This window comes from Streptomyces sp. NPDC053673, from assembly GCF_055585225.1.
The window spans coordinates 218,303-327,055 of record NZ_JBVJKN010000002.1 but is presented as its reverse complement, the minus strand read 5'-3'; the positions used below and the strand labels follow the sequence as shown (position 1 = coordinate 327,055).

Below are 108,753 nucleotides of genomic sequence, written 5' to 3'. Positions count from 1 at the left end.
CACGCCGGAGGACCAAAGGGAAAGACCCTAGAGGACCAGAGCCGCTCCTTCGTGAATTTCGGCTGGGATAATTCCGTGGAAGGCTATCCACAAATGGAGCGCTATCGGGCGATCGACAAACCCGGCGGCGATCACCACTTCTTCTACGAGGGAGAATGAGCAATGAAGGCCCGAGAGCAGGCACTATTTGAGAAAGTCCAGAACAGCCACCTAAACTCTTTTGGACTCGCAAAATCTGTCGGCGGAATTACGGTCGACAGAGCTTGGCGCATGGTCGCCAACTTCGAAGTGGAGCCGTCTGCAACCGCCCCTTTGAAGGGCGAACGAACAGCAGAAGAGGTCAATCTACTCTGGAGGCAATGGGCGCAGGAGTCAGGAATCTTTACCGACAATGGCAAATTTCTCGTCACGGTCGTCACGACTGGAAGCGGCGAGCTGGGGTGGGTGGAGGTCCAGTTGACACCCGAGACGGACATCTCCCGTCTCAGGGATGACCAAGACAGGATCGAATTCATTGCACGATCCCACAGCGGACACCACATTTGCGGGGTAACCGCAGAAGAGTACGACTATTGGATCGTGTCGCTACCGGTAAGCGACTGAGCGCCAAGATCTGCCGCGAACGATTCTCGTGTCCGCGGAAGGGATAGATACCCGGCTGCGAGGAGTACTACTATGACCCTAAATCTGGCCCCAGGGTTTCATCTGGCCTCATGCTGCGATTAGCGAGACGTGGGACCCACCGGTGTGGGCTGTGGTGCGCGCCACCGAAGGCGCAAAAGTTCAGGACGTTTGCGGTACCTGGGCGACGGGCAATGGCAGTTCCGCCCAGGCCATCTTGCCGACGACGCGGTCGGACGTGCCCCAGGTCGCGGCCAGGGCGTCGACGAGAAGGAGGCCGCGGCCCGTCTCGGAGTCGAGGGCCGGCGGGCTCAGGGTCGGGTTGCGGTCGCCGCGGGCGTCGGAGACCTCGATGCGGAGGGTCATCCGGGCGAGCACGAGGCGTAATTGGAAGTCGCGACCCGGGATACGCGCGTGGGAGACGGCGTTGGTCGCGAGCTCGGCCACGATGAGGGCCGCCGCCCTCGCACCCCTTGCCCGTGAGGGCTGCAGGAATCAGACCTTCACCACGGTGACGTCGCGACCGCAGAGCATCGCCATGTCTTCCGTGTCCGAGGTGAGCACGGTCACCGGCTCCGCAGCCCGCAGAGCAGTCGCCGCGACCATCGCGTCGATGGCGTACTTGTGGCCTGCCAGCCCGCCGGCCCCGCGCAGGAGTTCCACGGCATGCGCAGCCACGTCCTTCGTCACAGACTCGACGATGAGCCGGGAAAGCGCCCACGCCATGCGAGCCTTGTGCACACCGTTCGGGTCAGCCTCGACCAGGGTCACTGAGCTGACAATGACGCGAGTGTCGCGCTTCGCCGCCGCGGCCAGAAGAGCGGTCATATCTCTGTCGGCCCGGAGATATAGGGACAGTGCCTCACTGTCCAGAACCCACGTCCCGCTCATGCGGCGCTGCTCGCCGACGAGCCGAACATCCTCGCCTCCGCAGCCGCGATCTCCTCTGGGGTAAGCGGGCCGTGGATCTCCTCGTTCGCAGCAATCAGCTCAGCGAGGTTGTCGCGCTCGATCTGACGCTGGATGGCCGCCTCGACATAGCCGGAAATGCCACGTTTGCCGACGCGGGCCCGGACGGCCTCGATCGTGCCTTCATGCACGGACACGGACACAGACTTCGTCGGCCCCTCGCCCGGGGTATACGTCGGCTCACTCACATGACGACTCTAACAGAAATTCTATTAGATGGTTTGGGCAGCGAGACCAGCGCTTCAAACGGCTCGTCGCGGATTGAGCAACCAACCAGGTCACACACGCCGGCACCAGTTCCGCCCACACCGTCTTGCCGACGACGCGGTCGGACGTGCCCCACGTCGTGGCCAGGGCGAAGGCTAGGGCGTCGACGAGAAGGAAGCCGCGGCCCGTCTCGGAGTCGAGGGCCGGCGGGCTCAGGGTCGGGTTGCGGTCGCCGCGGGCGTCGGAGACCTCGATACGGAGGGTCATCCGGGCGAGCACGAGGCGTAATTGGAAGTCGCGACCCGGGATACGCGCGTGGGAGACGGCGTTGGTCGCGAGCTCGGCCACGATGAGGGCCGCCGCGTCGGAGAGGTCGGTTCCGTACGGGACGCCCCAGTCGTCGAGTTGCTGGCCGGCCAGACGGCGGGCCAGCCGGGCGCCGCGGCGGGTGGCACTGAGGCGTTGGGTGAACTCGGCCGTGGGGGTGGCGGTTTCGGCTTTCATGTCACTGAGCGTGTCCGGTCCGCCGTACCCTGACCAGGAGCGACGTCACGACGCTGGGTAATGGTACGGGTGCGGTCGGTGCGCTGTCGGGGTGTCGGCCGTGACCGTCGGGGACGCGGACAGGGCGGTACGGACCATGGGAAACGCAGGGCGCGAGGAACGGCCGGAGCGGCCCGCCGAAGTGGACGGGACAGCGCATCTCTTCAGGGCGCTCGGCAAGCAGATCAAGGTGTTCCGGGAGCTGGCCGGGCTGAGCCAGAAGGAGCTGGGTGCGGGAGTGCACTGCGGGGAGGATCTGATCTCCGCGATCGAGCGGGGCGTACGGACTCCGCAGCCCGACTTCCTCGTACGGGCCGACGACTTGCTGGGCGCGGGGGGTGTGCTGAAGGCGGCGGTCGAGGACGTGCAGGAGGCGCTGTCGAAAGCGCGGACGCGTCATCCGGACTGGTTCCGGGACTTCGCCAAGGCGGAAGCGGAGTCTGTTGCTCTTCACGAGTACTGCAATCAGGCCGTGCCGGGGCTGCTTCAGACCGAGGAGTACGCCCGGGCGATCTTCGCCCAACGACGGCCGTTGCTGGATGAGGCGACCATCGAGAAACGCGTGGCCGACCGACTTGCCCGACAGCAGATCTTCGAGTGCTGGCCGGCGCCTACATTCAGCTTTGTGCTGGAGGAGTCTGTGTTGCAACGGCCGAACGGCGGAAAGACCGTCCATGAGCGCCAGTTGCGTCGGCTCCTGCATGTCGGGCGACTGCGGACCGTTGAGCTCCAGGTGATGCCGACTGATCACGAGGAACACCCCTGCATGGACGGCGCGTTCACCTTGCTGACCCCCAAGGGGCGGCACCAGGCGGCATACACGGAGATCCAGGGATACCCCCGGCTGATCACCGACCGGGAAGAAGTCCGTGTCTTCACCGAGCGCTATGGGATCATGCGGGCGCGGGCCCTGACGCCCCGGGAGTCCTTGTCCCTGATCGAGAAGATGCTGGGAGAGCGTCGATGAACACCGTGCAGCTCCACTGGTTCAAGAGCAGCTACAGCGGCGGCGAAGGCGGCACCTGCGTCGAGGTCGCCATCGAGTGGCGCAAGTCCAGCTACAGCGGCGGCGAGGGCGGCGAATGCGTCGAGGTCGCAGCCTGCCCCACCACCATCCACGTCCGCGACTCCAAAAACCTCACCGGTCCCCAGCTCGCCTTCACGCCCACCGACTGGGCCGCCTTCGTCTCGTACGCACAGACCGGCGCACGAGGTCAGTAGTAACCCAGCATCCCCGGCGAGTCGATGTCCACGGTGACGATGCCCGGCGGATACCGGTCCTCGCGGGCAGTCAGCAGGATCGACATGCCCGTGAACTGAGGGCGGGGAGAGGCGCAGTAGAGAGCGTGGCAGGTGTCGGGGCCGCCGAAGCCGTCGCGGACGAGAGTGCCGACGGTGACCGCGGCCACGGTGTCGAGGTTGTCGACGGCGACCGAAGAGAACGCCAGGGCGGCCCGACCGGCGTCGGCAGTGTCCGTTTCAGCTTGTGTCAGGCACAGGGCAGGGACCCAGAGGGCGTCACCGGGTGTCTTCGCCATGTTGGCGGCGAGCTGATTGAGGACCTTGTGGCCCTCGGCGAGAGCCAGGATCGCGCTGGTGTCAAGGATGATCACGCGGCAGTGCCCCGCGCGGCCCGCACCTTCTCCGCCGCGATCTTGTAGATGTTCCCGAGGATGTCGGGTGCCTGGTCGAACTCGTCGTCGCTCATCGCGGAGCCCATGTTCTGGCGGGCAGCATCGCGGTCGGCCCGCAGCCGCTCGGCGATCTGGGCCTCCGTGGGCTCCCGCTCGGCGAGCTGCTGGACCAGCTGGCCCAGCGTGAGACCACGTTCGGCGGCGAGCGCCGCGAGGTGGTCGCGGGTCTCGCGGGGAACCTGAATCGTTGTCGACGCCATAGCGTTCACTATAGACCCGTTACAGCCCACGAGACCCGCGCGGGACGATCTGAAGCACATCCGGTCGCGGGCAGCCTTCTCCCATGCCCCCTGCGGCACCGGCATGGTCTCCGCCCGCCGCCGCACACGCTCAGGTTCGCTCACTCGGCCAACGCACCACTCGACGGCGACCCGGACTCGCCGCATTGACGGTCCGGTCCGAGAAGCCTGCCTCGCACCACTTTGACCGCATCGAGGTTTCCACGACCCGGTGCACCAGAACCCGGTGGCCCGCGACGCCAAAAGATCAAAGAACCCGGGGAAAGAACCTCCCCAACCCTCCCCCAGCCCCTCACCGGCCAGGCTCACTCACACGGGTGATCTGTTCCAACCCAGCTGGCGCATATGCCACTTCGCGGTGCAGGCTCGGCCTCGGCAACCGCACACATGCAACGGCCCCCGGCCGGGACTGGCATCCCGATCGAGGGCCTGACCACCCAGGAAGAAGCACACTTCCGATGGCTGATCCGCAGCTTAACGCGCCCTCGTGCGCGCCGCCGCCCGTTCACCGGCCCGGCGTCCAGCACATCAACGTTCGGCACACGGAACGCTTCGTCGTGGTCGGAAACCACCTCGCCCAGCACGCCGAGCTCTCCCTCACCGCGATCGGGCTGGCGGTCCACATCCAGTCGCTGCCCGCCGGTGCGAGGGTCTCCATCAAGCGTCTCGCCGAACGCTTTCCCGAAGGGGAAATCAGGATCGCCGCCGCCCTGCGGGAACTGGAGCAGCACGGTTACCTCGCGCGCATCCAGGTGCGGCTGCCGTCGGGAACTGTGATCACGTTGACGCTCTCGTACAACAATCCGTCAGCGATGCGAGCCGAGCCCGAGCTACAGACGGAGCGACGCGCCCCGGAGCCGGAGCCGACCCCGGCGCCGCCGCCACCCGAGCCGGAGGCCGCGCCCTCCACGCCCGCCGCCTCGCTCCTCGCCGGGCTGCGGCGCGACGACCCCCGCCTGATCCTCGCCGCGCGTGACGTGCGCCGACTCGCCCCGGCCGTCGACACCTGGCTGGAGCGCGGTATCGCCCCCGACGCCGTACGCCGTACCCTCACCGCCGAGCTCCCGCAGGGCCGGATCCACCACCCCGCCGCGATCCTCGGCCACCGGCTGACGACGCTCCTGCCCCCGCCGCTCCCAGCCACCCCGGCACCACCGCCCCGCCCCCACCCACTCCAGAACTGCGACCGCTGCGACCGTGCCTTCCGGGCCGCGGAACCGGGCTTCTGTCGCGACTGCGACACCCCGACGACCTCGGCAGCTCTGGCGGCCTGAGCCCGTGGCCGCACAGGCGCGAGAGCCTCACCCCTGGAGCATGCGGATGACGTGGATGGTTGACCCGCAAGACGCACATGGAGGTCGGGATGAGCATGACCAACGTCAACATCGACGACGCCGTCCTGACCGAGGCCATGCGTCTTATGGGGACGACGACCAAGAAGGACACCATCAACGGCGCTCTGCTCGACTACGTCCAGAGGCTCAAGCGGCTGGAGGCCATGCAGGACCTCGCCGAGCGAACCGAGCGCGGCGAGTTCGACGGGCTGCGAGGATTGCGGGGACAGCAACGGAAGTAGGTAGGAGGGGGAAGAGCATGGTCGTGCTCGTCTTGTCCGGAGTCCTCGTGCTCGCCGTGGGGGGCTGCGTCTGTGTCGTATGGGCGGCGCGGGGCGGCCCGCGCTGGGTGCGCGCGGGTGCCGCCGTGACCCTGGCGGCGGGTGAGCTGGTGCGCCGGTCGGGGCGTACGGGTGGCGGGAGTCGAAGCTTGGGCCAACACAGCGACTCGGACGGCTAGGGCGGCTGTGACACGCGTGGGGGACAACGCCATTGACGCGCTGCTGAACCACTTCCTCACCGGCCTGCGCGAGACGCTGCCACTGGTTGCCCTGTGGGCGCACGGCTCGCTGGCGCTGGGCGACTTCCAGCCCGGCCGCAGCGATCTCGACATCGTGGCGGTCATCGAGTCCGGCGTGACCGATGCCCAGCGGCATCAGCTCAAGCGCCTCCACCAAGCCCTCGCGGCGGAGTTCCCCGCGGCCGCCAAGCTGCACTGCTCCTACGTGGTGCGCGAGCAGCTGCCGGATCCTGACGTCCGCCATCTCACGTGGGCCCATCAAGAGCTGCTGACCCGGCCGGTCACTCCGGTCAGTCGTCGTGAACTCCACACGGGGGACTCGGCCCTGTTCGGCTCTTCACCCACCGAACTCCTCCCCCGGGTCAGTGACGAGGAACTCTCCGCCTTCATCCGCGCCGACCTGGAAGGCTTCTGGCTGCCCGCCACGTCGAAGCCGACCCTCTGGCTCCGGGACATCTGGGTCGACCTGGGCCTGCTGACCGTGGCCCGGGCGACCGTCACCCTGGACGACGGGCGCCTCATCACCAAGGGCGAAGCCCTCGACGTCCTCCGCGCCATGGGCGCTCCACCCGCCGTCGTCGCCGGCATCCACGCCCGACGCTACGGATCCACCGCCCCGCGCCCACCCCTCCGCCGGCCTCTTCGCGCCCACCGCGCCCGCACCTTCACCCGCATGACCATCCAGCGCATCTTGGCGTCGCATTGACGTAGGAACGATCAGCCCCTACTCGCGTAGGGAAGCGCCGGTGGCCGACGGCCGCGCCTACGGTGATCGCTGACTTGAACAGGTTCCTCGGCCACCGGCACCGGCACCGGCACCGGCACCGGGCACCGCGTCACACGTACCGCCCGTACTCGTCCAGCACCCTCAGCACCTCCCCCTCCCCCGCCGGCGGCAGCTGCAGCACCACCTCCTCCACCCCCAGCTCCGCGTAGTGCGCCAGCTTCCCCGGCGTCGGCAGGACCGCGTACGGGACGACCTGCAGCGCACCCGCGTCCCTGCCCGCTGCCGACCACGCCTCTCGCAGCGCCGGCACGGACTCCGTCAGGCCCCGCCCGCCGATCGGCATCCAGCCGTCCGCGTACTCGGCGATGTGGGCGAAGAGCTTCGGGCCCGCCGCGCCGCCGACAAGAGTGCGTGGGGCGCCGCCCGTCACCGGCTTCGGGTACGCGTACGACGCGCGCACCGACCCGAAGTCGCCCTTGTACGCGGTCGGTTCGGACGCCCACAGCGCACGCATCAGGCCCATCCGGTCCCGGCCCAGCTCGCGCCGCGTCGACCACTCCACGCCGTGGTCCGCGGCCTCCTCCTCGTTCCAGCCGAAGCCGATGCCGAGGGTGAGGCGGCCGCCGCTCAGGTGGTCGAGGGTCGCGATCTGCTTGGCGAGGGCGATCGGGTCGTGCTGGGCGACGAGGGTGACGCCCGTGCCGAGGCCGAGCGTCGTCGTCACGGCCGCTGCCTGGCCGAGGGCGACGAAGGGGTCGAGGGTGCGGCCGTACTCGGGCGGGAGGTCGCCGCCCGCGGGGTACGGGGTCGCGCGCTCGACCGGGATGTGGGTGTGCTCGGGGAGATACAGCCCGGCGAAGGCGCGTTCCTCCAGCTCACGGGCCAGCCGTACCGGTGTGATCGTCTCGTCCGTGAGGAAGATCGTGGTCGAGATCCGCATGCGCGTCCCCCTGCGTCGTCAGCTGTCCTCAGCTCTGGTGGCGGGCCCAAGGTAAGCCGAACGGTCGCGGATTCCGAGAGCCCGGTAACGCAACGCCCCGGACATTTGCCAATCCCCCACCCTTGCACCGTGGTTCACCGCCGAGTACCAGGTTGGTCAGGCACCACCCCTGTCCCTCTCACCACCCCTGGGGAGCCGACGGCATGTGCAACGACCACGACTCGACCATCAGCAGACGCGCACTGTTCGTGACGGGAGCCGCTGCCGCGCTTACGTTGAGCAGCGTGAGCTTCGCCGAGGCAGCAGAGCATGGGAGCACCACCAGCAAGGTCGTGAGCGGCACCCTGCCGCCCGGCTCCCCCGACTTCGTGTACCTGCCCGTCGAGATCCCCCGCGGCGTCTCGGAGATCCGGGTGTCGTACGCGTACGAGAAGCCGCCCGTCCCCGCCGGTACCCAGGGCAACGCCCTCGACATCGGGATCTTCGACGAGCGCGGCACGGCGCTCGGCGGCAAGGGCTTCCGGGGCTGGTCGGGCGGGGCGCGCAGTGAGTTCTTCATCCGGGGGGACGAGGCGACGCCCGGGTACATTCCGGGGCCGATCCGCGCGGGCACCTGGTACATCGCACTCGGCCCCTACACGGTCGCGCCGCAGGGACTCCCGTACACCGTCACGATCACGCTCACGTACGGGACGTCCACGAAGACCCCGAGTCCCGTGTACCCGCCCGAGCGGGCCAAGGGGCGTGGCCGGGCCTGGTACCGGGGTGACTGCCACCTGCACTCCTGGTACTCGGACGGCAGGCGCACGCCCGCCGAGATCGCGGCGCTCGCCCGCGCCGCCGGGCTCGACTTCATCAACAGCAGTGAGCACAACACGCATGCCGCGCACGCGCACTGGGCGGACGCGGCGGGCGACGACCTGCTCGTACTCCTCGGGGAGGAGGTCACCACCCGCAACGGGCATGTCGTCGCGCTCGGCACCGACCCGGGCACCTTCGTCGACTGGCGCTACCGGGCCCGCGACAACCGCTTCGGGCACTACGCCCGCGAGATCCGGCGGGCCGGCGGCCTGGTCGTCCCGGCGCACCCGCACGCGACCTGCATCGGCTGCAACTGGAAGTTCGGTTTCGGCGAGGCGGACGCAGTGGAGGTGTGGAACGGCCCGTACACCCCGGACGACGACGTGTCGCTGGCGTCGTGGGACAACACCCTGGTCGCCTCCGCGCGTTCGGGCCGGCGCTGGACCCCGGCGATGGGCAACAGCGACGCCCACCGCGACCCGGATCGCGTCGGCACTCCGCAGACCGTCGTCCTCGCCGACGACCTGACCCGCGAGGCGATCCTCGACGGCATCCGGGCGGGCCGTTCGTACATCGCCGAGTCGTCGGCCGTGTCGCTGTCCTTCAGCGCGGTGGGCGGGCCCGGCGGCCACGCGGGCATCGGCGAGCGGCTCCGCGTCGACGCCGACGATCCGGTGACCGTCCGTCTGGAGGTGACGGGCGCGCCGGGCCGCACCGCCCGGATCGTCACCGATCAGGGGGTGCTCCACACGGCGACGCTTCCGGTGGAGGGGACGGGCACGGTGGAGTGGCGTACGACGGCGGCGTACGCGGCGTACGCACGGGCAGAGGTGCGGCACGCGGCGGTGATCCCGAACTTCCCCGGGCCGCTGGCGGCGTTCACGAACCCGATCTTCCTGGGGCACTCCGCCTGACCCGGCGGCTACGTGTTTCCCTCGGCCCGGACTGTCGGTCCGGGCCGAGCCGGGCCTGGTCCGGGAAGCGCGGCGCTCAGGTCCTGGCCGCAGCCGCAGCCGCGCTCTGGCCCTGCACCTGCCCCTGGCCCTGCCCGTTGAACGTACGCCGGTAGGCGGCCGGTGACGTGCCGAGCAGGGAACGCATGTGCTGCCGGAGAGAGTTGGCCGTGCCGAATCCGGCGCGGTGGGCGACCAGGTCGATGGACAGGTCGCTGGACTCCAGCAACTGGCGGGCGAGTTCGACGCGCTGGGCCGTGAGCCAGCGGCCGGGTGTCATGCCGACCTCGTCACGGAAGCGGCGGGTGAACGTGCGCAGGCTCATCCGGGCGTGATCGGCCAGCTCGCCGAGGGTCAGCGGCTCCTGGAGGCGTTCCAGCGCCCAGGCGCGCGTGGCTGCCGTCGTCGCCACGGTCGGCTCCGGGACGGGCCGCTCGATGAACTGGGCCTGACCACCGTCCCGCCACGGCGGTACGACACAACGGCGGGCGACGTGGTTGGCCACCGTCGCGCCGTGGTCGCGGCGTACGAGATGCAGGCACAGATCGACACCCGCGGCGATGCCCGCCGAGGTCAGCACGTCTCCGTCGTCCACGAAAAGCACGTCCTCGTCGACCTTGATCCGGGGGAAGGCCCGCTGGAACTCGCGCGCCGTCTGCCAGTGCGTCGTCGCGGGCCGGCCGTCAAGCAGCCCGGCGGCGGCGAGGACGTAGGAGCCGCTGCAGATGGACACCATCCGGGCCCCGGGGCGGATCCTGTCGAGTGCGGCGGCCAGGGGTGCGGGAAGCGGCCCGCCCTCCGCGAGGTAGCCGATGGCGCAGGAGGGCGCGACGATCACCGTGTCCGCGCTTTCGAGCGCCTCCGGTCCGTGGCTGACGGCGACGGCGAACCCCGCGTCGCTGTCCACCGGCTGCCCGTCGATGGTGCAGACGACGACCTCGTAGAGCGGCCGCCCCTCGTCGTCGAGGGCGCTTCCGAAGACCCGGGACGGGATGCCCAGCTCGAACGGGGGCACACCGTCGAGCGCGAGGACTGCCACTCGGTGCGCGGCGGGCGCGTCGCCCTCCGGCGCCTTTGGGGGTGCCGGTGCCTTCGCCGGAGCCTTCGCGGACGTCTTCGCCTGCGCCTTCGTCGGCACGGGCACCGGTGACACGAAGGAAGTGGCCATGGCCAGATTCTGTCACATGATGGCCAAACTGCCAGCACTGCGATCGTCCGTTCCGGCGCACTCTGGTGGCTGCTCACCAGAGAGGACATGATCAATGAGCAACACGATGCGTGCCGTCAGCCCCCGCGAATGGGGCTCCCCCGACGTCCTGGTCCCGGTCGAGATCGACCGCCCCGAGCCGGGCCTGAACGAGATCCTGGTCCGGGTGCACGCCGCAGGCGTCAACCCCGCCGACTGGAAGACCCGCGCCACCGGTGCCCTCGTCACGTGGGGCGACATCCCGATCCTGGGCTGGGACGTGTCCGGCGTCATCGAGGCGGTCGGCCCCGGGGTGACGCTGTACCGGCCCGGCGACGAGGTGTTCGGCATGCCGCGCTTCCCGCACCAGGCGGGTGCGTACGCCGAGTACGTGAGCGCCCCCGCCCGGCAGTTCGTCCGCAAGCCGGCCGGCATCGACCATGTACAGGCCGCCGCGCTGCCGCTGGCCGCGCTCACCGCCTGGCAGTCGCTGGTCGAGACGGCGGGGCTGCGCGCCGGGCAGCGCGTGCTGATCCACGCGGCGGCCGGCGGCGTGGGCCACCTGGCCGTCCAGATCGCCAAGGCGCACGGGGCGTACGTCATCGGGACGGCGAGCGCGGGGAAGCACGGCTTCCTGAAGGAGCTCGGCGCGGACGAGCTGATCGACTACCGGGAGGCCGACTTCACGGAGCAGGTGCGGGACGTGGACATCGTCCTCGACTCCATCGGCGGGGAGTACGGAGCACGGTCCCTGGAGGTCCTGCGACGCGGCGGCCACCTGGTCACGCTGACGTCGCCGGACGACCTGCCGCCCGCCGGACGGGCCGAGGCGCTCGGCGTGCGCACCGGGTGGACCCTGGTCGAGCCGGACCGCGCGGGCCTGCAGGCGGTCGTCCGCCTCGTCGAGGAGGGGAAGCTCCGGGCCCACGTCGACACGGTCCTGCCGCTGGAGGAGGCGGCGAAGGCGCACGCGTACGGCGAGCAGGGCCGTACGCAGGGCAAGATCGTCCTCCGGGTCGAGTAGCCGACCTTCGCAAACGGATCCCCGTCAACGACCCCTCCCGGGACGCGGAGATGGCCACGGACGAACTCCTCCTGGCCGCGGCCGTACGCGCGCGCCGCCGCGCTGAACCCCGGTGAAGTCCGCCGAACCCCGGTGAAGTCCGGAAAGGACCGGGCCCGGCCCCCGGGGGATGGGGGCCGGGCCCGGACGTTTCAGCCGCAGACGGAGGGCGCGGTCAGTCCGCGACGACCAGGGACGGGGTCTCCTTCGTCAGGACCTCGCCACGGAAGAACGCCGGGCTGCGGCGCTGCATGATCAGCATGATCACGACGCCCAGGAGCAGCAGGCCGACGCCGATCACGAAGACCGAGCCGACACCGAGGACCGCGGAGCCGGAGCCGTAGGCCGGGTCCCACATGTCGTACAGCGTCTTGCCGAAGACCGCGGTGAGCATGAGGCCGCCGAGGGCCGGCAGGGCGCCCTTGAAGAGCGCGTCCCTGGCGGAGTTCGTCAGCTCGCCCCGGAAGTACCAGACGCAGGCGAAGGCGGTCAGCGCGTAGTAGAAGCAGATCATGAGGCCGAGCGCGTAGATCGTGTCGACCAGGACGTTCTCGCTGACCAGGGTCATGACCGTGTAGAACGCGCCGGTGGCGACGCCCGCCACGACCGTGGCCTTGCCGGGGACCTTGAAGCGGGGGTGGACCTTCGCGAAGGACGCGGGGAGGGCCTCGTACGCGGACATCGCGAGCACCGTGCGGGCGACCGGGATGAACGTCGTCTGGAGGCTGGCGGCGGCCGAGGCCAGGACGGCGACGAAGAGCGCGATGCCGAGGACCGGTCCCATCACCGGGCCGGCCAGCGCGGCGAAGACGTTGTCGGAGGTGTCCGGGTTGGCGAGGCCGAGACCCTTGTCTCCCGAGCCCACGGCCATCTGCGCGGCGACACCGGTGGCGAGGTACGAGCCGACCAGGACGACCATCGCGACGAGCGCGGCACGGCCGGGGGTCTTGGCGGAGCCGGTGGTCTCCTCGTTCGTGGACAGACAGGCGTCCCAACCCCAGTACATGAAGATCGACAGGGAGAGACCCGCGGTGAAGGCCGCGAAGGACTGGACCGCGAAGGGGTTCATCCAGGACCAGGAGAAGCTGACGCCGGTGTCGAGGGCACCGCTGCCCGCCTTCTGGAGGGCCATGGCCACGAACACCGCGAGGACGACGAGCTGGAGGCCGACGAGGGCGTACTGCACACCCTTCGTGGCGGTCATGCCGCGGTAGCTGATCGCGGTGGCGACGGCGATCAGGGTGAGGCAGGTGAGGATGTGGACGGCCTTGTTGTCGTCCAGGGCGGCGATCGACTCGCTGCCCGAGATCTCACCGGCCAGCAGCCAGAAGTAGGAGGTCGCGACGCCCGCGAGGTTGGACAGCACGATGATCGTCGCGATGACCAGGCCCCAGCCGCACATCCAGCCGATCCGCGGGCCGAAGGCCTTCACGGTCCAGGTGAAGGAGGTGCCGCAGTCCGGCATGACCTTGTTGAGCTCGCGGTACGCGAAGGCGACCAGGAGCATCGGCAGGAAGCCGGCCAGGAAGATGGCGGGCATCTGCAGCCCGACCTCGCCGGCCGTCGAGCCGAGTGTGGAAGTCAGGCAGTACACGGGGGCGACCGTCGAGATACCGATGACGGCACTGCCCATGAGGCCGACGGAATTGCCGCCGAGTCCCTTGGTGCGAACGCCCCCTTCGGTGCGGACGCCCCCTTCGGAGCGTCCCCGTACCGTGTCTCCGACCTGGGGCCGCGTCTCCAGCTGAGTCATGAGGAGGACGTTAAGTGCTGCGGTTCCCGTATCCGGAGGCTTGAGCTACGACGATCTATCCTTGGATCCACCCCATCTGATCCCCATTCGACCGCTGATTGAAAGGTGAATCAGGATCACCCCGATATATTTATAGGTGCAAGGCGAAACGTTCCGGATTGCGAAAACCGCAGCTGTGCCCGTTATGCCCTTTTGGAAATTTTCCAGTGGTTCATGTCTCAGTGACCAGAGGCTCAGTCACCAGGGGCTCAACCGCCCGGCCACACGATCGCCTGCGTCTCGCTGTACGCGTGCAGGGCGTACGAACCCACGTCCCGCCCCACCCCGCTCTTCTTGAACCCCCCGAACGGCGCCTCCATGTTCCGGCCGATCGTGTTGATCCCGACGCCGCCGGACCGCAGCCGCCGCGCCACCCGGAAGGCCCGCGCGGCGTCCCCGGACCAGACGTAGTCGATCAGTCCGTAGTCGCTGTCGTTGGCGAGCGCGACGCCCTCCTCCTCGTCCTCGAAGGGGACCACGACCACCACCGGGCCGAAGATCTCCTCCCGTACGACACGCATCTCGTTGGTGCAGTCCGCGAAGAGCGTCGGGGCGACGTAGAAGCCGCGCGCGAAGTCCGGGCCACCGGGGCGCTCGCCGCCGGCGACCAGCCGCGCGCCCTCCTTCTTCCCCAGCTCGATGTACGACTCGATCCGGTCGCGATGGGCCGCGGAGATCACGGGGCCGACGACCGTGCCGCGCGCCGCCGGGTCGCCGACCTTCATGAAGCCGAGGTAGGCCGTCAGCTTCTCGATCAGCCGGTCGTACACCGCACGTTGGGCGAGGACGCGGGTCGGCGCGGTGCAGATCTGGCCGCTGTAGAAAGCGAACGTCGTGCCGATACCCATCACCGCGGAGTCGAGGTCGGCGTCGTCGAAGACGAGCGCCGCGCCCTTCCCGCCCAGCTCCATCAGCTGCCGCTTCATGCCGCGGCCGCACACCTCGCCGATGCGCTGGCCGACGGCCGTGGAGCCGGTGAAGCTGACCATGTCGACGTCCGGCGAGTCGACGGCCGCCTCCCCCACCTCCGTACGGGTTCCGGAGACGACGTTCACCACACCCGGCGGCGCGCCCGCCTCCGCGAGCGCCTCCGCCATCCGGTAAACGGAGAGCGGATCCTGCGGCGCGGGCTTCACCACGACCGTGTTGCCCATGGCGAGGGCAGGCGCGACCTTGCCGGCCGGGTTCGCCCACGGGTTGTTGTACGAGGTGATGCAGGTGACCACGCCGACCGGGCGGCGGGCGGCGAGCGCACCGAAGATCCCTGCCTTCCCCATCGGGCCCGCCTCGTTGATCTGCGGGGGCAGGCCCTGTTCGACGGGCTCCAGCGCGCCCTTCGCGTACCGCCGGAAGCGCGACACGCCGACCGCGACCTGCATGCCGCGGGCGGTGCCGGTCGTCGCCCCCGTCTCGGCGCGGGCGAGTTCCGCGTACGTCTCGAACTCGCGCTGGATCACATCCGCCGCCCGGTCCAGGATCGCCGCCCGCTCCTCGGGGGCCGTACCGGACCAGGACTCGAAGGCTTCCCGGGCGGCGGCCGCGGCCTCGTACGCCTGGTCCCGGCTCGCCTCGGGCGCCAGACCGACGGGCTCCTCCGTCGCCGGGTCGATCACCTCGTAGTGGCCGAGGTCGGGCTCGACCCACTCCCCTCCTACGTACAGCCGCTGCGGCTTGCTCACCCCGTACCGGCCGACGCTCACCTCGTGCTCACCGTCCTGGTGTCACGGCCCGACCGCAGCACCCGGCCCGGGATCGCCCCGGTCACCTCGTCGTCGCGGATGGTCTCCACGCCGTTGACGCGTACGGACACGATGCCGACCGCCCGCGAGTCCAGCCGCGGGCTGTCGCCCGGCAGGTCGTGGACGAGAGTCGCCGGGCCCGCGTCGATCCGCTCCGGGTCGAAGAGGACCAGGTCGGCGTGGAAGCCCTCGACGATGCGGCCGCGCTCGCGCAGACCGAAGAGCTGCGCCGGGTCGTCGGTGAGCATCTTCACCGCCTGCTCCAGCGAGGCCAGCTTCCGCCCGCGCAGACAGTCGCCGATGAAGCGGGTGGTGTACGGCGCGCCGCACATCCGGTCCAGGTGCGCGCCCGCGTCGGAGCCGCCGAGCATGACGTCCTCGTGCTGCCAGGTCTCGGCGCGCAGCGCCCAGCTCGCGGGGTCGTTGTCGGTGGGCATGGGCCACAGGACCGTACGCAGGTCGTCGTTGGCGCAGATCTCGACGAGGCACTGGAAGGCGTCCTGGCCGCGTTCGGCGGCGATGTCGTTCACGACCCGGCCGCTCAGGCCCTCGTTCTCCTTGCTGTAGGTGTCGCCGATGACGTACCGGCCGAAGTTGGCGAGGCGGCGGAAGACTCCGGCCTCCTTGGAGTCGGCGCGGCGCAGCATCCCGGCACGGACGTCCGGGTCGCGGAGCTTCTCGATCCGCTCCGGGACGGGGAGGGAGAGGATCTCGCCCCAGCCGGGGATGAGGTTGAGCGCGCAGAAGGTGCCCAGCGACATGTTCATGGGGGTGAGGATCGGCATGGTCAGCGCGACGATCCGGCCGCCGGCCTTACGGGCGCGTTCGCTCGGGACGAGCTGGCGGGGCACGCGCTCGGGTACGGCGGCGTCGATCGTGAGGACGTTCCAGTTGAGGGGCCGTCCCGCGACGGTGCTCATTTCCACGAAGAGGTCGATCTCGTCGTCGCTGAACTGGTCGAGGCAGCCCGCGACGATGGCTTCGAGCTGGGTGCCCTCGTGCTCCGCGACTGCGCGGGAGAGGGCGAGCAGTTCGGCGGGATCGGCGTGCCGGGAGGCGACGGGCTTCCCGTCACCGTCGGAGTGGGTGGACGACTGGGTGGTGGACAGGCCCCAGGCGCCGGCGTCCATGGCTTCGTGGAACAGCCGCAGCATGTCGTCGAGTTGGGCGGCGGTGGGCTTCCCGCCGACCGCGTCCGGGCCCATGACGTGCCGGCGGAGCGCGCAGTGGCCCACCATGAAGCCCGCGTTCACGGCGATACGGCCGTCGAGGGCGTCGAGGTACTCGCCGAAGGTGTGCCAGTTCCAGGGCGCACCCTCTTCGAGCGCGACCAGGGACATGCCCTCGACCTTGGACATCATGCGGCGCGTGTAGTCGGCGTCCTCGGGACGGTCGGGGTTGAGCGGAGCGAGGGTGAATCCGCAGTTGCCGCCCGCGACGGTCGTCACTCCGTGGTTCATGGAGGGAGTGGCGTACGGGTCCCAGAAGAGCTGCGCGTCGTAGTGGGTGTGCGGGTCGACGAACCCGGGTGTGAGGACGAGGCCGTGCGCGTCCTCGCTGGTCCGGGCCTCTTCGGTGACGGTGCCCGGCTCGGCGATGACGGCGATGCGGCCGTCGCGGAGGCCGACGTCGGCTGGGTAGGCGGGGGCGCCGGTGCCGTCGACGACGGTTGCGCGCGTGATGAGGTGGTCGAGCATGGTGGGCGTCCCTTTCGCGTGCGGCGGGTATGTCTGCGCCCCGGCCAGGGGCCGTCGTGGCCGGCCGCAGCCACGGCGATGCCTCCGACCGGGGCCGGCGCGGGTGGCGGTCCGGGAAGACGCCGCCCGCGGTCTGTGTTCGGGGCTCCGCCTTGGACCCCGGTCCGGCCTTCGGCCAGGGCTCCGTGGCAGCCCGGTGCCGTCCGGCGGGCCGGAGTGTCCGTCCTCAATCGCCGCACGGGCTGGATTTCGGGGGTCGGCCCGGAAAAGCAGCCCCGGCGGGGGTCCGGGGGCGTGAGCCCCCGGTCATGCCGCGTCGCGGAAGCGGGTCGTCCGGTGGACCGGGTCCGTGTCGATCTTGGGGATCACGTGCTCGCCGATGAGCTTGATCGTCTGGAGCGTGTCGTGCTTCGAGATACCGATCGGCAGTCCGAACGACAACTGGTCCGCTCCCGCCTGCTCCCACCGCTTGCACTGCGCGAGCACCTCGTCCGGATCGCCGCAGATCAGCAGTTCCTCGGCGATGAGGAGTTCGATGAGCTCCTCGTTGAACTCCGGCAGCGTCTCCGGCCAGACCGGGAAGCCCTCGGGCCGCGGGAAGGTGTCGTGGTAGCGGAAGACCAGTGACTGGAGGTAGTGCAGGCCGCCGCCCGCCGCGATCCGCACGGCCTCCTCGTGCGTGGGCGCGCAGATCGCCGTCGAGGTGACCATGACGTTGTCGTTCACGTAGTCACCGATCGGCTCGGCGCCGCCGATCGCCCCCTTGTACTGGTCCAGCACCCACTCCATGTCGGAGACCTTCTGGACGCTGAAGCCCAGCACCCCGAGACCCTTCCTGGCGGCCATGGCGTACGAGGGCGGGGAGCCTGCCGCGTACCACATCGCCGGGTGGGACTTCCCGTACGGCTTCGGCAGCACCTTCCGCGGCGGCAGCGACCAGTGCTTCCCCTGGAAGCCGACGTACTCCTCCTGGAGCCACATCTTGGGGAACTCGGCGATGGTCTCTTCCCAGATCTCCTTGGTGTAGTTCATGTCGGTGACGCCGGGGATGAACCCCAGGATCTCGTGCGAGCCGGCTCCGCGCCCCGAGCCGAACTCATGGCGTCCTTCGCTCAGATGGTCGAGCATGGCCACCTTCTCGGCGACCTTCACGGGGTGGTTGACCTGCGCCAGCGGGTTGAAGATCCCTGAACCCAGGTGGATCCGCTCGGTGGCGTGTGCGAGATAGCCGAGGAAGACGTCGTTCGCCGAGAGGTGCGAGTACTCCTCCAGGAAGTGGTGCTCGGAGGCCCAGGCGTACTTGAAGCCCGACTTGTCCGCCTGGATGACGTACTCGGTCTCCTCCATCAGTGCCTTGTGCTCGGCGAGCGGGTCGGTCTCGGCGCGCTTGCCGACGTAACCCTGTACGAAGAGCCCGAATTCCATGGGGGTCCCACCACCGTCCCTACGTTTCTGACGTATCGTCAGATCTGAATGCGTCGACTGTTCCACCGTGCGTCCGGGGCGTCAATAGAGCGGCCCGAGCCGATCTGACGATGCATCAGAGACTTGTCAGAGAACGCTCACCCCGGCCAGCCAGCCTCCGTCGATGACGAACGGCTGGCCCGTGATGTACGAGGAGTCCTCACAGGAAAGGAAGAGCGCCAGCCGCGCCACCTCCTCCGGCTGCCCGACCCGCCCGAGGGGCACCAGCTTCTGGTACAGCTCGTCGAGCGCCTCCGGGTCCGCGCCCCCCGGGTTGCTCATCGGGGTGTCCACGGCTCCCGGGCAGACGGCGTTGACCCGGATCTTCTTCCCGGCGAGCTCCATCGCGGCCACCCGGGTCAGGCCGAGGATGGCGTGCTTGGTCGCCGCGTAGGCACCGACGTAGGACATGCCGGTGAGCGCCGTGTACGAGGCCGTGTTGACGATCGTGCCGCCGCCGGCCGCCTCGATCTCGGGCGCGACGGTCTTGATGCCCAGGAACGCACCGACCTGGTTGACCTGGATGATCTGCTGGAACTCCTCCAGGGGCGTACTCACCAGCTCGTTGAAGCGGAGGATGCCCGCATTGTTGACCAGGCCGTCGATGCGGCCGAAGGCGTTCCTGGCGGCGGCGACGGCGGCGGCCCAGTCCGCCTCCTGGCCGACGTCCAGGTGTACGTACGCGGCCGTGCCCTCGCCGAGTTCCTTGGCGAGCGCCTCGCCCTGGTCGTCCAGGACGTCCGCGAGGACGACCTTCGCGCCTTCCGCGGCGAAGAGCCGGGCCTCCTGCTCGCCCTGGCCGCGCGCGGCGCCCGTGATGAGGACGACCCGTCCGTCCAGCTTCCCCATGCCACTCTCCTCAGTTCAGGTGTGGTGCGACGTCGGCGGCGAAGGCCGCCATCTGGTCGGTGAGTTCACTGCGGCTCCGGCTGCGGAACCGCACCTGGATCTGGTCCACGCCCATCGCGCCGTAGGCGCGCAGCGACTCGGCGAGCGCGTCCGGTTTGCCGGTGAGGGTCCGCCGGCCGACCTCCCAGGCGGCGTCGCCGACGTACAGCGGCTCGGTGATCGCGCCGATCTCGATGGGGTCCGCGATCCCCGCCTCCGCGCGAAGTGCCCTGAGCTTCGCGATCTGCGCGGGGAGCCGGTCACGCGGATCGCCCTGCGGCAGCCAGCCGTCGCCCTTGAGGGCGGCGCGGCGCACGGCGGCGGGTGAGGAGCCGCCGATCCAGACCGGCACCTGGGCCCGGGCGGGCCGGGGCCGCTGCCCGAGCCCTTCGAAGGCGAACCGCTCCCCGGCGAACCGCGGGAACTCCTCGGGCCCGAGCGCCGCCCTGAGCGCGTCGATCGTCTCGTCGAGCACGGCCCCGCGCCGCTCGAAGTCCACCCCGAGCACCTCGAACTCCTCCCGCACGTGCCCCGCGCCGACGCCGAGGATCAGACGGCCGGCGGAGAGATGGTCGAGCGTCGCGTACTGCTTGGCGGTGAGGAGGGGATGGCGAAGTCCGACGACGGCGACATGACTGAGGAGGCGTACGCGCTCGGTGACGGCGGCGAGGAACGAGAGCGTGGCGACGGGGTCGTACCAGACGGTCGACATGGCGGCGGCGAGCCGGCGCGGGATCGCGACATGGTCGCAGCTCGCGATGTAGGCGAAGCCGGTGCGGTCGGCGGTGCGGGCGATCTCGGCGAGGTCGAGGGGACCTGCGGAGGCTTCCCAGGACTCGGCGTAGATGGTGCTCTGCGACTGGACCGGGAGCTGCATCCCGTACACCACCATGATCGATCCCCTCGATCTGACGACCCGTCATATTCGATGGACCACCATGGTCTTGGCTGACGCTCCATCAGACAAGGGGTGTGCGGGCGTCCGGCGTCGCGATTAGCAGGCCGCGAACGTGATCGACGCGGCCGACGCCGCCTGATCCACGTCACACAGGGGAACGGGGCCCGGTTCCGGGCCCCGTTCCTCTCAGGCGTGGTCCCGCCGGGCCGACGGATCAGCTCGGCTCGGCGTACTTCGCCCGCTCCGAGGTCCAGGCGTCCATGATCTCCTGGGTCGTCATCCGGTCCGCTCCGGCGGGGAGCTTCCGGCCGGACTTCGCGAGTTCGGCCTCCCACAGGCGCAGATGGTCGGCGCGGCTCTTCTTCGGCTCGGAACGCACGCTCACCCCGGTGTCCGGTGTCGCGAGGTACTGGACGGCTACGACGGCGCCGCCGGCGAGTGCGGTACCGGCGAGGAGCGCCACGGCGGCCACGGTGCGGCGAGTGGGCATGGGAGAGGGTCCTTGTCTGTCGTGGGTGCGGCGGAGCAGGGATGCCGACGGGCCCCGGAGTGCGGAACCAGCTCTTCCCGCGCCCCACGCTATCGACCCGCACAGAGTGTCATGCACACAGCCATTGCCACTTTCGGGTGACTGCGGAGCCTTACCCCCGCTCCGGAGTCCAGGCGGTCCTCACGCCCTCCGTCGGGACATCCGCAGGCCGGTCGGACGGGGCCATCCGGGTGTGCGGAGGTGTCCGGCACTGATGCAGTGCACACATATGGCATATGCGGGAAACGCCGGGACGGCTGTCTCCCGCCCGTCTCATGTGCGCGTCAGCAGCGATCGTCGTCCTGGAGCTGGAGTAGCAGCGATGCCCGAAACCGGCGAAGTAACCACCTGCCCGTTCGACTTCAGCGATGGCCTGGAGTTCGACCCCTCGCTCGCGGAGCTGATGGCCCGCGAGAACATCACCCGGATCCGGCTGCCGTACGGCGACGCCCATGCCTGGCTGGTCACCGGGTTCGACGGGGTACGGAAGGTGACCACCGATCACCGGTTCAGCCGGGCGGAGATCATGGGGCACGACTATCCGCGGCTGACGCCGGAGCCGATCGTTTCCCCGGAGTCGATCAACGTGATGGACCCGCCACGCAGCAGCCGGCTGCGGCAGCTGGCATCGCAGGCCTTCACCCCGCGGCATGTGGAACCGATGCGGATGGCGATCGTACGGCTCGTGGACACGCTGCTCGACGAGATGACCGCGGCGGGGCAGCCGGCGGATCTGGTGCGCCATCTCTCGGACCAGCTGCCCCAGCACACCATCTGCGAGCTGCTCGGGATCCCCCTGGTCGACCGGCCCCGGATGCAGGAGTACGCCCATCAGCTGCTCTCCACCGGCCCGGACAGCCGGCAGACCGCGGCGACCGCCAAGGCGGAGCTGCGGGCGTACTTCGCTCGGCTGGTCGACGAGCGGCGGCGCGCCCCCGGGGATGACCTGATCAGCGCGCTGGCCGCGGCCAAGGACGGCGACGACGTGCTCGACGACCAGGAACTGGCGGTCATGGCGCTGACACTGATGCTCAGCGGGCACGACACCGCCACCTGCCAGATCAGCAACATCTCCTACCTCCTCCTGACCCGCCCCGAGCTGATGCAGCGGCTCAGGAACCGGCCGGAGACCCTGTCCGCCGTCCTGGACGAGCTGCTCCGCTTCATCCCCTTCCGCAAGGGGGTCGGCATTCCCCGGGTGGCCCTGGAAGACGTGGAGATCGACGGGGTACGGATCCGGACGGGCGACTTCGTCCATGTGTCGTACCTGACGGCGAACCGCGATCCGAAGCGCTTCCCGGACCCCGACGCCATCGACCCGGACCGGCCCGGCCTGCCGCACATGACCTTCGGCTGGGGCGGACACCGGTGCATCGCCGCGCCGCTGGCGATCGCGGAACTGGAGGTGGCGATCGGACGGCTGGTGGAGCGGTTTCCCGGACTGCGGCTGGCCGTGCCCGCGGAGGAAGTGCGCTGGGACACCGAGACCATCCGGCGCTTCCCGATCGAGCTGCCCGTGGCCTGGTAGGGGGTTTCTTTCTGATCCGGCAAGATCCGAAAGAAACCCCCTAGGCCGCCTGCGACGGACGGCCCTCCGGAGCCGGCCGGCGGGATCGGCCGGCGGGATCCGCCGGGCACCCCCTGAGGGCCTGTCCCCGCAGCGCGTACACCGTCTATCCCAGCAGTGCGTACACCGTGGAGGCGCGGGCGGCGGGCTCGGTCGTGCCCTCTGCCGTCATCGTGATGTCCGCGAACGCCATCCGCCTGCCCAGCTTCGAGATCCGCGCGTCGATCAGTACGTCCGCGCCGGTCACCGCGCGCTGGAAGGTGGTCGACTGCTGGACCGTCGTCATCGGGACGAAGGCGCCGCGGGCCGAGGACACGGCGATCACGGTCGCGGTGTCGGCCGCGGCCATCAGCGCCTGGCCGGACAAGGCGCCGCCCTCGCGGGCGAGCCGGTCCGTCCAGGGGAGGCGCAGGACGGCGTGGAGGTCGCCCGTTTCCACGACGGAGAGGCCGAGTTCCAGCACCCAGGGGGCGAAGTTGTCGGCGAGGATCTTGTCGGCGTCGGCCTGCATAAGCGTCATGTGCCGATGGTGGGGGCGCCCGTACCCCGATGTCCACGTCATGCACGCATCGGCCGCGGCCTGTCCCGGACGTGTCTCCGGGGCGTGAGCGGGTGAGGGGGCCACGGACCCGGCCTCGTACCTCGTGACGAAGGCTCCGTGCTGCGGCGGCGCCGGGCCGGTACCGGACACCGCCGCTTCAGCACGTCCGCGGCAGAGCGCCCCGCGGTACCACCGCGCATGGCGATTGCTTTGCCGGTCAGTCGTCGCCGCGCGGCGCCTCGTCCGGGACGACGGAGACGATGGCGATCGCCACGCGCCGCGGCCCCTCACCGGGGGCCGCGGCTCGTGCGCGTCAGGCCCCCGCCCACAGCCCCTCGGGCGTCAGCCCCAGCAGCTCGATCGCGTTCCCGCGTACGATCCGGTCCACCACGTCCGGCGCCAGATGCCCCATCTGGGCCTCGCCGACCTCCCGCGACTTGGGCCAGGTGGAGTCCGAGTGCGGATAGTCCGTCTCGTACAGGACGTTGCCGACACCGATCGCGTCCAGGTTCCTCAGCCCGAAGGCATCGTCGAAGAAGCAGCCGTGGACATGCTCGGCGAACAGCTCGGAGGGTGGTCGCAGGACCTTGTCCGCGACGCCGCCCCAGCCGCGGTTCTCCTCCCACACCACGTCCGCGCGCTCCAGGATGTACGGGATCCAGCCGATCTGGCCCTCCGCGTACATGATCCTCAGATTGGGGAAGCGCTCGAACTTGCCGCTCATCAGCCAGTCGACCATCGAGAAGCAGCAGTTGGCGAAGGTGATGGTCGAGCCGACGGCCGGCGGGGCGTCCGCGGAGGTCGAGGGCATCCTGGACGAGGATCCGATGTGCATGGCGACGACCGTGCCGGTCTCGTCGCACGCCGCGAGGAACGGGTCCCATGCGTCGGTGTGGATGGACGGGAGTCCCAGATGCGGGGGTATCTCGGAGAACGCCACCGCCCGCACCCCGCGCGCCGCGTTGCGCCGTACCTCCGCGGCGGCCAGCTCGGCGTCCCACAGGGGTATCAGCGTGAGCGGGATCAGCCGGCCCTGCGCGTCCGGCCCGCACCACTCCTCCACCATCCAGTCGTTGTACGCGCGGACCCCGAGCAGCCCGAGCTCACGGTCCTTCGCCTCGGTGAAGGTCTGCCCGCAGAAGCGCGGGAAGGTGGGGAAGCAGAGCGCCGACTGGACGTGGTTGACGTCCATGTCGGCGAGCCGGTCCGGAACGCTGTAGGAACCCGGCCGCATCTGCTCGTACGTGATGACTTCCAGCCTGATCTCGTCCCGGTCGTAGCCGACGGCGGTGTCGAGCCGGGTGAGCGGACGGTGCAGATCCTCGTACACCCACCAGTCCCCGATCGGCCCTTCGTCCCCGGGGGCGCCCATGACCGGGGCGAACTTGCCGCCCAGGAAGGTCATTTCCTTCAGCGGTGCCCGGACGATGCGCGGGCCGTGGTCCTGGTACTTCGACGGGAGCCGGTCCCGCCAGACGTTGGGGGGCTCCACCGTGTGGTCGTCCACCGAGATGATCTTCGGGAAGGTCTCCATGCGTTCCACGGTAGCGCTGATCTGACGACCCGTCAGCTACTCGGTCCCGGCCGGTCGACGGGATGTCGGCGTTATCCGGCAGATCCTGTGCAGAGAGTCACCCACTGCTGACGAGTCAGGCCCGTACAAGGCAGACTGTCGAGGGCGATACCGGTGCGACACCGGCGATACCAGCGCTACGGGCAGCATGCAGGGGGAAGCTATGGACCGTGAGGACGGGCCCTCCGCTCAGGCACGCGTTCCGGAGCAACGCACTCCGCAACGGCCGCGCGGCGGCAGCGACCTGCGCTTCAGCGTGCTCGGACCCGTGCGCGCCTGGCGGGACGGCGAAGCCCTGCCGTCCGGTTCGCCGCAGCAGCGCGCCCTGCTGGCCGCCCTGCTGCTGCGCGAGGGCCGTACCGCCACGGCCGGCGAGCTGATCGACGCGATCTGGGGCGAGGAGCCGCCTTCGCAGGCCCTCGCGGCGGTACGGACTTACGCCTCACGGCTGCGCAAGGTGCTGGACCCGGGCGTCCTCGTCAGTGAATCCGGCGGATACGCGATCCGCACCCCCTCCGACGCGCTCGATCTGCATGTCGCGCAGGAACTCGTCGCCGAGGCGGAGAAGGCGCGTGCGGGCGGCGACCGCTGCCAGGCGCGGGTACTGATCAACAAGTCGCTCGGACTGTGGGACGGCGAGCCGCTCGCGTCCGTCCCCGGCCTGTACGCCGAGACCCAGCGGGCCCGCCTGGAGGAGTGGCGCCTCCAGCTCCTGGAGACCCGCCTGGAGATGGACCTCGACGTCGGCTGCCACGCCGAAGCGGTCTCCGAGCTCACGGCGCTCACCGCCGCGCACCCGCTGCGGGAGCGGCTGCGCGAACTGCTGATGCTCGCCCTCTACCGCAGCGGGCGCCAGGCGGAGGCGCTCGCCGTCTACGCCGACACGCGCCGGCTGCTCGCCGACGAGCTCGGCGTCGACCCGCGCCCCGAACTGTCCCGGCTCCAGCAGCGCATCCTCCAGGCCGACGCGGAACTGGCCCGTCCGGTCGAGGAGCCCGCGCCGAGCACGCCGCAGACCGCCCGGCCCGCCCAGCTCCCGGCCACGGTCCCCGACTTCACCGGACGCGCCGCGTTCGTACGGGAACTCGGCGCGCGGCTGGCCGCCGCCGAAGGGTCCGTCATGGCCGTCTCCGCGCTCGCCGGCATCGGCGGCGTCGGCAAGACGACCCTCGCCGTGCATGTCGCCCACGAGGCCAGGCCGCACTTCCCGGACGGGCAGCTCTACGTCGACCTGCAGGGCGCGGGGGCGCGGGCCGCCGAACCGGAGACGGTACTGGGCGCGTTCCTGCGGGCCCTGGGCACCGCGGACTCCGCGATTCCGGACTCGCTCGACGAGCGGGCGGCGCTGTTCCGCTCGCTGCTCGACGGCCGCCGCGTGCTCGTCCTGCTGGACAACGCCCGGGACGCCGCGCAGATCAGGCCCCTGCTGCCCGGCACGGCCGGCTGCGCCGCCCTGATCACCAGCCGCGTCCGCATGGTCGACCTGGCCGGCGCGCACCTCGTGGACCTCGACGTCATGTCCCCGGAGGAGGCGCTCCAGCTCTTCACCCGGATCGTGGGCGCGGAGCGCGTCTCGGCCGAGCGTGAGGCCGCCCTCGACGTCGTCGCCGCCTGCGGCTTCCTCCCGCTCGCCATCCGTATCGCGGCCTCCCGGCTCGCTGCCCGCCGCACCTGGACCGTCTCCGTACTGGCGGCGAAGCTCGCCGACGAACGCCGCAGACTCGACGAGCTCCAGGCCGGCGACCTCGCCGTCAAGGCCACCTTCGAACTCGGCTACGGCCAGCTGGAACCCGCCCAGGCGCGCGCCTTCCGCCTCCTCGGCCTCGCCGACGGCCCGGACATCTCCCTGGCCGCGGCCGCCGCGGTCCTCGGCCTGTCGCCGCAGGACACCGAGGACCTGCTGGAGGCCCTCGTCGACACGTCCCTCCTGGAGTCGGCGGCGCCGGGGCGCTACCGGTACCACGACCTGGTGCGGCTCTACGCGCGTGCGTGCGCTGGGGTCACCCATGCCGAAGGCCAGGGGAGGGACGGGCAGCCGCCCCAAGGGGCCGAAAGGCCCGACGAGCGGGAGGCCGCCCTGTCGCGGCTGCTGGACTTCTATCTGGCGACGGCGGCGGGGGTCTTCGCGCTGGAGCGGCCGGGAGACCGGACGGTCGAGCACCTGGAGCTCACCCGTTGGCCGGGCCTGACGTTCGACGACGGCGCGGAAGCCCTCGACTGGCTGCACGCGGAAGCCGGGGGCATCCTGGCCTGCGTCCCTCAGTCCCTCGGACCCGACACCCTGCGGCGGGCGGTGGACCTCCTGCTGAGTGCCAAGGATCTGGCGGAGTCCGGCGCGAGCTCCCTCCGCTACGAAGCCGCGGCGACTGCGGCGCGGGACGCCGCCGCCACGGCCGGCGACGCACACGCAGAAGCCCGCGCCCGGGTCACCCTCGCCCAGGTGCACAACTCGGTGGGCCGCTTCGAGGAGGCCCGTCTGGAGGCCATGTGCGCCTCGGAGCTCCAGAGGGTGGCGAACGACCCCTGGACCGGCAGCAACGCCCCCAACGAGCTGGGAATCGTCGCCAACTGCACCAACCAGTACGCCGAGGGGGAGGTGTTCCTGCTGAAGGCGGTCGAGGCCTTCCGCGCCGACCACAACAGGCCCGGAGAGGCCAGCGCACTGTGCAATCTCTCCCGAGTCGTCGCCTCCATGGGGCGCACAGCCGATGCGGTGGATCTCGCGCGTCAGGGCGTCGCCATATACGACGAGCTGGGACTCACGCTCCGGCTCGCCAACGCGCGCTACGCACTCGGCATCGTGCTCACCCAGGCCGGGCGTGCGGCGGAGGCACTGGAGCAACTCTTCGAGGCACTCAAGGTGTTCAACGACACCCGGCAGCGCCTGTGGGAAGGAACCACACACTTCCGTATCGCTCAGGTGCACCTCTCGGTACGGCGCTCGGCGAACGCGGCGCAGCACGCCGAACAGGCGCTCGCGACCGGCTGCATAGGGGGCGACTGGATGCAGGCCAACGCGCTGACTCTGCTGGGGAAGTCGCTGCACAGCCTCGGCCAGGTCGACCGTGCGCGCGCCTGCTGGCGCGAAGCGCTCACAATCTACGAGGAGTCGGGCGGCCCTGAAGCGGATGAGGTCCGCGGCCTCCTCACGCCCGTCCGGGCGGCATGACGCCCCCGGAGCGGGCGTTCATCGAACGTTTATGAGCACCTGACAGCCTCTGTTTGTCGATCCGTCGCGTCGGGGGGCAGACGGTCGCCATGGACCTCACGGCTAAGGTGAGCGTCCCCGCAACGCCCGCTCGGCGGCCCTCGGGGGAGTTGCCGAGCGGGCGTTCACCACTCAACACCGTCACTGGGGAGCACGACGATGAGCGATGCAGCGAACAACGAAGAAATCACCACGATGGACAGCCACTCCCCGGCCCCGCCGGCCAAGGGCGGCCAGGGCACGGACCTGACGACTCAGGACAGCCACTCGCCGGTCCCGCCGGTCACCACCAAGGACAGCCACTCGCCGACGCCGCCGGTCACCACGATGGACAGCCACTCCCCGGCCCCGCCGGCCAAGGGCGGCCAGGGCACGGACCTGACGACTCAGGACAGCCACTCGCCTGTCCCGCCGGTGCTCAAGCGTCCCTAGGACTCAACTCGACGGGGTGCGGCCGCGGCGGCGCGGAGGGGGAGCCGCCGCGGCCGCGGCATGTTGCGGCAACGTGAAGGAGCCGGGCATCCAGCCCGGCTCCTTCGCGTCCTGTTCGCGTCCTGTTCGCGTCCTGGGAGCGGCGGTCAGGTCGCCGCACTCCTCGACGCGCACCGCTCCCTGAGCTCCGTCTTCAGTACCTTCCCGCTCGCGTTCCGCGGCAGTTCCGGCACGAACTCCACCTCCCGCGGCACCTTGTAGTTCGCCATCTCCCGGCGCGACCAGGCAATGAGGTCGTCCGCCGTCAGTGTCGAGTCCGGCCGCCGTACCGCGTACGCCTTGCCGACCTCGCCGAGGCGGCCGTCCGGGACGCCGATGACGGCGACGTCCGCGATGTCCGGGTGCAGGCCGAGGAGTTGTTCGATCTCCGCCGGGTACGCGTTGAAGCCGCCGACGATGAACATGTCCTTGATCCGGTCGGTGATCCTGAGATTGCCGGCCGCGTCCAGGACGCCCACGTCGCCCGTGTGGAGCCAGCCGTCCGCGTCGAGGACCTCGGACGTCTCGTCCGGGTCCTCGAAGTAGCCCTGCATGACGTTGTGGCCGCGGACCAGGACCTCGCCGGGTTCGCCGGGGGCGGCCAGGACGCGGACCTCCGTGTCGGGAATGGCGCGGCCCGAGGTGGACGCGATCGTCGAGGGGGCGTCGCCGCGGCGGCACATGGTGACGATGCCGGACGCCTCGGAGAGGCCGTACGCCGTGAGGACCGTGGCTATGTGAAGTTCGTTGCGGAGGCGCTCCACGAGCCGGAGCGGGACGACGGCGGCGCCGGTGACGACGAGCCGGAGCGCGGAGAGATCGTGGGTGTCGCGCGCCGGGTGGTCCAGGAGGGACTGGTGGAGGGTGGGCGGGCCGGGGAGGACGGAGATGCGTTCGGCCGCGATGTTCGCGAGCACCGTGTCCACGTTGAACACCGGCTGCGGCACCATCGTCGCGCCCCGCATGAGGCACGCGATGATGCCCGCCTTGTAGCCGAAGGTGTGGAAGAAGGGGTTCACGATCAGGTAGCGGTCGCCCTCCCGGAGGCCCGCCAGGTCCGACCAGATCGCGTAGCAGCGCAGGGTCTGGGCGTGTGTGATCATCGCGCCCTTGGGAGCGCCCGTCGTACCCGAGGTGAAGATGATGTCGGAGAGTGCGGACGAGGCCACGGAGTCGGCACGGGAGCGCACCTCGTCGGCGGTGACGGTGTCGCCGCCCGCCAGGAAGTCCTTCCACGTCCGGTAGTCCTCCGGCGCGCTGTCCCCCAGCACCACCACCTGCTGCAGATGCGGAAGCTCCACCTCCGCGCGTCGCAGCGACGCCACGTACGACGTCCCCAGGAACGTGCCCGTGATGAAGAGCAGGCTGGCGCGGGAGCGTTCCAGGACGTACGCCGCTTCCGTGCCCTTGAAGCGGGTGTTCAGCGGGACGAGCACCGCGCCCGCGGACACCGCCCCGAGTGCGGAGACGATCCAGTCGAGGGTGTTCGGCGCCCAGACGGCGACGCGGTCGCCCGGCTCGACGCCTGCGGCGATGCAGGCCGCGGCCGCGCGTTCGACACGCTCGCCGAGTTCGGCGTACGAGACGCGCGTACGGCCCTCGACGACGGCCTCCCGCTCCCCGTACCGTTCCGCGGCACTCCGCACCAGCCTCGGGATGGAGCCCCACTCCAGGTCGCCGCGCATTGCTGATCCTCCCGCCGTCCGTCCCGCCGCAATAGCTGACTGACCGTCAGATTAGCTGTACCCTCGCCCCCATGGCGAGCCTCAAGAGCCTCAAGGACGCGACCGCGATAGCCGGGATAGGACAGACCGCCTTCGCGAAACAACTCCCCGAATCCGAGAAGACCCTGGCCTGCCGGGCCATCCTCGCCGCGCTCGACGACGCGGGGCTGGCACCCGCCGAGGTCGACGGCTTCGCCTCGTACACGATGGAGGAGACCGACGAGGTCGAGGTGGCCAAGGCCATCGGTGCGGGCGATGTCACCTTCTTCAGCAAGGTGGGGTACGGCGGCGGCGGCTCCTGTGCCACCCTCGCCCATCTCGCCGCCGCCATCGCGACCGGACAGGCGAGCGTGGGCGTCGCCTGGCGGTCGCGCAAACGCGGCTCCGGGCCGAGGCCCTGGAAGAACACCGCTGTTCAGCTGCCCACCCCCGGCCAGTGGACCCGGCCCTCCGGACTGCTGCGCCCCGCCGACGAGATCGGCATGCTGGCGCGGCGCTACATGCACGAGTACGGCGCCACCCGCGACCACCTCTTCAATGTCGCCCTGGCCTGCCGGAACCGCGCCAACCAGAACCCTGCCGCCATGATGTACGAGCGGCCGCTGACCCGCGAGATGTACATGACCTCCCGCTGGATCAGCGAGCCCCTCTGCCTCTTCGACAACTGCCTGGAGACGGACGGGGCGCTGGCCTGCGTGCTGGTCTCCGCCGAGCGGGCCCGGGACCTGCGCCACAAGCCCGTGTACGTGCACTCCGTCGCCCAGGGCCTGCCCGCCCAGCACCACGGCATGGTCAACTACTGGAACGACGACCCGCTCACCGGCCCCGCCTGGACGGCCGCCCGGCAGCTGTGGAAGTCCGCCGACTTCGGGCCGCAGGACGTCGACGTCGCCCAGATCTACGACGCGTTCACCCCGCTCATCCCGCTGTCGCTCGAGGGCTACGGCTTCTGCGGAAGAGGCGAAGGAGCCGCGTTCACCGAAGGGGGAGCGCTGGAGATCGGCGGCCGGCTGCCCCTCAACACCGGCGGCGGCGGACTCAGCGAGGCCTACGTCCACGGCTTCAACCTCATCAACGAGGGTGTGAAGCAGCTGCGTGGCACGAGCACCGCGCAGGTGCCCGATGCCACGACCTGTCTCGTCACGGCGGGCGAAGGCGTTCCCACATCGGCCGTACTGCTCAGGAGTTGAGATGCTGACACCGGTTGTCGACGAGGACGGCGCCCCCTTCTGGGAGTACGCCGCCCGGCAGGAGCTGCGCATACAGGCCTGCACCGGCTGCGGCGAACTGCGGTTTCCGCCCCGCCCCTGCTGCCCGCACTGCCAGTCGTTCGACAGCGAGTGGCGCCGGATGATCGGACGCGGCCGGATCTGGTCGTACGTACTCCCGCATCCGCCGCTGCTGCCGGCGTACGCCGAGCAGGCCCCGTACAACGCGGTCGTCGTCGAGCTCGCCGAAGCCCCGCGCATCAGGCTCGTCGGGAATGTGGTGGCCGCGCCCGACGCGCCGCTGAACTCGGTCGATCCGGCTCGGCTGCGTATCGGGGCAGCCGTGAAGGTGGCCTTCACCGAGCTCGGGGACGGCGGCTTGACCGTGCCGCGCTGGCTGCTGGAGCGTTCATGAGCGCACCCCGCACATCCGGCGCACCCGACGTACCTGGTGCACTTGACGCACCCAGTGCACCCAGCGCACCCGGCATCCGCGTCGAGCGGGACAAGGAGACCGGCGTCGCCGTCGTCACCCTCGACCGGCCCGCCAGGCACAACGCCGTCGACCTCGCCGCGGCTTCGGAACTCTCCGCCGCGTGGCGGGAGTTCCGCTTCGACGACACCGTACGGGCCGTCGTCGTCACCGGCGCCGGCGGGAAGGCGTTCTGCACGGGCATCGACCGGTCCGTGGAGGTACCGCAGCCGTCGTCGCCGTACTCGATCGACGATCCGCTGATCGCGATCGGCCCGAAGGCCAACGACCTGTGGAAACCGGTGATCGCGGCGGTGCGGGGGCTTGCCTGCGGTGGGGCGTTCTACCTGCTGGGCGAGGCGGAGTTCGTGATCGCGGCCGAGGACGCGCAATTCTTCGATCCGCATACGACGTACGGCATGGTCAGCGCGTACGAGTCGGTGTACATGGCGATGCGGATGCCGTTCGGGGAGGTGGCCCGGATGGCGCTGATGGGCACGGCCGAGCGGGTCTCGGCCCGGCGCGCGTACGAGACCGGGCTGGTCAGTGAGGTGACGCCGCCCGGCGAAGAGGTCGCTGCCGCGGTGCGGTGCGCGGCGGTCATCGCGTCGTACCCGACGGAGGCGGTGCAGGGGACGGTACGGGCGGTCTGGTCGGCGAAGGAGGCGGCGCGCTCACAGGCGCTCGCGCACGCGCCCCAGCTGATCGCCCTCGGCAATCTGCCGCCGCAGCGGCAGGCGGAGCTGTTCTCCGCCCGCCGCGAGGGGCACAGGGTGCGCTAGGACGTCAGGAGCTGGGCGCGCGGGTGACGTTGAGCAGTTCGCACTTGGAACCGGTACCGTCGCCGTCGAAGTAGGTCGCGGAGACGTCCAGGGTGTCGGTCTCGCCGGGCTTGACCCACGGGATCGTCGAGTTGCTGGTGCGCACCAGCGTGCCGTTCGGGTCGGTGAACTTCACCTGGAACTTGTAGTCGTTGCGCTCGTCGCCGTTGTTGGTGGCGCTGACCCGGGCGACGATGCTGCCCGACCCGTTGTAGGCGCAGGACTCGAGCTTCACGTCCTCCTCGGGGCGGGTCTTCTTGCCCTTGCCGCCGCCGCTGGTGAAGCCGGAGCTGGAGCCCGAGCTGCTGCTGGAGTCACCCGTGGTGGAGCCGGTCGACGAACTGCCATCGTAATCGCCGCTGGTGGAGCCGCTGCTGCTCGAACCGCCGCTGCTGCTACTGCTACCGCCGGAGGACGAATGCGACGAGCCGTTGTCGCAGCCGCCGCCGTGGGAGCCGCGGGCTCCGGTGAGGGCGACGATGGCGATGCCGAAGACGGCGACAGCGCGGACATGACGAATCTTCACGTTTCAACCCCCGTTGAAAGTGTGTGGGAAAGCGAACGCCCGCGACTTGACGAGCGCACGTCACCATAACAGCGCCATGTGATCGCTCAGGACCGTACGTCCACCGAACCGATCAAGCACTCCCCGCCCCGTGTGCGTGACTGCGTCGCGCGGTGGGAAGGACGGTCGCGGCGGGCTCGTCCTTTCGTTCACCTGGCGCCGGTCCGGGACCGGCGCCAGGACGCGCAACAAGATGGCAGTCGCGAACCAGGACCTCCAGGCGTACCGTCTGCTCCGAGAGGAGGCCGACCATGGTCCGCAATGTCGTCGGCTCGGTCATCGCTCTCGCCGGAGCGACGGCCGCCGTCTGGAGCCCCTTCCGTGCTTGGTACGGCGGCCGTCACGGCAGCGACTACCGGATTCAGGATCTGTTCGGGGGGATCACCGACGCGGCGGCCGGATCGGTCACGGCGTCGATCCTGCTGCCGTTCGCATTCGCCGCACTGGTGACCCTGGTCGGGGTGGTGCTGCGGTCGCGGATGCTGGTGGCGCTGGCCGGGCTGATCGTCCTCGGCTTCGCCGTCCTGTGGACGGTGCGCCAGGGGCAGGCCGCCGGCAGCATCACGGTCGGCGGTGCCGGCCCCGGTCTCGGTGACGGTGTCGCGGCCGCGTTCGGCGGCGGCTTCCTCCTGCTGCTGGCCGCGGCGGTGATGAGCGGACGCGCCCCGAGGGTGGAACGGATCGAGGAGCCCGAGCCCTTGTATCCCCCGCCGGCCGACGAGGCGCCGTACTACAGCCGGGCGCCGGCGCGCGATGACACCCGGCCCCTGCCGACGTACCCGACCGACCCTTCGGCCCCGCGCCGCCCGCGTCCCGACCCGTACGGAGCAGGCCCCGGCCAGGATCCGTTCCGCGACGAGGGGCGGCAGCCGTAGGACGGCTGCGGCGAGCCTTTCCCGCCCCGTCCCGCCCCGTCTTTCCCGGCTGTGTCGATGTCCTGCTCCGCCGCGTGGGAGCGAGCCCCCAGACCCCGTACGGCCTTCGGCCGCCTCCTCAATCTCCCCCAGAACCTCGCCTGGGAGGACCCCCGGACGGGCTCATTTCGAGCCCCGCCCCGTCGCCGTGCCCTTGACCGCGTCGAGCGCGTACACACAGCGGTCCTTGGAGCAGGCGTACACGACGCCGCCCCGCGCGACCGGGGAGCCGGTGATCTCGCCGCCGGTCGCGAGCTTCCAGCGGAGCTGCCCGCCGCTCGCGTCCAGCGTGTACAGCACATGGTCGGCGGAGCCGAAGTGCACCCGGCCGTCGGCGACGACGGGCGCGCCGATGACCTCGCCACCCGCGGCGAACCGCCACTTGGGCGTGCCGGTGACCGCGTCCAGCGTGTAGAGCGCGCTGCCGCTGCCGACATGGACGTTGCCGTCGGCGACGAGGACCGGCTCGATCGACTGGCGGGACTCGGTGGCGATGCGCCAGCGGTCCTTGCCGGTCGTGGCGTCGATCGCGTACACCGTGCCGAGATAGTCCGCGAGATAGACCCCGCCGCCGGTCACGGCGGGTCCGGGCACGTAGGCCGGCGGGGAGAGGAAGACCGCGGGCGCCTCGAAGTGCCAGCGCACATGGCCGCTCGCGGTGTCCACGCACAGGACGCGGGTGCCGGCCGCGACGTACGTACAGCCGTCGGGCGCCTGCGTCACCCGGACGGGCACACCGCCGCAGGACGCGGCGTCGCCGACGGGATACGACCAGCGCTCCGAGCCGGTCCGGGCGTCGAGGGCCTGGAGCCGGGCGTTGCGCCATACGTACACGGTGTCATCGAACAGCGCGGGGCCGGCCTCGGGGGTCTCGAAGTCGGTCTGCGCTCCGGTGAGCTCCCACAGCTTCTCGCCGCTGGAGGCCTCCCGGCCCTGGACGCCGCCGCCCCGGGTGCCGGTGACGACCGTGCCACGGCCGGCCTTGAGGGAGTACACCCAGGCGTCGGACTGCAGCCGCCACCGCTCGCTGCCGTCCGCCGCGTCCAGCGCGTAGAGCGTGGGCCCGTCGGAGCCGTGGATACGGCCGCCCGCGACGGCCATCGCCCAGGCGACGTCGCGGGTCTTGAACTGGCGGCGGCCGCTGCCCACGTCCAGGGCGTGGACCTCGAAGGAGGTGACGTAGAGGAGGTCCCCGTCGACGACCGGGGTGCCCCAGACGTCGTTCGACATCCGGAACCGCCACGGCCGCCAGCGCGCCGGGCCACCGTCCGGGGACGACGTCGGCGCGGGGACGGGCTGGGACGCGGGGGCGGGCACGGCGCTGGTGGCGGCCTCGCCGCCGGGCGGGCGGACCCAGCCGGTGGCAGGGCCGGCGTCCACCCCGACGGCACCGCGTACCGCCGCGACGCGCGGGCCGGGACCGATCGGGACCTTGGCTCCGGCCAGCCGTACGGGCCCGTCGGGCACGGGCTGCGGGCCCGGGCCGGGTCCCGGGCGGGCCTGTCCGGTACGGGGGTCGTTGCCGCCGCGCCAGGCCGCGTCCCAGTCGGCGCGGTCGGAGGCACGGTCAGGAGCGCGGTCGGGCCGGGGCGGTACGGGAGGCGGCTCCGGCGCACGCGCACCGGCACCGGCACCCGCGCCACCGCCGCTCGACGGACGGCCGCCGCGGCGCTGCTCGATCATCGACACGGCCCTGCCCGGCAGCCACGCCGACGCCGTCCCGCTGTCATCACTGCCGGACGAGAACAGATGCGGCGCGAGCTGCGCCTGCAGATCTTCCGGGGAGGGCCGCAGCCCCGCCTCCATCTGCATGCAGGACTCGATCAGCGGCCGCAGCTCGTCGGGCAGCCCCGCCAGGTCCGGGCCCTCGCGCAGCAGCATGAAGACCGTCTCGACGGGGTTCGCACCGTGGAAGGGGGCATGCCCGGTCGCCGCGAAGACCAGCGTCGAACCGAGCGAGAAGACATCACTCGCGCCGGTCACGCTCCGAGAGTCGCGGGCCTGCTCGGGCGACATGTAGGCGGGGGTGCCGACGGCGACGTTCGTCATGGTCAGACGGGTGTTGGAGACGCCCGACGCGATGCCGAAGTCGATCACGCGCGGCCCGTCCTCGACGACGAGGACGTTCGACGGCTTCAGGTCGCGGTGGACGAGGCCCGCGCTGTGGATGGACTGCAGCGCCTCGGCGATACCGGCCGCGAGCCAGCGCACCGCCTGGGCCGGCATGGGCCCGCACTCATTCACTATTTCTTCGAGGGAGGGGGCGGGAACGTAGGCGGTGGCGAGCCACGGCACGGCGGCACGGGGATCGGCGTCCACGACGGCCGCGGTGTAGAAACCGGAGACCGCCCGGGCGGCCTCCACCTCGCGCGTGAAACGGACGCGGAACAGCTGGTCCTCGGCGAGCTCGGTGCGCACCGTCTTGATAGCCACACGCCGGCCCGACGCCGACCGTGCGAGATAGACCAGCCCCATGCCGCCGGCGCCGAGCCGTCCCAGCACTTCGAAGGGGCCGATCCGCCTCGGGTCATGCTGCGTCAGCTGCTCCACTTCGCCTGCCACCTCCCCGTACGGGCCATGTAGGTACGGCCCCGTCAGCCCCTGATTGTTCCTGCCGAAGGCGACGGTTGCGAACCCGGGGGCGTTCCGGGGTGTCTCGGCTCATTTTGGGGTCGGTCCGGTGGGCCCCTGGCCCTCGGTCCCGGCCCCGCGTCAGGTCTCGGGTTCGGTCTCCGGCCCGGTCTTCGGCCCGGTCTCCGGTTTGGTCTGCTGCTCGGTGTCCTGCTTGGTCCGCTGCTCGGTGTCCTGCTCGGTGTCCTGCTTGGTCCGCTGCTCGGCCCCGGGCCTGGCCCCCGGCTCGGCCAGGACCGCGAAGGACGCGCCCTGGTTGTCGGTGACGACGGACATCCGTCCGTAGGGGATGTCGAAGGGCGGTGCCGTGACCCGGCCGCCGAGGCGGGTCACCGTCTCCACGGCGGCGTCGCAGTCCCCGACGGAGAAATAGACGAGGAAATGGCCGGGCATCTCGGCCGGGAACGCATCGGTGATCACGCTTCGACCGCCGATCGCCGTCTCCTCGCCGGCCTCCGTCCCGGCGGGCGACCACATCAGATAGTCGACGGCGTCGTCGGGCAGCGGGGTGCCCTGGAAGCCGAAGACCTCCTCGTAGAAGCGGTCGACCTGCTCCTTCTCCCTCGTATAGACCTCGGTCCAGCAGAACGAGCCGGGCTTGCCCTGGACCTCGAAGCCGGACTGCTCGCCCTTCTGCCAGAGCCCGAAGACCGCGCCGCCGGGGTCCGCGGCGAGTGCCATCGTGCCGAAGCGGCCCACCGGCACCGGGGCCGTGATCACCTGGCCGCCGGCGTCCCTGATCTTCCTCGCGGTCCTGACGGCGTCGTCGGTGGCGAAGTAGATGCCCCAGGTAGTGGGCATGCGGCCGTCGCGCTTGGGGACGAGGGCGGCCACGCGCTTCCCGTCGAGGAAGGCCTCGGTGTAGTGGCCGTACCGCTCTGCTGCGTCCTCTTCGTACGTGCCGTACGTCCAGCCGAAGAGTTCGGCGTAGAAACGCTTGCCCGCCTCGAGGTCGGGCAGCTGGGCGTCCACCCAGCACGGCATGCCCTCCGTGAATGCGGCCATGGCCTGATCCCTTCCTCAGCGCAGCGCATGGAGCACAGCGCGTGAAGCCCAGCATGCGAAGCGCAGTCTGTGACGCCTGTCACAGTCAAGCGGAACGCGGTGCGCCCTGCACGCAGAGAAGGGCCTTTCGTTGAGTTGTCCACCGAAGTTATCCACAGGCTGTTGATAACACTATTAGCCCACACGGGGGTCCCACCCCATTTGCAGTCGGCCGAATCGCGCGCCGATCACCCCTCGGTAAGCTGACGGCATGACAGGACAAGTACGCACCGTCGACGGCCGGGTTGCCGGTCGACGCGGCCAGGCGACGCGGCAGAAGCTGCTCGACTGCCTCAGCGAGATGCTCAGCTCCTCGCCGTACCGGGACGTCAAGGTCATCGACGTGGCCCGGAAGGCGGGGACTTCGCCCGCGACCTTCTACCAGTACTTCCCGGACGTCGAGGGCGCGGTCCTCGAGATCGCGGAGGAAATGGCCACCGAGGGCGCCGGGTTGACCGATCTGGTGTCCGGCCGCTCCTGGGTCGGCAAGGCGGGCTGGCAGACCGCGGAGCAGCTCGTCGAGGGATTCCTCGACTTCTGGCGCAAGCACGACGCGATTCTGCGCGTGGTGGACCTCGGCGCGGCCGAGGGCGACAAGCGCTTCTACAAGATCCGCATGAAAATCCTGAACTCGGTCACCAACTCCCTCACCGATGCCGTGAAGGAGCTCCAGTCCAAGGGCAAGGTCGACAAGGACGTGAGCCCGGCGGCGATGGCGGGCTCTCTGGTCGCGATGCTGGCGTCGGTCGCCTCGCACCAGAAGGGCTTCCAGACCTGGGGCGTCAAACAGGCCGAACTGAAGCCGAACCTGGCGCTGTTGGTGCATCTGGGCATCACGGGCAAGAAGCCCGTGAAGTAACGGGTCGGGCGCGAACACGGGCGCGCCCGCGCCACGTCCTGTCACGCCGGCGGACGGCTCACGAGGGTGACCGTCCGTCGGCGTTCCCGTGTCCCGGGCACCTGGGGCCTGCCCGGCGGACCTTCCTGGGCCCCTGGGCCCTGTCCGGGGGCCTGTCCGGCCTAGGCCTTGTCGCGGCGCGTGAGCCGGAAGAGCCGGATCTCCCGCTCCACCCGCGCCTGGTACGTCGCGTACGGCGGCCAGAACGCCAGTACCGCCCGCCAGGCCGCCTCCCGCTCCGCGCCGGCGAGAAGTTCCGCACGGACAGGGACGTCCTCGCCCTTCCAGCTGACCTCCGCCTCGGGATGCTTCAGCAGATTGCCCGTCCAGGCCGGATGGCCGGGCCGGCCGAAGTTCGAGCCGATCAGGATCCACGTACCGGTCCGCTCCTCCGGCATACAGGCCAGTGGCGTACGGCGCGGCAGCCCGGATCTCGCTCCCCGGGCGGTGAGGACGACACCCGGCAGCATCTGTGCGCTGAGCAGCACCTTTCCACGGGTGAGCCGGTGGACGGCGCGGTCCATGGCCGGGATGAAGTGCGGGGCGATCTTCGCGAAGACCCGGGTGGAGGACACTTTCTGCATCATGCGGAATCCGGGTGGCATCAGACGCCGACCACCTCTCGGCCTCCGGGAGCGAACAGCCCCGCCGCCTCCGCCGCGCGGTCCCGCAGCCGGTGGACCGGGCCGAAGAGCAGCTCGTCGGACGCCGCCCGCTTGAAGAACAGATGCGCTTCGTGTTCCCAGGTGAAGCCGATGCCGCCGTGCAACTGGATCGCCTCGCCGGTGACGACCCGCAGCGCCTCCAGGCACTGGGCGAGGGCCAGCCCGCCCTCCGACGGGCCCCAGGCCGCGTAGTACGCCGCGGAACGGGCCGACTGGACGCGTACGTACAGATCGGCGAGACGGTGCTTGACCGCCTGGAACGAGCCGATGGGCCGGCCGAACTGCTCGCGGTCCTTGACGTAGGCAACGGTCCGGTCCAGGGCGGAGGCGGCCGCGCCGACGGCTTCGGCGGCGAGCAGCACGGCGGCGGTGCGTCCGGTGGCGGCGAGTGCGGCGGAGACGGCCACGCCATCACCATCACCGGCACCGCTGCCATCGCCGTCACCATCGTCACCATCGTCGCCGCCGAGCAACTCCGCGCGGGTGTCGCGGAGTTCGACACGGGCCTGCGGCCGGGTCTCGTCGAGGGCGGTCCAGCGGGTGCGCCGCAGCCCGTCCGCGTCCGCCGTACGGACCAGGAAGAGCAGCGTGCGGCCCCGCGCGAAGCCGCCGGTGTGCGCGGCGACGAGGAGCAGCCCCGCGCTGTGTCCGTCCAGGACCTGCGCGGCCTCCCCGTAAAGCAGCCACCCGCCGTCGCCGACGGGCCTCGCCTGCACACCGCCGGCCCGGCCACCCCCGGCCCACGCACCGTCCGCGTTGTCACCGGTGAGGGCGAGCGCGGTGGCGAGGCTGCCGCCGGGCACCGCGAGGGTTCCGGTGAGCGAGCCGTCCGCGAGTCGCGGGAGGAGGGCCGAACGCTGCGCTTCCGTGCCGAGCGCCCCGATCAACGGGGCCGCGAGCCCGGCCGTCGCGAACAGCGGCGACGGCACGAGCGCCCGCCCGAGCTCTTCGCACGCCGGCGCCAGCTCGCTGGTCCCGCACCCGACGCCCCCGTACGCCTCGGGCACCGCCAGCCCGGGCAGCCCGAGCTCGGCCGACAGCCGCGCCCACAGCACCGGGTCGTACCCGGGTCCGTCGCCGGCGGAGCCGGCCGCGGTACGGTCCGGCGGCCCGGGCGGCGCTCCCCGGGACAACGCCGCACGCAGCGTGGCGCGGATCTCGGTCTGCTCGGGCGTGAAGGCGGCGTCCATGGATGGCTCCCTCGTCATCTGACGGGCCGTCATGTTAAGCGGGAGAGCCCCAGATGCCCAGAGCCCGGCGCCCACCACCGGGACCCACCACCGGGACGCACCGAGGCCGTCAGCAGACGTCGCCGGGCCCGGCGCCCTCGGTCGCCTTCAACAGGTCCCGTACGAGATCGAAGTCGACCCTCTCGACCCGGCGGAAGCGCAGGCACCCCTTGCCCATGTCCTGGTCGGCGAGCCGCTCTTCGAACGCCTCCCTGACGTCCGCACGCATCAGATAGAAGGAGATGTACTGCCTTTGGTTGGCGAAGGCGATCTCGGGCTCGCCACCCACGCGGCGGTAGGCGGGCATGCCGTACGCCATCACCTCCTCGTAGCTCCTGAGCTCGGTGCGGCACAGCTCGCGGATGCGGACGAGCGCGGTCAGCCGGTCGGGCTGCGCCACCTCCGCGAGATAGCCGTCGACGTCTGCGGCAGAGGATCGGACCATGCCACGAGCGTACCTCCGCGACCCCATATCTGATGTACCGTCAGATTCATGCCCACCACTCAGCGCAGCCCTCGCAAGGTCGCCATCGTCGGCATATCCCTCTCGGACTGCGGCCGCGTCGACGGCCCCACTCCCTACGCCCTGCACGGCCAGGCCGCCCGTCGCGCCCTCGCCGACTCCGGGCTCGACCGCTCGGTCGTCGACGGCCTCGCCTCGGCCGGCCTCGGCACGTTCGCCCCTGTCGAGGTGGCCGAATACCTGGGGCTCAGGCCCCGGTGGGTGGATTCCACCGCCGTCGGCGGCGCCACCTGGGAGGTCATGGCCGCGCACGCCGCGGACGCCATAGCCGCGGGCCATGCCAACGCCGTCCTGCTCGTGTACGGCTCGACGGCCCGCGCCGACATCCGCGCCGGGCGCCGCACTTCCAACCTCTCCTTCGGCGCGCGCGGGCCGCTGCAGTTCGAGGCGCCGTACGGGCACACCCTGATCGCCAAGTACGCGATGGCCGCCCGCCGCCATATGCACGAGTACGGCACGACGGCGGCGCAGCTCGCCGAGGTCGCCGTCCAGGCGCGGGCGAACGCCTCGCACAACCCCGACGCGATGTTCCGCGACCCGGTCACGGTGGACGACGTCCTCGCGGGGCCGATGATCGCCGACCCGTTCACCAAGCTGCACTGCTGCATCCGCAGCGACGGCGGCTGTGCGCTGCTGCTGGCGGCCGAGGAGTACGTACCGGACACGGCGAAGGCCCCGGTGTGGATTCTCGGCACGGGCGAACACGTCTCGCACACCACGATGTCGGAGTGGGAGGACTTCACGGTCTCCCCCGCCGCCGTCTCGGGGCGGCTGGCGTTCGAGCGGGCGGGGGTCCGGCCGCAGGACATCGACATCGCCGAGATCTACGACGCGTTCACGTACATGACGCTCGTGACCCTGGAGGACCTCGGCTTCTGCGCAAAGGGCGAGGGCGGGGCGTTCGTCGAGAAGGGGCGGCTGCGGCTGGACGGGGAGCTGCCGGTGAACACCGACGGCGGGGGCCTGTCCGCCTGCCATCCGGGGATGCGGGGACTGTTCCTGCTGGTGGAGGCGGTGCGGCAGCTGCGCGGCGAGGCGGGCGGACATCAGGTGCGACGGGCGGACGGAAGCGTTCCGGAGCTGGCGGTGGCGTCCGGTACGGGGGGTTGGTTCTGCTCGTCGGGGACGGTGGTGCTGAGCCGCTGAGCGGCCCAGCACCCTGGGGGGGCAGCTCAGTCGATGCGGCGGACCGGCTGCCCCGTGAGACGGGCGATGGTTTCGAAGTCGCCGTCCTGATGGAGAACCGTGAGCTTGTGATGCCTGGCAGTCACGGCAACAAGGAGATCGACTGGGCCGGCGCACTGGTGCCAACCTCGATCGGCGAGCTCGCGCTGGAGCTCTGCGGCGTCGTCCCACGCAGACTCCCGTATCGAGTAGTACGGGAACGTCTCCCTGAGCAGCCCGTCCATCTCGTAGAAGACGCGCTTGCCACCGGCGGCCCGCAGGACTTCCTGCCGAACCGGCTCGCAGAGACCGAGCAGCCCCGCGTTGACGACAGTGCCCCAGCTCGGGCTGGCCTGACCGCGGTAGAAGCGAACAAGTGCGCTGGTGTCCGCCAGGTAGATCTCCGTCATGCCGCGTGCTCTCGGCCTTCGCCGCTCCTGGGCTCCGAGTGCCTCTCGATCACAGAGAAGTCGATCTCACCGTCTTCGACCATCTGCCGCATGCGCTCGACTGCGGCGGCCCGCCGCCGCCGGTCCACGATCTCGCGGAGAGCGGCGTTGACGGTGTCTTTCTTTGTCTCCGTGCCCAGGAAGCGTGCGGCCTCTTCCAGAGCCTCGTCGTCCAGGTCGATGACTGTGCGCGCCATGTCTGACCTCCTGAGGCGTATATACGTTTCCCAAATAAGATATCAAGGCCCTCCGTCTTCGGGGACGAGAAGCAGTTCACGCGTCACCTCGGCGCCTACATCTCGATCTTCACCGCACCCGACGACCTGCGGCCCCGAGCGGGTCCGGCCCGGCGTACAACCCCGGGCGGGTCCGGACCGGCGTACGGCCCCGGGCGGAGCCGGCCCTGGCCGAAACCGAACACGCCGCCCGGGCGGAGCACGAAAGGCCGCGCACCCGTGCGGCACAGTGGAGAAACGATCTCGTAGCCGTGCGAGACCGAGCGCGATCGCGCTCGGTCTCGCTCGACCTGTGAAGGAGACTCCCGTGGCCCTGACCCGTGAAGAGCGTGAGCAGTTCCTGGCGCAGCCCCATGTCGCGGCGTTCGCGGTGGACGGCGGAGCGGGGCGAGGGCCCCTCACCGTGCCGATCTGGTACCAGTACGAGCCGGGCGGCGAGGTATGGATCCTGACCGGCCTCGACTCCCGGAAGCACCAGCTGATCAACGCGGCAGGACGCTTCTCGCTGCTGGTCGACCGGCTCGAACCCACCATCCGGTACGTCTCCGTCGAGGGCCCGGTGACCCGGACGGCTCCCGGGACCCGCGAACTGCTCCGGGAGATCTCGGCCCGCTACCTCCCGGCGGACAAGGTCGACGGCTACCTCGAGTTCGCCGAGAAGGCCCACGGCGAGCAGGTGGTGATCCACATGCGTCCGGAGAAGTGGCTGTCGGCGGAACTGGGCCAGGTGTGAGGATCAGCGCATGACACACGCGCCCGACGACGCCGACGAGTTCCACGAGCTGCTCAGGTCCCTGCGGGTCTGGGACACCGAGCTGCCCTCCTTCTCGCCCGACAGCGCCCCCGCCGAGCCGTTGCCGCTCTTCCGCCGGTGGTTCGCCGAGGCCGCGGCGGCCGGCCAGCCCGAGCCGCACACGATGACCCTCGCCACCGTCGACGAGGAGGGCCGCCCCGACGTCCGGACGCTGATGCTGCACGACGCGGACGACCGCGGCTGGCACTTCGCCTCGCACGCCACCAGCGCCAAGGGCCGCCAACTCGCAGCCCACCCCGAAGCCGCGCTCGGCTTCTACTGGTCCGCGCAGGGCCGCCAGGTCCGGGTGCGCGGACGGGTGGTGCCGGGCACTCCGGAGGAGGCATACACCGATCTGCACGCGCGATCGACGGGCGCGCTGGCCTCAGCACTGGTCGGCCGGCAGAGCGAAGTGCTCGACTCGTACGAGGAGTTGGTGCGGGCGAGCGAGGCGGCCTGGGAGCGAGCGACCGTCGAGCCGGACGCGACGGCGAAGACGTGGACGGTGTACGTCCTCGACCCGTACGAGGTCGAGTTCTTCCAGGGCGACGCACGCAGGCGGCACGTGCGGCTGCGCTACCGGCGCGAGGGCGAGGGCCAGGGCGGCGGCTGGGCGCGGGAGTTGCTCTGGCCCTAGGCCGTGTTGAGAAGGTCCCGCGGTCCAACTGAGCAAGACGGGCCGGAGCCGCTCGCGGCTGTCCTCCTCCGGGACCAACTGCGGCCCCGGCCCGTCCCCCCAAGGTCTGACGAATCCCGGGCCCTTCGAGGGATTCGCCCCAACTGCCCCGCACGAAAGGGTTGGTGCGTCCGAACGCACTGATCCGAAAGGGCCTTCCCCCCGTGCGAAGCAGACGAATAGCCCCTGTCCTGGCAGTGGGCGCGATCGCCACCCTGGTGCCGGTCCTCGCTCCTACGACGGCTTCCGCCGCGCCGAACCCCCCGAACGCGTCGAACTCCCTGAAAGCGCCGAACCCCCTCCAGCAGTACCTCGACCAGAAGCCCCGGTGGCACCGCTGCGACAGCGAATCACCAGCGGGCTACCAGTGCGCCACAATCAAGGTGCCGCTCGACTACGATCGCCCCGGCGGCAAGAAGATCGACGTCGCGATATCGCGGATGCGGGCGAGCAGCGCCACGGAGCGCCGAGGAGTGCTGGTGCTCAACCCGGGCGGACCGGGCGGCGAAGGTCTCAGCATGCCGCTGATGATCGCGAACGAGCTGCCCGCGTCCGTGAAGAAGGCGTACGACCTCATCGGCTTCGATCCGCGCGGTGTCGGCCAGAGTTCACCCGTCAGCTGCGGTCTGAGCGACGACGAGCGGAACGGGGCCGGCCCGTACAAGGCGGCGACGTTCGCCAAGGACGTGAAGCGGGCCCGTACGGTCGCCGAGAAGTGCGCCGCCAAGAACGGCGACAAGCTGAGCCACATCACCACCCGCAACACGGTCCGCGACATGGACGTGATCCGGGCCGCGCTGGGCGAGAAGAAGATCTCCTACCTCGGCTACTCCTACGGCACCTATCTCGGGGCCGTCTACACCCAGATGTTCCCCCAGCGCGCCGACCGTTTCGTGCTGGACAGCGCCGTAGACCCGCAGCGGGTCTGGCGCGGAATGATCCAGGTGTGGGCCGAGGGCGCCGAGCCCGCGTTCGTACGGTGGTCCGAGTGGACCGCCCAGCGGCATGCGACGTACAAGCTGGGCAGCACTCCGGAAGCGGTCCGCAAGACCTTCTGGGATCTCGTGGCCCAGGCCGACCGCAAGCCCATCGAGCTCGACGAGACGTCCCTCACCGGGGACGACATCCGGTCCGAGCGCGCCATGTTCTTCAGCGTCCGCGAAGGCGCCGAGCGGATCGTCGAGCTGAGGAAGGCCGCCGCGCGCAAGCCCTCGGCCCTCACCCGCACCCCCGGGCCGTCCCAGCGCCCGGCCCCGCCGGCCTTCGCCCGTGCCGTGCCCTCGGACAACAGCGACGCCGCCTTCTGGGCCGTCGCCTGCGCCGACACCCGCACCTGGCCGCGCGACCCGGAGCAGTACCGCCGCGACGCGATCCGGGACAAGGCGAAGTACCCGCTGTTCGGTGACTTCACGTCCAACATCATGCCGTGCGCGTTCTGGAAGAAGAGCGGCAGCGAGCCCGCGACCACGGTCGACAACAAGGTCGGGGCGCTCATCCTGCAGAACGAGTGGGACTCCCAGACCCCGCACATCAGCGGAGTCGGCCTGCACCGGGCGATGAAGGGCTCGCGGATGGTCACCGTCGCCGGCGGTGAGGGCCACGGCATCTACGGCACCAAGTCGTGCGCCGACAAGCCGGCGACGGCGTATCTGACCACCGGCAAGCTCCCGTCGAAGGACGTGACCTGCCAGGCGGCCCCACCCGCCCCTGGTCGCAGCACCCTCAAGCTGCCGGTCCCCACGCCTCCGGGGATTCCGGGGATGGGCGGCCGCTTCTGATCCGGCAGGGGTGAGTGAAGTGAGTGGACGTGGGGCTTCCGCCGGGGCGGGGGCCCCACGTCGCAGTTCGGGCATCCGCAGGAGCGCTCGCCGTCGCCCCCGGTGGGGCGCTCCGTCCCGGACTGCCCGGTCCCGCCGACTGCTTGACGTCGGCTGCTTCATGTCGGCTATTTCGCATCGGCTTGCTACTTCGCATCGGCTGCTTCCCGACGGCTACTTCCCGCCGCTCTCGGCGAGGGTGTGCGCGACGAGGGCGTTGGCGTGGCCGTGGCCCAGGCCGTGTTCGGTCTTGAGCCAGGAGACGAGCTCCATGTGCTTGGTCAGCGGAGACGAGCGGATGAGTTCCTGCCATTCCGCCACCGGGCGGCCGTACTTCTTCTCGATCGAGGGGAAGTAGCTGGCGTGGCCCTTCACGGTGCGGGTGTTCTGCGTGGTCATGGCGGCGGTCTCCTGTCGTCCGTGCGTGTCGGTCGCGGGTGGCAACACCGGGCGTCTGCGGTGCTGTTGCGGATATGACCGACGGGGCGCGCCGAAGTGATCGGTCCGGCGGGGGCGAGCTGCGTCACATGTGCGGTGTGCGCGCCGGGTCCGGGGCCTCCGGCAGTACGAGGTCCGCGACGACCGCGGCGTGGTCGGAGGGCCAGATCCCGTCGACGGGCCCGTCGCCCGCGCGGCGGACGGAGCGGACGTGGCCGATTCCGCCTGGGCCCGGCGGCCCGATGTGGATGTGGTCGACGCGGGCGCTCGGCCCGAACCCGGCGGCGACATAGGGGTTGGCCGCATCCCAGGTGGGCGGAGGCGTCGTCCCGGGCTCCGCGTACTCCCAGGCGTCGAAGAGCACGAGGCCGGGTACGGCGGGTGCGGTCCTGTAGCCGCCGAGGAGCCGGATCTCGTCGGAGTCCGGGAAGGCGTTGAAGTCGCCGGTGACCACGGGAGGGAACGCGGTCCCTTGCGCGTGGTCGGCGACGAAGCGGGCGAGGGTCTCGACCTGCCGGCAGCGCACGGCCGACGCGTGGGCCAGGGAGGTCAGGTGGGCGGTGAAGAACGGCACCTGGTGGTGCGGGGCGTCCAAACGCGCGTACAGCCCCAGCCGTCCGTCGTCGATGTCCTCGGGCGCCGGCAGCCGCACCACGTCCTGGTCGACGACGGGCCACCGGCTGAGCACGGCGTTGCCGATGTCGACCGTCGCGTCCCCGATCCGCCGCCGCCACCGCTGCGGGGCGGGCGAGGCCGCCCAGGTCCAGTGCAGGCCCAGCTCGTCCGCGAGCCACCGAGCCAGGTTCTCCCCGTCGTCCGCCCACACTTCCTGCAGGCCGACGACATCGGGCCGCAGCTCGCGCAGCACGGCCAGGATCGCCTTGCTGCGTGCTTCCCACGGGCCGAACCGCCACCACACGTTCCACGTCACCACGCGCATGGTCCGCATCCTCGCCGTCGGCGGCCTCGCTGTCACCGGTGCCTGGCGATGCCACCTTCCGCCGTCCGGCGGCCGCTCAGCTCCGGCGCGTAGTCCGGCAGGTCGATCACACTGGTGACCTTCTTGCCCTCCCTGAGCATCCAGTCGAGGAAGAAGCGGCGGCTCAGCATCCAGTTGCGCAGCCGCAGAGCGGTCGTGCTGCCGGGGGCGAGGAACGGGCCCGTGCGGTCGCCGCCCTTCTGGCAGCCCTCCGCGTAGCCGCGCATGAGGCTCTCGTACCGGGCGAAGGCGGTGGTGTGGTCGCCGCTGTGGTCACCGTTGTGGTCGCCGCCCGCGCGGGCGAGCTCTCCGGCGAGTACGTAGGCGGCCACGATGCCCGTCCCCGAACCCATGCCGCCGATGGTGGCGCCGCAGGCGGCGTCGCCGACCAGGGCGATGCGGCCCGTGGACCAGGCCGGGACATCGGCCCGGCTGATCGAGTCGAAGTAGAGGTCCGGGGCGTCCTTCAGGGATGCGAGGAGTAGCGGCACATCCCAGCCGAGTCCGGCGAAGGCGTCCGCGATCAGCGCCTTCTGCTGCTCGTGGTCGTTGCGGTCGTACGTCAGCTCGTCGGAGGCGAACACGAAGAAGGCGCCGGCCCGTTCGGGGTCGCGGTTGTCGGTGCCGACGGACGCGAGGCGGCCGGGTGCGTTGTAGCCGACGGAGCCTTCGCCGAAGCCGACTCCGAGGTAGTTGGGCAGGCTCCAGCAGGCGGCGTAGTGGCCGAGGTGGCTGACGTACTTCTCCTCGGGCCCGAAGGCGAGGCGGCGAACGTTCGAGTGGAGCCCGTCGGCACCGATGACGAGGTCGAACTCGCGGGGCGCGCCGTGCCGGAAGGCGACCCGTACGCCGGCGCCGGTCTCGTCGAGCGCGGTGATCGTGTCCCCGAAGACGTACTCGGCGTACGGGAGGCTGTGCCGGTGGAGCACGCGGGCGAGGTCACCGCGCAGGACTTCGAGGTCGCCGCCGGCGAAGTCGCCGGGCAGGAGCAGCTGCCGCTTCCCCCGCTCGTCGACGAAGAGCATCGGGCTGCCTCCGGTCCGGATCCGGCGCAGCTCGTCGAGTACGCCCATGCGCTCCAGCACCGTGAGGTGTGTGTCACCGCGGAAGTCGACGGCCTGGCCGCCCTCACGGAGGGCGGGGGCGACCTCGACGACGGTGACCTCGAAGCCGTAGCGGCCGAGCCAGTACGCGAGCGCGGGACCGGCGATGCTCGCACCCGAGATCAGGACTTTCCTGCCCATGCTTCCCACTTTCCTAGAACTGTGTCCATCGGAAACTGTTTCTTGCTGTGTACGGTAGACACAGTTTTTGGGCCTGGCAAGAGCGAAAAGCTGGAGAGCGAGCCATGACCGACCGTCCGAACGAGCTGATGCGACTCCTCTGGGGCCCGCATCCACAGCCCAAGCGGGGCCCGAAGCCGGCGCTGAGCCTGGACCGAATCGCGCGGGCGGGCATCGGGATCGCGGACGCCGAGGGGCTCGCGGCTCTTTCCATGCAGCGGGTGGCGGAGCTGCTCGGCTTCACGAAGATGTCGCTGTACCGGTACGTGCCCGGCAAGGCGGAGCTGGTGGCACTGATGGTGGAGACGGCGATCGACGAGGCCCCGGCCGGGTCAGCGGCGCCGGCCGAGGGAGCCGCACCGCCCGAGGAGGCCGCACCGGCCGAGGAGGCCGCACCGGCCGACTGGCGGACGGGTCTCGCGGACTGGTCCCGCCGCCTGGTCGCGGTCTTCCAGCACCACCCCTGGCTGCTCGACGCCACGGTCGGCCCGCGGCTCATGGGCCCGAAGGAGCTGGCCTGGGTGGAACAGGCCCTCACCGCCCTGGACGGCACCGGCCTCACCGGTGGCGAGCGGATGGACGCGGTGGTCCTGCTCACCAGCCACGTCCGCGGCATCGCCCAACAGGCCCGCGCGGCCGGCCCGTCGGACAACCCCGAGGCCCAGTTCCACGCCGCGCTGGGCACGGTGATGCGCGACCACGGCGACCACTACCCGGCACTGCTGTCCGCGATGCGGTCGGCGGCCGAGTCGGGCGGCCAGGACCAGGCCCTGGAGTTCGGCCTGGAACGCATCCTGGACGGGCTGGGCGCGCTCATCGCGGAGCGCGCGGTCGGAGGGTAAGGGCTCAGCGAGTTGCGGCGGTCACGCCGAAGACGGTCCAGGCGACGGGCCTGACGGCGAAGGCGGGACCGTTGGGGACCTTGGAACCGCGGATGTGGATCAACCAATCCGGCGGGTACGAGGTGACCGTGGCTCAGCCGCGAGTCGCTCCCTCTGGCCACAACAGCCGTACCGGGACGCCGTTCCGCTCGGCGTAGGCAACGACATCGGCCGTGCCACCGTACCCCCATGCGGGCTTTCCGTCCCACACTGCAAGCAGCTCGTCGGCCAGTCCGACCAGGATCTCACTGCCCGACATGTGCGCCTGCGAGTCGGATGCGGTCATGCCGGTCTGGTGAACCTCGACGGCATGGTGCATGAGCTTGTCGTAGAGAGGCCAATGGTTCTCGGGCAGACTCTCCCGATACTCCTCTGCGGGGATGACGACTTCGAGGCGTCCGCCGTGTGCCAACACGGCCTCCGCGAACCAGGAATCGGGCCCATCCGCAATACACGAGATGCCGACCAGTTCGGCCGCCTGGTACTGGCTGATGGTCTCGTCGAGCATCTGCCGAACCCTGTGCTCCACCTCTCGGCTCAGCCCTCGGTGGCCGGTGATCCCCACATGCATAAACGGTCCCCTCCTACAGGTAGACGCCGTGGAGGCGCTCGTCGAATTCACGCACGACCTTGGGCGGTGACGCCAGGACCAAGGATCGGCGCACATCCCGGGCACGCTCAATGATGCGCCCGGATCGGTACTGAAGGCCGGTGTCGACGGCCCGGGACGCGAGGGCGAAGGCGGCCTCGATTCTTCCGGCCGCAAGGTGGCCGGCGGCGAGATCGAGCACGACCAGGGCGCGCTGTTTGGCGTGGCCGGTGGCCAGCGCTTCTGTGTCGTCGGTCAGCACCCAATTCGCAAGCCCCAACTTGGCCCCGCAGCTGACCCGGCAGGCGGCAACCTTGACACTGTCGAACTGGAAAACCCAGGGCCATGGAGGCGGCTCTTCAGCGGACAGTGTCTCCGCTACCGCCCGGCTGCGGGCGAGCGAGCGGTCCGCTCCCCGCTTGTCTCCGTTCGCGGCGTGGGCGAGGGCTTCGACGGAGGACAGCCATGCGTCGGACACGGCGGGGCGGTCGGGTCCGAGAAGCCTCCGGGCGTTGTGGGCGAGACTGAGTGCCAGGACTCCGTTACCGGAGTGGGCTTCGAACTGCGCGAGGCTGCCCGCCTGATAGGCAGCGAGAAGTGGATCACGGGCTAATCGCGCCGCGCGGATCGCCGAGCCGTACCAGGAGCGGGCAGATCCGTTGTCACCCATGTCCCATGCCAGCCACCCCGCCAGACTCGCAGCCTCGCTGCCTACTGCGGCAAGGCGGTCACGGCCTTGGTCGGTCCCGGCGTCCCGCGTCACGGTCTGGATCAACCTGATATGGGACCGGACCGCCTCGGAAAGATCACGTGACGGTGTGGAGCTGTCCAGTCTCCTGTACGCAAAGGTGTTCAGCCGAAGGGCGGCGACCTGTCCGCCGTCGCCATCAGCGCGCGGCAGAACGCCGAGTATGGGTGCAGCCGCTACAGCGGCCACTCCGCTGAGGAATCCGCGTCGTTCCACTTGCTCTGTTCCATCTCGTAACAGGTGCTGTTCGGCGAGACCGAGGACCCGGGCCGGGATCTCCAGATGCGCGGCCACGGCCGCCAGGATGTCCGTCCCGTACGAGCCGGTCCCGCGCTTCTCCAGCCGGGACACCGCAGACTGCGAGAGGCCACAAGCCTCTCCCAGCTGCCTTTGAGTCATGCGGGCCGACTTCCGGGTCAGCTCGATGACCCTGCCGTAGTCGCCCGACCGGGACGCATCTCTGACCACCGGTGACTGCCAGTTCAACTGCTACCCCCACGCTACGAGTTTCGACCGTCGACGTCAGGCGCGCGTACCCGCTTCGCGCATATCCGTATGCGGGTACCGCATCAGCGATATTCGCATGGCTGTGACAAGGCGTTGACTGTCTGTAAGCCACCAGGACCGGCCACGGCCGCTCCCTAGCAGCCCCGGGTGGCTTCAAGAACGGCCGTCGGTCTCCGTGTCCCCCGTCGGGGACCGACGGCCCTCCACCCACGACCGAGGAGTGAGCCATGACGGCGCCCCTCCCTCGCCGTACCCCGGGCGCGAGCATGCGCCTGCGCGGCATCCCCGAGCCTCCGCGAGGCCCCAGCGCCGAGCTGGCAGCCCGCGCCGAGAGCGGCTGGGAGAAGTTCCTGCGCCGTGACAAGAAGACCGACGTCGAGCGGGAAGAGGGCGACCTGTGATGGACGCCTTCGGGCACGAGCGAGACCCGAGAATCGGCCGCAAAGTACGCGACATCGCCTCGAAGGGGGAAGGCGAACTGACCGCAATCGTCCGCGAGAAGGTCAGCGGCAACCGGTACGTGCGCGTCGCCTACATCAAGGCCGCGAACGGCGTCGAATGGTCCACCCACCCAAACAACGTGCAGATCATCTCGCCGTGCGTCAGCGATTAGCCCTCTGCCTCTACGTGGCTCTGGTCAGCGTCCTCGCCGTTGCCCTGGCCCTCACCGGAGATCCCAGCAGATAGCCCACAGGCTCCGCCCGGAACAGCCCTGGACAGGTCGGGCCGGACGGTACCGGCACCGGGAGCTTCTCTCAGGCACCCGGCGCCACCTCCAGTGCCACTCGAACCCAATGGAGAGGACCACCACCATGAGCATCACCCTCGCCCCGGAGCGCGTCGAGCTGGGACGGTTCTTCACCGTCACCGGTCACCGCTTCCGCGACGGCGACGAGCGTCCGACGGAGATGTTCTCCGGGGCGATCGACGCCGAATGGCACCGAATGCTCCAGATCCTGGAGTACGCCGAGTTCTGCACCGCGACGGCCGGCATGCCGCTCGGCCACGTGCCCCTCAAAGGCGTGGGAGAAATCTCCTGGGTACGCGCGTACGAGGAGATGTTCGGCCCGCTGCCCGAGGTCTGGTTCACCGACAAGGACGGCCAAGTCAACGAGGCGGTCATGACGCGGTACCGGGAAACCGGCGTCGTGGCCGCCGAGTGGGACTGCTCCCCGGTCCCTGGCGACGGTGCCGATGTCGTTCCGAAGCGGGCGAAGGCCGCGCGCCGGTGATCAGCGCGCACGCTGATGGAGCGCTCCGGTCCACCGCTGGGGCGCTCCGCCTCGTTGAGGCCCGTACAACAAGCCCGAAGACCGTGGACATCGCGCCGTACGTGGAAGCGGTGTCCGCCTTCTGTCCCTACCTCGGCCCCTCGGTGGCGCTTGGTCTGACCGGCTGGACGGTGTACGAAACGGTGGGGTGCGGCGAGGACGTCGAAGCGGGGGTCTTCCGCGCGGGGGCGCAGGCCGCCGAGTGGGTGCGGCCTTTCGCGACGCGACGGCACGGCGCGCTCGTCTGCGAGAACATCGTCATCCTCGGAGGTCACGAGGAGCTGCTGGTGTGGCCGCACTGGGCGCTGAAGAACCTGTACGGGCCGGTGGGGCTGATGTTCGGGAAGTTCCGGGCGGGCGAAGCGCGCACCGACCGGGAGGGGCGCGGTATCCCGGCGCCGCCGGTCTCGTTCCTTCCGGTACGGGTGGCGGTACGTCCCCGCGATCCCCGTTTTCTGGCAGCGACACCGGATCTTGCCGCCGCCGTGGCGGTCGCGGTGGATGACGGGCGCGATGTGTTCAAGGATCTCCCACAGGACTGGAAGGCGGTACGGACATGGGCGAAGGGACTCCTGTCATGACGGCACCCCCGCGTGAGGCGACGGACCTTCTGGCCGAACGGTTCGGTTCGCCGCTTACCGCGGATCCCCTCAGCGACCGGCGCGGTTCCCGGGCCTGGAAGGTGACCACCCCACGCGTGTCCCTGGCGCTGAAGGCAAACGTGCCCCACGACGAAGGCTCCTGGGACAAGGTCGCAGAGCTTGAGCAAGAGGACCGCAACCTTCTCCGCCTCACGAAGGCGGACGCCATCGATCCCTCGTACCGGATCGACGCCGGGCCGTGGCAGGGCGGCCGGTGGCTCGCGGTGCAATGGCTAGACGGCGTCCCGCTGTGGCACGCACTCGCCTTGGCGCGCGGATCGGAAGGAGACCGTCCCTCCGTACGGCCGTGGCTTCTCGGCGTCGCTCGAACTTGGGCGCAGCGCCTCGCCACCCTGCACACCGCCGGATGGGCCCACGGCGACGTACAGCCCACGAATACCCTCGTCGAAGAGGGGACCGTGCACCTGATCGACTACGCCTTGGCGTGCGGTCCCGACGATTCCGGTCATCTTCCGTACCGGGGCTCGCTCACCCACACCACCGCCCCCGAAGTCGCCGACGCGATCCTGTGCACCAGCGACAACACCCACATCCATGCCCGGCCGCCGGCCGATGTCTGGGGTATGGGCGCCTCGCTGTTCTGGTGCTGGACCGGGCAGCGGCCTGTGGCCTATGAGGATGCCGTGGCACGCACGGTGAAGCTCCAGGTGATCGCCCGGGGGAGTAGCGTCCCTCTGGAAGAAGTCCGACCGTGGTCCTTCCCCCAGTTCGAGCACGTGATCAACCTGTGCATGGCCCCGTCCCCCGAAGATCGCCCTTCGGCCGCCAACACTACAGCGGCGCCTCCGTGCGGTTCACCCGTGACCGGTCGTACACGGCTGAGGAGGCCCGCGCCCGTGTCGCCAAGGCGCTGGACCTGGCCCTCGCGATTCCTCGGCCGCGGTGGGACTTCGGCATCGTGATGGAGGACGATCTGATCGGCGTGATGTCCCTGCGCGTCTGTCAGCCGGGACTCGGCACCCTGAGCTACATCCTGCGCGAGGACATGTGGGGGAACGGATACGCCACCGAAGCTGCCAAGCACGTCGTCGAATTCGCCTTCACGACCGTCGGCCTGGAGCGGCTGGAGGCCAAGCACCACCCCGCCAATCCGGCCTCCGGGCGCGTCCTGGTCAAGGCTGGCTTCCAGTACGTGGGCACGTCGGACCTTCCCGCCGTCGACGGAATGGTCGTGCCCTATCCCGTTTACGAACTTCGCGGTCCCTGATCACCGCTACGGGCACCCCGCCTTCGTCCGGACTCCAACTCCGACTGCTGGACGACCACTTCGATGCCATCCGCGTACGCGGCGTGCGCGGAGAGGCGACCCTGCACCACCTCGGCGAGATGACAGGCGGCTGCCCGGGGGCCGCCCGAGGTCCGGTGTGAGCCAGGTCCACAACCTTCCGGCTGGGTAGCCTCACTGCCGCGTACGGCACGTGGCAGAAGCTCGCCGAACGGCCCATTTCAAAGCCTGCGTGCGTTCAGGCCGGAGAGTTCACACGCCGGAACACCGGCACCGCGATCGCGGCGCCGGTGTCCGCCTCCTCCGCACGGACGGTCACCTGCAGCTCCATCCCGATCCGCAGGTCCGCCTCCGCGCACTCCACGATCTCCGTCATCATGCGCGGGCCCTCGGCGAGGTCGACGACGGCCGCCGTGTAGGGCGTGCGGGCGCCGAACGGCGGGAGGTCGTTGCGGTGGACGACGGACCATGTGTAGAGCGTGGCGCGGCCGCTCGCCCGCTCCCAGATGACGTCCTCGCTCCAGCAGTACGGGCAGAACTCGCGCGGATAGTGGTGAGCCCGCCCGCACCCGCCGCAGCGACGGATCAGCAGGTGGCCTTCGGCCGCCGCGTCCCAGTAGGGCCGGGTGAAGTCGTCGATGTCGGGCGTCGCCGCGGTCATCAGAACAGTCCGATCGCGTGGTCGAGGGACCAGGTCTGCCAGGACATCGCGAAGAGGGCGACGAGCGAGATCAGCGCCATCATCGCGTTCTGCCCCTGCTCGGCCCAGTCGTGGATCATCAGGACCAGGTAGAGGAGGTTGAGGAGCAGGCCGCCGACGAGGGCGACCGGGGTGAGGAAGCCGGCGATCAGGCCGAGGCCGAGGGCGAGCTCCGCGTAGACGACGACGTACGCCATGGCCTTCGGGCGGGGCGCGACGACCGTGTCGAAGCCGGATCGCACCAGCTCCCACCGGTGCTTGGCGGCGACGTCGGCCGCCCAGGCGATGCCGGTGCCGCGTTCGAACCAGCCCTTCTTGTCCTTGTGCCGCCAGCTCTCCAGCCACCACAGGCCGAGGCCGATGCGGAGGACGGCAAGCCATTCGGCACCGGTGAGCCAGACGGTCTGCATTCCGGGCCCCTCCCCTCGCGTCTCCCACTGTCATCTGACGGTACGTCAGTTCACCGGATGGAACATCGGAAGCGCAAGAGGTAGCCCACCGTGACCGATTCGCAACGGCACCCCGTTACGCTCAGCGCCCATGCCCGACCACAGACCCATGGCTCTCACCAACGACCGCCCCGTGTACGTCATCGGCGCAGGTCCCGGCGGCCTCGCCGTCGCGGCCGCGCTGCGGGAGCGGGGCGTACGGGCCGTCGTCCTGGAGAAGTCGGAGTCCGTCGGGGCGTCCTGGCGCGGACACTACGACCGGCTGCGGCTGCACACGACCCGGCGACTGTCGGCACTGCCGGGGCTCGCCATACCCCGGAAGTTCGGACGGTGGGTGGCCCGGGACGATGTGATCCGCTACCTGGAGAAGTACGCGGAGTTCCACGAGCTGGAGCTGATCACCGGGGTGGAGGTCTCCCGGATCGAGCCCGTCGGTACCGACTGGGTGCTGCACGCGAGCGGCGGGCGCCGGCTCACCGGGCGGGCCGTCGTCGTGGCCACCGGCTACAACCACACCCCGCGCATACCGGACTGGCCGGGCCGGGACACGTACCCGGGCGAGCTGCTGCACGCCTCCGCGTACCGCGATCCGGCTCCCTACGCGGGCAAGGACGTCCTGGTCGTCGGCGTCGGCAACACGGGCGCCGAGATCGCCGTCGACCTCATGGCGGGCGGCGCGGCCCGGGTACGACTGGCCGTGCGCACCGTCCCGCACATCGTGCGCCGCTCCACGGCGGGCTGGCCCGCCCAGCGCACCGGGATCCTGGTGCGCCGCCTCCCGGTCCGGCTGGCTGACAAGGCGGGCGACCTCATGTGCCGGATCTTCGTGCCCGATCTGTCGGCGCACGGGCTGCCCCGGCCGGACACGGGGCTCTACTCCCGGGTCCGCCAGGGGGCCATCCCGGTCCAGGACGTCGGCCTGATCGACGCGGTGCGGGCGGGCCGGGTGGAACCGGTCGCCGCGGTCGACTCCTTCGACGACGGCAAAGTGGTCCTGGCGGACGGCTCTCGCCTCGCCCCGGACGCGGTGATCGCGGCCACCGGCTACGACCGCGCCCTGGAACCCCTGGTGGGTCACCTCGGCGTCCTGGACGGCCGGGGCGGCCCGACGGTCCACGGGGCCCGCGCCCCGCGCGAGACCCCGGGCCTGTACTTCACGGGCTTCACCAATCCGATCAGCGGCATGTTCCGCGAAATGGCTCTGGACGCACGGAAGATCGCCAGGGCTCTGGCGCGCTGAAGCCGGGAATCGGGTAACACGGGAGCGAGCACGGAAGGCGGGGAATCGGGGAACACGGGAGCGAGCACGGAAGGCGGGGAATCGGGGAACACGGGAGCGAGCACGGAAGGCCGGGAATCGGAGAACACGGGAGCGAGGAGCACGGAAGGCGGGGTATCGGGGAGCACGGGAGCCGGAGCCATGGGCTCGGCGCCGGGCGCCCGGGGTCCTGGACGCCGGAGCCCCGGGGACCGGGAGCCACCGAGCGCAGGAGACCGGGAGCCACCGGGCACCGTTACGGAGTCCCGCGCGGACCAGGCGCCCGGTAGCCAGTACGTGCACGACAGTTCCTGACTGTTCGTCAGTTCTGTAATCTGACTATGCGTCAGTTGACTTGGCCGACGAGCAAGGAGCGGGCGGAACGATGCTTGGATCGACCCACGGCACCCTTACGACCGATCTCCGCGCCCGGGTGGTGGCCTGCGGAGAGCAGCCCCGTAACGCCGTCCACGACACCGCGGCGATCACCGCCGTCGCCGGTGATCTGGACGTCAGCGGCCGCCCCCTGTACACGCCCGTCCCCGATCTCGACCGGTTCTTCCGGCCCGAGTCCGTCGCGGTCATCGGCGCCTCCGACGCCGAGGGCAGGCCGAACACCGGGATCACCCGGCAGCTGATCGGCTGGGCCGAGCGCGTGGGCGCCCGGCTGCATCCGGTGCATCCGACCCGTACCGCCGTCTTCGGGCTGCCCTGCGTCCCCTCCGTCGCGGACCTGCCCGAGCCGGTCGACCTCGCCGTGCTGCTCGTCGGCGACCCGCTGCCCGTGATCGAGGAACTCGCCCAGACAAAGGTGAAGTTCGCCGTGGCCTTCGCGTCAGGGTTCGCCGAGACCGGTGAGGCGGGCGCGGCCGCCCAGCGGCGGCTCGCTGCGGCCGTGGAGCGCTCCGGGCTGCGGCTGCTCGGACCGAACACCAACCTCAATGCCTTCGAGACGTTCCGCGACGACCTCGAAGGGCCCGCCATCGCGCTGATCACCCAGTCCGGCCACCAGGGCCGCCCGGTGTTCACCCTGCAGGAGCTGGGCGTACGGCTCTCCCACTGGGCACCCACCGGCAACGAGGCCGACCTGGAGACCGCCGACTTCATCTCGTACTTCGCGGGCCGGCCCGAGGTCGGGGCCATCGCCTGCTACGTGGAGGGGCTCAAGGACGGACGCTCCTTCCTGCTCGCCGCCGACCGGGCGGCCCGCGCGGGCGTCCCGGTCGTGGCAGTCAAGGTCGGCAGGACCGAGACCGGCGCACGCATGGCCGCCTCACACACCGGCAAACTCACCGGCGCCGACCAGGTCGTGGACGCGGCGATGCGGCAGTACGGAGTGATCCGCGTCGACGGGCTCGACGAACTCCAGGACACCGCTGCCCTGCTGGCACGGGCACGCAAACCCCGGACCGACGGCGTCGTCGTCTATTCGATCTCCGGCGGCACGGGCGCGCACTTCTCGGATCTCGCGACCGCGGCCGGGCTGCGGCTGCCGCCGCTGTCCGAGGCCAAGCAGGCAGAGCTGCACCAGTGGATACCGGAGTATCTGAACGTCGCCAATCCCGTGGACAACGGCGGGCACCCTGTGGGCGACTGGCGCGGCCCGAAGATCATCAACGCGATCCTCGCCGACCCGCAGGTCGGCGTGCTGATCTGCCCGATCACCGGTCCCTTCCCGCCCATGAGCGACAAGCTCGCCCAGGACCTCGTGGACGCGGCCGAGTCGACGGACAAGCTGGTGTGCGTGGTGTGGGGCTCGCCGGTCGGTACGGAGGAGGCGTACCGCACCACACTGCTCGGCTCCTCGCGGGTGGCCACCTTCCGCACGTTCGGCAACTGCATCACCGCGGTCAAGGCCTACCTCGACCACCACCGCTTCACCACCGGCTACCGCTCCCCCTTCGACGAGGCGCCCCGCACCCTCTCCCCCTCCTTCCGCAAGGCACAGGCCCTGCTCCGCCCCGGCCACCGCCTCAGCGAGCACTCCGCCAAGCAGTTGCTGCGGGCGTACGGCATTCGCGTACCGCGCGAGCAGCTGGTGACCAGCGCGGCGGCGGCGGTACGGGCCGCGGGCCTGGTCGGCTATCCGGTGGTGATGAAGGCGTCCGGCACCCGGCTCGCGCACAAGACCGAGCTCGGCCTGGTGAAGATCGGGCTGACCTCGGCCAGCCAGGTGCGCGACGCCTATCGCGATCTGACCGACATCGCCCGCTACGAGGACGTCGACCTGGACGGGATCCTGGTCTGCCAGATGGTGGAGCGGGGCGTCGAGATGGTCGTCGGCGTCACACAGGACGCCCTCTTCGGGCCGACGGTGACGGTCGGCCTGGGCGGGGTACTGGTGGAGGTGCTCCAGGACGTGGCGGTCCGCGTCCCGCCGTTCGGCGAGGACCAGGCCCGCTCGATGCTCGGCGAACTGCGCGGGCGGGCCCTGCTGGACGGGGTCAGGGGCGGGCCTCCGGTGGATGTGGACGCGCTCGTCGAGGTCGTCCTGCGGGTCCAGCGGATGGCGCTCGAGCTCGGCGGGGACCTCTCCGAGCTGGACATCAACCCGCTGATGGTGCTGCCGCGTGGGCAGGGAGCGGTGGCGCTGGACGCGCTCGCCGTTTGCCGCTGAGCGAAGGACGACCGCCAGGCCGACGAAGACCGCCGCGCCGACGAAGACCGCCCGGCCGACGAGCACCACCAGGCCGAACACGACGACGATCAGAACAAGAACGAGAACGAAGACGAAGACGAACCGGAGCCGCACCCCCATGACTTCTCCCCCCGAAGAGTCCGTTGAGTCATTGGTACTGCACGCCACTGACAACGGCGTCTCGTGGATCACCCTCAACCGGCCCGCAGCCATGAACGCCGTCACCTGGGCCCAGCGGGAGCGGATCATCGCGCTGCTCTCCGACGCCTCCGCCGACCCGGAGGTACGGGCCGTCGTGATCACCGCCACCGGCAAGGGCTTCTGCGCCGGAGCGGACCTGCGCGGGGCGCCCTCGTCCGGGGAGCGCGTGCCGGGCGATGTCGCCCGTACGATCCGGCTCGGCGCGCAGCGCTTCATCGCGGCCGTACTGGACTGCGAGAAGCCGGTGATCGCAGCGGTGAACGGGACGGCCGCGGGTATCGGCGCCCATCTCGCGTTCGCCTGCGATCTGGTCCTGGCGGCCGAATCCGCCCGGTTCATCGAGGTGTTCGTACGGCGCGGGCTCGTCCCGGACGGTGGCGGCGCGTATCTCCTGCCGCGGCTGATCGGGCCGCAGCGCGCCAAGGAGCTGATGTTCTTCGGGGACGCGCTGCCGGCGGCCGACGCCGAGCGGATGGGACTGGTCAACCGGGTCGTGGCGGCGGAGGAGCTGGAGAAGACCGCCCGTGAATGGGGCGAACGGCTCGCCCAGGGCCCGACGCGGGCCCTCGCCCTCACCAAGCAGCTCGTGAACGCGTCTCTCGACACCGACCGCGCCACCGCGTTCGCCGCCGAGGCATCGGCGGTGGAGATCAACATGACCACCGCCGACGCGAACGAGGGCGTGGCGGCCTTCGTCGAACGCCGCACGCCCACGTACCGCGGGCGCTAGGCCGTGTTTGAGAACCAGCGCCGTCCGCCCGTAGGGCGGGGCTCGCGGCGTCTGGTGCGTGCAGTCGCAAGGCGGTGGGGGCACCTCCCAGGCGCAGCTCTGGGGGAGATCATCCTCGTACTGGACGTACGTGGATGACTCCGACAACGCAGCGTGGGGGCACCTCCCGTGCCCGAAGGGCTACGGGGGAGTGCGTGCCAGGCGTCGCGGGCCAGGCGGGAGTTCTCAAACACGGCCAAGTGCCGACACCACCGCGCCGGAACTCGGGTTCTGGCCCAGCTTCTGGCTGAGGCGGTTCACAGCGGGCTGACGGCGGCGGGCCTGCACCCAGGCGTCGATGGTGGCGGCGTCGCCGCCGCAGGCGCGGACGAAGGCGATCAGGAGCTCTTCGCGGGGGAGGTCCTGCCATGCCAGCGCGCTGGAGAGCGTGGCGCGTGGCAGCGCGTCGCCGACGTCGTCCTCTCCGCGATCAGCGGGTGATGTGGCGGTAGCTGACGACGTCGGAGGGATCCGTCAGCGGTGCGACGGTGACGGTGCGTCCGGGGCGAGGGGCGTGGATGACCCTGCCGTCGCCGATGTAGAGCTGGACGTGGCCGCCGCCGCGGGTGATGACCAGGTCGCCGGGGACGAGCTTGGCGCGGGTGGTGGCTTTCCCGGCGTCGACCTGGTCCCAGGTGGTGCGCGGCAGTTGCACCCCGGCCTTCTGCCACGCGCGCATCACCAGGCCCGAGCAGTCGAACCCACGCGGCCCGGTGCCGCCCCAGACGTAGGGCTTGCCCACCTGGGCCTTGGCGAAGGCGACCGCCGCGGCGCCGCCCTTCGCGGGCCGCTTCTTGCCCGCGGTACCGGGCTTCTTCGGCGCAGGCGCGGGCAGGTGGGACGCATCGCCCCTCGGCTCATGACCGGCGGGGCCGGCTGCGGACGGCACGCGCAGGGTGTCGTCGGCGTAGATCAGGGTCGAGGCACCCAGGTTGTTCAGCTTCTGGAGGGCTTCGACGCTCGTGCCGTGCTTCTGGGCCTGGGCGTAGAGGGTGTCACCAGGCCGCAGCGCGACCTTCTTCACCGCGGCGGGCCTGGCCGCGTCCCGGCCGGGGCGGGGCTCGGCCGGCTTGTCGGGGTTCTCCACCGGGTGCGGCAGCGGCGGCTCGGGTGCGGTGGGGTCCTGAGGCTCGAGACTCGCCGGCGGCCGCCCAGCCGACGACGACCCGTCCGGCTCGTGTACGGCCAGGCCCGCACCGAGCAACAGGAACAGCGCGAACAGCACCATCAGGAACGGAATCGCCCACCACACCTCCCGCTCGCCGCTCCTGCGAGACGCACGGGCCCGCGGGCGCCTGTGGGAAACCGGGGCCCCTGCCCGCCTCGGTGCCTGTCGGCCGGGCATCGTCAACGTCTGCTGTGCCATGACAACCTCCTTCAGGGGCCCCGTAGTTCGCGGCCCGAGAAGGAGGCTCTTCCGCCTCGAAGGTGTCCCGCCAGATCTTCAGGAGTCCGGGACAGTCCGGGTCCGTCCGCCGGTGGAAAACCGCTGGCGGCGGTGGGGGAAATACGCTCGGACACCCCATCTGACCAGCACAGACGACTCCGGACTGTCCCGGCCGCCGCACTTCCTTGCCCGGGCCCCGACCCGGCGGCGAGGCTTCTTGCACCGCCCCGCACCGCCAGGCGGCGCCCCCAGTCGAAGGCGCCGTCACGCGCTGCCGGGTCGGCCCTGCCGCCCGCTGGTGTCGACGACCGCAGGCAGGCGCAACCACAGCCGAGGCCACGTCAACAAGCCCGGCTCATCCCGCACCAGCCCTGAGCTCAAGGAGCATCAGCATGCGTATCGCACGATCCCGGAAGACCCGCTCGCTGGCGGTGGCCGTTGCTGCCGCGGGCCTGCTGACCGGCGGCGTCACCGCCGGTACCAGCACCGGCCTCTTCACGACCGCCTCCTCCGGAAAGCCCAGCGACAGCATCGCCAACGTGGCGGCCGCCCAGCAGAAGTCCAAGCGCTGCCAGGGCTCTGCCGTCGGCCACCCCGGCGGGTGGTCTGTAGGACTCTCCGACTGCGCGTTCATCGGAGGTACGAAGACCACCACGTTCACCTACGAGCTGTGGGGCGACAGGCTCTTCGAGCGGCAGCGCAGTCAGGTCGAGGTGTTCGGCATCGCGCCGAACGGCAAAGGCACGTGGTACAAGGCCGGCGTCATCGCGGGCGGCGACGACCAGGAGACCACCTTCATCAAGGTGCCCTGGGGCAACAGCGCAGCCACACCGAAGATCCGCATCAAGGTGAGCGCGACAGGCGGCGCCCTCATCACCAAGGTCATGTTCGCCCACCACTGACCAAGTCACACACAGCCGCCTCGCCTCAGCGGACAACCGGGGCGAGGCGGCGCCCCGGTTCGCCGAAACGGTGCGGGCAGCGGCGACGCCGACGTGCCTGCCTGACCCATCCCGAGGCGGGTTCGCCCTCGGCGTCGCCGGACCGCTCGGGGCTTCGGCCACGAGCCACTTCAGAGCCTCGGCGCTGTCAGAACAGCGGGATCATCTCGGTCGTCGGCGCCTCGCCGTCAGCGCCTCGCCGTCGGCGTCAGGGCTGGACGGCGCCCAGCACCCGTCACTTCCTATCGGCGCTGCGGGCGGCGGCGATGAACGCCGTGATCAGCTCGGGGCTCTTGACGCCCCGGCTGATCTCGATCCCGCTGGAGACGTCCACACCCCATGGACGGGCCCCACGCACCGCCTCCGCCACATTGTGCGGACCGAGTCCCCCGGCGAGCAGCCACGGCAGGCCGGGCGTCGGCAGCCGGCTCCGCGACCAGTCCCACACCTCGCCCGCGCCCGGCACCGGAGCGTCGAGCAGCAGGATGTCCTCGCCGCGCTCCCCGTGACGCGGCACGTCGCCCCGTACGGCGACCCCCCGGATCAGGGTCCGCCCGGCCGGCCGCAGCGCGTCGTAGAAGGCGAGGTCCTCGTGCCCGTGCAGCTGTACGGCGCGCATCCCGCTCGCGTTCAGCAACTCCCGGACCTCCTCCAGGGGCTGGTCGCGGAAGACTCCGACCGTCATGGTCCCCTCCGGTACGCGCCGTGCCAGCCGGTGTGCGGTCTCGGCGTCCACGCGGCGCGGGCTGTCGGCGAAGACGAAGCCGATCGCGTCGGCGCCCGCCTCGACGGCGGTGTCCACGTCCTGCTCGGTTCGCAGACCACAGACCTTGATGAACAATGCGATGCCCTTCTGCTGCTCCGTAACCGCCGCGGTCGCGCCCGTCCTGCCGCCGCTCCACAGTCACCGCGGTCGCGCCCGTCCTGCCGCTGCCCCGTAACCGCCGCTGCTCTCCGCCGCCACGCTACTCGGCTGCCGCCGCAGCACCCACCGACGTCAGTCCTTCCGCAGGATCCGCAGGTCCCCCGCGTCCGGATCCGCCTCCCTCGAACACGCGTGGGCATAGACGCAGCTGGTGTCTCTTCGATCAGTGGCGGAAGGCTTGGGCCGGCTGCCCACCGGCACGAAAACCGGCTCCTCAGGTGTCATTGCCATGCCATAGGCTGCGCTCGGCCGCGCATCACGCGTCGATGAGCGACGTGGGGGGATCGCGCGCTGTCTTTCTTCTTCTCCCGGCCTTGTGCCGGATTTCTTCGTGGGGGTACGAATCACTGTGCGCATGCGCAGCACCTCAGCCGCGACCGCGCTCGCGGTCCTCTTCAGCTCGGTGGCACTGGCCGCGAGCACGGCGGGCACGGCAGCAGCCGACTCCGCCAAGGTCCTTCCGCTCTCCGCCGTCGGCGACATCGTCGTGGACGGCGCGCACCAGCGCGTCTTCATCAGCGATCCGCAGCGGGGCCAGATCATCTCCACCGACTACGCCGGCACGGTCCTCGCGACTGTCAGCGCGCTGCCCGGCGTGGAGGGACTCGCTCTCAATGCTGCGTCGGACCGCCTGTACGCGGCCGTCCCCGGCAGTGACACCATCGTGGCGCTCGACACGGCGACTGCCGCCGTGACCGGCCGGTTTCCCATCGGCAGCGGTACCGACCCGCGGAGCCTCGCCATCGTCGGTGACAAGGTCTGGTTCGGGTACGGCCCGGCCGGCGACGGCGACATCGGCTCGCTGGACATGGCCGGCACCGAGCCTGTCGTGACTCTCGACCAGGCGCAGGCCAGCGGCTGGTACAGCGCACCGCTGCTGGCCGCTGCTCCGGGCGCACCCGGCAAGCTCGCGGCGGCGGACCGGTACGGCTCGCCCGGCGCGCTGCGCGTGTACGACGTCACGTCGGGCCAGGCGACCCAGACCGCGGCGGCCGGTGCCTCCGGCCGGATCGCCGACGCCGCGTTCACCCCGGACGGCAGCAAGATCATCACCGCGACGCCGGGTGGCACCCACACGGTCTGGCAGAGTTCCGACCTGTCCGAAGCCGGCGCGTACGAGACCAAGACGCATTACGCGAACGGTGTTGCCGTCGCCGCCGACGGCGCGGTCGCGGCCGGCACGGACTCGTGGTACGAGCCGGACGTGCACGTCTTCCTGCCCGGTGGCACGAGCCCGGTGCGGCGTTACGACTTCCCCAACACCGGGACCTCCAGCGGCGCCGACACCCTCGCCGAAGGCGCCCTGGCCTGGGAGCCGGCGGGGCGCCGCCTGTTCGCGGTGTCCGGCAACAACCAGGGCGTGTACTCGCTGCGTTCCTTCACCGACGCCACCAAGTCGGTGCCGCAGATCACGGTGACCGCCCCGTCCACTGCGAGCCGGGCGCAGGCGCTCACGGTCAAGGGCAAGGTCACCGCGACCGTGCCGCTGCCGGCCGGGACGCCGCTGACCGTGACCCGGTTCGACCTGGAGACCCCGGCGGGCAGGACGCTGGCTCCGGTGAAGACGGACGCCGCGGGCGCGTTCTCGTTCGCCGACACCCCGCTGGTCGGCGGAAAGGTCACCTACAAGGTGTCGTACTCCGGCGACGCGACGCGCGCCGCGGCCTCCGGGTCCTCGTCGGTCGAGGTCTCCCGTGCGGCGGTCTCGCTCACACTGAACCAGAACGGCACTGTCCACGCACAGGGCGCCGACGTGAAGTTCACGGCCCGGCTCGGCAACACGTACAAGAACCGCGTCGTCGAGATCTGGACCGACCCGTACGGCGCCGACGCACCCAAGCGGCTGCTCAGGCGGGGGACGGTTGACGCCAACGGCTACCTGTCGGTGGTGGTGGACATGACCCGTGACACCACAGTCACGGCCGTGTTCGCGGGCGACGCCCGCTATGCATCGAAGACCGTGAAGTCGACCGCGTACGCAAAGGTGCGGATCGCGACGACGCTGTCCGGGCACTACAAGACGGCCACGATCAACGGCGTCGGGCACCACTACTTCCGCAAGACCGCGAACCCGCTGGTCACCACGACCATGTCGTACTACGCGGGCCGCAAGCAGCGGCTGGAGCTCCAGGTGTACTACCAGGGCCAGTGGTACAGCAGCAGCGAGTACTTCGCGCTGAGCACCAGCGGGGTCTCCCGGGTGAACCTCGGGGCGCCGGGGCAAGCCGGCATCCGCGCCCGCGTGCGCTCGTCGTACATCGACCCCTCGTCGGGCGACAGCGCCAACTACACCACGCACGGCGGCTGGAAGTACCTGTACTTCACCAACTGACCGTTGTGGAGCCCGGCTCCGCATGCTCCACAGCTCCGCTCCGCGGGCGGTCACGCCGCCGCCTGCGGAGCGGCCGAGTCGGCGACGGCTGCCCAGCGCGTGTGCGGGTCGGGGCCGTGCCAGTGGGAGAAGACTCCAGGCCCAGGCCGGCCGGACCGGAAGGTGCCTGCCGGACACCGGCACAGCCGGCGGCAAGCCCCTTCCGATCTGACGATCCGTCAGCTTCAATGGAGGGGTGATGGGACATGCCGGGATGGCGGCCACCGCCGTCCGCTACCTCAGGTCGGTGGGCGCCCCCGCGGCCACCGAGCCGTTCGACGCCCTGCCGCGCCCGGAGCTGCGGACCGTCGGCGACGACGAGCGGCTGCCGGTCGACTCCGGCGAATTCCGCCGCGTGCTCGGCCACTTCGCGAGCGGCGTCACCGTGATCACGGCCCAGGACCCCGAGGACGACAGCCCCGCCGGCTTCGCCTGCCAGTCCTTCGCCTCCCTGTCCCTCGACCCGCCCCTGGTCGCCTTCATGGTCGCCCGTACGTCGACGACCTGGCCGCGCATCGCCCGCGCCGGGGCGTTCTGCGTCAACATCCTGGGCGCCGGGCAGGGCGAGCTGTGCCGCGCCTTCGCGGTGAGCGGCGCGGACAAGTTCGCGGGCGTCTCCCACGCGCCCGCCCCCATGACGGGATCGCCGCGGCTCGACTCCGTACCGGCCTGGATCGACTGCACGATCCGCACGGTCCACACGGGCGGTGACCATCTGATCGTGGTGGGGCGGGTGGAGGCGCTGGGCGCGGAGCCGGAGGGGGAACCACTCCTGTTCCACCGGGGGCGCTTCGGCCGGTTCAGCGCCTGAGGGTCAGCGCCTGGGACCCACGAGCCGCCGGCATCTGCACCGAGCCGCCTCCGCCGCGCAAATGGGCAATGAACACCTCACCCTGAACGGGCACATGCAACATCGACGGAATGTTGCATCGGATGCGATTCACCCCGTTTCCGGTAAGGCCGCCACGCGCGTCAGACCGCCGGTGCCGCCATCGCCGGTGCCACCCGCCGCCGCCTGATCACCAGCGCCATCAGCGCCGCCGCCGCGCACAGCGCGCCCGACGCGTACCAGACCACGTCGTACGAATGGAAGACGTCCCGCGCCAGACCGCCCGCGAAGGCGACGATCGCCGCGCCGACCTGGTGGGAGGCGAGGACCCAGCCGAAGACGATCGCGCTGTCGTCGCCGTAGTGCTCACGGCACAGGGCGATCGTCGGCGGGACGGTGGCCACCCAGTCGAGGCCGTAGAAGACGATGAAGAAGATCATCGGCGGTTGTACGGACGGGGCGAGCAGCATCGGCAGGAAGAGCAGCGAGATGCCGCGCAGCGCGTAGTAGACGGCCAGCAGCCGTCGCGCGTCGAAGCGGTCCGTGAACCAGCCGGAGGCGATCGTGCCGACGACGTCGAAGACGCCGATCACCGCGAGCAGCGAGGCAGCCGCCGTGATCGGCATGCCGTGGTCGTGGGCAGCGGGGACGAAGTGGGTCTGGACGAGGCCGTTCGTCGAGGCGCCGCAGATCGCGAAGGTGCCGGCCAGCAGCCAGAAGGGGCCGGTGCGGGCGGCCGAGAAGAGGACCGCGAGCGTACGGCGGGCGGCGCCCGGCACCGGGGGCGGCTTGGGGACGAACGCCGTGGCTCCGTACGGGGCGAGGCCCACGTCCGCCGGGTGGTCCCGCAGCAGCAGCCATACGAACGGAACGACGGCGAGCGCGGCCAGCGCGACCGTGACGGCGGCCGGGCGCCAGTGGTGCTCCTGGACGATCCACGACAGCAGGGGCAGGAAGATCAGCTGCCCGGAGGCCGCGGCCGCCGTCAGGACGCCGGTGACCAGGCCACGGCGTTCGGTGAACCAGCGGTTCGTCACCGTCGCCGCGAAGGCCAGCGCCATCGAGCCGGTGCCGAGCCCGACGAGCAGCCCCCAGGTGAGCAGCAGCTGCCAGGCCGCCGTCATCCACACCGTCAGGCCCGAGCCGAGCGCGATGACCGTCAGCGCCACGGCGACGACCTTGCGGATGCCGTACCGGTCCATCAGCGCGGCGGCGAACGGTGCGGTGAGCCCGTACAGCGCGAGGTTGATGGAGACCGCGAGCCCGATCGTGCCGCGCGACCAGCCGAACTCCTGCTGCAGCGGGTCGATCAGCAGCCCCGGCAGCGAGCGGAAGGCGGCGGCGCCGATGATCGCCACAAAGGTGACGGCGACGACGAACCACGCGCGGTGGATGCGAAAGGGGCGACGGACGGCTTCCGGGGCCGGGGCGGCGGTGGGGAGATCGCTTGTCTGGGTCACGTCACCCAGCATCCGGGGGCTGGTGATCGCGGGCGAGTGGCCCGAAGGACAGCATTCGATAGGATCGGGCCATGGCCTCTACGCAGCAGCCGACGCAGTCGATGCCGCCGAAGCAGTCGAAGCAGTCGATACAGCTGACGCCGCCGACACAGCCGAAGCAGCCGATGCCGCCGACACAGCCGATGGGCAGCACACCGCCGCACCGGGTCGTCGTCCTCGCCCTCGACGGCTGCCTCCCCTTCGAGCTGGGTATTCCGCAGCGCATCTTCGGCCGCGCGGCCGACCCGTGGGGGCGGAAGCTGTACGACGTCGTCACCTGCTCGGTGCGCCCGCCCGGCCCGGTCCGTACGGACGCCGATTTCGCCGTGCTCGTCGAGAACGGTCCTGAGGCACTGGCCACCGCCGACACCGTGATCGTGCCCGCGTCGTACGAACTCGGCCCCGTCTACAAGGAGGGCCGGCTCACCCGGGAGCTGGCCGCCGCCTTCGCGGGGCTGCGGCCCGGCACGCGGCTGGTGTCCATCTGCACGGGCGGGTACGTACTGGCCGCGGCGGGGTTCCTCGACGGGCGGCCCGCCACGACGCACTGGTCGGCCGCCGAGCACTTCCAGCGGCTGTTCCCGGCCGTCAAGGTCGACGCGGACGTCCTCTTCATCGACGACGGCGACGTCCTCACCTCGGCGGGCGTGGCCGCGGGCATCGACCTGTGCCTGCACATCGTGCGCCGCGACCACGGCACGGCGGTCGCCAACGACGTGGCGCGCCGTACGATCGTCCCGCCGCACCGTGACGGCGGCCAGGCCCAGTACATCCACCGGCCCGTCCCCGAGCCGCAGCTCGCGACGACCTCGGACGCACGCGCCTGGGCGCTGGCCCATCTCCATGAACCGATCCAGCTGCGCGACCTCGCCGAGCAGGAGTCCATGTCCGTACGCACCTTCACGCGCCGCTTCCGCGAGGAGGCCGGCGTCAGCCCCGGCCAGTGGCTCACCCAGCAACGCGTGGAGCGCGCCCGGCACCTGCTGGAGTCCACGGAACTCTCCATGGACCGGGTCGCCCGCGACGCGGGCTTCGGCACCGCCCAGTCCATGCGCCAGCACGTCCAGGCCGCGCTCGGCGTCCCACCGACGGTCTACCGCCGCACGTTCCGCACGGCGACGCCGCACTGACGGTGCACTGATGGTGCGGCTGGGGATGGGGCCCCAGACCCCACACCCCCTGAAGCGCGAGTGCCGCGGTGGAGCCCCGGTTGCGGAGCCCCGGTCAAGGGACGCCGGACGCGGTTCTAGCGCGTCGGCTCCCGGTCGCCCGTCGCCCGCTCCGCACCGGGCAGTGACGACGGTCCGGGTGCCGCGGCACGCGCCGCGCGGGACGTGTGTCGTTCTCCCACCGCGCCCACCACCGTGAGCAGCAGCGTGAGACCGACACCCGCGAGGATCGCGGTCGAAGGGGCGACGACCTTCAGCAGGCCGCCGGCGAGGGTGCCGCTCGCGGCGTAACCCGCGCCCACCGCCGCGTACATCACCGAGTACCCGGCCGCGAGGGCGCTCGGCGGCAGAACCTCGCGGAGGGTCAGATTGCGGCTGAGCATCGCGCCCGCCTGGAGGACACCGGCGACCGTGAGGCACGCCGCGATCCAGGGCGTGCCCGGGGCGACGGCGGCCAGGGCCACGCAGCCCGCGATGACGAGCAGCAGGAACAGGCTCTGCGTCGGCAGCCGGCCCGGCCAGGTGCGCAGCCCGTACACGAATGCGCCCGCCGCCGAGCCGATCGACAGGCCGGCGAGGAGCGGACCCGCCCAGCCGATGCCGATGCCGCGCTGCTCCAGGAGTGCGGGGAGAACGAGTTCGGCGAGGGCGAGCAGGGTCATGCTCGCGGCGCCGGTGACGTACACCGGCCAGGCCCGCGCCATGATCCGCAGCATGGGTTGGCCGGCGCGGTCGTCCTCGCCCGAACTCCAGCCCACGGGCAGCGCCCACAATCCGCCGACGGACGCGGCCATCAGCGCGGAGACGAGCAGCAGCGGCGCGTACGGCGCGACACCCAGCGCGAGCGCGGCGGCGATGGCGGGCGAGGCCGCCCAGATGCCGAAGGTGAGGACCGTCTCCAGGCTCATCGCCTGGGCCACGGCCCGTTCCGGCACCAGGCTGGTGAGCAGGGCCCGCAGCCCGCCCGGTGCCGCGGCCGGCCCTGCCCCGGCGAGGAAGGCGCACGCGCCGAGCACCACAGGATGTGCCGAGTGCAGGATGCCGAGCGCCCCGAACCCGCACGCGCCCACCGCGAGTCCGGCCGCCAGCTGCGGCCTCGCCCGCTCCGCCCGCATCCGCATCCCGAGCACCGGCGCCCCGATGATCTCCCCGACGACGTACACGGCGGCGAGCACGGCCCCCAGGGTGTAGCCCCCGGGCCGCTCGCGCACCAGAAACACCATCGCGAGCGGCGCCATCGCCACCGGCATCCGCGCGCCGACGGCGACGGCTCCCCAGACGAGGACGGGTCTGCTGATGATCTCTCGGTACGACATGGACCGACGCTATCCGCCACCCCGCGGGCGGGCTCAACCCCTTACTGCGGGCTGTGTTTGCTGTCGGCCGCCATTGCCGTTCAGCCACTTTTGCTGTCAGCCGAGATACGGCTGGTCGCGGTGATCCAGGAAGTGCTGGAGTCGAAGGCGCTGCGTGTGATGCATCGGTAGTTCCTCAAGCTCCTCCGCGCGAACGAACCGGAGTTCCGTGGACTCGTCGGAGATCGCCAGTTGGCCGCCGGTGATCCGGGCGGTGAAGCAAACGTTGAACTGCCGACGTACCTCGCCGTCTGTGTAGGCGATGATGTGCTTCGGGTCGGTATACGTGCCGACCAGACCCGTGACCTCCACATCCAAGCCGGTCTCTTCCTTGACCTCGCGAACGGCCGTTCCGGGCAGGGAATCCGTGAGATCCATGCCGCCTCCGGGCAGCGCCCACAGGTCGTTGTCGCGTTCTCCCCGCACTCGGCGTTCATGCTCATGCGCAATCAGCGCACGGACCTGCGGATCTACCGCGATGTGGTCCGGGACGAGCATGTGCCCGCCGAGTCCGTCACGCGCCTGTCGCCATGGGCGGTGACAGGAGACGACTGGGCGGCCCAGTTCGCCATCGGGCTCCAGCTCCGCAACGTCTGGCGGACCCGGCACGACAACCCCGACGTCGGCGGCGTCGCCTCCCGGCTCTGGCTCGCCACCACCGACGCCACGTCCTGGGCGGCCGTGGACTGGTACGGCCGGACCGACGAGCGGTTCACCGTGTGGGAACACGGCCCCCGACGGCTGTGGAGCGAAGTCGAGGCGGCCCATTGGTGGTGGCGCCACGTCGGCAGACCCGACCCTGACCGCTTCGGCATGACCGTGACTCATGACAGCCGGCACACCGCATGGCTCGACTCACCGGACCACCCCGCGCCCACCATGGGCTGAATCCGCATCAGCCGGAGACGTGGACGGTCTCGGGGTGCCGTCCGCTGGCACACCCGTAGGAGGCGCGGGCGCACGGGGACGGTACCCCGGCCGAATACGAGCCCCCGGCTGAGCCGAGGGCAAGCCCCCGGCTCAGCCGAAGGTGAGCACCCCCCGCGCCACCCGCCCGTGCTCCGCGTCGTCCGCCGCCTTCGCGAAGTCCTCCACCGGGTACGTCTCGGTAACCAGCTCGTCGAGCAGCAGCCGTCCCTCCTGGTACAGCCGCGCATAGAGGGCGATGTCGTGCTGCGGGCGCGAGGAGCCGTATCGGCAGCCCAGGATCGACTTGTCGAGGAACATCGCCGCCGGGAGGAACGTCGCCTCCGCCGTCGGGGCGGGCATGCCGAGCAGGACGGCCTGCCCGTGCCGGTCGAGCAGGTCGATCGCCTGTCGGACCAGTCCCGTGTGGCCGACGCACTCGAAGACGTGCGCGGCGCCGTCGGGGAGGATCTCCCGTACCCCGTCCACCGACGTGAGGAAGTGCGTCGCGCCGAAGAGCCGTGCCGCCTCCTCCTTCGCCGGATTCGCGTCGACCGCGACGATCGTGAGCGCGCCCGCGATCCGCGCGCCCTGCAGCACATTGAGGCCGATGCCGCCGGTCCCGATGACGACGACGGTGTCCCCCAGTGCGACCTTCGCCCGGTTGAGCACGGCCCCGACGCCGGTGAGGACGCCGCAGCCGATCAGCGCGGCGGACATGAGCGGGATGCTGTCGGGGATCTTCACCGCCTGGACGGCCTGCACCAGTGTCCGTTCCGCGAACGCCGAGTTGGACGCGAACTGGAACAGTGGCTTCCCGGCCCGTGAGAACGGCTGCCCCGGCCTCCCGATCGCCTTGCGGCACATCGTCGGCCGGCCCCGGTCGCACTCGGCGCACGCCCCGCAGTTGGCGAGCGTCGACAGCGACACGTGGTCGCCGGGCGCGACATGGGTGACGCCCGGGCCGACCGCCTCGACGACACCCGCGCCCTCGTGCCCGAGAACCACCGGCGCGGGGAACGGGATCGTCCCGTCGATCACCGACAGATCGCTGTGGCACAGCCCGGCCGCGGCCACGGCGACCAGCACCTCGCCCGGGCCCGGGTCCCGTATCTCCAGGTCGTCGACCACCTCGACCCGCACACCGTCGAACACGACACCTCTCACCGCAGCTCCCTGGGTAGGCCGAGCACGCGCTCGGCGATGATGTTCCGCTGGATCTCGTCCGAGCCGCCGTAGATCGTGTCGGCGCGGGTGAAGAGGAACAGCCGCTGCAGTGCGTCGAGTTCGTACGCGGGCGACCACGCGCCCGGCCCGGACGCGGCGGCCGCGCCCCGTACGGCCATGGCCAGCTCGCCGAGCCGCTGGTGCCAGCTGCCCCACAGCAGTTTGGCGACGCTCGGCGCGCCGGGGTCGTCCGGACCGCCCAGTGTGCGCAGGGCGTTCCATCTCATGGTGCGCAGTTCGGCCCACTGGCGTACGAGGCGGTCGCGGAGCACCGGGTCGGTGACGGCGCCGCTGTCGACCGCTAGTCGTACGATCCGGGCCAGCTCCTCCTCGAAGCCGATCTGCTGGACGAGCGTGGAGACGCCCCGTTCCAGCGCGAGCAGGCCCATCGCGACCTGCCAGCCGTTGCCCTCGCCGCCGACCACTTCGGCGGCCTCGGCCCCGTCGAGGAAGACCTCGTTGAACTCGCTGGTCCCCGACATCTGCCGGATGGGCCGTACGTCGACGCGGCCCGGCTGGTCCATCGGCACGAGCAGGAACGACAGCCCGTGGTGGCGGGCCGAGCCGGGCTCGGTGCGGGCGAGCACGAAGCACCAGTGGGCCTCCCGGGCGAGCGAGGTCCAGATCTTCTGGCCGGTCACCCGGTATCCGTCGCCGTCCCGCACGGCAACGGTACGGAGCGACGCGAGGTCCGAGCCGGCGCCGGGCTCGCTGTAACCCTGGCACCACAGCTCCTCGCCGCGCGCGATGCCCGGCAGGAAGCGGGCCTGCTGCTCCTTGCTGCCGTAGGCGATCAGGGTGGGCGCGAGCAGGTTCTCCCCGATGTGCCCGACCCGGCCGGGGGCGCGGGCGCGGGCGTACTCCTCGGCCCATACGACCTGCTGGGTGAGGGTGGCCCGCCGGTTGCCGTGGTCCGCGTCCCAGCCGAGCCCGATCCAGCCGTCCCGCCCGAGTTCCTGCTCCCAGGCGAGGCGGGTGGCGGCCCGCTCGTGCTCGCTGCCGGGGCCGCCGCGGCCTGCGGTGGCCGCGAACTCACCGATGAGGTGGGCCCCCAGCCAGGCGCGGGCGTCCCGCCGGAAGGCCTGGTCGTCGCGGCTGAACTCGAAGTCCATCAGGTCTCCTTCGAGGGGACCACCGGCTTCAGCCGGTGGGGGAATCGAATGCCCCCTTGGGGGCTGGACCGGCGTAGCCGGGGCTGCCCCCTCACACGTACGTGTGGGGTTCAGGGGACCAGGGCTTGACATATCTGCGACGTATGTATGGTCGCTGTGTGGCTGTGACCGGGAAGGTTCGCCGGCTTTCCGGCGGCGTGCATGACCTCGGGCTGCACGTGGTGCGGTGCCCGCACGTCCCGAAGTCGTCGGCCTCGTACGTCGCGAACCAGTCCGTGGGCTTCACCTCCCGCGTGTTGCGGGAGGAGTTCGGGCACCTGCGGTCGAAGCTACCTGCGCTGTGGTCGCCGTCGTACTTCGCGGCGTCCGTCGGCGCGGTGAGCGCCGAGACAGTGCAGCCAGTACATCGACACCCAGTGGGAACGCCCCTGGAGGAAGGGGACAGTTCGTGATCCGCGCGTACAAGTTCCTCCTGCGTCCCACGGCCCGGCAGGCGCAGGCGATGACGGAGATGCTGCGGGATCACTGCTCGCTCCACAACGGAGCGTTGCAGGAACGCCGCGATGCTTACCGGCACGCTTCGAAGACCACCGTCCGGTACGGATACCAGTCCGCGCAGCTCAGGGAGATCAGGGCGTTCGACCCGGAGCGTCAGGGCGGCTGGTCGTTCTCGTCCCAGCAGGCCACCCTGCGCCGCCTCGACAAGGCGTTCCAGGCGTTCTTCCGCCGAGTCAGGGCCGGGGAGAAGCCCGGGTACCCCCGGTTCAAGGGCGTCGGGCACTTCGACACGGTCGTCTTCCCGAAGGACGGTGACGGCTGCCGCTGGGACTCCACCCCGCACGACCCGCAGACCCGCGTCCGCCTCCAGGGCGTCGGGCACATCCGTGTCCACCAGCACCGGCCCGTGCGGGGCCGTGTGAAGACGATCAGCGTCAAGCGCGAGGGCAACCGCTGGTACGTCGTCCTCGCCTGCGACGATGTGCCCGCCGAGCCCCTGCCGCCTACTGGCGCGGTCGTCGGCATCGACATGGGCACCACGCACTTCCTGACCACCTCGGACGGCGCACACGTCGCGAACCCGAAGTTCCGCGACGCGGCGGCGGACGAGCTGGCCGACGCGCAGCGGCACCTCGCAACGTTCCCCAAGCGCACCAGGCAGCGCACCAAGAAGCACCGTGCCGCCGCCCGGAAGGTCACCAAGCTCCACGCGAAGATCCGGCGGCAGCGCCTCGACTTCCACCACAAGACCGCCCGCGCGCTGATCCGCGGCCATGACGTGATCGCGCACGAGCGACTCAACACCGCGGGCATGACGAAAGCGCCCGCGCCCAAGCCCGACCCCGGCACGCCCGGCGCGTTCCTGCTGAACGGCGCCGTCGCGAAGGCCGGGCTGAACCGCAAAATCCTCGACGCGGGTTGGGGACAGTTCCTGACGATCCTGGCGAACAAGGCTGAGAGTGCCGGTCGCCTGACGATCCCGGTGGACGCCTGCAACACCTCCCGCACGTGCCTCGAATGCGGGCACGTCGCGAAGGAGAACCGCGTCACCCAAGCAAAGTTCCAATGCAGGGCGTGCGGCTTCACCGCGAACGCGGACCACGTCGGCGCGACGAACGTCCTCAACAGGGCCGGGCTGGCCCTCTGCGACGTGGCCTAGCCACCGACACAGGAAGCCCGCGCGTTTACGCGTGGGTGGAGTCACCTGCGCCTCCTGTTGTGAGGGGATATTTCCCCAACCCCCGGCCTTCCCAAAGCCCTGCCGGGGGTGGGTGGGGGTCGGGGTGGGGATGACGCCCCACACCCCGCTTGCGCCTGCTTCGCGGCGCGGAGCCCGCTGGGGGTCCCCAGGCCGAAGTCCTCGGAGGAGGAACGGGTGGGCACACCCCCGGTGCCGGGCGCCGATTCGTCGAGCGCCCACCCCGGTCCCGCGCCCCGGCGCGCGCCGCACGCCTACGCGTTCGGCCGCTCCCCGGACGCCGCCGCCCTCGCCATCTCCTCCAGCTGTGCCAGCATCGGCATCGGGTCCGTCCCCACCGTCCCCGGCAGGAAGTCCGCGATCTTCTCCGGCGTCCACGCGCCCTCCGCGTACCCGGCGCGCAACTCGCGCGGCTGCGCCCACACCGCGATCTTGGGTCCGGCGATCGTGTAGACCTGCCCGGTGATCTTCTCGGCGCGTGCCCGCTCGGAGAGGAGATAGACGACGAGCGCCGCCACGTCCTCCGGCTCGCCGATCTCCTTGAGCTCCATGGGGACGTTCGCGGACATGCGCGTACGGGCGACGGGTGCGACCGCGTTGGCCGTCACCCCGTACTTATGCAGCCCGAGAGCCGCGCTGCGCACGAGCGAGATGATTCCGCCCTTCGCCGCCGAGTAGTTGGCCTGCGCGACCGACCCCTGGTGGTTGCCGCTGGTGAAGCCGATCAGTGTCCCGCCGCCCTGCTTGCGCATGACCGCCGACGCCGAGCGGAAGACGGTGAAGGTGCCCTTCAGATGGGTGGCGACGACCGGGTCCCACTCCTCCTCCGACATGTTGAACAGCATGCGTTCGCGCAGGATGCCCGCGACGCACACGGCCCCGTCGACACGCCCGTACCGCGCCAGCGCCGTATCGACGATCCGCTGGCCGCCCGCCATCGTCGAGATGTCGTCCGCGACGGCGACGGCTTCTCCTCCCGCCGCCTGGATCTCCTTGACCACGGCCTCGGCGACCTCCGACGCGGGCTCGCCGCCCCCGATCGAGACGCCGTAGTCGTTGACGACGACCTTCGCTCCCTCGGCGGCGCAGGCGAGGGCGACGGCGCGGCCGATGCCGCGCCCGGCGCCGGTGACGGCGACGACCTTGCCTGCCAAGAAGTTCCCCACGTCCGGCCCCTTCCCGCAGTTTCTGACGGACCGTTAGATTTTATGGGCCGTCAGACACCCGAGCACAAGACCCTGGACCCCGGGACCTCAGGAGGACCGATGTCACAGCCGACCCTGCCGACCCTGCCGCCTGAGTTCCACGACATCGCAAAACGCGTCAACAACTGGGGGCGTTGGGGCGCCGACGACGAGATCGGGACGCTGAACCTGATCACGGACGAGGTGGTGCGGCAGGCCGCCACGGAAGTACGGACCGGCCGCCGCATCCCGCTCGCGCTGCCCCTCAAGCAGGACGGGGTGCAGACCGGGATGATCCCGGGCCGGGTGAACCCGCTGCACACCATGGTCCAGATCAACCAGGAGCTGTTCGGCCCCGGAACCGTCGCCACCAGCGACGACGCCGTGACGATGGGGCTGCAGGCGGCCACCCACTGGGACGCGCTGACCCATGTCTCGCACTCGGGGAAGATCTACAACGGGCGCTCCGCCGACACCGTCACCGCCCACGAAGGGGCCCGCTTCAGCGGCATCGACAAGGTCCGCACGCTCGTCTCGCGCGGCGTGCTGCTCGATGTGGCGCGCGCCAAGGGCACGGACCGGCTGCCCGGCGGCCACGCCCTCACACCCGAGGACCTGGCGGAGGCCGAGGAGTTCGGGGGTGTACGGGTGCGTGCCGGCGACATCGTGCTCGTACGGACGGGCCAGATGCAGGTGTATCTGAGCGGGGACAAGCACGGGTACGGCTATCCGTCACCAGGGCTGTCCATCCGCACACCCGAGTGGTTCCACGCCCGCGATGTCGCCGCCGTCGCGAACGACACCCTGACCTTCGAGATCTTCCCACCGGAGACCGAGAACCTGTGGCTGCCGGTACATGCGCTGGATCTGGTGGAGATGGGCATGCTGCAGGGGCAGAACTGGAATCTGGAGGAGTTGTCCGCAACCTGCGCGGAGGAGGAGCGGTACGCCTTCCTGCTCTCCGCGACGCCCGAGCCGTTCGTGGGCGGTACGGGAACGCCGGTCGCTCCCGTCGCGCTTCTCTGAACAGCCGCGCTTCTCTGAACAGTCGCGCTTCTCCGGGCTGTCGCGCTTCTCCAGGCAGTCGCGCCTCTCCGGGCAGTAGCGCTGCTCCAGGCAGCCGCGCTTCTCCGGGCAGCGGGGTGGCGGGGCTCTCGTGCGCGCCCCGAGCACGGCACGGTGCGGCCCGCCACCCGGTGACCTCTTCGCAGCGCGTCAGGCGGTGCGTGTCCGACGGGAGCGCGTCAGGCCGTGCGCGTCGTGACCGCGCACGACGGCTCACCCACCAGGAGCGGCGGTACGCCCACCGGGCAGGCGGTGCCCCGCGACGCGGACCGGTCCACCTCGCACCAGATGCTCTTGCCGGCTCCTTCGGGCTGCCAGCCCCAGCGGTCGGCGAGCCCGTCGACGAGCTCGAGACCGCGGCCGTTGGTGTCGTCGCCCTCCGCGTGGCGCGGCCGCGGCGGACGGGCGCTGGTGTCGGCGACCTCCACCCGGACCGTGCCCGCCTCCGCCGCACCCGACCCGAACAGCATCCGCAGCACCGCCGGGCAGCCCGTGTGGACCACGGCATTGGTGACCAGTTCGGAGATGAGCAGCACCAGCGTCTCGGCCAGCGGCTCGTCGTCCCCTATCCCGGACCCCGCGAGCCGCGAACGGGCCCACCTGCGGGCCCGTCCCACCTCCGCGGGATCCGGCCCGACCTCCAACTGAACCTGAAGCACCTGCACCGCTCACACCATCCGAACCGGCGGACACATCGCCTCGCGCCTCACAGCCATCACGGAACGTGATTTCCTTGCGAGACAGCATGGTTGACGTACAGTCACCGCAACAAGCGCTTCGGGCATATTCCAGCGCGAAGGAGTATGCGTGGTGCATACTGTGCGACGCACGCTGCGGGGAGTCGAACACCCTGTGCGAGCGGCGCATTCTTCTCCGGCGGCCACCCTGGTGTCGGGCCGGAGGTTCGGGGGCCACACGGCGGAGCCGCACCTATCGCGGTCCCCGGGACAGCACGCATCTCGCACCCGACGGAGCGTACCCGAGGGCAGCCCCGACTCCGGGCCGTGACGACCCCCTCGAAGGACACAACCCGATATCGACGCACGGTGACTCATCGGAGTGCGGCCGCCAGCAGCTCCTCGGACTCGGCTGCCGTCTGCCACAGCCCGGCGCGCACCCAGGCCCGCTTGAGGTGCAGATGCACATCGGCCTCCCAGGTGAAGCCCATGCCGCCGTGCACCTGGAGGCAGTCACGGGCGCCCCGTACGGCCGCCTCGTCGGCGAGCAGTTTGGCGCCCGCCATCTCGACGGGGTCGGCGGTCACGGCGGCCGCGTAGACGGCGGTACGGGCGAGCTCGGTGCGTACCAGCATCTGGGCGCAGAGGTGCTTGACCGCCTGGAAGCCGCCGACGGGCCGCCCGAACTGCTCGCGCTCCTTCGCGTATCGCACGGCCAGCTCGGTGGTGCGGCCGGCGGAGCCCAGCTGCTCGGCGGCGGTCAGGAGGGCGGCCTCCGGGTGCTGTCGTGCCGCCGCCGGCACCCGGTGCAGCGGCGTGAGCGGATCGACGGACCGTACGGGAACGGCGCCTTCCGTGTCCCCGACCACCGTGTCGGCCTCCCCCAGCCACGCCACGAGCGCGCCGTCCGCCATGGCCACCACGGCCTCCCCGGTCGCCGCCCCGGGCACCGTGCCCGCCGCGAGATGCGTGGCCACCAGCGGACCGGGCAGCAGCACCCGCCCGGCCTCCTCGAAGGCCAGCACCGCGTCGGGCAGTCCGAGCCCGACGCCGCCCTCCGCCTCGGGCAGCCGCAGCGCGAAGAAGCCGGCGTCCCCGAGCTCCCGCCACAGCGCCCGGTCCAGTACCGGACGGTCCAGTACGGGACGGTCCACGGCGGCGCGCAGGGCCTCGCGGCCGAAGCGGGCCTCCAGCAGCTCCCGTACGCCCGCCCGCAAGGCGCGCTGGTCGTCGGTCAGTTGGAAGTGCACGGCCGGTCACCGTTCCTTCGGCAGGCCGAGGATCCGCTCGGCGACGATGTTCTGCTGGATCTGGGAGGTGCCGGCGGCGATCGTGTACGACAGCGAGGAGAGACGGTCCAGGGTCCAGTCCCGGGACAGGTCCAGCGCATCGGGGCCCAGGACCTCGGCGGCCGCGTCGTACAGCTCCTGGCGGGCGTGCGAGTAGCGGAGCTTGAAGACGGAGCCGCCGGTCCCCGGCACCCCGCCGGTCCGCGTGGCCTCACTGACGTTCCACTGGGTCAGCCGCCACAGCGCGCCGAACTCCGCGTTCAGCCTGCCCAGCCGGCGTCGCAGCACGGCGTCGTCCCAGCGGCCGTTCTCGCGCGCCGTGCGCGCCAGCTCGCCGAGGGTGCGGCGGCACGCGACGACCTCACCGACGAAGGCGGTACCCCGCTCGAACGACAGCGTGACCATGGTGACGCGCCAGCCGTCGTTCTCCTCCCCCACCCGGTTGGCCACCGGCACCCGCACCTCGTCCAGGAAGACCTCCGCGAACTCCGTGGACCCGGCGAGTGTCCGCAGCGGCCGTACGGTGATGCCCGGCGCGTCCATGGGCATCGCCAGCCATGAGATCCCGCGGTGCTTCGGCGCGTCCGGATCCGTCCGGACGAGCAGTTCGCACCAGTCCGCCACCTCCGCGTGCGAGGTCCAGATCTTCGACCCCGTCACCACATAGGCGTCGCCGTCGCGCACCGCCCGGGTCCGCAGCGACGCCAGGTCCGACCCCGCGTCCGGCTCGCTGAACCCCTGGCACCAGATCTCGTCGCCGCGCAGGATCGGCGGCAGCCAGCGGGCCCGCTGCTCCTCGCTCCCCTCCGCGGCGATCGTCGGCCCCGCGTGCAGCAGCCCCACGAAGTTCGCGCCCACGTACGGCGCTCCGGCCTTCTCCGTCTCCTCCAGGAAGATCAGCCGATGGGTGGGGGAGGCGTCCCAGTGCAGTTCGCCGTAGCCCGCGTCGTACAGCGCCCGCTGCCAGCCCGCGTCGTACGCCCGCCGCCCCGGCCAGTCGTCCGGCGAGGGCTTCGGTGGCAGCTTGGGCTGCACGACCGCGAGCCAGTCCCGCAGCCCCGCCCGGAAGTCCTCTTCCTCCTCCGTGTACGCGAGGTCCATCAGCCGAGGTCCAGGCCCAGCATCCGGATCGCGTTGCCGCGCATCAGCTTGTGGACCGTCTCGTCGTCGAGGTCCTTCACATGGTCGAGCGCGACCTCCTTCGTGTGCGGGAAGGTCGAGTCGACGTGCGGATAGTCCGTCTCGAACGTGGCGTTGTCCCGCCCGACCACATCGAGCGAGGCGACCCCGTGCTTGTCGCGGAAGAAGCAGCAGAAGATCTGCCGGTAGTAGTACGTGGACGGCGGCTCCGGGATGAGATCGCGCACTCCGCCCCACGCCCGGTGTTCCTCCCACACGTCGTCGGCGCGTTCGAGCGCGTACGGGATCCAGCCCATCTGCCCCTCGCTGTACGCGAGCTTGAGCGCCGGGAACTTCACCAGCACCCCGGAGAAGAGGAAGTCCATCATCGACGCCATGGCGTTGTTGAAGGACAGCGACGCCTGGACGGCGGGCGGCGCGTCGGGCGAGGCGGCGGGCATCTGCGAGGACGACCCGATGTGCATGTTGACGACCGTCCCGGTCTCCTGGCAGACCGCGAAGAACGGGTCCCAGTAGCCGGAGTGGATCGACGGCAGCCCCAGATACGTCGGGATCTCGGAGAACGTCACGGCCCTGACCCCCCGCGCCGCGTTCCGCCGGATCTCCGCGACCGCCAGGTCGATGTCCCAGAGCGGGATGAGGCAGAGCGGGATCAGCCGGCCGCCGCTGTCGCCGCACCACTCCTCCACCATCCAGTCGTTGTACGCGCGCACGCACGCCAGCGCGACCTCCTTGTCCTTGGCCTCGGCGAAGGTCTGGCCGCAGAAGCGGGGGAAGGTGGGGAAGCAGAGGGAGGCCTCGACATGGTTGACGTCCATGTCCTTGAGCCGCTCGGCCGGGTCCCAGCAGCCGCGCCGCATCTCGGCCCGGGTGATCCCCTCCAGCGTCATGTCGTCGCGGTCGAATCCGACGGCGGCGATATTGCGCTTGTACGGGAACTGCAGGTCCTCGTAGATCCACCAGTCGGTCGGCGGCCCGTCCGGGTCCATCGTGATCTGGTACTTGCCGCCGACGTACGCCAGCTCGCCGATCCCGGCGGTGAGCGGCTGCGGCCCGCGGTCCCGGTACTTCGCCGGCAGCCATGTCTCGAAGAGATGCGCGGGCTCGATCACATGGTCGTCGACGCTGATGATCCGAGGCAGTTCCCGTTCCATCGGGCCCCTCCGTTGTCCGGCTGTTCTGACGGGTCGTCAGATAGCAGGCTAGCCCCGCACCCCTGGACCGACAAGGCGACGGGCCTTACGCTCTCCGCACGATCTGACTGTCCGTCAGTTTCAGCCGGAGCCGGAGGGGACATGAACGAGACCGCACACGCTCTGGGCGCCTCCCGCACACTCTGGGAGCTGATCGACCGCCGCGCCGCGCTCACCCCGGACCGCACCGTCCTCATCCAGGACGACCGGAGCCTCACCTTCGGCGGGCTGCGGACGCGCTGCGAGCGCGTCGCCGCCGGGCTGTACGGGCTCGGCGTACGGCCCGGCACCGTCGTGGCCTGGCAGCTGCCCACCCGCATCGAGACGGTCCTGCTGGCCGGGGCACTCGCCCGGATCGGCGCCGTGCAGTCCCCGGTGATCCCCTTCTACCGGGACCGTGAGGTCGGCTTCGCCCTGCGCACGTCCGGGGCGGAGTTCTTCGCGGTGCCGGGCGAGTGGCGCGGCTTCGACCACACGGAGATGGCGCACCGGATCGGCGCGCGCGGCGTCTTCGAGGCGTACGACGACCTGCCCGAGGGCGACCCTTCCGTACTGCCTCCGCCGCCCGGTGGGGGTACTCCCCCTGGCTACGCCGGGGGCACCCCCACCCAGGCCGAAGGCTCCGGGGGAGGCACGTCGGTGCGCTGGATCTACTGGACGTCCGGCACCACCTCCGACCCCAAGGGCGTGCTGCACACGGACCGTTCCCTGATCGCGGGCGGCTCCTGCCTGGCCCACGCACTGCACCTGACGCCCGACGACGTCGGCTCGATCGCCTTCCCCTTCGCCCACATCGGCGGCGCGGACTATCTGGTGATGCTGCTGCTGTACGGCTTTCCCGCCGTCCTCTTCGAGAAGTTCGCACTGCCCGAGGCGCTGGACACCTACCGCAAGCACGGCGTCACCACGGCCGGCGGCTCGACCGCCTTCTACTCGATGTTCCTGGCCGAACAGCGCAAACAGCCCGGGGAGCCGGTCGTCCCCACCCTGCGGCTGCTGGCGGGCGGCGGCGCCGCGAAGCCGCCCGAGCTGTATCACGCGGTCGTACGGGAGATGGGCGTGCAGCTCACCCACGGCTACGGCATGACCGAGGTGCCGATGATCACCATGGGCTCCCCGGACGACACCCCGGAGGACCTCGCCACCACGGAGGGGCGGCCCCCCGAGGGCATGGAGATACGGATCGTCGACGGCGAGGTGCGGCTGCGGGGCGAGGCGGTCTGCCGGGGCTATCTGGACCCGGACCAGACCGCGGCCGTCTTCGACGCCGACGGCTTCCTGATCACCGGGGATCTGGGACACCTCACGGAGTCCGGCCATCTCGTCCTGACCGGCCGCCTCAAGGACATCATCATCCGCAAGGGCGAGAACATCTCGGCCAAGGAGATCGAGGACCTGCTCCACGAGCACCCGGGGGTCGGCGACGTGGCGGTGATCGGCCTGCCGGACGCGGAGCGCGGGGAGCGGGTGTGCGCGGTGGTCGAGCAGCCCGGGGGCTCGGCGCCGCTCACTCTGGACGAGGTCACGGCGTATCTGCGCGACGCGGGCCTGTCCGTGCACAAACTGCCCGAGCAACTGGAGGTCGTGGACGCGCTGCCGCGCAACGACACACTGCGGAAGGTGCTCAAGTACAAGCTGCGGGAGCGGTTCACTGGGGCGGACGCGACATCCACGACATGAACGGCGCGACATGAGCCTCAGCATCCGCAACCAACTGCCCGGCACCGTGATCGCGGTCGCCACCGGACCGGCGATGGCGACCGTCAAGATCCGCCTCGACAGCGGCCAGGAAGTCACCGCGGCCGTGACCGCCGACGCCGTCGCCGACCTGGGCATCTACCCGGGCGGCAAGGTGAGCGCGCTGGTGAAGGCCAGCGAGGTGGCTCTCGCGACGGCTCGCGTGGAGGGCCTGAGCATCCGCAACCAACTGCCCGGCACCGTGACCTCGGTGACCCCGGGCGCCGCCATGGCGACGGTACAGATCGCGGTCGACGGCGGCTCGACCGTGACCGCCGCGATCACCAAGGAGGCAGCCGACGAGCTGGGGCTGGCCGACGGCAGTTCGGTGGTCGCGCTCATCAAGGCGACGGAGATCTCGCTGTCCACCGCGTGACTGCACACCCTGACTCCACCGCCCGGCTGCACAGCCCGGTCGACAGCCCGGCTCCACAGTCCTACGAGGGCTTCGCATCGCGGTTCTTCGCTCGCTCCCGCGCCGACGGACGTCATGGAGTGCCGGACGCCAGGTCTCCCCGGCGACCGGCACCCACGGACGTCACGGAGTGTCGGGCTCCCCGGTCACGTAGTACGCGGCGAACGCCGCCAGGATCTGCTCCTCGCTGATCCTGCCGTCGCCATCCGCGTCCAGCGCGGCGGCAACCGCCGTGCACCGGTCCGGCTCGACGCCGAGGACCCGGAGCACCCGCTCGGTGCTGTCCCGTGTCACCCCGGCACCGTCCTCGTCGGCGATGGCGATCACCGCGTGGAGGAAGGGCCGGGCGATCTCGGCGAAGCGGTGGGGGTTGTCGCGCAGCCGCTTCACCGCGCCGGTGACGAACTCCTGGCGCGTGACCCGCTGGTCGCCGTCCACGTCGGCGATGCCCGCCATGCCCTGCCAGAAGGCTTCCGCGCCCGAATAGAGGGCCTGCCCCTTGTCGGAGCGTGCGGTCGTACCGAATTCGGCGAGGAGCGCTGCAGCCGCCTTGCTGAAGTCCGCACGGTCGATGTAGCCGTTGCCGTCCTGATCGAACTCAGCGAACCTGTGGGCGATCTTGCGCTCGTATTCTGCGCTGTCCATGCGGGGAGCGTACGACGTCAGAGCGGTTCGCGCGCAGGTTACGCGGAGAGCGGCCGCGCCTCGTCCCCGGTGGCGGCGGCCACGTCCTCGTACACGTCGAACAGCCGGCGCACCCCCAGGGCCGCCAGCACCCGGTTCACATGCGAGCCGTCGACCGCGCCCCGGGCCGGGAGTATCAGCCGCAGCCGGCCCCGGCAGGAGCGCAGCAGCCGCCGGGACGCGATCAGGACCCCCACGCCGCTGGAGTCGCAGAAGAGCACCTCCGAGAGGTCCAGCACCAGATCGCGGCGGCCGATCGCCACGGCGTCATGGACACGCCGACGCACCACGGGAGAGCTCACGAGGTCCAGTTCGCCGTGTATGTGCAGCACGGTCCATGCGCCCAGCTCGGCCTGGTCCACCTTGAGCGTCACGCGAGGCCCTCTCGTCACACCGGTCCCGAACCGGAAGTCGCGGTTCCTTCCGCCGCTGCTGCCCCGCTCCATCCGGATGAAACCCCCTATCAGCCCGCCGCTCCCCTGGCACGTACTTGCCACAATGGGGCGTGCGTTTCCGGCGTCGCGCACTACATTCGACAGAGCGACGGGACAGACAGGCCGGAACAGGCAGGCCGGGACAGGTTGGGGGCGCCGTATGGCAAAGGACACACCACCCCGCTGGGACCGCAGGATGCAGCAGCGACTGGCGCGGGGCGAGGCCGCCGCGCTCGGAGAGCTGTACGACCGGTTCGCCTCTCTCGTGCACAGCCAGGCCCATCGCGTACTGGAGGACGACGCCGCGGCGGACCGCGTCACCCGGGAGGTGTTCGGGTACGTGTGGGAGAACCCCGACGCATACGACCCGAAGCAGGGTTCGATGCGCTCCTGGATGGCCCGCCTCACCCACCGCCAGGCCGTGCACAGGCTGCGCGAGCAGGAGCAGGCGGCGCACGAGCAGAGCGGCGGGGGCACGGCGGAGGAGCTGGAGCAGAAGGTCCGCCGCGCCTCGGTCGCCGCCCGCGCCGACTACATCGTGACGTCGATGCCGGCTCCGCTGCGGGCCGCGCTGGAGCTGGCGTACTTCCAGCGCAGGGACTACCGGCAGACCGCGGCCGACCTCGGGGTCACCGAGGACGAGGCCCGCCGCAGACTGCGGTTGGGTCTGCAGCTGCTGTCCACGGCGAACACGCGCCCGCTGGAGGGCTCCTCCCCGCCCGGATTCGGACGCGGCCTGTGAGCGGGCCACCGGACGGCGGCCGCGGCCCGCAGGAGCCGGACGACGCGCCGGACCCGGCGCCGCGCATACCGGGGCCGCGCGCGGCGGGGGACGACCTCTCGCCGCCGGCCGTGCTGCCCTCACCGCCGGCCGAGCCCGCCCCGCCCATGCCCCACGGCGTCCTGAAGTCGCTACTGGGCGCGTGGGCGCTGTCCGCGTGCTCCGCCGAGGAGACGGCGGCCGTGGAGGAACACCTCACCTCCTGCGCGCCGTGCGCGGAGGAGGCGCTGCGGCTGCGCGACGCGGTCGGTCTGCTGCACACCGACCGCGATCTGGACCTGGACCCGCTGCTGCGCTCCCGGGTGCTGGAGAACTGTCTGGGCCGCCGGCCGGCCCGTATCCCCGTGCCCGCCTGGGCCGTTCCGTACGACGCGGAGACCGCCCGGCTCGACGCGCTGCTGCGGGACATCGGCGACTCGGAGTGGCATGCGCCCGTGCGGCTCAAATGGTTCGACGGCGAGGAGGCGGTGAGCCGCAAGACGACCGTCGCCGGTGTGATCGGCCACCTCATGTCCGTGGACGGGCTGGTCGCCTCGGCCCTCGGCCTCGACGACCCGGCCGGCCCCGACGCGCCGCCCTCCCCGTCCGAACGCACCGAGCAGTACTGGCGCTCCTCCCACTTCCCGCCGACACGCAGAGTGCGCGAGCCGTGGCGCGGCCAGAGCCACACGCTCGTGCGGACCGTGTCGTTCGCCGGGCGCGGGGTTGCGGAGCTGTCGGTCTCGTACGGGGACTTCGCGCTGCCCCTGCGGGACTCGATGCTCGACCGGGCCTTCGAGTGCTGGGTGCACGCGGACGACATCGCCAACGCGGTGGCCTATCCGTACGAGCCGCCCAGCGCCTCCCACCTGCACCACATGATCGACCTGGCGGCCCGGCTGCTCCCCGCGGCCCTCGCCGCCCGCCGCCGCACGGGCCTCGCGGCCCCGCCCCGCCGCCTCGTCACGGCCGGCTCACCCGGCCGCACGCTGCACCTGGAGGTCGAGGGTGCGGGCGGCGGCCACTGGTACATCGCCCTGGACTCGCCCGCCGCCATCGGCGACCCCGACCACACCGTGGCCCAAGTCGCCCTCGACGGCGTCGAATTCTGCCAACTCGTCGCCGGCCACGTCTCGCCCCACGAGGCAGCCGCCGGCCAGGACGGCGACCGCGAGGCCATCCGCGACGTCCTCTTCGCGGCGGCGTCCTTGTCCCGCCTCTGACGGGACAAGGAGCTCCTTCTCCGACCAGACGAACGAGTCCGGCCGCTGCGGGGGGGCGGTTATGCAAGGGCGCCGACACGGTGGGCGAACGCTCGTATGCCGGGGAGGGTGCGGTCGTGCCGCATGAGACCGGCGGCCATGGTCCGTACCGAGTCGCGGCGGACCTCCTGGTGCGCTTCTTGCTCGGCGGCCAGGAGTGCGTGGTAGCAGCGGTCGGGCTTGCCCCATTGGCCGAAGGCACGGGCGACGTCAATCCAGTATCGGGCCTGGCGTTCGGTGGTGGGCAGGGCAGCGGCATCGATGCGTCGGGCGTGCTCGATGGCTTGGCCTGCGTCGCCGAGCAGGTGGCTGATGGAGACCCGGTGCAGCAGAACCTGGCTGGGGCCGAAGACGGTGCCGCGTAGCAACGCGTCGTGGCCGAGTTGCCCGGCGGTGGCCTCGGCCTCGGCGATGAGGGCGTGTGCGGTGTGCCGGTCGCCTTGCTTCGCTGCGGTGTAGGCGGCGGTGGCGTACAGGTTGCCCTGGACGGACAGCCGTTCGACTGCGTCGGTGGTGCGGTCGGTGGTCAACTGCTGGGCAGCGGTGACTGCGACGTCGGTGGCACGGGCGTAGTGTCCCTGGCGGCGCCAGGCGGAGGAGACCATACGGTGGGCCTCGGCGACGGTGAGGGCGTCCGCGCCGTCGAGTGCCGCGGTGAGGGCCCGGTCTGCGGTGACGGCGGCCAGGCCGTCTTCGCCGAGTTTGATGCAGAGACGGGTTGCGGTGGTGTAGAGCTCGGCGACCGCGGTTGCCGCCTGCTCCGGGTGCCCGTCAGTGCCGAGAGCCTGGGCGAGCGCGATCCGGGCCGGGAGTACGCGGGCGAGAGTGTCGTAGCGGCAGGCGCTGAAGTCCTGTCGCCGACCGGGGCTCGGGGGCGGCAGCCACCGGAAACACACCTCCCGCCGCATCCCGGCGGGGTCCGCAGGGGACGCGGCCCCTACGCGAAGACGACCGTGCGGCGGCCGTTCAGGAGGATCCGGTGCTCGGCGTGCCACTTCACCGCACGCGCCAGCGCCTGGCACTCGACATCGCGGCCGACAGCCACCAGCTGCTCGGGGGTGACCTCGTGGCCCACCCGCTCGACCTCCTGCTCGATGATCGGGCCCTCGTCGAGGTCGGCCGTCACATAGTGCGCCGTCGCACCGATCAGCTTCACACCACGCGCGTGCGCCTGGTGGTACGGCTTCGCACCCTTGAAGCTCGGCAGGAAGGAGTGGTGAATGTTGATGATCTTGCCGCTCAGCTGCTTGCAGAGGTCGTCCGACAGCACCTGCATATAGCGCGCGAGCACCACCAGCTCCACGTTCTCCTCGCGCACCAGCGCGAGGAGCTCCGCCTCCGCCTCCGCCTTGTTGTCCTTCGTCACCGGAATGTGGCGGAAGGGAATGTCGTACGAGGCGACGAGCTCAGCGAAATCCGTGTGGTTGGAGACGACCGCCGCGATGTCCACCGGCAGCGCGCCGATCCTCGACCGGAACAGCAGATCGTTCAGGCAGTGACCGAACTTGCTGACCATCAGCACGACCCGCATGCGCTCCTCGGCGCGGTGGATCTGCCAGTCCATCGCGAACGAGTCCCCGACGGCGGCGAAGCTGGCCCGCAGCTTGTCGACGGTCACAGGCGCCTCGGCGGCGAAATGCACCCGCATGAAGAACAAACCCGTGTCGCGGTCTCCGAACTGCTGGCTGTCCTCGATGTTGCAGCCGGTGATGAAGAGATAGCTGGAGACGGCATGCACAATGCCCTGCTTGTCCGGGCAGGAGAGCGTGAGGACGTACTGGTCGGTCATCCTCGTAGACTGCCATACCCCACGGACACCGAAGGCCACGAGTCCGTCAGGCGGACCGGGTCATGCGGACCGGGTCATGCGGACCGGGTCATGCGGACCGGGTCATGCGGACCGGGTCATGATGCGCAGGACCTCCAGGGATCGCGGCGGCGCGTCCGGGTCGTCCCCGTCGCTCGTCGCCAGCCGTACGTGCGCTTCGCGCGCCGCCCGTACGGCCTCCGGCCAGCCGTGGTGCTCCATGTACGCCGACACGGGAGCGTCCGGGCCCACCTGGTGCATGATCCGCAGCACCCGCAGCACGGCCACGTCCACGAGCGCGGCCTCACCCGAGTCCCGGAAGATCGTCCCGACGTACTTCTCGGCGGACCAGTTGTCCAGCCAGGTGTCCTCGACCAGCCGGTACACGGCGTCGGTGACATCGCCGTACCCCTCGTGGCCTGCCAGCCAGGTTTCCTGGTGGAAGACGGGGTCGGAAAGCATGTGCAGCGCCGAGCGCACATTGCTGCGCCAGCGCCACCAGGGCATGTCATTGAGCGGCATGTCGCCCATGGTGGAGGAGCGACGGCCGCGGCGGGAAGAGTTCATTGACGTTCACCTCGTGAGCTCGGTCCTTGCGAGCTCCGCCACGAGGGTCAGCACCGAAGCTTGCACGCCCTCGATCGTACGTTCCCCACAATTGGGCGATCTCCGCCCCCTGGAATTCACCTTGCCGTCACTCGTCGTTGAACCATCACCATTCCTGCGTTACCCGTGAGGCGGAAATGTGCAGGGTCATGACCAGTCGGCGACGCCCCTCCTCCCCCCGCCCCTACTGGACCGCGACAGCACTCGCTGCGTGTGTGGCGGCGGTCGGGGCGTCGCTCACCGGCTGCGGAGTACTACCTGGGGGCTCGGACGGCTCCAGAGATCCGATCACGGTCATGACCTTCGCCCCCGACGAGACCCGGGCAACCAATATGCCGGGTATGCCTGCGATGGCACAGGCCTACGCCAAGTACGTCAACGAGCACGGCGGTATCGACGGCCACGAGCTGCGCGTCCTCACCTGCAACGAGCACAACACGACCGCGGGCGCCGCCGCCTGCGCCCGGCGGGCGGCCGAAGAGGACGTGGTCGCGGTCGTCGGCTCGTACAGCCAGAACGGCCGGGCCTTCATGGCGCCGCTGGAGGCGGCGGGCATTCCGTACATCGGCGGCTACGGGCTCTCCGACGAGGAGTTCAGCAGCTACCTCTCGTACCCGGTCAACGGCGGCCAGGCCGCGCTGCTCGCCGGCAACGGCCTGCAGCTGGCGGACAGCTGCCGGAAGGTCTCACTGGTGCGGCCGGACACGATCCCGGGCGACGACCTGCCGGTGCTGCTCAACGCCGGGCTGTCCGGGGGCGACCGCGAGCCGTCCACCGACATCAAGGCGGCCGAGGACGCCACCGAGTACCTGGACCAGGCCGAGAAGGCGCGGGAGAAGGCCGGCAAGAAGAAGGGCTGCGTCACTGCGGTGCTCGGTGAGCGCACCTCGAACTTCTTCGACTCCTTCCGGCGACTGCCGGAGGACGACCGGGAGGTACGGATCTCCTCCGTGCTGACCTCCGTGGGCCAGCCGCTCATCGACCGTACCGGCGGGGCGAACGGACCGTTCGAGGGCGCGTACATGACCGGCTGGTACCCGGACGCCGGTGATGCCCGCTGGGGCCCGATGCGGCAGGTGATCCGGGACCACGCCTTCGGCGACGACCGGATCGACCCGGCCGACGCGGGTGTTCAGACCACATGGATCGCCTACACCGTGCTGAAGAAGGTCGTCGAGTCGCTCGACCGCAAGACGATCACCGCCGGCGCGATCTCGCACGCCCTCGACGGCGGCGTCCGCGTCGACACCGGCGGCCTCACGCCCCCGCTCCGCTGGCGCTTCGAGGACATGCTCGGCTCCAGCGGCTATCCCCGCGTCATCAACCACAGCGTGACCTTCCAGGTCGTCCGCGACGGCCGCCTGGTCGACCAGAAGCCCGGCTTCGTGGACGTGGGCCCCACAATGCGCGACGCCCGCACGACATAGCCCCTGGTTCGCGGGCAGTGGTTCCGCATGGGGCTCCCCGCAAGGGGCTCCCCCAGGACGGAGTCCTGGGGGAGGTACGGCTGGGCACAAACCACCCACCGGCCCGCGGACGAACGACGGCGCCCGGGACGGCCAGAGCCGCGTCTGGAGCCGCGTCTAGAGCTGCGTCGGCCCGCGCTCCGTCAGCCCGTACTTCTTCGCGATCTTGTTCCAGAGGCCGGACGCCTCCCGCTTCGCCGCCGTCGCCTCGCCGCTCGCCTTGTTCGCCAGGGCTGTCTGGCGCGTGTTACGGGCCTTGCCGTCGTGGCAGCCCTTCTTCTCCTTCACCTGGCCCGCCCACTCCGCGTAGTGGTCATCGGCCGATGCGGACGCCTCCCACGCCTTCTTCAGGGCAGCCGTGAGCGCCTCGTTGTCCGGCAGCTTGTCCACGGTCAGGCCGTCCAGGCGGGTCACCAGCCCGCGGCGCTGCTCCGCCGCGCCGCGCAGATCCGTCGCCGCCTGGTCCAGGTTCTGGCAGGACTTGATCGACTCGACCGACCGGATCACTGCGGCTCGGCTGTCGTTGCTGTCCGCGAGCAGCTTGTCGAGCGCCTCGGCCTGCGGCTTGCCCGGGTCGGCGGCGTCCTGCGTCGCCGAGCCCGACGCCGGCGAGGTCGCGGCGGCGATCGTCTTGTCGTCGTCCTGGGCCTTGTCGTCGCCACCGCCACCGAACATCAGCGCGCTCGCGCCGAGACCCAGCACGGCACACCCGACGACGACCGCGGCGATCACCGGCACGCGCGAGGAGCGGCGCGGCTCGGGGTCGTACGTCTGCTGAGGTCCGTGCGGCGGCACCGGCGCCTGCGGCGGCGCGTACTGCCGCTGGTGCGACGCGGCCCCCGGCTCGGCGCCGAAGCGCGGCATCTGCTGCGTCGAGTCCGCCCTGTGGCCCGCGCCGTCCGCGCTGCGGAAGAGGTTGTCGAACTCCGCGGGAGGCTGCCGCTCGTCGGGCGCACCGGGCCGAATGCCGTACGGGGCGCCCGGCGGCGGGGCGGGGACGTGCTGCTGCGAAACGTTCTGCTGCGGTACGGGCGGAAGGTACTGCGTGGCTTCCGCTTCGCCCTGCGCGGCGAGCGGGCGCGTCCCCAGGAACTGGGTCGACTCGGCGGGAGCCTCCGGCGGCAGCGCCCCGGCGCCGGGCGGCACAGGCGCGATGTACTGCGTGGCGTCGGCAGCGGACGGGACGGGCGCGATGTACTGCGTGGCGTCGGCGTCGGCGGGCAGAGCCTGCGGCATCGGCTGTGGCGTGGCCTGCGGCATCGGCTGCGGCTGCCCGTACGGAGCCGCCGTACGCGGCGAACCCGGCATGCCCCCCGCACCCGGCATCTGCTGCGGCGGCAGCGGCTGCGCCTCCTGCCCGGGCCCCCAGGGCGCCCCCCAGGGGGTCCCACCCGCCGGGGCGACCTGCTCTCCGCTGACTCCCGGTATCCAGGGCTCACTGCCGTCCGCGGGCAGCACGACACCTTCGTGCGCGGGCCGCGCGGCCGGGAGCTGCGCCTCGTCACCCTGTCCGCTGTGCGTCACCGGGACTCCTACGTGTGGACCTACGGAACCGTCGGTTCACGCTACCGGGTGGGTCAGGGGGTCCGCACACACGTGTGGGACGCGTAACAAGAACGCTCCCGAAGACGCTGTTCACGCGTCCCCGCTCACGCCCTCGCGAAGGGAGGTGTTCCGGGGCAGGGCCCCGGAACACCTCACCGGCCCGCACGCCCCGTACAGCCCCGACGCCACAGCCGACCCGTACGACCCGGACACCCTGTGCAGCCCAGCCGCCCCGTACGACCCATACAGCCCGGAGGACTCAGCCGGCCCGCACGCCCGGGACGCCCCGCACGCCCCGCACGCTCACGCCGCCGCCATCTCCACCCTCGCCCCGAACTCCCGCACCGCCGGCTCGTCCGCGTACGGCTCCAGGCGCTGCTGCAGGTCGTCCAGATACTCCGCGCCCCTGCTCGACCGCAGGGTGCCCAGCAGTTCCACCGCTCGTGTGCCCGTGTGACAGGCCGCCTCGACCTCGCGCTGCTGGACCTGGGCCGTGGCCAGCAGCACGAGGCCGATCGCGCGGCGGCGGGCGCGCGATTCGGGGTGGCCGTCGAGGGAGTCGGTCGCGCTGCGGGCCGCCGCGTCGGCCTGGCCGAGGTCGCGATGGCAGTGTGCGAGCTCGTCGGAGAGATAGGCGTGGTCGAAGTGGGCGATCCAGGCCGGGTCGTCACCGGACTCGGGATCGGCCCGGTCCAGCGCGGCGAGCGCCTTGCCCGCCACCTCGTGGCAGGCGCGGGCGTCGCCGAGCAGGGCGTGCCCCCGCGCCTCCGCCGCGTAGAACATGGCCTCGGCCCGCGGCGTGACCTGACCCCGCGCACCCTCCTGCGCGGCCCGTGCCAACTGCGCGATCTCCCGTGGGTTCCCGAGCTGCGCCGCGAGATGGCTCATGGACGCGGCCAGGACGTAGCCGCCGTACGCCCGGTCGCCCGCCGCCTGCGCGAGCCGCAGGGCCTGGATGTAGTAGCGCTGTGCGAGCCCGGGCTGGCCCGTGTCCACCGCCATGTACCCGGCGAGTTCGGTGAGCCGCGCCACCGCCGCGAAGAGCTGCCGGCCCACCGGCTCCCGGTACGAGCCGGAAAGCAGCCCGGACACCACGCTGTTCAGGTAGTGGACGACGACCGGCCGCACGTGCCCCGCCCCGAACCGGTGGTCGAGACCCGTGAGCGCCTGCGTCATCGCCAGCACCGCGTCGACGTCCGACACCCCCACCCGCGCCCCGCCCTGCCGCGCCACCTGTGCGTCCGCTCCGGTGATCAGCCAGTCACGGCTGGGCTCCACGAGCGCCGACGCCGCGACGGTCGACCCGGACAGGAAGTCACGCCTGCCCACGTCACTGCGCCACAGCTCGCAGACCTGCTCGATCGCGCCGAGCACGGTCGGCGCGAACTGCAGCCCGACCCCCGACGCCAGGTTCTTGCCGTTGGCCATGCCGATCTCGTCGATCGTGACCGTACGTCCCAGCTTGCGGCCCAGCGCCTCGGCGATGATGCCCGGCGCCCGCCCGCGTGGCTGCTGTCCGCGCAGCCAGCGCGCCACGGACGTCTTGTCGTACCGCAGGTCGAGGCCGCGCTCCACCCCGACCATGTTGACCCTGCGGGCCAGCCCGGCGTTGGAGCACCCGGCTTCCTGGATGAGCGCCTGCAGCCGTTCGTTCGGCTGGCGGGCGACGAGTGGCCTCGCTGCCATGACTACCCCCTGTACCGGACCGCGCTGATCGTGATCTTCACTTGATCACTTCCCGGCGTTATCCGGAGAATGCCAATGAGCTCGGACGATTACGGGTGAATGCCGCTCCCGCAACTGGCTACCCTCCCGCCCGGCCCTGCCCGCACGCGCGCCCCCGCCCATGCACCCATGCGCCCCAAATGCAGGATCGATGCGCCATGCCCCGGCCGTGCGCGGCCGTAACCCGCGGTGGTGGCGGGAGTTGTGTTCATCGTGAAAGAGACCATCGAAGAGTCAGTCGGCGGTTCCATCGGCGTCACGGAGGCCGCCCAGATCCCCAAGCAGCGGGGTGAACAGCTGCTGGACAGCGCTGTTCGGTACGCGGAGCAGCGTCACTGGGACGTGGTCCCGGGCACCTGGCTGGAGGCCGTCGAGGGCGCGGAGAGGTGCTCGTGCGGCGCGGAGGCATGCGTTGCGCCGGGGGCGCACCCCTCCCGGCCGGACTGGTCGACGCAGGCGACGGGCAGCGCCGTGGCCGCGCGCCGGCTGTGGGGGAAGCAGCCGAAGGCGTCGATCCTGCTGCCCACGGGGCGGACCTTCGACGCGCTCGACGTCTCGGAGTCCGCCGGTTTCCTGGCACTGGCCCGGATGGAGCGGATGGATCTGGCGCTCGGCCCGGTGACCTGCACCCCGGACCGGCGGATGATCTTCTTCGTGCTGCCCGGCGCCGCCCTGAAGGTCCCTGATCTGGTACGGAAGTTGGGCTGGGCGCCCAGCTCGATCGACCTGGTGGCACGCGGCGATGGCCACTATGTCGCGGCGCCGCCGACCCGCGTCGGCAGTCACGGCGCGGTGCAGTGGGTGCGCAGGCCTACGCCCGCGAACCGCTGGCTCCCGGACGTGGAGGAACTCATCAGCCCGCTGGCATACGCATGTGGACGGGAGGCAGCCGCCGAGCGGGACCGGCGATCGTAATGTTGCTCCCGTAGAAACGGGGACAACGGAAGGCAGCAGACCATGCCGGACCAGACGGAGAACAGGGCGGGCGGTACGCCGGGAACGGCGCCGCCCGCCGTTCGTGTGCAGGGGCTGTGGAAACGATTCGGCGAGCAGATCGCGGTCGCGGGCATCGATCTCACCCTGCCCGCAGGTAAGTTCATCGGCCTGGTCGGCCCGAACGGCGCGGGGAAGACGACCACTCTGTCGATGGTGACCGGGCTGCTCCGCCCGGACCAGGGCAAGGTCGAGGTCGTCGGCCACGACGTCTGGCGCGACCCGGTCGAGGTGAAGGCCAGGATCGGTGTGCTGCCGGAGGGGCTGCGGCTCTTCGAGCGGCTGTCGGGGCGGGAACTCCTGGCGTACACCGGCCGGTTGCGGGGGCTGCCCGGCGAAGAGGTCGACAAGCGGGCCACGCAGCTCCTGGACGTACTGGATCTGGCGGGGGCGCAGCACAAGCTGGTCGTCGACTACTCGACAGGCATGCGGAAGAAGATCGGCCTTGCGGCGGCGCTGCTGCACAATCCCCAGGTGCTCTTCCTGGACGAGCCGTTCGAGGGTGTCGACCCGGTTTCGGCGCAGACGATCCGTGGGGTGCTGGAGCGTTACACGGCGTCCGGGGCGACCGTCGTGTTCTCCAGCCATGTGATGGAGCTGGTGGAGTCGTTGTGCGACTGGGTCGCGGTGATGGCGGCGGGCCGGATCCGGGCACAGGGGACGCTCGCGGAGGTGCGGGGCACGGCGTCGTCGCTGCAGAACGCGTTCCTGGAGCTGGTCGGCGCGGGTGACCGCGACACCGGTGACTCGCTGGAGTGGCTGGGCGGCGGCGGTTCGCGATGACGACTCCGACGACCGGGTCCCTGACTCCCGTCTTCGTACGGCTCAAGCTCTCGCTGCTGACCAACGGGCTGCGCCAGTCGTCGGGCCGTACCGCCGCGTTCATCGCCTCGGCGGTCGTGGCGCTGCTGATCGCGGCAGGGCAGCTCTTCGGTCTCGTCCTGCTGCGCGGCACGGAGAGCGCGGCGTCGCTGGTGGTGCTGCTGGTCGGTGTGCTCGCGGTGGGCTGGGCGTTCATGCCGCTGTTCTTCCCGAGCGGTGACGAGACGCTCGACCCGACCCGGCTGGTGATGCTGCCGCTGCGCCCGCGGCCGCTGGTGTCGGCTCTGCTGGTGGCCTCGCTGGTGGGGATCGGCCCGCTGTTCACGCTCTGTCTGGCGGTGGGCGGCGCACTGGCACTGGCGCACGGTGCGGCGGCGGTGCTGGTCGCGGTGGTGGCCGTCCCGCTGACCCTGCTGGTGTGCGTGGCGCTGGCGCGAGCGGTCGCGGCTGCCAACATCCGGCTGCTGACCAGCCGCAAAGGCCGCGATCTGGCCGTGTTGAGCGGTCTGGTGATCGCGGTGGGCATCCAGTTCGCGAACTTCGGCGCGCAGCGGCTCGGGCGGGCGGGCGGCCTCTCGGCGCTCGAACCGGTGGCGTCGGTGGTGCGCTGGATCCCGCCGTCGTCGGCGATGGGCGCGATCGACTCGGCGAGTGCGGGCTCGTACGGCATCGCCGTCGCACAGCTCGCGCTCTCCGCGGCGGCGCTGGGAGGGCTGCTGTACGGATGGCAGCACAGTCTCACCCGGCTGATGACGGCCCCTGACGGCTCGACGCTCGCCGCCGCGTCGGAGCCGAGCCGCCGGGCGACCTCCACGGGGCTGCACCGGCTGCTGCCGGGCGGCCGTACGGGCACGGTCATGCAGCGCAGCCTGCGCTACGTCTGGCGCGATCCGAAGACGAAGACGGCCTGGGTGACAGCGCTGGTCATCGGCATGATCGTGCCGCTCTTCAACGCCCTCCAGGGCACCGGGTCGATCTACTTCGCGTGCTTCGCGTCGGGGATGCTCGGCATCCAGATGTACAACCAGTTCGGGCAGGACACGTCCGCGTTCTGGATGGTCGCGCAGACGATCTCGTCGCCGCGGGACGCGTACCTCGAACTGCGCGCCCGTGCGCTGGCGTTGCTGCTGATCACGCTCCCGTACACGGTCCTGGTCACGGTCGCCACGGCGGCGCTGCTCAGCAACTGGAGGGCGCTGCCGGAGGCTCTGGGGCTCGCCTTCGCGCTGCTGGGGGCGATGCTGGCGACGGGTGCGGTGGCGTCGGCGCGATTCCCGTACTCGATCCCGCAGGACAGCGCGTACAAGAACGTCGCCCCGGGGCAGGGCGGTCTCGCATGGATCTCCATCTTCGGCGGAATGGTGGCCTCCGCGCTGCTGTGCGCGCCGCTGATCGCGCTCACGATCTGGCTGAACGCCGCGAGCGCCGAGTCCGTGCTGTGGAGCCTGCTGCCGCTGGGCATCGTGTACGGCGCCGTGGTGGCGTGGGGCGGACTGCGGGTAGCAGCCCGTCAGACGGCGGAGCGGCTGCCGGAGATCCTGACGGCGGTCAGCAAGGGGTGAGCTTCGTGCCCTGACGTACGGTACGGATCATGTCCATGCCTCCTCCGCCTCAGGGGTACCCGCAGCACCAGGGGTATCCGTCGCAACAGCCGTACGGGCCCCCGCAGTCACAGCAGGGACAGCCGTGGCCGCCCCAGGCGCCCTACCCGCAGCACCAGGGGTATCCACAGCACCCGCAACAGGCGCCGTACCCGCCCCAGGTCCCCTTCCCGCAGCAGCAGGGCGCCTGGGGCGGGCCGCCGCCGATGCCGCCGAAGAAGACCCGGAACGGCCTGATCCTGGGGATCTCCGCCGCGATCGTCGTCGGGATCGTGGCGCTCAGCTGGGCCGGCAACAATCTGGGCCGCCTCGGAGCCTCCGGTTCCTTCCCGGCGGCGACGCACAAGATCACGCTCCCGAAGACGCTGCTGGACGGCCGGTACACGCTGACGCAGGATCACTCCGAGAAGAGTGAGGCGGAGCTGGCGGGCACGAGCGAGTCCAACATCCGCGGCGCGAAGGGCGTCGCCGGCCAGTACACGTCCGTCGACAAGGGCGGAACCGGCGTACTGGTCCTCTCCGGCCTGTACGGGCGGATCAAGAACCCGGACCTGGCCCGCGACAAGATGCTGGAGGGCGCGGCCGAGGCGGACGGTGCGACGGTCGCCGTGGCGCCGAAGGACATCGAGGTGACCGGCTCGGACGTCACCATCACCTGCCAGGTCCTGACCATGGAACAGCCCGGGGGCGAGAAGAGCCCCTTCGCCATGTGCGCCTGGGCGGACGACAACACCAGCGGCTCCATCGCCGAAGTCACGGCGAAGACCGCGGCGCAGAGCCCGGAGTCCATCGATCTCGACGCGGCGGCCGCGAACACGCTGAAGGTGCGCGAGGAGACCAGGAAGCCCATCGCCTGACCCGATTGTGCAGACCGCGTGCAGAGGGTGGAGGCGGGCCGGGGGACCGAATCACCGCGGGGCCGGGGCGGAGTGCGACGCTCCGTCCCGGCCCTTCGCTGTATACGAAGGCGTACGCCGGCCCACATCGTGAAGCGCCGCGGAACGGGTGCGCCAGGCCCGGGCGAGGCGCTGCTTTCCGGTCGAACGGCCGCCGGGGCCACTGTTCAAAGATGGAACCAATTTCCTATAGCGGCAGGTCAGAGGGTTGTTCCGGCTTGTACCACCAACGGATGTCCATATGCTGGACAACGCCTCGCGCGCCCCCTATACCCCTTCCGAACTGGCCGAACGACCATTCGATCGGCAAGCCGTGAGCGTATGCGGCCGGAAACAGGTGATAAATGTGCGATCACTGTACGCATCAGCAAGACTCCCGAGCGCAATCGCAATCACCGGCGAAGGAGCTTCACCCATGCGTTACATCCTCAACACACTCGGCGCGACGGCCTCCGCGGCCGCACTCGTCCTCAGCGGGACCGCCGCCGCGGGCGTGGCACACGCCGAGCCCGCGCAGCCCACCGGGCTCTACGCGCCGTCGGCGATGGTACTCATGGTCGGCAAGGGCGACGCTGCGTCGGCGACGATCGAGCGCGCGGTGACCTTGAACTGTGCCCCCAAGCCGAGCGGCAGCCACCCCGCGCCCCGCGCGGCATGCAAGGAACTGACCGAGGTGGACGGACAGTTCGGCCTGCTGACCGGCGCTCCCCGCCGCCCGTGTACGCGCCAGTGGGACCCGGTCACGGTCGGCGCGAGCGGTGTGTGGCAGGGCAAGCGGGTCGACTGGTCGACCACGTACGGCAACGAGTGCGAGATGCGGGAGAGCCTCACCGGCGCCACGGTCTTCAGCTTCTGACCAACCCCCGACGCGGCGGACCGGGCCAGACGGTGGACCCGGTCCGCCGCCCCTGCGGAGACGTCCGGCTCAGGGAGTCAGCACACCGTCCAGGAACGGCTCGATCGCGCCGCGCCAGGCGTCCGGCTGGTCGTAGTGGACGAGGTGGCCGGCGTCCGCGACCTCGGCGTACTGCCCGCGGGGCAGGACGCGGACCATCTCCTGGGCCTCGGCGCGGCCGAGTTCGCCGTCGAGACCGCGGACGACAAGGGTGGGGCACCGGACCTGGGCGAGGGAGTCCCAGTGGGCGTCATGGACCCAGGTCTCGCGGGAGGTGAGCATCTGGCGGCGGGAGAAGACCGGACGCCAGCCGTCCGCGCGCTCGGCCATCACCTCGGCGAAGAACTCACCGCGCGCGGGACTCGGGCGCTCCACCCAGGGGTCGTCCTCGCCGAACCACTTGCGGACGTCCGCGAGGGTCGCGAAGGGGACGGGCCAGGTACGGAACCAGTCCTCCCATTCGCGCTGGGAGGCCGCTCCCAGCGCGGAGGCGCGCATGTCGCAGATGACGAGGGCCTGGACGAGGTCGGGGCGCTCGGCGGCGAGCTGCCAGGCAGTGAGGGCGCCCATGGAGTGGCCGATGAGGGTCACCGGGGCGAGGCCCAGCTGTTCGACCGCGGCCGCGGCGTCGGAGACATACGCCGCGCGGGTGAACGAACCGTCGGCCGGCTTCTCGCTGCGGCCGTGGCCGCGCTGGTCGAGAGCGACGGCGCGGTGCCGCTCGGCAAGCCACCGAGCGGTGGCGGCCCAGTGCGCGGCACGGCCCATCAGCCCGTGCAGCAATAACACGCCCGGTGCACGGTCCGCCTCGCAGCGCCCCTTGGGCGGGTCGGCGAACTCCCAGGCAGCGAGGCGAACACCACCCGCTCCGGTCACGTCGATGCGCCGCACCATGGTCCTGGCACCCCCTTCTGTCCCCCGTGGATCTCCGAGCTCACCGAAGCGGTCGAGCCCCGCCAGACTATCGAACTTCTATTCGAAAACTGGGATCTCGCAGCCAACACCCCTCGTTCGAGTGACCATGCCCAAGGATTGACGGCCGCCGCCAAGGGGAGATCTTCAGCGGGAGGCGGACCGCTCGGGGAAACCGGTCCGAGGGGAGTGACCCTGGGAGCTCGGGGCTCCGGGTCAGCAAAGGGGAGGACAGGCCCCGGCGCCCATGGGCGCCGGGGCCCTCCATGTACGCGCACGACATGCGAACGATCGACACGTGCCCACCCCCGGTCATATGCCTCAGCCCAGCGTGGCACGCGAACCGCCCGGCCGCTGCCGTTCCGGCCGGAAAGCGCGTTCCGACGTGTGGCGAACGCACCGCAGAAAAGAGGCGCGCCCGCACCGCGTCTGCGGTACGGGCGCGCGCCCCGGGAGAGCTGAGCCCCGTCCGGGGCCCGTCTGGATCTGTCTGGATCTGTCTGGATCGGGCCCTACGACATCAGCGCTTCGCCACGAAGACGTGCGAGGCCACATCCGCCTCAAGCTCCGCGGCCTCACCACTGCTGCCCACGAGCACCCCGCCTGCCGACTCCGTCACGCTCACCACGGAGCCCGGCTGCACACCCGCGCGCCGCAGCGTGTACATCAGCTGGGCGTCCGTCTGGATGGGCTCGCCGATCCGGCGGACCACCACCGTCTTGCCCTCCGTGCCCGCGTCGAGCTCGGCCAGGCTGACCATGCCGTCGTCCAGGAAGGGGTCGGCCTCCGCCTTCTCGCCCAGCTCCTCGAGCCCCGGGATCGGGTTCCCGTACGGCGACTCGGTCGGGTGGCGCAACAGCTCCAGCACGCGCCGCTCGACCGCCTCGCTCATCACGTGCTCCCAGCGGCACGCCTCGGCATGGACCTGCTCCCACTCCAGGCCGATGACGTCGACCAGCAGGCACTCGGCGAGCCGGTGCTTGCGCATCACGCGCGTCGCCAGCCGACGGCCCTCGTCGGTCAGCTCCAGGTGCCGGTCACCCGCGACCGTCACCAGACCGTCGCGCTCCATCCGCGCCACGGTCTGGCTGACCGTCGGGCCGCTCTGATCGAGCCGCTCCGCGATCCGGGCGCGCATGGGGACCACGCCTTCCTCTTCGAGCTCGAGGATGGTGCGGAGATACATCTCCGTGGTGTCGATAAGTCCGGACATACGTGCCCCTCGATGCTGTGACATGGAAACGAGTCGTGCGCTGGCCCTGACTCAATTCTGACGCATCGCACCGACAACCGGGCCATGCCCGTGTCAAGCCCTTATTGACAGAGCAATGGTCCAGACCGCAACGTGATCCGCGACACGACGAGAAGGGGCCACCGCAATGGGCGAGAACAAACTGGCCGGACAGTTCTTCGACGCCGCGATCGGCCTGTTGGAGCGGGTACGTGACGAGGAAGCGGCGAACATCGCCGCGGCAGGCAGCACCATCGCCGACACGGTCGCCGCGGGCGGCCGCCTCTTCGCTTTCGGAGCGGGCCACTCCTCGCTCGCCGCCCAGGACGTCGTCTACCGGGCGGGCGGACTGGCCCTGATGAACCTGCTCGCGGTCCCCGGCGTCGTCGGCGTCGACGTCATGCCCGCCACCCTCGGATCGGCGCTGGAGCGCGTCGACGGTCTCGCGGGCGCCGTCCTCGACTCCAGCCCGGTCAGGGCCGGTGACGTACTGATCATCGTCTCCCTCTCCGGCCGCAACGCCCTGCCCGTCGAGATGGCCATGAACGCGCGCGCACTCGGCCTGAAGGTCATCGGCGTGACGTCGGTGGCGTACGCGACGGAGACCCGGTCCCGGCATGTCTCCGGCAGCTATCTCAAGGACCACTGCGACATCGTCCTCGACTCCAAGATCGCGCTGGGCGACGCCGAGCTGACCGCCGAGGGCATCGAGGCACCCTTCGCACCCGCGTCCACGGTCGTCACCAGCGCGTTGATGCAGGCGACGATGGCGGCCGCCGCGGGCGAGCTGGTCGCACGCGGCATCGAACCGCCACTGCTGCGGTCCGGCAACGTCGACGGCGGTCATGAGTGGAACGGGCGCGTGATGGAGGAGTACGCGGACCGGATCTTCTACCGCCGCTGAGCCGGCCGCGGAAGCCTTCCGGACCCGCACCGGCTTTCCGGAACCGCACGGGCTTTCCGGAACCGCGAGTGCCGGAAACCGGCGAGTGGGCTACTCCCCGCGCACCCCGGCCAGATCCAGCGCCGAGGCCACCCGCATGGCGACACTCTCCGCGTACTCCGCGTCCGGGCGCTCGAACGCGGGCCGGTTCGCAGCCCGCAGGAACGTCAGCACACCCAGCGTGCGCCCACGGCTGCGCAGGACCGTGCACAGCGCGTGGACCGCGTCACGGGGCCACTGGCGCTCCGCCGCCCACGCCTCCGCGCCCCCGGCGCCACCGCCCGCACTCGCCCGGACCGAGCCGATACGGTCCATCGCCTGCAGCGCCGGATGGCCCTGCGGATACCGCAGCGGGATGCCCGCCCCCGCGACCCGCGCGACCGGCCCCGGCGCCCCGGAGGGCGTCGCAGCGGTCCGCACCAGCCGCGCCCCGTGCTCCGACACCACATCGACCAGCGCATGGTCCGCGAAACCGGCCAGCGCGAAGTCCACCTGCGCCGTCGCCGCCTCCATCGGGTCCTCGCACTCCGCCGCGGCCCGCGCGGCCCGGTGCAGCTGACTGAACCGGAACCGCAGCCGGTCCGCCTCCTGCTCCGCGAGCTTCGCCTCCGTGACGTCCTGGAACAGCCAGCCCACACCCAGCGGCACCGGCTCCTCCGCCAGCGGCGACGCCAGCCGGAGGAACCCGCTGCGCCAGCAACGCCTGCGCTCGCCCTCGTCCGTCCGCACCGTCACCCACAGCTCGGCGAGCGCCCCCGGCGCACCGTCGGCGAGCACATGGTGCAGCGCGCCCTCCAGCTCCTCCACGCCCTGCACGATCAGCTCTCCGAGCGGCCGGCCCAGAGGCGTCGTACGCCCGGAGCCCAGCATCCGTGCGGCATGCCCGTTGACGACGGTCGGCCGCAGATCCACGTCCACCAGCACGACACCCCATGACGCGTCCTCGAACAGCGCCTCGCTCAGCGCGATCGACCGCTCCAGGTCGATCTGCGCATGCACCTCGCTGAACGCGCAGTACACCCCGGCCGGCTTCCCGTCCGCCCCGCGCACCCCCGCCGACTGCGTCCGTACGAGCACTCGCCCGCCGTCCTTGCGCAGCAGCGCGAACTCGTGCACCTGCCGCCCCGGCGCGTGCATCGCGGCCATCAACCGCCCCTGCACCTCGTCCGCGTCCGCGGTCCGCACCGCCCACCCCGCGAACCCGCGCCGCCCGACGGCCTCCTCCGGAGACCAGCCGAGAATCCGCTCGGCCTCCCGGTTCCAATGCGTGATCACACCGTCCGCGTCGAAGGCGCACAGCGCCGCGTCCATCCCGTCCAGCAACGCGGCAAGCAGATCCGACCCGGGCCCGTCCCGCTCCGGCCCGTCCCGCTCCGGTTCGTCCGGACCCAGCGCGCTCGTCGTCTCACTCCTGGAAGCACTCATCCTGGCACCCCCTGCAGGACGTGTCCTTGTACGCCGGTACCGCACCGCCCGCGGCACCCCCGATCATTCAACTGGAACGTGACGCAGCACACACGAATTTCCCGGAAATCGTTGCCACCCGAAAAAGGGGTTGAGGTGGGCTCCGGAGGTTCCTAGTGTGTGTCGCACGACGAAAGGAGGTGATCCGGAAGTGATTTCTTACCGGACGATCGAGGTGGCTGCGGGCTGAAGGCCTGCTGTCGCACTCTGTGCACCTTAGGCAGGTCATCTGCCGAAATCCCAAGCAGTCACCGACCCGCGGGCTCGCCGGTACGTCCGGCCGGCCTCCTCTTCGGAGGAGACCAGAGCCCGCGGGTTCCTGCGTTTCGGGGCGCTTCCCGGGTACTTCCCGGGCGCTTCCCCTGCAGCCGGGCCGCGATCTCGGAGCAGGCGTCAGGGTGACAGCCGCTCCACGCGCCACCCCGCGGGCGACTCGGTCGTACGTACGTACCGCAGCCGGTCGTGCAGCCGGTTCTCGTGGCCCTGCCAGAACTCGACCGTCTCCGGCGTGACCCGGTAGCCGCCCCACTCCGGCGGGACCGGGACCTGCTCGCCGGCCGGGTAGCGGGCCCAGAGTTCCTCGTAGGCGCGCAGGAGGTCTGCGCGGGAGGGGATGACGGAGGACTGGGCGCTGGCCCAGGCGCCGAGCTGGGAGCCGTGCGGGCGGGTGCGGAAGTAGGCGGCGGTTTCGTCGCGGCCGACGCGGGTCGCCGTGCCGGTGACGATGACCTGGCGGGCCAGCTGGTGCCAGGGGAAGAGCAGCGAGACGTACGGGTTGGCGTCGAGTTCGCGGCCCTTGCGCGAGGTGTAGTTCGTGTAGAAGACGAAGCCTCGGTCGTCGAAGTGCTTGAGCAGCACGGTGCGGGACGAGGGGCGGCCTTCGGGGGTGGCCGTGGAGACGATCATGGCGTTCGGCTCGTGGAGGTGGCCGGCCGCGGCGTCTTTGAACCAGTGGACGAACTGTTCCATCGGTTCGGCGGGGAGGTCCGCCTCGGCGAGGGGCGTCGAGCGGTACTGCTCGCGCATGGCGGCGGGGTCGAGGGCGTCGGTCACGGGGGCCATCCTGCCCTAGGGCGCGTCTTCCTGATCAGGCTGGATCAGTGAGCGGGTTCCTGCCGGGCCCGTCCTCGGGACACGTCCGCAGGACACCTTGTGGCAGCTTGTGGCAGCCGAGTTTGCCCGGCACCGAGTGCCGCTAATCCTTCGCGACCGGAACGGCGCAGTGTGCCGGATGTCACGCTTCCCCGCACCAGTGGAACCCGCCAAAATCATGCGCTGGGCCGCTGTGGCCTCCCTACGACGCGGATGGGGTGACTACCCGCCGCACGGGGCATCACCGGGGTGACCGATTCGGCACAACCGATCAGGTCCGACCACCGGGACGACCCGACCGAACTCACGAGGAGCCGCCTGATGTCCGACTTCGTACCCGGACTCGAAGGAGTCGTCGCGTTCGAGACGGAGATCGCCGAACCCGACAAGGAGGGCGGCGCGCTCCGCTACCGAGGTGTCGACATCGAGGATCTCGTCGGTCACGTCTCGTTCGGAAATGTGTGGGGGCTGCTGGTCGACGGGGCGTTCAACCCCGGTCTGCCGGCTGCCGAGCCGTTCCCGATCCCGGTGCACTCCGGTGACATCCGCGTCGATGTCCAGTCGGCGCTGGCGATGCTCGCTCCCGTCTGGGGTCTCAAGCCGCTCCTCGACATCGACGAGGCACAGGCGCGCGACGATCTCGCCCGGGCCGCGGTGATGGCGCTGTCGTACGTGGCACAGAGTGCTCGTGGGCAGGGTCTGCCGATGGTGCCGCAGCGGGAGATCGACAAGGCGCAGTCGGTGGTCGAGCGGTTCATGATCCGCTGGCGCGGTGAGCCGGACCCGAAGCACGTCAAGGCCGTCGACGCGTACTGGACGTCGGCCGCCGAGCACGGCATGAACGCCTCGACGTTCACGGCCCGTGTGATCGCCTCGACCGGCGCCGATGTCGCGGCCGCCCTGTCGGGCGCGGTCGGCGCCATGTCCGGTCCGCTGCACGGCGGCGCGCCCTCCCGGGTCCTCGGCATGATCGAGGAGATCGAGCGGACGGGCGACGCGACGGCCTACGTGAAGCGGGCCCTGGACAACGGCGAGCGGCTGATGGGCTTCGGCCACCGTGTGTACCGGGCCGAGGACCCGCGCGCCCGCGTGCTGCGGCGCACGGCGAAGGAGCTGGGCGCGCCGCGTTTCGAGATCGCGGAGGCGCTGGAGAACGCCGCGCTGGAGGAGCTGCACAACCGGCGTCCGGACCGGGTCCTGGCGACGAACGTGGAGTTCTGGGCGGCGATCATGCTGGACTTCGCGGAGGTCCCGGCGCACATGTTCACCTCGATGTTCACCTGCGCCCGTACGGCCGGCTGGTCGGCGCACATCCTTGAGCAGAAGCGCACCGGGCGGCTGGTGCGCCCGTCCGCCCGGTACATCGGTCCGGGGTCCCGCGACCCGCGCGAGATCGAGGGGTACGCGGACATCTCGGAGTGATCCGCGCCCTGCGTCGCGTTACGCCGCCCGTTCCTGCGCCGCGTTACGCCGCCCGTTCCACCAGCTGTGCATGGTGGCGGGCGGCGACCAGCGGATGCGCCCGCAGCTTGCCCTTGAGCTCGTTGCGTCCGTACTCGGCGAACAGCGGATTCGCCGGGTCCGCGGTCACTCCGGGCGCGTCCGCCGCGTACGGGAACGGCAGCGGGGCGATCCGGGCGTCCAGGCGCGGGTTGTAGAAGAACGGCACCGAGTAGCGCTCGGTCGCGCCGGGCGGGCTGACCACCCGGTGGTTGGTGGCGAGCAGATAGCCGTTGGTGGCGACCTCCAGCAGCTCGCCGAGGTTGACGACGAACGCGCCGGGCAGCGGCGGCACGTCATGGAAGGCGCCGTCCTCGCGCTGCACCTGGAGGCCGCCGATCCGGTCCTGGTGCAGCAGGGTCAGGAAGCCGTAGTCCTTGTGGGCGCCGACACCCTGTCCGACGCCCTGGCCGGCCCGGCCCGGTGCGCTTCCCGGATAGCGGACGAGCTTGAGGTGCAGATGCGCCCGGTCGCCGAAGACGTCGTCGTAGAAGTCCGGCGGCGCGCCGATCGCCGCGAGGAGCTCGTGGAGGAGCCTTTCGCCGACCGCGCTGAGCCGGTCGATCCAGGCGAGCGCCGCGGTACGCAGCCCGGGCAGCGCGGCCGGCCACTGGTTGGGGCCCTCCAGCCACCAGTACGCCGGCTCGTCCGCTCCGGGTATGTGCGCGGGCCGCTCGGCGCCGATGTCGAGCTGGTCGCGCCAGTCGCGGCTGCCGCCGGTGCGCTCGTCGCCGATGCGCGTGTAGCCGCGGAAGTGCGGTGAGTTGACGTTGTCGATGGAGAGCCGGTCGGCCTCGGGGAGGGCGAAGAAGGCCCGCATCGCGCCCGTCAGGGCGTCGGTCTCGGCCTCGGTGACGCCATGGCCGGTCAGCTGGAAGAAGCCGACGTCATGGGCGGCGCTGTGGAGCCGGGCGTGCAGCTCCGCGCGGGCGGCGGGGCCGCGGTCCGCGGCGGAGAGATCGATGACCGGAAGCTGCGCGTAGGGCTCGGGGGATGACCGCTTCGAGATCGACCGCTTCGAGGCCGGCTGATTCGAGATCGACTGCTTCGAGGTCGGCTGCGAGGAATTCTGCGAGTGAGACATGGGTGCGTCCGCTGTGTCTGGTCCCGGTCGCAGGTCCCGGTGATGACCGGGTACTCGTACCGCCGTCCGCCTGGGTGGGGCGGGCCGGAGGGACCGGGTGGGGTGGAGTGGGGGCTTGCGTCAGACGGAAGCCCGACAGCCCATGCTCGTGACACGGAGGAAGTCCACGTGGCGGCGGCGTACGAGCGGAAGCATGCGGAAAGGGTACGCCGGGAGTACGACAAACGGGGTGACCCAGGTCACGCCGGGTCACCCCCAGCGGCAGGTCGCCGTCAGAGACCCATGAGACGGACCCGGTCGCCGCAGAGCCGGGCCATGTCATC

109 protein-coding genes and 1 pseudogene (2 of these 110 only partly in view) are annotated in these 108,753 nt (G+C 70.9%); 52 read left to right on the top strand and 58 right to left on the bottom strand.

The window, feature by feature from the left end:
• Both ACZ6ZQ_RS04775 and ACZ6ZQ_RS04770 read left to right on the top strand, forming a co-directional pair.
• Positions 1 to 159, top strand: the end of a protein-coding gene (locus tag ACZ6ZQ_RS04775) for a putative T7SS-secreted protein (RefSeq protein WP_469767107.1). It extends 4,548 nt beyond the left edge of the window; only the last 159 of its 4,707 coding nucleotides appear in the window; its start codon lies beyond the left edge, outside the window; its stop codon occupies positions 157 to 159.
• 3 nt (positions 160 to 162) lie between these two features.
• The gene (locus ACZ6ZQ_RS04770) at positions 163 to 603 is read left to right on the top strand and encodes a hypothetical protein (RefSeq protein WP_469767106.1); all 441 of its coding nucleotides are present in this window, start codon (positions 163 to 165) and stop codon (positions 601 to 603) included.
• Between the two features lie 180 nt (positions 604 to 783).
• On the opposite strand, the gene ACZ6ZQ_RS04765 is transcribed toward ACZ6ZQ_RS04770, so the two are convergent.
• From ACZ6ZQ_RS04765 to ACZ6ZQ_RS04750, 4 genes are read right to left on the bottom strand one after another with little or no spacing between them, the layout of a single operon-like run.
• Positions 784 to 1,068, bottom strand: a complete 285-nt coding sequence (locus tag ACZ6ZQ_RS04765; RefSeq protein ID WP_469767105.1) for an ATP-binding protein — start codon at positions 1,066 to 1,068, stop codon at positions 784 to 786.
• 48 nt (positions 1,069 to 1,116) lie between these two features.
• A complete protein-coding gene (locus ACZ6ZQ_RS04760; protein WP_469767104.1) occupies positions 1,117 to 1,449 on the bottom strand; it encodes a type II toxin-antitoxin system VapC family toxin in 333 nt (110 codons plus the stop codon).
• Positions 1,450 to 1,508: 59 nt separating this feature from the next.
• Positions 1,509 to 1,778, bottom strand: a complete 270-nt coding sequence (locus ACZ6ZQ_RS04755; protein ID WP_469767103.1) for a hypothetical protein — start codon at positions 1,776 to 1,778, stop codon at positions 1,509 to 1,511.
• Positions 1,771 to 2,301, bottom strand: coding sequence for an ATP-binding protein (locus ACZ6ZQ_RS04750; protein WP_469767102.1), 531 nt, complete (start codon positions 2,299 to 2,301; stop codon positions 1,771 to 1,773). Before ACZ6ZQ_RS04750 ends, ACZ6ZQ_RS04755 begins: the two co-directional genes overlap by 8 nt.
• A 136-nt stretch (positions 2,302 to 2,437) precedes the next feature.
• Between ACZ6ZQ_RS04750 and ACZ6ZQ_RS04745 the strand changes: the two genes are divergently transcribed.
• Positions 2,438 to 3,307, top strand: coding sequence for a helix-turn-helix domain-containing protein (locus ACZ6ZQ_RS04745; protein WP_469767317.1), 870 nt, complete (start codon positions 2,438 to 2,440; stop codon positions 3,305 to 3,307).
• Positions 3,304 to 3,561, top strand: a complete 258-nt coding sequence (locus tag ACZ6ZQ_RS04740) for a DUF397 domain-containing protein (RefSeq protein ID WP_469767101.1) — start codon at positions 3,304 to 3,306, stop codon at positions 3,559 to 3,561. The genes ACZ6ZQ_RS04745 and ACZ6ZQ_RS04740 overlap by 4 nt, the downstream gene beginning before the upstream one ends.
• Here the strand turns inward: ACZ6ZQ_RS04740 and ACZ6ZQ_RS04735 are convergent.
• The gene (locus ACZ6ZQ_RS04735; RefSeq protein ID WP_469767100.1) at positions 3,555 to 3,953 is read right to left on the bottom strand and encodes a PIN domain-containing protein; all 399 of its coding nucleotides are present in this window, start codon (positions 3,951 to 3,953) and stop codon (positions 3,555 to 3,557) included. The genes ACZ6ZQ_RS04740 and ACZ6ZQ_RS04735 overlap by 7 nt on opposite strands.
• The gene (locus ACZ6ZQ_RS04730; protein ID WP_469767099.1) at positions 3,950 to 4,234 is read right to left on the bottom strand and encodes a hypothetical protein; all 285 of its coding nucleotides are present in this window, start codon (positions 4,232 to 4,234) and stop codon (positions 3,950 to 3,952) included. Before ACZ6ZQ_RS04730 ends, ACZ6ZQ_RS04735 begins: the two co-directional genes overlap by 4 nt.
• 497 nt (positions 4,235 to 4,731) lie before the next feature.
• Between ACZ6ZQ_RS04730 and ACZ6ZQ_RS04725 the strand changes: the two genes are divergently transcribed.
• The 4 genes from ACZ6ZQ_RS04725 to ACZ6ZQ_RS04710 all read left to right on the top strand — a co-directional run bounded on the left by ACZ6ZQ_RS04725 (position 4,732) and on the right by ACZ6ZQ_RS04710 (position 6,833).
• Complete coding sequence (locus ACZ6ZQ_RS04725; protein ID WP_469767098.1) at positions 4,732 to 5,547, top strand: helix-turn-helix domain-containing protein; 816 nt, start codon at positions 4,732 to 4,734, stop codon at positions 5,545 to 5,547.
• An 89-nt stretch (positions 5,548 to 5,636) separates the two neighbouring features.
• Positions 5,637 to 5,849 carry a type II toxin-antitoxin system VapB family antitoxin gene (locus ACZ6ZQ_RS04720; protein ID WP_469767097.1) on the top strand — a complete coding sequence of 71 codons (213 nt, stop codon included), beginning with the start codon at positions 5,637 to 5,639 and terminating at the stop codon, positions 5,847 to 5,849.
• Between the two features lie 17 nt (positions 5,850 to 5,866).
• Positions 5,867 to 6,067, top strand: coding sequence for a hypothetical protein (locus ACZ6ZQ_RS04715; protein WP_469767096.1), 201 nt, complete (start codon positions 5,867 to 5,869; stop codon positions 6,065 to 6,067).
• Between the two features lie 16 nt (positions 6,068 to 6,083).
• Positions 6,084 to 6,833 carry a nucleotidyltransferase domain-containing protein gene (locus ACZ6ZQ_RS04710; protein WP_469767095.1) on the top strand — a complete coding sequence of 250 codons (750 nt, stop codon included), beginning with the start codon at positions 6,084 to 6,086 and terminating at the stop codon, positions 6,831 to 6,833.
• A gap of 130 nt (positions 6,834 to 6,963) precedes the next feature.
• Here ACZ6ZQ_RS04710 and ACZ6ZQ_RS04705 read toward each other — a convergent pair whose 3' ends face one another.
• Positions 6,964 to 7,794 (bottom strand): LLM class F420-dependent oxidoreductase, encoded by an 831-nt coding sequence (locus ACZ6ZQ_RS04705; protein WP_469767094.1) that lies wholly within the window; start codon positions 7,792 to 7,794, stop codon positions 6,964 to 6,966.
• Between the two features lie 203 nt (positions 7,795 to 7,997).
• Between ACZ6ZQ_RS04705 and ACZ6ZQ_RS04700 the strand changes: the two genes are divergently transcribed.
• Positions 7,998 to 9,509, top strand: a complete 1,512-nt coding sequence (locus ACZ6ZQ_RS04700; protein ID WP_469767093.1) for a CehA/McbA family metallohydrolase — start codon at positions 7,998 to 8,000, stop codon at positions 9,507 to 9,509.
• Positions 9,510 to 9,585: 76 nt separating this feature from the next.
• Here ACZ6ZQ_RS04700 and ACZ6ZQ_RS04695 read toward each other — a convergent pair whose 3' ends face one another.
• Positions 9,586 to 10,716: a GlxA family transcriptional regulator gene (locus ACZ6ZQ_RS04695; RefSeq protein ID WP_469767092.1), complete on the bottom strand. Its 1,131-nt coding sequence runs from the start codon at positions 10,714 to 10,716 to the stop codon at positions 9,586 to 9,588.
• 94 nt (positions 10,717 to 10,810) lie between these two features.
• Here ACZ6ZQ_RS04695 and ACZ6ZQ_RS04690 point away from each other — a divergent pair, with 94 nt between their 5' ends.
• A complete protein-coding gene (locus tag ACZ6ZQ_RS04690) occupies positions 10,811 to 11,758 on the top strand; it encodes an NADP-dependent oxidoreductase (RefSeq protein ID WP_469767091.1) in 948 nt (315 codons plus the stop codon).
• Positions 11,759 to 11,972: 214 nt separating this feature from the next.
• On the opposite strand, the gene ACZ6ZQ_RS04685 is transcribed toward ACZ6ZQ_RS04690, so the two are convergent.
• The 7 genes from ACZ6ZQ_RS04685 to ACZ6ZQ_RS04655 all read right to left on the bottom strand — a co-directional run bounded on the left by ACZ6ZQ_RS04685 (position 11,973) and on the right by ACZ6ZQ_RS04655 (position 20,765).
• A complete protein-coding gene (locus ACZ6ZQ_RS04685) occupies positions 11,973 to 13,550 on the bottom strand; it encodes an APC family permease (RefSeq protein WP_469767090.1) in 1,578 nt (525 codons plus the stop codon).
• Positions 13,551 to 13,798: 248 nt separating this feature from the next.
• The gene (locus ACZ6ZQ_RS04680; protein WP_469767089.1) at positions 13,799 to 15,289 is read right to left on the bottom strand and encodes an aldehyde dehydrogenase family protein; all 1,491 of its coding nucleotides are present in this window, start codon (positions 15,287 to 15,289) and stop codon (positions 13,799 to 13,801) included.
• The gene (locus ACZ6ZQ_RS04675; RefSeq protein WP_469767088.1) at positions 15,286 to 17,025 is read right to left on the bottom strand and encodes an N-acyl-D-amino-acid deacylase family protein; all 1,740 of its coding nucleotides are present in this window, start codon (positions 17,023 to 17,025) and stop codon (positions 15,286 to 15,288) included. Before ACZ6ZQ_RS04675 ends, ACZ6ZQ_RS04680 begins: the two co-directional genes overlap by 4 nt.
• A 306-nt stretch (positions 17,026 to 17,331) precedes the next feature.
• A complete protein-coding gene (locus tag ACZ6ZQ_RS04670; protein ID WP_469767087.1) occupies positions 17,332 to 18,450 on the bottom strand; it encodes an LLM class flavin-dependent oxidoreductase in 1,119 nt (372 codons plus the stop codon).
• A gap of 126 nt (positions 18,451 to 18,576) precedes the next feature.
• Positions 18,577 to 19,338, bottom strand: a complete 762-nt coding sequence (locus ACZ6ZQ_RS04665; RefSeq protein ID WP_469767086.1) for an SDR family NAD(P)-dependent oxidoreductase — start codon at positions 19,336 to 19,338, stop codon at positions 18,577 to 18,579.
• 10 nt (positions 19,339 to 19,348) lie between these two features.
• Positions 19,349 to 20,269 (bottom strand): LLM class F420-dependent oxidoreductase, encoded by a 921-nt coding sequence (locus ACZ6ZQ_RS04660; RefSeq protein WP_469767085.1) that lies wholly within the window; start codon positions 20,267 to 20,269, stop codon positions 19,349 to 19,351.
• Positions 20,270 to 20,489: 220 nt separating this feature from the next.
• On the bottom strand, positions 20,490 to 20,765 hold the full coding sequence (locus ACZ6ZQ_RS04655; protein WP_469767084.1) for a hypothetical protein: 276 nt from the start codon (positions 20,763 to 20,765) through the stop codon (positions 20,490 to 20,492).
• Between the two features lie 361 nt (positions 20,766 to 21,126).
• On the opposite strand from ACZ6ZQ_RS04655, the gene ACZ6ZQ_RS04650 reads away from it, so the two are divergent.
• Positions 21,127 to 22,332 carry a cytochrome P450 gene (locus tag ACZ6ZQ_RS04650; protein WP_469767083.1) on the top strand — a complete coding sequence of 402 codons (1,206 nt, stop codon included), beginning with the start codon at positions 21,127 to 21,129 and terminating at the stop codon, positions 22,330 to 22,332.
• 145 nt (positions 22,333 to 22,477) lie between these two features.
• Here ACZ6ZQ_RS04650 and ACZ6ZQ_RS04645 read toward each other — a convergent pair whose 3' ends face one another.
• Positions 22,478 to 22,891 (bottom strand): PaaI family thioesterase, encoded by a 414-nt coding sequence (locus ACZ6ZQ_RS04645; RefSeq protein ID WP_469767082.1) that lies wholly within the window; start codon positions 22,889 to 22,891, stop codon positions 22,478 to 22,480.
• Between the two features lie 334 nt (positions 22,892 to 23,225).
• Positions 23,226 to 24,446 carry an amidohydrolase family protein gene (locus ACZ6ZQ_RS04640; protein WP_469767081.1) on the bottom strand — a complete coding sequence of 407 codons (1,221 nt, stop codon included), beginning with the start codon at positions 24,444 to 24,446 and terminating at the stop codon, positions 23,226 to 23,228.
• A 202-nt stretch (positions 24,447 to 24,648) separates the two neighbouring features.
• On the opposite strand from ACZ6ZQ_RS04640, the gene afsR reads away from it, so the two are divergent.
• Positions 24,649 to 27,654, top strand: a complete 3,006-nt coding sequence (gene afsR / locus ACZ6ZQ_RS04635) for an SARP-family global regulator AfsR (RefSeq protein WP_469767080.1) — start codon at positions 24,649 to 24,651, stop codon at positions 27,652 to 27,654.
• Positions 27,655 to 27,852: 198 nt separating this feature from the next.
• Positions 27,853 to 28,125 (top strand): hypothetical protein, encoded by a 273-nt coding sequence (locus tag ACZ6ZQ_RS04630; RefSeq protein ID WP_469767079.1) that lies wholly within the window; start codon positions 27,853 to 27,855, stop codon positions 28,123 to 28,125.
• Between the two features lie 146 nt (positions 28,126 to 28,271).
• Here the strand turns inward: ACZ6ZQ_RS04630 and ACZ6ZQ_RS04625 are convergent, their stop codons facing one another.
• Positions 28,272 to 29,849 (bottom strand): FadD3 family acyl-CoA ligase, encoded by a 1,578-nt coding sequence (locus ACZ6ZQ_RS04625; protein WP_469767078.1) that lies wholly within the window; start codon positions 29,847 to 29,849, stop codon positions 28,272 to 28,274.
• Between the two features lie 71 nt (positions 29,850 to 29,920).
• Between ACZ6ZQ_RS04625 and ACZ6ZQ_RS04620 the strand changes: the two genes are divergently transcribed.
• The 3 genes from ACZ6ZQ_RS04620 to ACZ6ZQ_RS04610 are packed head-to-tail and all read left to right on the top strand — an operon-like array spanning position 29,921 to position 32,350.
• Positions 29,921 to 31,078: a lipid-transfer protein gene (locus tag ACZ6ZQ_RS04620; protein ID WP_469767077.1), complete on the top strand. Its 1,158-nt coding sequence runs from the start codon at positions 29,921 to 29,923 to the stop codon at positions 31,076 to 31,078.
• A 1-nt stretch (position 31,079) separates the two neighbouring features.
• Positions 31,080 to 31,511: a Zn-ribbon domain-containing OB-fold protein gene (locus tag ACZ6ZQ_RS04615; protein WP_469767076.1), complete on the top strand. Its 432-nt coding sequence runs from the start codon at positions 31,080 to 31,082 to the stop codon at positions 31,509 to 31,511.
• Positions 31,508 to 32,350 carry an enoyl-CoA hydratase/isomerase family protein gene (locus ACZ6ZQ_RS04610; RefSeq protein ID WP_469767075.1) on the top strand — a complete coding sequence of 281 codons (843 nt, stop codon included), beginning with the start codon at positions 31,508 to 31,510 and terminating at the stop codon, positions 32,348 to 32,350. Before ACZ6ZQ_RS04615 ends, ACZ6ZQ_RS04610 begins: the two co-directional genes overlap by 4 nt.
• 4 nt (positions 32,351 to 32,354) lie before the next feature.
• On the opposite strand, the gene ACZ6ZQ_RS04605 is transcribed toward ACZ6ZQ_RS04610, so the two are convergent.
• Positions 32,355 to 32,915 (bottom strand): hypothetical protein, encoded by a 561-nt coding sequence (locus ACZ6ZQ_RS04605; protein ID WP_469767074.1) that lies wholly within the window; start codon positions 32,913 to 32,915, stop codon positions 32,355 to 32,357.
• A 290-nt stretch (positions 32,916 to 33,205) separates the two neighbouring features.
• Between ACZ6ZQ_RS04605 and ACZ6ZQ_RS04600 the strand changes: the two genes are divergently transcribed.
• The gene (locus ACZ6ZQ_RS04600) at positions 33,206 to 33,829 is read left to right on the top strand and encodes a hypothetical protein (RefSeq protein WP_469767073.1); all 624 of its coding nucleotides are present in this window, start codon (positions 33,206 to 33,208) and stop codon (positions 33,827 to 33,829) included.
• Positions 33,830 to 33,991: 162 nt separating this feature from the next.
• Here ACZ6ZQ_RS04600 and afsK read toward each other — a convergent pair whose 3' ends face one another.
• Positions 33,992 to 36,418: a protein serine/threonine kinase AfsK gene (gene afsK, locus ACZ6ZQ_RS04595; RefSeq protein ID WP_469767072.1), complete on the bottom strand. Its 2,427-nt coding sequence runs from the start codon at positions 36,416 to 36,418 to the stop codon at positions 33,992 to 33,994.
• Positions 36,419 to 36,580: 162 nt separating this feature from the next.
• Positions 36,581 to 37,504 carry an AfsK-binding protein KbpA gene (gene kbpA / locus ACZ6ZQ_RS04590; RefSeq protein ID WP_469767071.1) on the bottom strand — a complete coding sequence of 308 codons (924 nt, stop codon included), beginning with the start codon at positions 37,502 to 37,504 and terminating at the stop codon, positions 36,581 to 36,583.
• A gap of 250 nt (positions 37,505 to 37,754) precedes the next feature.
• Here kbpA and ACZ6ZQ_RS04585 point away from each other — a divergent pair, with 250 nt between their 5' ends.
• Positions 37,755 to 38,402 (top strand): TetR family transcriptional regulator, encoded by a 648-nt coding sequence (locus ACZ6ZQ_RS04585; RefSeq protein ID WP_453664246.1) that lies wholly within the window; start codon positions 37,755 to 37,757, stop codon positions 38,400 to 38,402.
• A 161-nt stretch (positions 38,403 to 38,563) separates the two neighbouring features.
• On the opposite strand, the gene ACZ6ZQ_RS04580 is transcribed toward ACZ6ZQ_RS04585, so the two are convergent.
• The 3 genes from ACZ6ZQ_RS04580 to ACZ6ZQ_RS04570 form a co-directional block, all read right to left on the bottom strand.
• Positions 38,564 to 39,046, bottom strand: coding sequence for a nitroreductase family deazaflavin-dependent oxidoreductase (locus ACZ6ZQ_RS04580; RefSeq protein WP_453664244.1), 483 nt, complete (start codon positions 39,044 to 39,046; stop codon positions 38,564 to 38,566).
• Positions 39,046 to 40,296: an acyl-CoA dehydrogenase family protein gene (locus ACZ6ZQ_RS04575; protein ID WP_469767070.1), complete on the bottom strand. Its 1,251-nt coding sequence runs from the start codon at positions 40,294 to 40,296 to the stop codon at positions 39,046 to 39,048. The genes ACZ6ZQ_RS04580 and ACZ6ZQ_RS04575 overlap by 1 nt, the downstream gene beginning before the upstream one ends.
• A gap of 109 nt (positions 40,297 to 40,405) precedes the next feature.
• Complete coding sequence (locus ACZ6ZQ_RS04570) at positions 40,406 to 40,780, bottom strand: iron chaperone (protein WP_469767069.1); 375 nt, start codon at positions 40,778 to 40,780, stop codon at positions 40,406 to 40,408.
• A 48-nt stretch (positions 40,781 to 40,828) separates the two neighbouring features.
• Between ACZ6ZQ_RS04570 and ACZ6ZQ_RS04565 the strand changes: the two genes are divergently transcribed.
• Positions 40,829 to 42,004 (top strand): thiolase C-terminal domain-containing protein, encoded by a 1,176-nt coding sequence (locus ACZ6ZQ_RS04565; protein ID WP_469767068.1) that lies wholly within the window; start codon positions 40,829 to 40,831, stop codon positions 42,002 to 42,004.
• Positions 42,005 to 42,030: 26 nt separating this feature from the next.
• Here the strand turns inward: ACZ6ZQ_RS04565 and ACZ6ZQ_RS04560 are convergent, their stop codons facing one another.
• Together ACZ6ZQ_RS04560 and ACZ6ZQ_RS04555 are read right to left on the bottom strand one after the other, a co-directional pair.
• Positions 42,031 to 42,432, bottom strand: a complete 402-nt coding sequence (locus ACZ6ZQ_RS04560; RefSeq protein WP_469767067.1) for a PIN domain-containing protein — start codon at positions 42,430 to 42,432, stop codon at positions 42,031 to 42,033.
• Positions 42,429 to 42,668: a type II toxin-antitoxin system VapB family antitoxin gene (locus ACZ6ZQ_RS04555; RefSeq protein WP_469767066.1), complete on the bottom strand. Its 240-nt coding sequence runs from the start codon at positions 42,666 to 42,668 to the stop codon at positions 42,429 to 42,431. The genes ACZ6ZQ_RS04560 and ACZ6ZQ_RS04555 overlap by 4 nt, the downstream gene beginning before the upstream one ends.
• A gap of 346 nt (positions 42,669 to 43,014) precedes the next feature.
• Here ACZ6ZQ_RS04555 and ACZ6ZQ_RS04550 point away from each other — a divergent pair, with 346 nt between their 5' ends.
• The 3 genes from ACZ6ZQ_RS04550 (at position 43,015) to ACZ6ZQ_RS04540 (ending at position 45,954) form a co-directional block, all read left to right on the top strand.
• Complete coding sequence (locus tag ACZ6ZQ_RS04550; protein ID WP_469767065.1) at positions 43,015 to 43,440, top strand: pyridoxamine 5'-phosphate oxidase family protein; 426 nt, start codon at positions 43,015 to 43,017, stop codon at positions 43,438 to 43,440.
• A gap of 10 nt (positions 43,441 to 43,450) precedes the next feature.
• Positions 43,451 to 44,137, top strand: coding sequence for a pyridoxine/pyridoxamine 5'-phosphate oxidase (locus tag ACZ6ZQ_RS04545; protein WP_469767064.1), 687 nt, complete (start codon positions 43,451 to 43,453; stop codon positions 44,135 to 44,137).
• A 203-nt stretch (positions 44,138 to 44,340) separates the two neighbouring features.
• Positions 44,341 to 45,954 (top strand): alpha/beta hydrolase, encoded by a 1,614-nt coding sequence (locus tag ACZ6ZQ_RS04540; protein ID WP_469767063.1) that lies wholly within the window; start codon positions 44,341 to 44,343, stop codon positions 45,952 to 45,954.
• A 213-nt stretch (positions 45,955 to 46,167) separates the two neighbouring features.
• Here ACZ6ZQ_RS04540 and ACZ6ZQ_RS04535 read toward each other — a convergent pair whose 3' ends face one another.
• The 3 genes from ACZ6ZQ_RS04535 to ACZ6ZQ_RS04525 form a co-directional block, all read right to left on the bottom strand.
• Positions 46,168 to 46,392, bottom strand: coding sequence for a DUF4287 domain-containing protein (locus tag ACZ6ZQ_RS04535; protein ID WP_469767062.1), 225 nt, complete (start codon positions 46,390 to 46,392; stop codon positions 46,168 to 46,170).
• A 124-nt stretch (positions 46,393 to 46,516) separates the two neighbouring features.
• Complete coding sequence (locus ACZ6ZQ_RS04530; RefSeq protein WP_469767061.1) at positions 46,517 to 47,371, bottom strand: endonuclease/exonuclease/phosphatase family protein; 855 nt, start codon at positions 47,369 to 47,371, stop codon at positions 46,517 to 46,519.
• Positions 47,372 to 47,403: 32 nt separating this feature from the next.
• Positions 47,404 to 48,654: an FAD-dependent monooxygenase gene (locus tag ACZ6ZQ_RS04525; protein WP_469767060.1), complete on the bottom strand. Its 1,251-nt coding sequence runs from the start codon at positions 48,652 to 48,654 to the stop codon at positions 47,404 to 47,406.
• Positions 48,655 to 48,758: 104 nt separating this feature from the next.
• Here ACZ6ZQ_RS04525 and ACZ6ZQ_RS04520 point away from each other — a divergent pair, with 104 nt between their 5' ends.
• On the top strand, positions 48,759 to 49,535 hold the full coding sequence (locus ACZ6ZQ_RS04520) for a TetR/AcrR family transcriptional regulator (protein WP_469767059.1): 777 nt from the start codon (positions 48,759 to 48,761) through the stop codon (positions 49,533 to 49,535).
• 133 nt (positions 49,536 to 49,668) lie between these two features.
• Here the strand turns inward: ACZ6ZQ_RS04520 and ACZ6ZQ_RS04515 are convergent, their stop codons facing one another.
• The gene (locus tag ACZ6ZQ_RS04515; RefSeq protein WP_469767058.1) at positions 49,669 to 50,145 is read right to left on the bottom strand and encodes a hypothetical protein; all 477 of its coding nucleotides are present in this window, start codon (positions 50,143 to 50,145) and stop codon (positions 49,669 to 49,671) included.
• Positions 50,146 to 50,158: 13 nt separating this feature from the next.
• Positions 50,159 to 51,379, bottom strand: a complete 1,221-nt coding sequence (locus tag ACZ6ZQ_RS04510; protein WP_469767316.1) for a helix-turn-helix domain-containing protein — start codon at positions 51,377 to 51,379, stop codon at positions 50,159 to 50,161.
• Positions 51,380 to 51,645: 266 nt separating this feature from the next.
• On the opposite strand from ACZ6ZQ_RS04510, the gene ACZ6ZQ_RS04505 reads away from it, so the two are divergent.
• From ACZ6ZQ_RS04505 to ACZ6ZQ_RS04480, 6 genes are all read left to right on the top strand, one after another.
• Positions 51,646 to 51,819, top strand: a complete 174-nt coding sequence (locus tag ACZ6ZQ_RS04505; protein WP_469767057.1) for a hypothetical protein — start codon at positions 51,646 to 51,648, stop codon at positions 51,817 to 51,819.
• Positions 51,819 to 52,031, top strand: coding sequence for a hypothetical protein (locus ACZ6ZQ_RS04500; RefSeq protein ID WP_469767315.1), 213 nt, complete (start codon positions 51,819 to 51,821; stop codon positions 52,029 to 52,031). Before ACZ6ZQ_RS04505 ends, ACZ6ZQ_RS04500 begins: the two co-directional genes overlap by 1 nt.
• A 199-nt stretch (positions 52,032 to 52,230) precedes the next feature.
• Positions 52,231 to 52,650: a glycine-rich domain-containing protein gene (locus tag ACZ6ZQ_RS04495; RefSeq protein ID WP_469767056.1), complete on the top strand. Its 420-nt coding sequence runs from the start codon at positions 52,231 to 52,233 to the stop codon at positions 52,648 to 52,650.
• Entirely contained in the window at positions 52,650 to 53,270 is a 621-nt protein-coding gene (locus ACZ6ZQ_RS04490) for a hypothetical protein (protein WP_469767314.1), read from the top strand. The genes ACZ6ZQ_RS04495 and ACZ6ZQ_RS04490 overlap by 1 nt, the downstream gene beginning before the upstream one ends.
• A gap of 116 nt (positions 53,271 to 53,386) precedes the next feature.
• The gene (locus ACZ6ZQ_RS04485) at positions 53,387 to 54,253 is read left to right on the top strand and encodes a protein kinase domain-containing protein (RefSeq protein ID WP_469767055.1); all 867 of its coding nucleotides are present in this window, start codon (positions 53,387 to 53,389) and stop codon (positions 54,251 to 54,253) included.
• Positions 54,139 to 54,558: a GNAT family N-acetyltransferase gene (locus ACZ6ZQ_RS04480; RefSeq protein ID WP_469767054.1), complete on the top strand. Its 420-nt coding sequence runs from the start codon at positions 54,139 to 54,141 to the stop codon at positions 54,556 to 54,558. The genes ACZ6ZQ_RS04485 and ACZ6ZQ_RS04480 overlap by 115 nt, the downstream gene beginning before the upstream one ends.
• 256 nt (positions 54,559 to 54,814) lie before the next feature.
• Here ACZ6ZQ_RS04480 and ACZ6ZQ_RS04475 read toward each other — a convergent pair whose 3' ends face one another.
• Both ACZ6ZQ_RS04475 and ACZ6ZQ_RS04470 read right to left on the bottom strand, forming a co-directional pair.
• The gene (locus ACZ6ZQ_RS04475; RefSeq protein ID WP_469767053.1) at positions 54,815 to 55,237 is read right to left on the bottom strand and encodes a Zn-ribbon domain-containing OB-fold protein; all 423 of its coding nucleotides are present in this window, start codon (positions 55,235 to 55,237) and stop codon (positions 54,815 to 54,817) included.
• Positions 55,237 to 55,686 carry a DoxX family protein gene (locus ACZ6ZQ_RS04470; RefSeq protein ID WP_469767052.1) on the bottom strand — a complete coding sequence of 150 codons (450 nt, stop codon included), beginning with the start codon at positions 55,684 to 55,686 and terminating at the stop codon, positions 55,237 to 55,239. The genes ACZ6ZQ_RS04475 and ACZ6ZQ_RS04470 overlap by 1 nt, the downstream gene beginning before the upstream one ends.
• Before the next feature lie 130 nt (positions 55,687 to 55,816).
• Between ACZ6ZQ_RS04470 and ACZ6ZQ_RS04465 the strand changes: the two genes are divergently transcribed.
• From ACZ6ZQ_RS04465 to ACZ6ZQ_RS04455, 3 genes are all read left to right on the top strand, one after another.
• Positions 55,817 to 56,965 carry a flavin-containing monooxygenase gene (locus tag ACZ6ZQ_RS04465; protein WP_469767051.1) on the top strand — a complete coding sequence of 383 codons (1,149 nt, stop codon included), beginning with the start codon at positions 55,817 to 55,819 and terminating at the stop codon, positions 56,963 to 56,965.
• Between the two features lie 403 nt (positions 56,966 to 57,368).
• On the top strand, positions 57,369 to 59,600 hold the full coding sequence (locus ACZ6ZQ_RS04460) for an acetate--CoA ligase family protein (RefSeq protein WP_469767050.1): 2,232 nt from the start codon (positions 57,369 to 57,371) through the stop codon (positions 59,598 to 59,600).
• A gap of 139 nt (positions 59,601 to 59,739) precedes the next feature.
• Positions 59,740 to 60,552, top strand: a complete 813-nt coding sequence (locus ACZ6ZQ_RS04455; RefSeq protein ID WP_469767049.1) for an enoyl-CoA hydratase/isomerase family protein — start codon at positions 59,740 to 59,742, stop codon at positions 60,550 to 60,552.
• 469 nt (positions 60,553 to 61,021) lie between these two features.
• Here ACZ6ZQ_RS04455 and ACZ6ZQ_RS04450 read toward each other — a convergent pair whose 3' ends face one another.
• Positions 61,022 to 61,843, bottom strand: a complete 822-nt coding sequence (locus tag ACZ6ZQ_RS04450; protein WP_469767048.1) for a C40 family peptidase — start codon at positions 61,841 to 61,843, stop codon at positions 61,022 to 61,024.
• Between the two features lie 527 nt (positions 61,844 to 62,370).
• Here ACZ6ZQ_RS04450 and ACZ6ZQ_RS04445 point away from each other — a divergent pair.
• Positions 62,371 to 62,880 carry a hypothetical protein gene (locus ACZ6ZQ_RS04445; RefSeq protein WP_469767047.1) on the top strand — a complete coding sequence of 170 codons (510 nt, stop codon included), beginning with the start codon at positions 62,371 to 62,373 and terminating at the stop codon, positions 62,878 to 62,880.
• A 274-nt stretch (positions 62,881 to 63,154) separates the two neighbouring features.
• Here the strand turns inward: ACZ6ZQ_RS04445 and ACZ6ZQ_RS04440 are convergent, their stop codons facing one another.
• Positions 63,155 to 63,766, bottom strand: coding sequence for a phosphoribosylanthranilate isomerase (locus tag ACZ6ZQ_RS04440; RefSeq protein WP_469767313.1), 612 nt, complete (start codon positions 63,764 to 63,766; stop codon positions 63,155 to 63,157).
• Positions 63,767 to 64,199: 433 nt separating this feature from the next.
• Between ACZ6ZQ_RS04440 and ACZ6ZQ_RS04435 the strand changes: the two genes are divergently transcribed.
• Positions 64,200 to 66,176: a YncE family protein gene (locus ACZ6ZQ_RS04435; protein ID WP_469767046.1), complete on the top strand. Its 1,977-nt coding sequence runs from the start codon at positions 64,200 to 64,202 to the stop codon at positions 66,174 to 66,176.
• 253 nt (positions 66,177 to 66,429) lie between these two features.
• Positions 66,430 to 67,026, top strand: coding sequence for a flavin reductase family protein (locus tag ACZ6ZQ_RS04430; protein WP_469767312.1), 597 nt, complete (start codon positions 66,430 to 66,432; stop codon positions 67,024 to 67,026).
• Between the two features lie 161 nt (positions 67,027 to 67,187).
• Here ACZ6ZQ_RS04430 and ACZ6ZQ_RS04425 read toward each other — a convergent pair whose 3' ends face one another.
• Positions 67,188 to 68,516, bottom strand: a complete 1,329-nt coding sequence (locus ACZ6ZQ_RS04425; RefSeq protein WP_469767045.1) for an MFS transporter — start codon at positions 68,514 to 68,516, stop codon at positions 67,188 to 67,190.
• Positions 68,517 to 68,668: 152 nt separating this feature from the next.
• On the opposite strand from ACZ6ZQ_RS04425, the gene ACZ6ZQ_RS04420 reads away from it, so the two are divergent.
• The gene (locus ACZ6ZQ_RS04420; protein ID WP_469767311.1) at positions 68,669 to 69,673 is read left to right on the top strand and encodes a GlxA family transcriptional regulator; all 1,005 of its coding nucleotides are present in this window, start codon (positions 68,669 to 68,671) and stop codon (positions 69,671 to 69,673) included.
• A 116-nt stretch (positions 69,674 to 69,789) separates the two neighbouring features.
• Here the strand turns inward: ACZ6ZQ_RS04420 and ACZ6ZQ_RS04415 are convergent, their stop codons facing one another.
• A complete protein-coding gene (locus ACZ6ZQ_RS04415; protein ID WP_469767044.1) occupies positions 69,790 to 71,028 on the bottom strand; it encodes an MFS transporter in 1,239 nt (412 codons plus the stop codon).
• A 96-nt stretch (positions 71,029 to 71,124) separates the two neighbouring features.
• Positions 71,125 to 71,565 (bottom strand): NUDIX hydrolase, encoded by a 441-nt coding sequence (locus ACZ6ZQ_RS04410; RefSeq protein ID WP_469767043.1) that lies wholly within the window; start codon positions 71,563 to 71,565, stop codon positions 71,125 to 71,127.
• Between ACZ6ZQ_RS04410 and ACZ6ZQ_RS04405 the strand changes: the two genes are divergently transcribed.
• On the top strand, positions 71,566 to 71,955 hold the full coding sequence (locus ACZ6ZQ_RS04405; protein WP_469767042.1) for a hypothetical protein: 390 nt from the start codon (positions 71,566 to 71,568) through the stop codon (positions 71,953 to 71,955). It begins immediately after the preceding gene.
• A 132-nt stretch (positions 71,956 to 72,087) separates the two neighbouring features.
• Here ACZ6ZQ_RS04405 and ACZ6ZQ_RS04400 read toward each other — a convergent pair whose 3' ends face one another.
• On the bottom strand, positions 72,088 to 73,140 hold the full coding sequence (locus ACZ6ZQ_RS04400; RefSeq protein WP_469767041.1) for a Zn-dependent alcohol dehydrogenase: 1,053 nt from the start codon (positions 73,138 to 73,140) through the stop codon (positions 72,088 to 72,090).
• A complete protein-coding gene (locus ACZ6ZQ_RS04395; protein ID WP_469767040.1) occupies positions 73,137 to 74,312 on the bottom strand; it encodes an acyl-CoA dehydrogenase family protein in 1,176 nt (391 codons plus the stop codon). The genes ACZ6ZQ_RS04400 and ACZ6ZQ_RS04395 overlap by 4 nt, the downstream gene beginning before the upstream one ends.
• A gap of 143 nt (positions 74,313 to 74,455) precedes the next feature.
• On the opposite strand from ACZ6ZQ_RS04395, the pseudogene ACZ6ZQ_RS04390 reads away from it, so the two are divergent.
• Positions 74,456 to 74,687, top strand: a pseudogene (locus ACZ6ZQ_RS04390) (transposase); the annotation flags it as partial.
• Between the two features lie 73 nt (positions 74,688 to 74,760).
• Positions 74,761 to 75,969 carry an RNA-guided endonuclease InsQ/TnpB family protein gene (locus ACZ6ZQ_RS04385; RefSeq protein WP_469767039.1) on the top strand — a complete coding sequence of 403 codons (1,209 nt, stop codon included), beginning with the start codon at positions 74,761 to 74,763 and terminating at the stop codon, positions 75,967 to 75,969.
• A gap of 293 nt (positions 75,970 to 76,262) precedes the next feature.
• Here ACZ6ZQ_RS04385 and ACZ6ZQ_RS04380 read toward each other — a convergent pair whose 3' ends face one another.
• Positions 76,263 to 77,174 (bottom strand): SDR family NAD(P)-dependent oxidoreductase, encoded by a 912-nt coding sequence (locus ACZ6ZQ_RS04380; RefSeq protein WP_469767038.1) that lies wholly within the window; start codon positions 77,172 to 77,174, stop codon positions 76,263 to 76,265.
• Between the two features lie 99 nt (positions 77,175 to 77,273).
• Between ACZ6ZQ_RS04380 and ACZ6ZQ_RS04375 the strand changes: the two genes are divergently transcribed.
• Positions 77,274 to 78,218 carry a cyclase family protein gene (locus ACZ6ZQ_RS04375; RefSeq protein WP_469767037.1) on the top strand — a complete coding sequence of 315 codons (945 nt, stop codon included), beginning with the start codon at positions 77,274 to 77,276 and terminating at the stop codon, positions 78,216 to 78,218.
• A gap of 218 nt (positions 78,219 to 78,436) precedes the next feature.
• Here ACZ6ZQ_RS04375 and ACZ6ZQ_RS04370 read toward each other — a convergent pair whose 3' ends face one another.
• The 4 genes from ACZ6ZQ_RS04370 to ACZ6ZQ_RS04355 all read right to left on the bottom strand — a co-directional run bounded on the left by ACZ6ZQ_RS04370 (position 78,437) and on the right by ACZ6ZQ_RS04355 (position 82,517).
• Entirely contained in the window at positions 78,437 to 78,922 is a 486-nt protein-coding gene (locus ACZ6ZQ_RS04370; protein WP_453660774.1) for an ATP-binding protein, read from the bottom strand.
• A 386-nt stretch (positions 78,923 to 79,308) separates the two neighbouring features.
• The gene (locus tag ACZ6ZQ_RS04365; RefSeq protein WP_469767036.1) at positions 79,309 to 80,184 is read right to left on the bottom strand and encodes an acyl-CoA dehydrogenase family protein; all 876 of its coding nucleotides are present in this window, start codon (positions 80,182 to 80,184) and stop codon (positions 79,309 to 79,311) included.
• A 6-nt stretch (positions 80,185 to 80,190) separates the two neighbouring features.
• Positions 80,191 to 81,324 carry an acyl-CoA dehydrogenase gene (locus ACZ6ZQ_RS04360; RefSeq protein WP_469767035.1) on the bottom strand — a complete coding sequence of 378 codons (1,134 nt, stop codon included), beginning with the start codon at positions 81,322 to 81,324 and terminating at the stop codon, positions 80,191 to 80,193.
• Positions 81,324 to 82,517: an amidohydrolase family protein gene (locus tag ACZ6ZQ_RS04355; RefSeq protein WP_469767034.1), complete on the bottom strand. Its 1,194-nt coding sequence runs from the start codon at positions 82,515 to 82,517 to the stop codon at positions 81,324 to 81,326. Before ACZ6ZQ_RS04355 ends, ACZ6ZQ_RS04360 begins: the two co-directional genes overlap by 1 nt.
• Positions 82,518 to 82,658: 141 nt before the next feature.
• Here ACZ6ZQ_RS04355 and ACZ6ZQ_RS04350 point away from each other — a divergent pair, with 141 nt between their 5' ends.
• Positions 82,659 to 84,236, top strand: coding sequence for a class I adenylate-forming enzyme family protein (locus ACZ6ZQ_RS04350; RefSeq protein WP_469767033.1), 1,578 nt, complete (start codon positions 82,659 to 82,661; stop codon positions 84,234 to 84,236).
• A gap of 10 nt (positions 84,237 to 84,246) precedes the next feature.
• Positions 84,247 to 84,669 (top strand): TOBE domain-containing protein, encoded by a 423-nt coding sequence (locus tag ACZ6ZQ_RS04345; protein WP_469767032.1) that lies wholly within the window; start codon positions 84,247 to 84,249, stop codon positions 84,667 to 84,669.
• 162 nt (positions 84,670 to 84,831) lie between these two features.
• Here ACZ6ZQ_RS04345 and ACZ6ZQ_RS04340 read toward each other — a convergent pair whose 3' ends face one another.
• On the bottom strand, positions 84,832 to 85,353 hold the full coding sequence (locus ACZ6ZQ_RS04340) for an EF-hand domain-containing protein (RefSeq protein WP_453660781.1): 522 nt from the start codon (positions 85,351 to 85,353) through the stop codon (positions 84,832 to 84,834).
• A gap of 38 nt (positions 85,354 to 85,391) precedes the next feature.
• Complete coding sequence (locus tag ACZ6ZQ_RS04335) at positions 85,392 to 85,766, bottom strand: STAS domain-containing protein (RefSeq protein WP_469767031.1); 375 nt, start codon at positions 85,764 to 85,766, stop codon at positions 85,392 to 85,394.
• A gap of 220 nt (positions 85,767 to 85,986) precedes the next feature.
• Here ACZ6ZQ_RS04335 and ACZ6ZQ_RS04330 point away from each other — a divergent pair, with 220 nt between their 5' ends.
• Entirely contained in the window at positions 85,987 to 86,568 is a 582-nt protein-coding gene (locus tag ACZ6ZQ_RS04330; RefSeq protein ID WP_469767030.1) for a sigma-70 family RNA polymerase sigma factor, read from the top strand.
• Complete coding sequence (locus ACZ6ZQ_RS04325; RefSeq protein ID WP_469767029.1) at positions 86,565 to 87,809, top strand: maleylpyruvate isomerase N-terminal domain-containing protein; 1,245 nt, start codon at positions 86,565 to 86,567, stop codon at positions 87,807 to 87,809. The genes ACZ6ZQ_RS04330 and ACZ6ZQ_RS04325 overlap by 4 nt, the downstream gene beginning before the upstream one ends.
• A 59-nt stretch (positions 87,810 to 87,868) precedes the next feature.
• Here the strand turns inward: ACZ6ZQ_RS04325 and ACZ6ZQ_RS04320 are convergent, their stop codons facing one another.
• The 3 genes from ACZ6ZQ_RS04320 to ACZ6ZQ_RS04310 form a co-directional block, all read right to left on the bottom strand.
• Positions 87,869 to 88,756, bottom strand: a complete 888-nt coding sequence (locus tag ACZ6ZQ_RS04320; protein ID WP_469767028.1) for an XRE family transcriptional regulator — start codon at positions 88,754 to 88,756, stop codon at positions 87,869 to 87,871.
• Positions 88,757 to 88,785: 29 nt separating this feature from the next.
• Positions 88,786 to 89,637, bottom strand: a complete 852-nt coding sequence (gene purU / locus ACZ6ZQ_RS04315; protein WP_469767027.1) for a formyltetrahydrofolate deformylase — start codon at positions 89,635 to 89,637, stop codon at positions 88,786 to 88,788.
• A gap of 102 nt (positions 89,638 to 89,739) precedes the next feature.
• A complete protein-coding gene (locus tag ACZ6ZQ_RS04310; protein ID WP_469767310.1) occupies positions 89,740 to 90,186 on the bottom strand; it encodes an SCO4402 family protein in 447 nt (148 codons plus the stop codon).
• A gap of 224 nt (positions 90,187 to 90,410) precedes the next feature.
• Here ACZ6ZQ_RS04310 and ACZ6ZQ_RS04305 point away from each other — a divergent pair, with 224 nt between their 5' ends.
• The gene (locus tag ACZ6ZQ_RS04305; RefSeq protein WP_469767026.1) at positions 90,411 to 91,688 is read left to right on the top strand and encodes an ABC transporter substrate-binding protein; all 1,278 of its coding nucleotides are present in this window, start codon (positions 90,411 to 90,413) and stop codon (positions 91,686 to 91,688) included.
• A 156-nt stretch (positions 91,689 to 91,844) separates the two neighbouring features.
• Here ACZ6ZQ_RS04305 and ACZ6ZQ_RS04300 read toward each other — a convergent pair whose 3' ends face one another.
• Complete coding sequence (locus ACZ6ZQ_RS04300; protein ID WP_469767025.1) at positions 91,845 to 93,251, bottom strand: hypothetical protein; 1,407 nt, start codon at positions 93,249 to 93,251, stop codon at positions 91,845 to 91,847.
• Between the two features lie 324 nt (positions 93,252 to 93,575).
• Entirely contained in the window at positions 93,576 to 94,958 is a 1,383-nt protein-coding gene (locus ACZ6ZQ_RS04295; protein ID WP_469767024.1) for a transcriptional regulator, read from the bottom strand.
• Between the two features lie 243 nt (positions 94,959 to 95,201).
• On the opposite strand from ACZ6ZQ_RS04295, the gene ACZ6ZQ_RS04290 reads away from it, so the two are divergent.
• The 5 genes from ACZ6ZQ_RS04290 to ACZ6ZQ_RS04270 all read left to right on the top strand — a co-directional run bounded on the left by ACZ6ZQ_RS04290 (position 95,202) and on the right by ACZ6ZQ_RS04270 (position 100,165).
• Positions 95,202 to 95,912 carry a bifunctional DNA primase/polymerase gene (locus tag ACZ6ZQ_RS04290; RefSeq protein WP_469767023.1) on the top strand — a complete coding sequence of 237 codons (711 nt, stop codon included), beginning with the start codon at positions 95,202 to 95,204 and terminating at the stop codon, positions 95,910 to 95,912.
• Positions 95,913 to 95,954: 42 nt separating this feature from the next.
• Positions 95,955 to 96,773, top strand: coding sequence for an ABC transporter ATP-binding protein (locus ACZ6ZQ_RS04285; protein ID WP_453666370.1), 819 nt, complete (start codon positions 95,955 to 95,957; stop codon positions 96,771 to 96,773).
• Positions 96,770 to 98,374, top strand: a complete 1,605-nt coding sequence (locus ACZ6ZQ_RS04280; protein ID WP_469767022.1) for a transporter — start codon at positions 96,770 to 96,772, stop codon at positions 98,372 to 98,374. The genes ACZ6ZQ_RS04285 and ACZ6ZQ_RS04280 overlap by 4 nt, the downstream gene beginning before the upstream one ends.
• Before the next feature lie 29 nt (positions 98,375 to 98,403).
• Positions 98,404 to 99,270 (top strand): hypothetical protein, encoded by an 867-nt coding sequence (locus ACZ6ZQ_RS04275; RefSeq protein WP_469767021.1) that lies wholly within the window; start codon positions 98,404 to 98,406, stop codon positions 99,268 to 99,270.
• A 454-nt stretch (positions 99,271 to 99,724) separates the two neighbouring features.
• Positions 99,725 to 100,165, top strand: a complete 441-nt coding sequence (locus ACZ6ZQ_RS04270) for a subtilase-type protease inhibitor (protein WP_469767020.1) — start codon at positions 99,725 to 99,727, stop codon at positions 100,163 to 100,165.
• A 69-nt stretch (positions 100,166 to 100,234) separates the two neighbouring features.
• On the opposite strand, the gene ACZ6ZQ_RS04265 is transcribed toward ACZ6ZQ_RS04270, so the two are convergent.
• Together ACZ6ZQ_RS04265 and ACZ6ZQ_RS04260 are read right to left on the bottom strand one after the other, a co-directional pair.
• Entirely contained in the window at positions 100,235 to 101,098 is an 864-nt protein-coding gene (locus tag ACZ6ZQ_RS04265) for an alpha/beta fold hydrolase (RefSeq protein WP_469767019.1), read from the bottom strand.
• Positions 101,099 to 101,636: 538 nt separating this feature from the next.
• Positions 101,637 to 102,329 carry a metal-dependent transcriptional regulator gene (locus ACZ6ZQ_RS04260; protein WP_469767018.1) on the bottom strand — a complete coding sequence of 231 codons (693 nt, stop codon included), beginning with the start codon at positions 102,327 to 102,329 and terminating at the stop codon, positions 101,637 to 101,639.
• Between the two features lie 166 nt (positions 102,330 to 102,495).
• On the opposite strand from ACZ6ZQ_RS04260, the gene ACZ6ZQ_RS04255 reads away from it, so the two are divergent.
• Entirely contained in the window at positions 102,496 to 103,251 is a 756-nt protein-coding gene (locus tag ACZ6ZQ_RS04255; RefSeq protein WP_469767017.1) for an SIS domain-containing protein, read from the top strand.
• Positions 103,252 to 103,341: 90 nt separating this feature from the next.
• Here the strand turns inward: ACZ6ZQ_RS04255 and ACZ6ZQ_RS04250 are convergent, their stop codons facing one another.
• Together ACZ6ZQ_RS04250 and pdxH are read right to left on the bottom strand one after the other, a co-directional pair.
• On the bottom strand, positions 103,342 to 104,715 hold the full coding sequence (locus ACZ6ZQ_RS04250; protein WP_469767016.1) for a PAS domain-containing protein: 1,374 nt from the start codon (positions 104,713 to 104,715) through the stop codon (positions 103,342 to 103,344).
• Positions 104,716 to 105,147: 432 nt separating this feature from the next.
• Positions 105,148 to 105,816, bottom strand: a complete 669-nt coding sequence (gene pdxH, locus ACZ6ZQ_RS04245; RefSeq protein ID WP_469767015.1) for a pyridoxamine 5'-phosphate oxidase — start codon at positions 105,814 to 105,816, stop codon at positions 105,148 to 105,150.
• Between the two features lie 351 nt (positions 105,817 to 106,167).
• Here pdxH and ACZ6ZQ_RS04240 point away from each other — a divergent pair, with 351 nt between their 5' ends.
• Positions 106,168 to 107,268: a citrate synthase 2 gene (locus ACZ6ZQ_RS04240; RefSeq protein ID WP_469767014.1), complete on the top strand. Its 1,101-nt coding sequence runs from the start codon at positions 106,168 to 106,170 to the stop codon at positions 107,266 to 107,268.
• 43 nt (positions 107,269 to 107,311) lie between these two features.
• Here the strand turns inward: ACZ6ZQ_RS04240 and ACZ6ZQ_RS04235 are convergent, their stop codons facing one another.
• Both ACZ6ZQ_RS04235 and ACZ6ZQ_RS04230 read right to left on the bottom strand, forming a co-directional pair.
• Positions 107,312 to 108,430, bottom strand: a complete 1,119-nt coding sequence (locus ACZ6ZQ_RS04235) for an isopenicillin N synthase family dioxygenase (protein WP_469767013.1) — start codon at positions 108,428 to 108,430, stop codon at positions 107,312 to 107,314.
• A gap of 272 nt (positions 108,431 to 108,702) precedes the next feature.
• On the bottom strand, positions 108,703 to 108,753 hold the 3' portion of the coding sequence (locus ACZ6ZQ_RS04230; protein WP_469767012.1) for a PIN domain-containing protein. 351 nt of this gene lie beyond the right edge of the window; the window shows 51 of its 402 coding nt (coding positions 352-402); the start codon falls outside the window, past its right edge — the gene reads right to left on this strand; its stop codon occupies positions 108,703 to 108,705.

Excerpts from the sequence above, each read along its gene's own strand:
- ACZ6ZQ_RS04770 (WP_469767106.1), top strand. The coding sequence starts at position 163 with ATGAAGGCCCGAGAGCAGGCACTATTTGAGAAAGTCCAGAACAGCCAC.
- ACZ6ZQ_RS04760 (WP_469767104.1), bottom strand. The coding sequence starts at position 1,449 with ATGACCGCTCTTCTGGCCGCGGCGGCGAAGCGCGACACTCGCGTCATT.
- ACZ6ZQ_RS04750 (WP_469767102.1), bottom strand. The coding sequence starts at position 2,301 with ATGAAAGCCGAAACCGCCACCCCCACGGCCGAGTTCACCCAACGCCTC.
- ACZ6ZQ_RS04745 (WP_469767317.1), top strand. The coding sequence starts at position 2,438 with ATGGGAAACGCAGGGCGCGAGGAACGGCCGGAGCGGCCCGCCGAAGTG.
- ACZ6ZQ_RS04740 (WP_469767101.1), top strand. The coding sequence starts at position 3,304 with ATGAACACCGTGCAGCTCCACTGGTTCAAGAGCAGCTACAGCGGCGGC.
- ACZ6ZQ_RS04730 (WP_469767099.1), bottom strand. The coding sequence starts at position 4,234 with ATGGCGTCGACAACGATTCAGGTTCCCCGCGAGACCCGCGACCACCTC.
- ACZ6ZQ_RS04725 (WP_469767098.1), top strand. The coding sequence starts at position 4,732 with ATGGCTGATCCGCAGCTTAACGCGCCCTCGTGCGCGCCGCCGCCCGTT.
- ACZ6ZQ_RS04720 (WP_469767097.1), top strand. The coding sequence starts at position 5,637 with ATGAGCATGACCAACGTCAACATCGACGACGCCGTCCTGACCGAGGCC.
- ACZ6ZQ_RS04715 (WP_469767096.1), top strand. The coding sequence starts at position 5,867 with ATGGTCGTGCTCGTCTTGTCCGGAGTCCTCGTGCTCGCCGTGGGGGGC.
- ACZ6ZQ_RS04705 (WP_469767094.1), bottom strand. The coding sequence starts at position 7,794 with ATGCGGATCTCGACCACGATCTTCCTCACGGACGAGACGATCACACCG.
- ACZ6ZQ_RS04700 (WP_469767093.1), top strand. The coding sequence starts at position 7,998 with ATGTGCAACGACCACGACTCGACCATCAGCAGACGCGCACTGTTCGTG.
- ACZ6ZQ_RS04695 (WP_469767092.1), bottom strand. The coding sequence starts at position 10,716 with ATGGCCACTTCCTTCGTGTCACCGGTGCCCGTGCCGACGAAGGCGCAG.
- ACZ6ZQ_RS04690 (WP_469767091.1), top strand. The coding sequence starts at position 10,811 with ATGAGCAACACGATGCGTGCCGTCAGCCCCCGCGAATGGGGCTCCCCC.
- ACZ6ZQ_RS04685 (WP_469767090.1), bottom strand. The coding sequence starts at position 13,550 with ATGACTCAGCTGGAGACGCGGCCCCAGGTCGGAGACACGGTACGGGGA.
- ACZ6ZQ_RS04675 (WP_469767088.1), bottom strand. The coding sequence starts at position 17,025 with ATGCTCGACCACCTCATCACGCGCGCAACCGTCGTCGACGGCACCGGC.
- ACZ6ZQ_RS04670 (WP_469767087.1), bottom strand. The coding sequence starts at position 18,450 with ATGGAATTCGGGCTCTTCGTACAGGGTTACGTCGGCAAGCGCGCCGAG.
- ACZ6ZQ_RS04665 (WP_469767086.1), bottom strand. The coding sequence starts at position 19,338 with ATGGGGAAGCTGGACGGACGGGTCGTCCTCATCACGGGCGCCGCGCGC.
- ACZ6ZQ_RS04660 (WP_469767085.1), bottom strand. The coding sequence starts at position 20,269 with ATGGTGGTGTACGGGATGCAGCTCCCGGTCCAGTCGCAGAGCACCATC.
- ACZ6ZQ_RS04655 (WP_469767084.1), bottom strand. The coding sequence starts at position 20,765 with ATGCCCACTCGCCGCACCGTGGCCGCCGTGGCGCTCCTCGCCGGTACC.
- ACZ6ZQ_RS04650 (WP_469767083.1), top strand. The coding sequence starts at position 21,127 with ATGCCCGAAACCGGCGAAGTAACCACCTGCCCGTTCGACTTCAGCGAT.
- ACZ6ZQ_RS04645 (WP_469767082.1), bottom strand. The coding sequence starts at position 22,891 with ATGACGCTTATGCAGGCCGACGCCGACAAGATCCTCGCCGACAACTTC.
- ACZ6ZQ_RS04640 (WP_469767081.1), bottom strand. The coding sequence starts at position 24,446 with ATGGAGACCTTCCCGAAGATCATCTCGGTGGACGACCACACGGTGGAG.
- afsR (WP_469767080.1), top strand. The coding sequence starts at position 24,649 with ATGGACCGTGAGGACGGGCCCTCCGCTCAGGCACGCGTTCCGGAGCAA.
- ACZ6ZQ_RS04630 (WP_469767079.1), top strand. The coding sequence starts at position 27,853 with ATGAGCGATGCAGCGAACAACGAAGAAATCACCACGATGGACAGCCAC.
- ACZ6ZQ_RS04625 (WP_469767078.1), bottom strand. The coding sequence starts at position 29,849 with ATGCGCGGCGACCTGGAGTGGGGCTCCATCCCGAGGCTGGTGCGGAGT.
- ACZ6ZQ_RS04620 (WP_469767077.1), top strand. The coding sequence starts at position 29,921 with ATGGCGAGCCTCAAGAGCCTCAAGGACGCGACCGCGATAGCCGGGATA.
- ACZ6ZQ_RS04615 (WP_469767076.1), top strand. The coding sequence starts at position 31,080 with ATGCTGACACCGGTTGTCGACGAGGACGGCGCCCCCTTCTGGGAGTAC.
- ACZ6ZQ_RS04610 (WP_469767075.1), top strand. The coding sequence starts at position 31,508 with ATGAGCGCACCCCGCACATCCGGCGCACCCGACGTACCTGGTGCACTT.
- ACZ6ZQ_RS04600 (WP_469767073.1), top strand. The coding sequence starts at position 33,206 with ATGGTCCGCAATGTCGTCGGCTCGGTCATCGCTCTCGCCGGAGCGACG.
- kbpA (WP_469767071.1), bottom strand. The coding sequence starts at position 37,504 with ATGGCCGCATTCACGGAGGGCATGCCGTGCTGGGTGGACGCCCAGCTG.
- ACZ6ZQ_RS04585 (WP_453664246.1), top strand. The coding sequence starts at position 37,755 with ATGACAGGACAAGTACGCACCGTCGACGGCCGGGTTGCCGGTCGACGC.
- ACZ6ZQ_RS04580 (WP_453664244.1), bottom strand. The coding sequence starts at position 39,046 with ATGCCACCCGGATTCCGCATGATGCAGAAAGTGTCCTCCACCCGGGTC.
- ACZ6ZQ_RS04575 (WP_469767070.1), bottom strand. The coding sequence starts at position 40,296 with ATGGACGCCGCCTTCACGCCCGAGCAGACCGAGATCCGCGCCACGCTG.
- ACZ6ZQ_RS04570 (WP_469767069.1), bottom strand. The coding sequence starts at position 40,780 with ATGGTCCGATCCTCTGCCGCAGACGTCGACGGCTATCTCGCGGAGGTG.
- ACZ6ZQ_RS04565 (WP_469767068.1), top strand. The coding sequence starts at position 40,829 with ATGCCCACCACTCAGCGCAGCCCTCGCAAGGTCGCCATCGTCGGCATA.
- ACZ6ZQ_RS04560 (WP_469767067.1), bottom strand. The coding sequence starts at position 42,432 with ATGACGGAGATCTACCTGGCGGACACCAGCGCACTTGTTCGCTTCTAC.
- ACZ6ZQ_RS04555 (WP_469767066.1), bottom strand. The coding sequence starts at position 42,668 with ATGGCGCGCACAGTCATCGACCTGGACGACGAGGCTCTGGAAGAGGCC.
- ACZ6ZQ_RS04545 (WP_469767064.1), top strand. The coding sequence starts at position 43,451 with ATGACACACGCGCCCGACGACGCCGACGAGTTCCACGAGCTGCTCAGG.
- ACZ6ZQ_RS04535 (WP_469767062.1), bottom strand. The coding sequence starts at position 46,392 with ATGACCACGCAGAACACCCGCACCGTGAAGGGCCACGCCAGCTACTTC.
- ACZ6ZQ_RS04530 (WP_469767061.1), bottom strand. The coding sequence starts at position 47,371 with ATGCGCGTGGTGACGTGGAACGTGTGGTGGCGGTTCGGCCCGTGGGAA.
- ACZ6ZQ_RS04525 (WP_469767060.1), bottom strand. The coding sequence starts at position 48,654 with ATGGGCAGGAAAGTCCTGATCTCGGGTGCGAGCATCGCCGGTCCCGCG.
- ACZ6ZQ_RS04520 (WP_469767059.1), top strand. The coding sequence starts at position 48,759 with ATGACCGACCGTCCGAACGAGCTGATGCGACTCCTCTGGGGCCCGCAT.
- ACZ6ZQ_RS04515 (WP_469767058.1), bottom strand. The coding sequence starts at position 50,145 with ATGCATGTGGGGATCACCGGCCACCGAGGGCTGAGCCGAGAGGTGGAG.
- ACZ6ZQ_RS04505 (WP_469767057.1), top strand. The coding sequence starts at position 51,646 with ATGACGGCGCCCCTCCCTCGCCGTACCCCGGGCGCGAGCATGCGCCTG.
- ACZ6ZQ_RS04500 (WP_469767315.1), top strand. The coding sequence starts at position 51,819 with ATGGACGCCTTCGGGCACGAGCGAGACCCGAGAATCGGCCGCAAAGTA.
- ACZ6ZQ_RS04495 (WP_469767056.1), top strand. The coding sequence starts at position 52,231 with ATGAGCATCACCCTCGCCCCGGAGCGCGTCGAGCTGGGACGGTTCTTC.
- ACZ6ZQ_RS04475 (WP_469767053.1), bottom strand. The coding sequence starts at position 55,237 with ATGACCGCGGCGACGCCCGACATCGACGACTTCACCCGGCCCTACTGG.
- ACZ6ZQ_RS04470 (WP_469767052.1), bottom strand. The coding sequence starts at position 55,686 with ATGCAGACCGTCTGGCTCACCGGTGCCGAATGGCTTGCCGTCCTCCGC.
- ACZ6ZQ_RS04465 (WP_469767051.1), top strand. The coding sequence starts at position 55,817 with ATGCCCGACCACAGACCCATGGCTCTCACCAACGACCGCCCCGTGTAC.
- ACZ6ZQ_RS04460 (WP_469767050.1), top strand. The coding sequence starts at position 57,369 with ATGCTTGGATCGACCCACGGCACCCTTACGACCGATCTCCGCGCCCGG.
- ACZ6ZQ_RS04455 (WP_469767049.1), top strand. The coding sequence starts at position 59,740 with ATGACTTCTCCCCCCGAAGAGTCCGTTGAGTCATTGGTACTGCACGCC.
- ACZ6ZQ_RS04445 (WP_469767047.1), top strand. The coding sequence starts at position 62,371 with ATGCGTATCGCACGATCCCGGAAGACCCGCTCGCTGGCGGTGGCCGTT.
- ACZ6ZQ_RS04435 (WP_469767046.1), top strand. The coding sequence starts at position 64,200 with ATGCGCAGCACCTCAGCCGCGACCGCGCTCGCGGTCCTCTTCAGCTCG.
- ACZ6ZQ_RS04430 (WP_469767312.1), top strand. The coding sequence starts at position 66,430 with ATGGCGGCCACCGCCGTCCGCTACCTCAGGTCGGTGGGCGCCCCCGCG.
- ACZ6ZQ_RS04425 (WP_469767045.1), bottom strand. The coding sequence starts at position 68,516 with ATGCTGGGTGACGTGACCCAGACAAGCGATCTCCCCACCGCCGCCCCG.
- ACZ6ZQ_RS04420 (WP_469767311.1), top strand. The coding sequence starts at position 68,669 with ATGCCGCCGACACAGCCGATGGGCAGCACACCGCCGCACCGGGTCGTC.
- ACZ6ZQ_RS04415 (WP_469767044.1), bottom strand. The coding sequence starts at position 71,028 with ATGTCGTACCGAGAGATCATCAGCAGACCCGTCCTCGTCTGGGGAGCC.
- ACZ6ZQ_RS04410 (WP_469767043.1), bottom strand. The coding sequence starts at position 71,565 with ATGCTCGTCCCGGACCACATCGCGGTAGATCCGCAGGTCCGTGCGCTG.
- ACZ6ZQ_RS04395 (WP_469767040.1), bottom strand. The coding sequence starts at position 74,312 with ATGGACTTCGAGTTCAGCCGCGACGACCAGGCCTTCCGGCGGGACGCC.
- ACZ6ZQ_RS04375 (WP_469767037.1), top strand. The coding sequence starts at position 77,274 with ATGTCACAGCCGACCCTGCCGACCCTGCCGCCTGAGTTCCACGACATC.
- ACZ6ZQ_RS04360 (WP_469767035.1), bottom strand. The coding sequence starts at position 81,324 with ATGGACCTCGCGTACACGGAGGAGGAAGAGGACTTCCGGGCGGGGCTG.
- ACZ6ZQ_RS04355 (WP_469767034.1), bottom strand. The coding sequence starts at position 82,517 with ATGGAACGGGAACTGCCTCGGATCATCAGCGTCGACGACCATGTGATC.
- ACZ6ZQ_RS04350 (WP_469767033.1), top strand. The coding sequence starts at position 82,659 with ATGAACGAGACCGCACACGCTCTGGGCGCCTCCCGCACACTCTGGGAG.
- ACZ6ZQ_RS04345 (WP_469767032.1), top strand. The coding sequence starts at position 84,247 with ATGAGCCTCAGCATCCGCAACCAACTGCCCGGCACCGTGATCGCGGTC.
- ACZ6ZQ_RS04340 (WP_453660781.1), bottom strand. The coding sequence starts at position 85,353 with ATGGACAGCGCAGAATACGAGCGCAAGATCGCCCACAGGTTCGCTGAG.
- ACZ6ZQ_RS04330 (WP_469767030.1), top strand. The coding sequence starts at position 85,987 with ATGGCAAAGGACACACCACCCCGCTGGGACCGCAGGATGCAGCAGCGA.
- ACZ6ZQ_RS04320 (WP_469767028.1), bottom strand. The coding sequence starts at position 88,756 with ATGCGGCGGGAGGTGTGTTTCCGGTGGCTGCCGCCCCCGAGCCCCGGT.
- purU (WP_469767027.1), bottom strand. The coding sequence starts at position 89,637 with ATGACCGACCAGTACGTCCTCACGCTCTCCTGCCCGGACAAGCAGGGC.
- ACZ6ZQ_RS04310 (WP_469767310.1), bottom strand. The coding sequence starts at position 90,186 with ATGGGCGACATGCCGCTCAATGACATGCCCTGGTGGCGCTGGCGCAGC.
- ACZ6ZQ_RS04305 (WP_469767026.1), top strand. The coding sequence starts at position 90,411 with ATGACCAGTCGGCGACGCCCCTCCTCCCCCCGCCCCTACTGGACCGCG.
- ACZ6ZQ_RS04295 (WP_469767024.1), bottom strand. The coding sequence starts at position 94,958 with ATGGCAGCGAGGCCACTCGTCGCCCGCCAGCCGAACGAACGGCTGCAG.
- ACZ6ZQ_RS04285 (WP_453666370.1), top strand. The coding sequence starts at position 95,955 with ATGCCGGACCAGACGGAGAACAGGGCGGGCGGTACGCCGGGAACGGCG.
- ACZ6ZQ_RS04280 (WP_469767022.1), top strand. The coding sequence starts at position 96,770 with ATGACGACTCCGACGACCGGGTCCCTGACTCCCGTCTTCGTACGGCTC.
- ACZ6ZQ_RS04275 (WP_469767021.1), top strand. The coding sequence starts at position 98,404 with ATGTCCATGCCTCCTCCGCCTCAGGGGTACCCGCAGCACCAGGGGTAT.
- ACZ6ZQ_RS04270 (WP_469767020.1), top strand. The coding sequence starts at position 99,725 with ATGCGTTACATCCTCAACACACTCGGCGCGACGGCCTCCGCGGCCGCA.
- ACZ6ZQ_RS04265 (WP_469767019.1), bottom strand. The coding sequence starts at position 101,098 with ATGGTGCGGCGCATCGACGTGACCGGAGCGGGTGGTGTTCGCCTCGCT.
- ACZ6ZQ_RS04260 (WP_469767018.1), bottom strand. The coding sequence starts at position 102,329 with ATGTCCGGACTTATCGACACCACGGAGATGTATCTCCGCACCATCCTC.
- ACZ6ZQ_RS04255 (WP_469767017.1), top strand. The coding sequence starts at position 102,496 with ATGGGCGAGAACAAACTGGCCGGACAGTTCTTCGACGCCGCGATCGGC.
- ACZ6ZQ_RS04250 (WP_469767016.1), bottom strand. The coding sequence starts at position 104,715 with ATGAGTGCTTCCAGGAGTGAGACGACGAGCGCGCTGGGTCCGGACGAA.
- pdxH (WP_469767015.1), bottom strand. The coding sequence starts at position 105,816 with ATGGCCCCCGTGACCGACGCCCTCGACCCCGCCGCCATGCGCGAGCAG.
- ACZ6ZQ_RS04240 (WP_469767014.1), top strand. The coding sequence starts at position 106,168 with ATGTCCGACTTCGTACCCGGACTCGAAGGAGTCGTCGCGTTCGAGACG.
- ACZ6ZQ_RS04235 (WP_469767013.1), bottom strand. The coding sequence starts at position 108,430 with ATGTCTCACTCGCAGAATTCCTCGCAGCCGACCTCGAAGCAGTCGATC.